The sequence below is a fragment of the Acinetobacter bohemicus ANC 3994 genome (genome assembly GCF_000367925.1).
Classification (GTDB): domain Bacteria; phylum Pseudomonadota; class Gammaproteobacteria; order Pseudomonadales; family Moraxellaceae; genus Acinetobacter; species Acinetobacter bohemicus.
On record NZ_KB849164.1, the window covers coordinates 465,692 to 581,034 of the forward strand.

The 115,343-nt window shown below is 38.6% G+C and carries 115 protein-coding genes, 1 tRNA gene and 1 pseudogene (1 of these 117 cut by a window edge); 53 read left to right on the plus strand and 64 right to left on the minus strand.

Annotated elements, in window-relative coordinates; genetic code table 11:
* Positions 1-217 carry the beginning of an L-aspartate oxidase gene (gene nadB / locus F994_RS02125; protein ID WP_167555788.1) on the minus strand. Its footprint begins 1,427 nt before the window's first position, so only the first 217 of its 1,644 coding nucleotides appear in the window; its start codon is at positions 215-217; the stop codon falls past the left edge of the window.
* A 228-nt stretch (positions 218-445) separates the two neighbouring features.
* Here nadB and F994_RS02130 point away from each other — a divergent pair, with 228 nt between their 5' ends.
* The 11 genes from F994_RS02130 to miaE all read left to right on the plus strand — a co-directional run bounded on the left by F994_RS02130 (position 446) and on the right by miaE (position 10,001).
* The gene (locus F994_RS02130) at positions 446-1,828 is read left to right on the plus strand and encodes a Do family serine endopeptidase (RefSeq protein ID WP_004648382.1); all 1,383 of its coding nucleotides are present in this window, start codon (positions 446-448) and stop codon (positions 1,826-1,828) included.
* Between the two features lie 334 nt (positions 1,829-2,162).
* Positions 2,163-2,621 carry an acyl-CoA thioesterase gene (locus F994_RS02135; protein WP_004648384.1) on the plus strand — a complete coding sequence of 153 codons (459 nt, stop codon included), beginning with the start codon at positions 2,163-2,165 and terminating at the stop codon, positions 2,619-2,621.
* Positions 2,622-2,864: 243 nt separating this feature from the next.
* Positions 2,865-4,682: a translation elongation factor 4 gene (gene lepA, locus F994_RS02140; protein WP_004648385.1), complete on the plus strand. Its 1,818-nt coding sequence runs from the start codon at positions 2,865-2,867 to the stop codon at positions 4,680-4,682.
* 21 nt (positions 4,683-4,703) lie between these two features.
* Positions 4,704-5,531, plus strand: coding sequence for a signal peptidase I (gene lepB, locus F994_RS02145; protein ID WP_004648386.1), 828 nt, complete (start codon positions 4,704-4,706; stop codon positions 5,529-5,531).
* Positions 5,532-5,552: 21 nt separating this feature from the next.
* Positions 5,553-5,927: a DUF4845 domain-containing protein gene (locus F994_RS02150; protein ID WP_004648387.1), complete on the plus strand. Its 375-nt coding sequence runs from the start codon at positions 5,553-5,555 to the stop codon at positions 5,925-5,927.
* The gene (gene rnc / locus F994_RS02155; RefSeq protein WP_004648388.1) at positions 5,899-6,591 is read left to right on the plus strand and encodes a ribonuclease III; all 693 of its coding nucleotides are present in this window, start codon (positions 5,899-5,901) and stop codon (positions 6,589-6,591) included. Before F994_RS02150 ends, rnc begins: the two co-directional genes overlap by 29 nt.
* Positions 6,592-6,596: 5 nt before the next feature.
* Positions 6,597-7,625 (plus strand): GTPase Era, encoded by a 1,029-nt coding sequence (era, locus tag F994_RS02160; protein ID WP_004648389.1) that lies wholly within the window; start codon positions 6,597-6,599, stop codon positions 7,623-7,625.
* Positions 7,626-7,657: 32 nt separating this feature from the next.
* Complete coding sequence (locus F994_RS02165) at positions 7,658-7,855, plus strand: NF038104 family lipoprotein (RefSeq protein ID WP_004648390.1); 198 nt, start codon at positions 7,658-7,660, stop codon at positions 7,853-7,855.
* Positions 7,856-7,867: 12 nt separating this feature from the next.
* The gene (recO, locus tag F994_RS02170; RefSeq protein WP_004648392.1) at positions 7,868-8,578 is read left to right on the plus strand and encodes a DNA repair protein RecO; all 711 of its coding nucleotides are present in this window, start codon (positions 7,868-7,870) and stop codon (positions 8,576-8,578) included.
* 31 nt (positions 8,579-8,609) lie between these two features.
* Complete coding sequence (gene pdxJ, locus F994_RS02175) at positions 8,610-9,335, plus strand: pyridoxine 5'-phosphate synthase (RefSeq protein ID WP_004648393.1); 726 nt, start codon at positions 8,610-8,612, stop codon at positions 9,333-9,335.
* A 12-nt stretch (positions 9,336-9,347) separates the two neighbouring features.
* Positions 9,348-10,001: a MiaE family protein gene (miaE, locus tag F994_RS02180; RefSeq protein ID WP_004648394.1), complete on the plus strand. Its 654-nt coding sequence runs from the start codon at positions 9,348-9,350 to the stop codon at positions 9,999-10,001.
* Between the two features lie 140 nt (positions 10,002-10,141).
* Here miaE and lipA read toward each other — a convergent pair whose 3' ends face one another.
* A complete protein-coding gene (gene lipA / locus F994_RS02185; protein WP_004648395.1) occupies positions 10,142-11,155 on the minus strand; it encodes a lipoyl synthase in 1,014 nt (337 codons plus the stop codon).
* A gap of 207 nt (positions 11,156-11,362) precedes the next feature.
* Between lipA and sthA the strand changes: the two genes are divergently transcribed.
* Complete coding sequence (sthA, locus tag F994_RS02190; RefSeq protein WP_004648396.1) at positions 11,363-12,778, plus strand: Si-specific NAD(P)(+) transhydrogenase; 1,416 nt, start codon at positions 11,363-11,365, stop codon at positions 12,776-12,778.
* Between the two features lie 74 nt (positions 12,779-12,852).
* Here the strand turns inward: sthA and F994_RS02195 are convergent, their stop codons facing one another.
* Entirely contained in the window at positions 12,853-13,722 is an 870-nt protein-coding gene (locus F994_RS02195; RefSeq protein ID WP_004648397.1) for a LysR substrate-binding domain-containing protein, read from the minus strand.
* A 161-nt stretch (positions 13,723-13,883) separates the two neighbouring features.
* Between F994_RS02195 and F994_RS02200 the strand changes: the two genes are divergently transcribed.
* The gene (locus F994_RS02200) at positions 13,884-15,404 is read left to right on the plus strand and encodes a UxaA family hydrolase (RefSeq protein WP_004648398.1); all 1,521 of its coding nucleotides are present in this window, start codon (positions 13,884-13,886) and stop codon (positions 15,402-15,404) included.
* Between the two features lie 171 nt (positions 15,405-15,575).
* Positions 15,576-16,589 (plus strand): 2-keto-3-deoxygluconate permease, encoded by a 1,014-nt coding sequence (locus F994_RS02205; RefSeq protein ID WP_004648400.1) that lies wholly within the window; start codon positions 15,576-15,578, stop codon positions 16,587-16,589.
* Positions 16,590-16,855: 266 nt separating this feature from the next.
* Here the strand turns inward: F994_RS02205 and F994_RS02210 are convergent.
* Positions 16,856-17,472: pseudogene (locus tag F994_RS02210) on the minus strand (TauD/TfdA dioxygenase family protein).
* Positions 17,473-17,677: 205 nt separating this feature from the next.
* Here F994_RS02210 and F994_RS17060 point away from each other — a divergent pair.
* Positions 17,678-18,429, plus strand: a protein-coding gene (locus F994_RS17060) for an IS5 family transposase (protein WP_407636529.1) whose coding sequence is annotated in 2 segments (ribosomal slippage) — positions 17,678-17,912 and positions 17,912-18,429 — 753 coding nt in all. Because the reading frame shifts where the segments join, the coding sequence is not laid out codon by codon here.
* Positions 18,430-18,498: 69 nt separating this feature from the next.
* On the opposite strand, the gene F994_RS17930 is transcribed toward F994_RS17060, so the two are convergent.
* Entirely contained in the window at positions 18,499-18,633 is a 135-nt protein-coding gene (locus F994_RS17930) for a hypothetical protein (protein ID WP_004648404.1), read from the minus strand.
* Entirely contained in the window at positions 18,626-19,840 is a 1,215-nt protein-coding gene (locus F994_RS02225; RefSeq protein WP_004648405.1) for an MFS transporter, read from the minus strand. The genes F994_RS17930 and F994_RS02225 overlap by 8 nt, the downstream gene beginning before the upstream one ends.
* A gap of 459 nt (positions 19,841-20,299) precedes the next feature.
* Here F994_RS02225 and F994_RS02230 point away from each other — a divergent pair, with 459 nt between their 5' ends.
* Positions 20,300-20,479, plus strand: coding sequence for a hypothetical protein (locus F994_RS02230; RefSeq protein ID WP_004648407.1), 180 nt, complete (start codon positions 20,300-20,302; stop codon positions 20,477-20,479).
* A gap of 67 nt (positions 20,480-20,546) precedes the next feature.
* Here F994_RS02230 and F994_RS02235 read toward each other — a convergent pair whose 3' ends face one another.
* Both F994_RS02235 and F994_RS02240 read right to left on the minus strand, forming a co-directional pair.
* Positions 20,547-21,995, minus strand: coding sequence for a sensor domain-containing diguanylate cyclase (locus F994_RS02235; RefSeq protein WP_004648408.1), 1,449 nt, complete (start codon positions 21,993-21,995; stop codon positions 20,547-20,549).
* A 192-nt stretch (positions 21,996-22,187) separates the two neighbouring features.
* Positions 22,188-22,976 carry an A1S_2505 family phage non-structural protein gene (locus F994_RS02240; RefSeq protein WP_004648409.1) on the minus strand — a complete coding sequence of 263 codons (789 nt, stop codon included), beginning with the start codon at positions 22,974-22,976 and terminating at the stop codon, positions 22,188-22,190.
* 320 nt (positions 22,977-23,296) lie between these two features.
* Here F994_RS02240 and uvrB point away from each other — a divergent pair, with 320 nt between their 5' ends.
* The 4 genes from uvrB (at position 23,297) to F994_RS02260 (ending at position 28,937) form a co-directional block, all read left to right on the plus strand.
* Entirely contained in the window at positions 23,297-25,321 is a 2,025-nt protein-coding gene (gene uvrB, locus F994_RS02245) for an excinuclease ABC subunit UvrB (RefSeq protein WP_034696474.1), read from the plus strand.
* A 124-nt stretch (positions 25,322-25,445) separates the two neighbouring features.
* Positions 25,446-26,051, plus strand: coding sequence for a lipocalin family protein (locus F994_RS02250; RefSeq protein WP_004648411.1), 606 nt, complete (start codon positions 25,446-25,448; stop codon positions 26,049-26,051).
* Positions 26,052-26,290: 239 nt separating this feature from the next.
* Positions 26,291-27,220 carry an EamA family transporter RarD gene (gene rarD / locus F994_RS02255; protein WP_004648412.1) on the plus strand — a complete coding sequence of 310 codons (930 nt, stop codon included), beginning with the start codon at positions 26,291-26,293 and terminating at the stop codon, positions 27,218-27,220.
* 259 nt (positions 27,221-27,479) lie between these two features.
* Positions 27,480-28,937, plus strand: coding sequence for a glyceraldehyde-3-phosphate dehydrogenase (locus F994_RS02260; protein WP_004648413.1), 1,458 nt, complete (start codon positions 27,480-27,482; stop codon positions 28,935-28,937).
* A gap of 145 nt (positions 28,938-29,082) precedes the next feature.
* Here the strand turns inward: F994_RS02260 and F994_RS02265 are convergent, their stop codons facing one another.
* Positions 29,083-29,940, minus strand: a complete 858-nt coding sequence (locus F994_RS02265) for an SDR family oxidoreductase (RefSeq protein ID WP_004648414.1) — start codon at positions 29,938-29,940, stop codon at positions 29,083-29,085.
* A gap of 116 nt (positions 29,941-30,056) precedes the next feature.
* Here F994_RS02265 and F994_RS02270 point away from each other — a divergent pair, with 116 nt between their 5' ends.
* From F994_RS02270 to proB, 3 genes are all read left to right on the plus strand, one after another.
* Entirely contained in the window at positions 30,057-30,437 is a 381-nt protein-coding gene (locus tag F994_RS02270) for a winged helix-turn-helix transcriptional regulator (protein ID WP_004648415.1), read from the plus strand.
* A gap of 536 nt (positions 30,438-30,973) precedes the next feature.
* Positions 30,974-32,191 carry an Obg family GTPase CgtA gene (gene cgtA / locus F994_RS02275; RefSeq protein ID WP_004648416.1) on the plus strand — a complete coding sequence of 406 codons (1,218 nt, stop codon included), beginning with the start codon at positions 30,974-30,976 and terminating at the stop codon, positions 32,189-32,191.
* A 29-nt stretch (positions 32,192-32,220) separates the two neighbouring features.
* A complete protein-coding gene (gene proB, locus F994_RS02280) occupies positions 32,221-33,354 on the plus strand; it encodes a glutamate 5-kinase (RefSeq protein ID WP_004648417.1) in 1,134 nt (377 codons plus the stop codon).
* A 57-nt stretch (positions 33,355-33,411) separates the two neighbouring features.
* Here proB and F994_RS02285 read toward each other — a convergent pair whose 3' ends face one another.
* Together F994_RS02285 and F994_RS02290 are read right to left on the minus strand one after the other, a co-directional pair.
* Positions 33,412-34,008: a phosphatase PAP2 family protein gene (locus F994_RS02285; protein ID WP_004648418.1), complete on the minus strand. Its 597-nt coding sequence runs from the start codon at positions 34,006-34,008 to the stop codon at positions 33,412-33,414.
* Positions 34,009-34,123: 115 nt separating this feature from the next.
* Positions 34,124-34,828: an SIMPL domain-containing protein gene (locus F994_RS02290; RefSeq protein WP_004648419.1), complete on the minus strand. Its 705-nt coding sequence runs from the start codon at positions 34,826-34,828 to the stop codon at positions 34,124-34,126.
* Positions 34,829-35,298: 470 nt separating this feature from the next.
* On the opposite strand from F994_RS02290, the gene F994_RS02295 reads away from it, so the two are divergent.
* The 8 genes from F994_RS02295 to F994_RS02330 all read left to right on the plus strand — a co-directional run bounded on the left by F994_RS02295 (position 35,299) and on the right by F994_RS02330 (position 45,753).
* Positions 35,299-36,672 carry a diaminobutyrate--2-oxoglutarate transaminase gene (locus F994_RS02295; RefSeq protein WP_004648420.1) on the plus strand — a complete coding sequence of 458 codons (1,374 nt, stop codon included), beginning with the start codon at positions 35,299-35,301 and terminating at the stop codon, positions 36,670-36,672.
* Complete coding sequence (locus F994_RS02300) at positions 36,672-38,204, plus strand: pyridoxal phosphate-dependent decarboxylase family protein (RefSeq protein ID WP_004648421.1); 1,533 nt, start codon at positions 36,672-36,674, stop codon at positions 38,202-38,204. Before F994_RS02295 ends, F994_RS02300 begins: the two co-directional genes overlap by 1 nt.
* 927 nt (positions 38,205-39,131) lie before the next feature.
* Positions 39,132-40,157: a substrate-binding domain-containing protein gene (locus F994_RS02305; RefSeq protein WP_004648424.1), complete on the plus strand. Its 1,026-nt coding sequence runs from the start codon at positions 39,132-39,134 to the stop codon at positions 40,155-40,157.
* A gap of 101 nt (positions 40,158-40,258) precedes the next feature.
* A complete protein-coding gene (gene pstC, locus F994_RS02310; protein ID WP_004648425.1) occupies positions 40,259-41,638 on the plus strand; it encodes a phosphate ABC transporter permease subunit PstC in 1,380 nt (459 codons plus the stop codon).
* Positions 41,638-43,029, plus strand: coding sequence for a phosphate ABC transporter permease PstA (pstA, locus tag F994_RS02315; RefSeq protein ID WP_004648426.1), 1,392 nt, complete (start codon positions 41,638-41,640; stop codon positions 43,027-43,029). The genes pstC and pstA overlap by 1 nt, the downstream gene beginning before the upstream one ends.
* A 12-nt stretch (positions 43,030-43,041) precedes the next feature.
* Entirely contained in the window at positions 43,042-43,965 is a 924-nt protein-coding gene (pstB, locus tag F994_RS02320) for a phosphate ABC transporter ATP-binding protein PstB (RefSeq protein ID WP_004648427.1), read from the plus strand.
* A gap of 268 nt (positions 43,966-44,233) precedes the next feature.
* Entirely contained in the window at positions 44,234-45,196 is a 963-nt protein-coding gene (gene sohB, locus F994_RS02325) for a protease SohB (RefSeq protein ID WP_004648428.1), read from the plus strand.
* A gap of 95 nt (positions 45,197-45,291) precedes the next feature.
* Positions 45,292-45,753: a hypothetical protein gene (locus F994_RS02330; RefSeq protein WP_154649938.1), complete on the plus strand. Its 462-nt coding sequence runs from the start codon at positions 45,292-45,294 to the stop codon at positions 45,751-45,753.
* Between the two features lie 33 nt (positions 45,754-45,786).
* Here the strand turns inward: F994_RS02330 and F994_RS02335 are convergent, their stop codons facing one another.
* The 9 genes from F994_RS02335 to F994_RS02380 all read right to left on the minus strand — a co-directional run bounded on the left by F994_RS02335 (position 45,787) and on the right by F994_RS02380 (position 54,153).
* Positions 45,787-46,419 (minus strand): DUF2238 domain-containing protein, encoded by a 633-nt coding sequence (locus F994_RS02335; protein ID WP_004648430.1) that lies wholly within the window; start codon positions 46,417-46,419, stop codon positions 45,787-45,789.
* 81 nt (positions 46,420-46,500) lie between these two features.
* Positions 46,501-47,889 carry an adenylosuccinate lyase gene (purB, locus tag F994_RS02340; RefSeq protein WP_004648431.1) on the minus strand — a complete coding sequence of 463 codons (1,389 nt, stop codon included), beginning with the start codon at positions 47,887-47,889 and terminating at the stop codon, positions 46,501-46,503.
* A gap of 54 nt (positions 47,890-47,943) precedes the next feature.
* Positions 47,944-48,675 carry a high frequency lysogenization protein HflD gene (gene hflD / locus F994_RS02345; RefSeq protein ID WP_004648432.1) on the minus strand — a complete coding sequence of 244 codons (732 nt, stop codon included), beginning with the start codon at positions 48,673-48,675 and terminating at the stop codon, positions 47,944-47,946.
* A 15-nt stretch (positions 48,676-48,690) separates the two neighbouring features.
* Positions 48,691-49,824, minus strand: coding sequence for a tRNA 2-thiouridine(34) synthase MnmA (gene mnmA / locus F994_RS02350; protein ID WP_004648434.1), 1,134 nt, complete (start codon positions 49,822-49,824; stop codon positions 48,691-48,693).
* Positions 49,825-49,828: 4 nt separating this feature from the next.
* A complete protein-coding gene (locus F994_RS02355) occupies positions 49,829-50,314 on the minus strand; it encodes an NUDIX hydrolase (RefSeq protein WP_004648435.1) in 486 nt (161 codons plus the stop codon).
* A 920-nt stretch (positions 50,315-51,234) separates the two neighbouring features.
* Positions 51,235-51,777 (minus strand): gamma carbonic anhydrase family protein, encoded by a 543-nt coding sequence (locus tag F994_RS02365; protein WP_004648437.1) that lies wholly within the window; start codon positions 51,775-51,777, stop codon positions 51,235-51,237.
* A 114-nt stretch (positions 51,778-51,891) separates the two neighbouring features.
* Complete coding sequence (gene dacC, locus F994_RS02370) at positions 51,892-53,040, minus strand: D-alanyl-D-alanine carboxypeptidase PBP5/6 (RefSeq protein ID WP_004648438.1); 1,149 nt, start codon at positions 53,038-53,040, stop codon at positions 51,892-51,894.
* A gap of 116 nt (positions 53,041-53,156) precedes the next feature.
* Positions 53,157-53,534 carry an MCR_0457 family protein gene (locus tag F994_RS02375; RefSeq protein WP_004648439.1) on the minus strand — a complete coding sequence of 126 codons (378 nt, stop codon included), beginning with the start codon at positions 53,532-53,534 and terminating at the stop codon, positions 53,157-53,159.
* A 244-nt stretch (positions 53,535-53,778) separates the two neighbouring features.
* Positions 53,779-54,153: an MCR_0457 family protein gene (locus tag F994_RS02380; protein WP_004648440.1), complete on the minus strand. Its 375-nt coding sequence runs from the start codon at positions 54,151-54,153 to the stop codon at positions 53,779-53,781.
* Positions 54,154-54,264: 111 nt separating this feature from the next.
* On the opposite strand from F994_RS02380, the gene surE reads away from it, so the two are divergent.
* The 3 genes from surE to F994_RS02395 all read left to right on the plus strand — a co-directional run bounded on the left by surE (position 54,265) and on the right by F994_RS02395 (position 56,988).
* Positions 54,265-55,035: a 5'/3'-nucleotidase SurE gene (gene surE, locus F994_RS02385; protein WP_004648441.1), complete on the plus strand. Its 771-nt coding sequence runs from the start codon at positions 54,265-54,267 to the stop codon at positions 55,033-55,035.
* A 115-nt stretch (positions 55,036-55,150) separates the two neighbouring features.
* Positions 55,151-55,966: a peptidoglycan DD-metalloendopeptidase family protein gene (locus tag F994_RS02390; protein ID WP_004648443.1), complete on the plus strand. Its 816-nt coding sequence runs from the start codon at positions 55,151-55,153 to the stop codon at positions 55,964-55,966.
* 92 nt (positions 55,967-56,058) lie between these two features.
* Positions 56,059-56,988: a LysR family transcriptional regulator gene (locus F994_RS02395; protein ID WP_004648444.1), complete on the plus strand. Its 930-nt coding sequence runs from the start codon at positions 56,059-56,061 to the stop codon at positions 56,986-56,988.
* 75 nt (positions 56,989-57,063) lie between these two features.
* On the opposite strand, the gene F994_RS02400 is transcribed toward F994_RS02395, so the two are convergent.
* Positions 57,064-58,275: an aspartate aminotransferase family protein gene (locus F994_RS02400; RefSeq protein WP_004648445.1), complete on the minus strand. Its 1,212-nt coding sequence runs from the start codon at positions 58,273-58,275 to the stop codon at positions 57,064-57,066.
* Positions 58,276-58,437: 162 nt separating this feature from the next.
* On the opposite strand from F994_RS02400, the gene grxD reads away from it, so the two are divergent.
* The gene (gene grxD, locus F994_RS02405) at positions 58,438-58,779 is read left to right on the plus strand and encodes a Grx4 family monothiol glutaredoxin (protein WP_004648446.1); all 342 of its coding nucleotides are present in this window, start codon (positions 58,438-58,440) and stop codon (positions 58,777-58,779) included.
* A gap of 57 nt (positions 58,780-58,836) precedes the next feature.
* On the opposite strand, the gene F994_RS02410 is transcribed toward grxD, so the two are convergent.
* On the minus strand, positions 58,837-61,461 hold the full coding sequence (locus F994_RS02410) for a Lon protease family protein (RefSeq protein ID WP_167555790.1): 2,625 nt from the start codon (positions 61,459-61,461) through the stop codon (positions 58,837-58,839).
* 202 nt (positions 61,462-61,663) lie between these two features.
* On the opposite strand from F994_RS02410, the gene F994_RS02415 reads away from it, so the two are divergent.
* The 4 genes from F994_RS02415 (at position 61,664) to rpmE (ending at position 65,784) form a co-directional block, all read left to right on the plus strand.
* Positions 61,664-63,814, plus strand: coding sequence for an AmpG family muropeptide MFS transporter (locus F994_RS02415; RefSeq protein ID WP_004648448.1), 2,151 nt, complete (start codon positions 61,664-61,666; stop codon positions 63,812-63,814).
* 11 nt (positions 63,815-63,825) lie between these two features.
* Positions 63,826-64,227, plus strand: coding sequence for a lactoylglutathione lyase (gloA, locus tag F994_RS02420; protein ID WP_004648449.1), 402 nt, complete (start codon positions 63,826-63,828; stop codon positions 64,225-64,227).
* 146 nt (positions 64,228-64,373) lie between these two features.
* Positions 64,374-65,354, plus strand: a complete 981-nt coding sequence (locus F994_RS02425; RefSeq protein WP_004648450.1) for a bile acid:sodium symporter family protein — start codon at positions 64,374-64,376, stop codon at positions 65,352-65,354.
* Positions 65,355-65,553: 199 nt separating this feature from the next.
* The gene (gene rpmE, locus F994_RS02430; RefSeq protein ID WP_004648451.1) at positions 65,554-65,784 is read left to right on the plus strand and encodes a 50S ribosomal protein L31; all 231 of its coding nucleotides are present in this window, start codon (positions 65,554-65,556) and stop codon (positions 65,782-65,784) included.
* A gap of 80 nt (positions 65,785-65,864) precedes the next feature.
* On the opposite strand, the gene F994_RS02435 is transcribed toward rpmE, so the two are convergent.
* The 3 genes from F994_RS02435 to epmB are packed head-to-tail and all read right to left on the minus strand — an operon-like array spanning position 65,865 to position 70,740.
* Positions 65,865-67,982, minus strand: coding sequence for an EAL domain-containing protein (locus tag F994_RS02435; protein WP_004648452.1), 2,118 nt, complete (start codon positions 67,980-67,982; stop codon positions 65,865-65,867).
* On the minus strand, positions 67,964-69,709 hold the full coding sequence (locus F994_RS02440) for a hypothetical protein (RefSeq protein WP_034696480.1): 1,746 nt from the start codon (positions 69,707-69,709) through the stop codon (positions 67,964-67,966). Before F994_RS02440 ends, F994_RS02435 begins: the two co-directional genes overlap by 19 nt.
* A gap of 14 nt (positions 69,710-69,723) precedes the next feature.
* Positions 69,724-70,740, minus strand: coding sequence for an EF-P beta-lysylation protein EpmB (gene epmB, locus F994_RS02445; RefSeq protein WP_004648454.1), 1,017 nt, complete (start codon positions 70,738-70,740; stop codon positions 69,724-69,726).
* Between the two features lie 70 nt (positions 70,741-70,810).
* Here epmB and efp point away from each other — a divergent pair, with 70 nt between their 5' ends.
* The 8 genes from efp to F994_RS02485 all read left to right on the plus strand — a co-directional run bounded on the left by efp (position 70,811) and on the right by F994_RS02485 (position 79,214).
* Complete coding sequence (gene efp / locus F994_RS02450) at positions 70,811-71,380, plus strand: elongation factor P (RefSeq protein WP_004648456.1); 570 nt, start codon at positions 70,811-70,813, stop codon at positions 71,378-71,380.
* Between the two features lie 172 nt (positions 71,381-71,552).
* Complete coding sequence (locus F994_RS02455) at positions 71,553-73,646, plus strand: carbon starvation CstA family protein (RefSeq protein ID WP_004648457.1); 2,094 nt, start codon at positions 71,553-71,555, stop codon at positions 73,644-73,646.
* Entirely contained in the window at positions 73,643-73,945 is a 303-nt protein-coding gene (locus F994_RS02460; RefSeq protein ID WP_004648458.1) for a YbdD/YjiX family protein, read from the plus strand. The genes F994_RS02455 and F994_RS02460 overlap by 4 nt, the downstream gene beginning before the upstream one ends.
* Before the next feature lie 69 nt (positions 73,946-74,014).
* On the plus strand, positions 74,015-75,007 hold the full coding sequence (locus tag F994_RS02465) for an AAA family ATPase (RefSeq protein ID WP_051061092.1): 993 nt from the start codon (positions 74,015-74,017) through the stop codon (positions 75,005-75,007).
* A gap of 12 nt (positions 75,008-75,019) precedes the next feature.
* Complete coding sequence (locus tag F994_RS02470; RefSeq protein WP_004648460.1) at positions 75,020-75,925, plus strand: DUF58 domain-containing protein; 906 nt, start codon at positions 75,020-75,022, stop codon at positions 75,923-75,925.
* A gap of 3 nt (positions 75,926-75,928) precedes the next feature.
* Entirely contained in the window at positions 75,929-77,941 is a 2,013-nt protein-coding gene (locus tag F994_RS02475; protein WP_004648461.1) for a transglutaminase TgpA family protein, read from the plus strand.
* A 31-nt stretch (positions 77,942-77,972) separates the two neighbouring features.
* Positions 77,973-78,049: transfer RNA gene (locus F994_RS02480), tRNA-Val, on the plus strand.
* Positions 78,050-78,194: 145 nt separating this feature from the next.
* Positions 78,195-79,214: a tyrosine-type recombinase/integrase gene (locus tag F994_RS02485; RefSeq protein WP_004648463.1), complete on the plus strand. Its 1,020-nt coding sequence runs from the start codon at positions 78,195-78,197 to the stop codon at positions 79,212-79,214.
* A 30-nt stretch (positions 79,215-79,244) separates the two neighbouring features.
* On the opposite strand, the gene F994_RS02490 is transcribed toward F994_RS02485, so the two are convergent.
* The 4 genes from F994_RS02490 to F994_RS17535 form a co-directional block, all read right to left on the minus strand.
* Positions 79,245-79,526: a hypothetical protein gene (locus F994_RS02490; RefSeq protein ID WP_004648464.1), complete on the minus strand. Its 282-nt coding sequence runs from the start codon at positions 79,524-79,526 to the stop codon at positions 79,245-79,247.
* Positions 79,527-79,639: 113 nt separating this feature from the next.
* Positions 79,640-82,366: a toprim domain-containing protein gene (locus F994_RS02495; RefSeq protein ID WP_004648465.1), complete on the minus strand. Its 2,727-nt coding sequence runs from the start codon at positions 82,364-82,366 to the stop codon at positions 79,640-79,642.
* A gap of 9 nt (positions 82,367-82,375) precedes the next feature.
* Positions 82,376-82,771, minus strand: coding sequence for an ogr/Delta-like zinc finger family protein (locus tag F994_RS02500; RefSeq protein WP_004648466.1), 396 nt, complete (start codon positions 82,769-82,771; stop codon positions 82,376-82,378).
* A 143-nt stretch (positions 82,772-82,914) separates the two neighbouring features.
* On the minus strand, positions 82,915-83,085 hold the full coding sequence (locus F994_RS17535; RefSeq protein ID WP_004648467.1) for a hypothetical protein: 171 nt from the start codon (positions 83,083-83,085) through the stop codon (positions 82,915-82,917).
* A 106-nt stretch (positions 83,086-83,191) separates the two neighbouring features.
* On the opposite strand from F994_RS17535, the gene F994_RS02505 reads away from it, so the two are divergent.
* Complete coding sequence (locus tag F994_RS02505; RefSeq protein WP_004648468.1) at positions 83,192-83,548, plus strand: helix-turn-helix domain-containing protein; 357 nt, start codon at positions 83,192-83,194, stop codon at positions 83,546-83,548.
* Positions 83,549-83,613: 65 nt separating this feature from the next.
* Entirely contained in the window at positions 83,614-84,954 is a 1,341-nt protein-coding gene (locus F994_RS02510; RefSeq protein WP_004648469.1) for a hypothetical protein, read from the plus strand.
* A gap of 32 nt (positions 84,955-84,986) precedes the next feature.
* On the opposite strand, the gene F994_RS17540 is transcribed toward F994_RS02510, so the two are convergent.
* Genes F994_RS17540 through F994_RS17550 form a run of 5 tightly spaced genes read right to left on the minus strand, consistent with a single transcriptional unit; the run spans position 84,987 to position 86,473 of the window.
* Positions 84,987-85,148, minus strand: coding sequence for a hypothetical protein (locus tag F994_RS17540; protein ID WP_004648470.1), 162 nt, complete (start codon positions 85,146-85,148; stop codon positions 84,987-84,989).
* 9 nt (positions 85,149-85,157) lie between these two features.
* Entirely contained in the window at positions 85,158-85,466 is a 309-nt protein-coding gene (locus F994_RS02515; protein WP_004648471.1) for a hypothetical protein, read from the minus strand.
* A 2-nt stretch (positions 85,467-85,468) separates the two neighbouring features.
* The gene (locus F994_RS02520; RefSeq protein ID WP_004648472.1) at positions 85,469-86,143 is read right to left on the minus strand and encodes a hypothetical protein; all 675 of its coding nucleotides are present in this window, start codon (positions 86,141-86,143) and stop codon (positions 85,469-85,471) included.
* Complete coding sequence (locus tag F994_RS17545; RefSeq protein WP_004648474.1) at positions 86,143-86,319, minus strand: hypothetical protein; 177 nt, start codon at positions 86,317-86,319, stop codon at positions 86,143-86,145. The genes F994_RS02520 and F994_RS17545 overlap by 1 nt, the downstream gene beginning before the upstream one ends.
* Before the next feature lie 10 nt (positions 86,320-86,329).
* A complete protein-coding gene (locus F994_RS17550; protein WP_004648475.1) occupies positions 86,330-86,473 on the minus strand; it encodes a hypothetical protein in 144 nt (47 codons plus the stop codon).
* 435 nt (positions 86,474-86,908) lie between these two features.
* On the opposite strand from F994_RS17550, the gene F994_RS02525 reads away from it, so the two are divergent.
* Positions 86,909-87,286: a hypothetical protein gene (locus tag F994_RS02525; RefSeq protein ID WP_004648476.1), complete on the plus strand. Its 378-nt coding sequence runs from the start codon at positions 86,909-86,911 to the stop codon at positions 87,284-87,286.
* A gap of 320 nt (positions 87,287-87,606) precedes the next feature.
* Entirely contained in the window at positions 87,607-90,357 is a 2,751-nt protein-coding gene (locus F994_RS16945; protein WP_004648477.1) for an SIR2 family protein, read from the plus strand.
* 4 nt (positions 90,358-90,361) lie between these two features.
* Here F994_RS16945 and F994_RS02535 read toward each other — a convergent pair whose 3' ends face one another.
* From F994_RS02535 to F994_RS02645, 25 genes are all read right to left on the minus strand, one after another.
* Entirely contained in the window at positions 90,362-91,348 is a 987-nt protein-coding gene (locus tag F994_RS02535) for a contractile injection system protein, VgrG/Pvc8 family (RefSeq protein ID WP_004648478.1), read from the minus strand.
* A complete protein-coding gene (locus F994_RS02540; protein WP_004648480.1) occupies positions 91,345-91,773 on the minus strand; it encodes a phage tail protein in 429 nt (142 codons plus the stop codon). The genes F994_RS02535 and F994_RS02540 overlap by 4 nt, the downstream gene beginning before the upstream one ends.
* 14 nt (positions 91,774-91,787) lie before the next feature.
* On the minus strand, positions 91,788-94,331 hold the full coding sequence (locus tag F994_RS02545) for a phage tail tape measure protein (RefSeq protein WP_004648481.1): 2,544 nt from the start codon (positions 94,329-94,331) through the stop codon (positions 91,788-91,790).
* A gap of 16 nt (positions 94,332-94,347) precedes the next feature.
* Positions 94,348-94,533, minus strand: a complete 186-nt coding sequence (locus F994_RS17975) for a GpE family phage tail protein (protein WP_322740050.1) — start codon at positions 94,531-94,533, stop codon at positions 94,348-94,350.
* A complete protein-coding gene (locus tag F994_RS02550; RefSeq protein WP_004648482.1) occupies positions 94,464-94,808 on the minus strand; it encodes a phage tail assembly protein in 345 nt (114 codons plus the stop codon). Before F994_RS02550 ends, F994_RS17975 begins: the two co-directional genes overlap by 70 nt.
* Before the next feature lie 44 nt (positions 94,809-94,852).
* Positions 94,853-95,359, minus strand: a complete 507-nt coding sequence (locus tag F994_RS02555) for a phage major tail tube protein (RefSeq protein ID WP_004648483.1) — start codon at positions 95,357-95,359, stop codon at positions 94,853-94,855.
* 3 nt (positions 95,360-95,362) lie between these two features.
* Positions 95,363-95,986, minus strand: a complete 624-nt coding sequence (locus tag F994_RS02560) for a phage tail sheath subtilisin-like domain-containing protein (RefSeq protein WP_004648485.1) — start codon at positions 95,984-95,986, stop codon at positions 95,363-95,365.
* 5 nt (positions 95,987-95,991) lie between these two features.
* The gene (locus F994_RS02565; protein WP_004648486.1) at positions 95,992-97,020 is read right to left on the minus strand and encodes a phage tail sheath protein; all 1,029 of its coding nucleotides are present in this window, start codon (positions 97,018-97,020) and stop codon (positions 95,992-95,994) included.
* Positions 97,021-97,132: 112 nt separating this feature from the next.
* Entirely contained in the window at positions 97,133-98,110 is a 978-nt protein-coding gene (locus F994_RS16950) for a phage tail-collar fiber domain-containing protein (protein WP_004648487.1), read from the minus strand.
* A 10-nt stretch (positions 98,111-98,120) separates the two neighbouring features.
* Entirely contained in the window at positions 98,121-98,645 is a 525-nt protein-coding gene (locus F994_RS02575) for a phage tail protein I (protein WP_004648488.1), read from the minus strand.
* The gene (locus F994_RS02580) at positions 98,638-99,537 is read right to left on the minus strand and encodes a baseplate assembly protein (protein ID WP_004648490.1); all 900 of its coding nucleotides are present in this window, start codon (positions 99,535-99,537) and stop codon (positions 98,638-98,640) included. The genes F994_RS02575 and F994_RS02580 overlap by 8 nt, the downstream gene beginning before the upstream one ends.
* Positions 99,534-99,899 (minus strand): GPW/gp25 family protein, encoded by a 366-nt coding sequence (locus F994_RS02585; RefSeq protein WP_004648491.1) that lies wholly within the window; start codon positions 99,897-99,899, stop codon positions 99,534-99,536. Before F994_RS02585 ends, F994_RS02580 begins: the two co-directional genes overlap by 4 nt.
* Positions 99,896-100,414, minus strand: a complete 519-nt coding sequence (locus tag F994_RS02590; RefSeq protein ID WP_228128023.1) for a phage baseplate assembly protein V — start codon at positions 100,412-100,414, stop codon at positions 99,896-99,898. The genes F994_RS02585 and F994_RS02590 overlap by 4 nt, the downstream gene beginning before the upstream one ends.
* Positions 100,415-100,497: 83 nt before the next feature.
* Positions 100,498-101,334: a DNA adenine methylase gene (locus tag F994_RS02595; RefSeq protein WP_004648493.1), complete on the minus strand. Its 837-nt coding sequence runs from the start codon at positions 101,332-101,334 to the stop codon at positions 100,498-100,500.
* 43 nt (positions 101,335-101,377) lie between these two features.
* The gene (locus F994_RS18010; protein WP_081399729.1) at positions 101,378-101,491 is read right to left on the minus strand and encodes a Com family DNA-binding transcriptional regulator; all 114 of its coding nucleotides are present in this window, start codon (positions 101,489-101,491) and stop codon (positions 101,378-101,380) included.
* A gap of 313 nt (positions 101,492-101,804) precedes the next feature.
* Positions 101,805-103,340, minus strand: coding sequence for a putative phage abortive infection protein (locus F994_RS02600; RefSeq protein ID WP_004648494.1), 1,536 nt, complete (start codon positions 103,338-103,340; stop codon positions 101,805-101,807).
* A 74-nt stretch (positions 103,341-103,414) separates the two neighbouring features.
* Positions 103,415-103,855 carry a phage virion morphogenesis protein gene (locus F994_RS02605; protein ID WP_004648495.1) on the minus strand — a complete coding sequence of 147 codons (441 nt, stop codon included), beginning with the start codon at positions 103,853-103,855 and terminating at the stop codon, positions 103,415-103,417.
* A complete protein-coding gene (locus F994_RS02610; RefSeq protein ID WP_004648496.1) occupies positions 103,855-104,250 on the minus strand; it encodes a phage tail protein in 396 nt (131 codons plus the stop codon). Before F994_RS02610 ends, F994_RS02605 begins: the two co-directional genes overlap by 1 nt.
* 3 nt (positions 104,251-104,253) lie before the next feature.
* Positions 104,254-104,844 (minus strand): N-acetylmuramidase family protein, encoded by a 591-nt coding sequence (locus F994_RS02615; protein ID WP_004648497.1) that lies wholly within the window; start codon positions 104,842-104,844, stop codon positions 104,254-104,256.
* Positions 104,845-104,854: 10 nt separating this feature from the next.
* Positions 104,855-105,226, minus strand: coding sequence for a hypothetical protein (locus F994_RS02620; protein WP_004648498.1), 372 nt, complete (start codon positions 105,224-105,226; stop codon positions 104,855-104,857).
* A gap of 11 nt (positions 105,227-105,237) precedes the next feature.
* Complete coding sequence (locus F994_RS02625; protein ID WP_004648499.1) at positions 105,238-105,441, minus strand: tail protein X; 204 nt, start codon at positions 105,439-105,441, stop codon at positions 105,238-105,240.
* The gene (locus F994_RS02630) at positions 105,438-105,836 is read right to left on the minus strand and encodes a head completion/stabilization protein (protein WP_004648501.1); all 399 of its coding nucleotides are present in this window, start codon (positions 105,834-105,836) and stop codon (positions 105,438-105,440) included. Before F994_RS02630 ends, F994_RS02625 begins: the two co-directional genes overlap by 4 nt.
* Positions 105,837-105,841: 5 nt before the next feature.
* A complete protein-coding gene (gpM, locus tag F994_RS02635; protein ID WP_004648502.1) occupies positions 105,842-106,687 on the minus strand; it encodes a phage terminase small subunit in 846 nt (281 codons plus the stop codon).
* Complete coding sequence (locus tag F994_RS02640) at positions 106,687-107,715, minus strand: phage major capsid protein, P2 family (protein ID WP_004648503.1); 1,029 nt, start codon at positions 107,713-107,715, stop codon at positions 106,687-106,689. The genes gpM and F994_RS02640 overlap by 1 nt, the downstream gene beginning before the upstream one ends.
* Before the next feature lie 18 nt (positions 107,716-107,733).
* Positions 107,734-108,630 carry a GPO family capsid scaffolding protein gene (locus F994_RS02645; RefSeq protein WP_004648504.1) on the minus strand — a complete coding sequence of 299 codons (897 nt, stop codon included), beginning with the start codon at positions 108,628-108,630 and terminating at the stop codon, positions 107,734-107,736.
* A 138-nt stretch (positions 108,631-108,768) separates the two neighbouring features.
* On the opposite strand from F994_RS02645, the gene F994_RS02650 reads away from it, so the two are divergent.
* Entirely contained in the window at positions 108,769-110,550 is a 1,782-nt protein-coding gene (locus F994_RS02650; protein ID WP_004648505.1) for a terminase large subunit domain-containing protein, read from the plus strand.
* Positions 110,547-111,608 carry a phage portal protein gene (locus F994_RS02655; RefSeq protein ID WP_004648506.1) on the plus strand — a complete coding sequence of 354 codons (1,062 nt, stop codon included), beginning with the start codon at positions 110,547-110,549 and terminating at the stop codon, positions 111,606-111,608. Before F994_RS02650 ends, F994_RS02655 begins: the two co-directional genes overlap by 4 nt.
* 518 nt (positions 111,609-112,126) lie before the next feature.
* On the opposite strand, the gene F994_RS02660 is transcribed toward F994_RS02655, so the two are convergent.
* From F994_RS02660 to F994_RS02680, 5 genes are all read right to left on the minus strand, one after another.
* Complete coding sequence (locus F994_RS02660) at positions 112,127-112,564, minus strand: hypothetical protein (protein ID WP_004648507.1); 438 nt, start codon at positions 112,562-112,564, stop codon at positions 112,127-112,129.
* The gene (locus tag F994_RS02665; protein WP_004648508.1) at positions 112,565-113,476 is read right to left on the minus strand and encodes an endonuclease/exonuclease/phosphatase family protein; all 912 of its coding nucleotides are present in this window, start codon (positions 113,474-113,476) and stop codon (positions 112,565-112,567) included. It abuts the gene before it with no gap.
* A 142-nt stretch (positions 113,477-113,618) separates the two neighbouring features.
* Positions 113,619-113,912 carry a type II toxin-antitoxin system RelE family toxin gene (locus F994_RS02670; protein WP_004648510.1) on the minus strand — a complete coding sequence of 98 codons (294 nt, stop codon included), beginning with the start codon at positions 113,910-113,912 and terminating at the stop codon, positions 113,619-113,621.
* A complete protein-coding gene (locus tag F994_RS02675; protein WP_004648511.1) occupies positions 113,902-114,147 on the minus strand; it encodes a type II toxin-antitoxin system RelB/DinJ family antitoxin in 246 nt (81 codons plus the stop codon). The genes F994_RS02670 and F994_RS02675 overlap by 11 nt, the downstream gene beginning before the upstream one ends.
* A 76-nt stretch (positions 114,148-114,223) precedes the next feature.
* The gene (locus F994_RS02680) at positions 114,224-114,697 is read right to left on the minus strand and encodes a hypothetical protein (protein WP_004648512.1); all 474 of its coding nucleotides are present in this window, start codon (positions 114,695-114,697) and stop codon (positions 114,224-114,226) included.
* Between the last annotated feature and the right edge of the window lie 646 nt (positions 114,698-115,343).

Genomic DNA, 115,343 nt, shown 5'->3' on the forward strand with positions numbered 1-115,343 from the left:
TGTCATCAATGTGCTGTTCAATGGAATCGGTTTCATCTAGAACCGCCGCCACACCGCCTTGCGCGTAAAATGTACTTGCATCTGTTAAAGCCGATTTTGCCAAAACTGCAATATTGAAATGATCCGGAAGTGACAAAGCCAGACTTAAACCTGCGCCGCCACTTCCCACAATGATCACATCAAAATGATGCGTTAAGTTTAAATTAGACATGTCCATCAGCTAATTTGAAAAAAAGTTTGCTAATGACAACGCTTTTTTGATCAAAAAACAAGAGCTAATATGCTAATGTATGATGAGAAAAAGCAATAAGCCAACACAATTTTAAGCAATCTTTAAGCTGTTGTTTATACAAATATAATCAAACATATTATTACTTAAGATAGACAATTTTTATGCTAAAAACGGTTTACAGATATTTATAACGCAATGGAGCGAATGCTTTACATGAAAAATCGCTATGTACAAAAAGGAATATATGCTGCTGTTTTTACGATGGTAGCGGTGCAAACACAAGCAGCATCTTCAGTCGACTTTTCTAATTTGGTTGAACAAGTTAGTCCTGCTGTGGTCAGCGTAAATGTTGTTAAAAAAATGACACAGGAGGAATTATTACAGCAACAAGTTCCTGAAATTCTGCGTCGTTTCTTTGGTAATCAAGTGATTATTCCTCAGCAACAAGCACCACAAGAAAAAACAGCGTATGGCAGTGCATTCTTTATCAGTAAAGATGGTTACCTATTGACCAATCATCATGTGGTGGAAGATGCCTCGAAAGTCACCATTCGGTTGAATGATCGCCGTGAAATTGATGCGATAGTGGTGGGCAGTGATGAACGTACAGATGTTGCGCTGCTTAAAGTAAAGGGTTCAAATTTTCCTGAATTACGTACCGGCAATGTGGATCGACTTCGAGTCGGAGAGCCTGTACTTGCCATTGGTTCGCCATTTGGTTTTGATTATTCAGCTTCTGCCGGCATTGTCAGTGCCAAAATGCGTAACATGATGGGGGAAACCTCCGTACCGTTTATTCAAACCGATGTGGCTTTGAATCCGGGAAATTCAGGTGGTCCATTGTTTAACCAAAATGGTGAAGTGGTTGGGGTCAACTCACGAATTTTTAGTGGGACCGGTGGCTATATGGGCTTGTCTTTTTCCATTCCGATTGATGTGGCAATGGATGTCGCAGATCAATTGAAAAAGAACGGTAAGGTAACGCGTTCATATTTAGGCGTGATGCTGCAAGATATCGATCGTAACCTCGCTGAATCTTATAATTTACCAAAACCAGAAGGTTCACTGGTTACACAAGTGACGCCAAACTCACCCGCAGCCAAAGCTGGCTTTAAGTCAGGTGATGTGATCTTAAAATTTAATGGTTCAGCCATTTCAAGAACCTCTGATTTATTGAATTATTTAAACCGAACTTTGCCGAATCAAGTCATTCAGTTACAAGTTTTACGTGATGATAAGGTACGTAATATTTCAGCGACCTTAACGACGGCTCCAGATGACACCCCTGCAAAAGTAGAGCAAACAGCGCAACAAAAAGGGCCTGTTTTAGGGGTCACGATTCGTAATTTAACAGCCAATGAGCAATCACAGCTGGATGTTAAGGGCGGGATTCTGGTGCAAGAAGTGAAGTTAGGGGGAATTGCTGCGCAATCACGCATGATCGCAGGGGATATCATTACTCAAATTAATAATAAAGCCATTCTCAATAGTGATGATTTTATTCAGTCTGTTTCTGAATTGAAGAAAGGTTCAATTGCACGTGTTTCGATTATTCGTCAAAATCAACACGCAATGTTGGGTATGCGTATTGAATAACAGCAATTTTAATAAATATCTCAATATTCTAAAAATCTCCCCTCTTGCGAAGCAATGCTTCTCATCTTTATTAAAGAGGGGGAATATCACGGATCAGATAAGTATTTGAATTTTTGTCACTCCTCCCTTTTTCAAAGGGAGGTTGGGAGGGATTTTAGCTGATAAAAGGTGATAATTTAATTTTAAAAATTGGTATAGCATCAATTGATCCAGCTTAAAACCACTCTGAAAATGAGTGGTTTTTTTATATTTTGCAATTTTACTCAATCTAAAAATTACGTAGACTGTTTAGCTTGAACGAAATTTTCCAAAGCGTAAGGGTTGTAAAAAATAAATGAGTACAGTTTTTGATTTAGAAATGACCGTTCAAGCAGAGCATATTGACCGTTTGGGGCATGTCAATAATGTGGTCTATATGCAATGGATGCAGCAAGTTGCCACAGCACATATTGATTCCTTAGGTTTGGGGCTGAAGGAATATCTTGAATTGAAGCATGCAATGGTGGCTGTGGAGCATCATGTGCAATATCGTAAAGCTGCGTTCGAAGGCGAAAAAATTATTTTAAGAACATGGTTGAATGAGATCAATGCACTGTATTTATTCCGCCAATATGTGTTCTATCGTCCGCAAGATCAGGCTGTTTTATTTTCAGGCAATACCAAATGGGCTTGTGTCGAAATTGCAACAGGTCGACCAAAAAGAATGTCGCCGACTTTTACCCAAGCTTATCAACCGCTGGCTGTGGATATTAATCCCTTAGATTTTACCTCTATTAATTTGAATAATCAGTAGCGAACTGGATTTGAGTGAAACTCAAAAGTTCTGATTCCATTGATGTTCAGCAATCCATACTTTTATCGGAGTAATTTGTGGGGCACTTTTGTAGAAGAATGGGACTATTTTTAAAAGCTCTATGTATTTTTGACTATCTACTGCTTATACTGTGCACCATCTTCGGAATATCCTTTTTTGCACGTCATAAATACTGTGTTCATTTATAAGTATGTGATTGTGTGTTTTGATTTAGAGTAGTTTATGTCAGTTGCTAAAAAGTCAGTTAATATCAATAATATACGAAATTTTTCGATTATTGCGCATATCGATCATGGTAAGTCGACGCTTGCCGATCGATTTATTCAAACCTGTGGTGGTCTGCAAGCTCGTGAAATGCAAGCTCAAGTTCTTGATTCTATGGATATTGAACGTGAGCGTGGTATTACCATTAAAGCCGCTTCAGTGACGCTTTATTATACCCATCCAAATGGTGAAGAGTATCAACTTAACTTTATTGATACTCCAGGACACGTTGACTTCTCTTATGAAGTGTCACGTTCATTGGCTGCGTGTGAAGGTGCATTACTTGTTGTAGATGCTGCACAGGGTGTAGAAGCGCAATCGGTTGCTAACTGCTATACCGCAATTGAACAAGGGCTGGAAGTTCTTCCTGTCTTGAACAAAATTGACTTACCTCAAGCTGAACCTGAGCGTGTTATTCACGAAATTGAAGAAATTATCGGCATTGAAGCAACAGATGCACCAACCTGTTCGGCAAAAACAGGTTTAGGGGTTGAAGGCGTTTTAGAAACATTGGTTAATGTGATTCCACCACCTGTGGGTGATCGTGAAGCAGCATTACAAGCCTTAATTGTAGACTCTTGGTTCGACAACTACTTAGGGGTTGTGTCTTTGGTTCGCGTCAAAGAAGGTCGTATCCGTAAGGGCGACAAGATGCTGGTGAAATCGACAGGTCAAACCCATATTGTGACTTCTGTGGGGATCTTTAACCCGAAACATACTGAAACAGGGATGTTGGAAGCGGGTGAAGTTGGCTTTGTGATTGCTGGGATTAAAGACATTTTTGGTGCACCTGTAGGTGATACTTTAACGTTGGCAACCACGCCAGACGTTGCGATTTTACCTGGGTTTAAAAAAGTTAAACCGCAGGTTTATGCAGGTCTTTTCCCGATTGATGCCAGTGATTTTGAACCATTCCGTGAAGCATTACATAAACTACAAATTAATGACTCTGCTTTATTCTTTGAACCAGAAAGCTCTGATGCTTTAGGTTTTGGTTTCCGTTGTGGCTTCTTAGGCATGCTGCATATGGAAATCGTACAAGAGCGTTTAGAACGAGAATATGATTTAGATCTCATTACCTCTGCGCCGACTGTAATTTACGAATCATTAATGAAAAATGGTGAAACTGTTTATATCGACAGCCCATCAAAAATGCCAGATGGCTCGATGGTTGAAGATTTACGTGAACCGATTGCAGAATGTCATATTTTAGTACCACAAGAGTACTTAGGAAATGTCATGACGTTATGTATTGAGCGTCGTGGTATCCAAAAAGAGATGAAATTCTTGGGCAATCAAGTGTCTTTGACCTTTGAAGTTCCTATGGCTGAAGTTGTGATGGACTTTTTTGACCGTCTGAAATCATGTTCGCGTGGTTTTGCATCTTTAGATTATAGCTTTGTACGTTTTGAAAGTTCGTCATTGGTCAAAGTTGATATTCTGATCAATGGTGAAAAAGTAGATGCTTTGGCCATGATTTGTCATCGTAATGATGCGCGTCACCGTGGTATTGCACTGGTGGAAAAAATGAAAGAGTTGATTCCACGTCAAATGTTTGATGTCGCTATTCAGGCTGCGATTGGCGCACAAATTATTGCGCGTTCTACAGTGAAAGCAATGCGTAAAAACGTATTGGCGAAGTGTTATGGTGGTGACGTTTCACGTAAGAAGAAACTGTTGTCTAAGCAAAAAGAAGGTAAGAAACGCATGAAGCAAGTGGGTAGTGTTGAAATCCCACAAGAAGCGTTCTTGGCTGTATTGAAAGTCGAAAGATAATAAGGTTGAGGATATAAACCCATGGATTTTGATTTTAATTTAATCCTTGTACCAGCGACATTAATTTTCTTTTTGGTGTGGTTGTTGGATAAGTTTGTTTTTAAGCAAAGACAAACTCTAGGCAAGGGTAATGAAAACTTCATTATCACATGGGCGTATGACTTTTGGCCGGTGTTGGCTGTCGTCCTGATCTTACGTTCATTTTTATATGAACCGTTTAACATCCCATCCGATTCTATGGTACCGACCTTAGAAACAGGGGATTTTATTTTGGTAAATAAATACCAATATGGTGTACGTTTACCGATCGTGAATAAAAAAGTGATGGATGTCAGTGAGCCAGAGCGTGGAGATGTCATCGTCTTTCGTTATCCACCGCAACCGACCATTAGTTATATTAAGCGTGTAGTGGGTTTACCAGGTGATCATATTGTTTATGATCACGGTCAATTGACCATTAATGGTCAGAAAGTTGCTAAAGTTCCTGTTGAGTTTAGCCGCGAAAAAGATATTTTAGATACACCAACATCGATTTATCATAAAGAAACATTGGGTAAGCATACCTTTACAATGCGTGAGCTTGAAGGGGTGAATGTTGCACGCCAAGCACCATTTATCAATTATGTTGAAAATGGTAAATACTCGGCTGAAAATGGTTTATATTGGGAAGTCAAAGTTCCAAAAGGTCATTACTTTGCGATGGGGGATAATCGCGATCAAAGTGCTGACAGTCGTTTTTGGGGCTTTGTACCAGAGGAAAACTTAACAGGTCGTGCATTCTATATTTGGATGCATAAAGAGCCTGGGTTTAAATTACCGTCATTTGGTCGTAACGGTAAAATTGATTGAGCATGATTGGAAAAATAACAAATGCGTAAAAATCAACAAGGTGCATCATATATTGGGATTTTAGTTGCAATTATTGGTTTTGCTTTTTTAGCAAAAATTGTGATTGCCGTTTGGGCACCCTATTGGGATGATCGAGTGATAGATGGTCAGATTGCAGAGTTGCTGCAAAATAGTCCAAAAAATATTTCACCTTCTGAATTTGAATCCAAGATAGAACAGCGTTTCGATATGAATGGGATACGCGATATCAAGTTTAAAGATATTGCGCAAGTCATGAATACCGATGGGCTGCAAGTGAAAAAAGATTATGAGATAAGAAAGCCTTTCTTACTCAATATAGATTTAGTGTTAAAGTTCGAGAAAAGTTTTGATCAAAGGTCAGTCCAAACTAAGTGATATGCACTTAGTCAGCCGTATCGGTTATCAGTTCAAACAACCTGAATTATTGCAGCTTGCACTGACACATCGATCGGTTAGTCATAAATCTAACTATGAACGTCTAGAATTTTTGGGCGATTCCTTGTTAGGCATGATCATTGCCCATTATTTGTATCAAGCCTACCCTCATGAAAATGAAGGACGTTTAACGCGTATGCGTGCCACATTGGTTCGCCAAGAAGCATTAGGTAAAATTGCAAACGATTTGAAACTTGGCCCATGTTTGATTTTAAGCACAGGTGAGTTGAAATCGGGTGGACATCATCGAGAATCTATTCTTGCTGATACTGTAGAAGCGATTATTGGTGCAATTTATGTCGATTGTAATGATTTAAAAGTCCTACAAGCGATTGTACTAAAATGGTATGTGCCATATTTAGACCATATTGAGCCTACAGACCAACTCAAAGATCCTAAATCACGCTTACAAGAATATTTACAAGCACGTAAAAAGCCACTTCCAGTTTACGATGTGGTGGATATTCAAGGTGATGCTCCCAATCAGCATTTCAAAGTGGAATGTATTATTGATGGCTTACCTGTATTGTATGGTGAAGGATCCAGTCGTCGCTTTGCTGAACAAGCAGTAGCGGCAGATATTTTAAAACAATTGGAGCAGTAGCTTAAATGACTACACATTCTGATCACAACGATGCTGATCACGAGCCGCAAAGCAACGGCAATGACCTAATTAATGATTTCTTTAGTTCACAAGGCACAACAATTCCTACAGATTTTAAAAGTGGGTTTGTTGCGATTGTTGGACGACCAAACGTTGGTAAATCAACGTTAATGAATCATATTTTGGGTCAGAAACTTTCGATTACTTCACGTAAACCACAAACCACACGTCATAAAATTGTGGGGATTGATACACGTGAAAAATCTCAGGCTGTATTTGTTGATACACCAGGGATGCATAAAAAAGAAGTCCGTGCCATCAATAAAATGATGAACCGTGCAGCAAGTTCGGCATTGCGTGATGTCAACTTGGTATTGTTTGTTCTTGATGCTGATAAATGGACTCAAAATGATGAGCTCGTTTTGGAAAAACTGAAGAATGCTGAAATGCCAGTGATTCTGGTCATCAATAAAATTGATACACTTGAAAATAAAAACCATGCATTACCATTGATTCAAGAGCGCGCAAAATTAATGAATTTTGCCGAAATTGTTCCTGTTTCTGCACTTCGTGGCGCGAATTTAGATCATTTGCGTGACACGATTGAACGTTACTTGCCATTCCAGCCACCTTTATATGCGCTAGATCAAATTACTGACCGTTCAGAGCGTTTCCTTGCTTCTGAAGTGATTCGTGAAAAAATCATGCGTCAATTGGGTGAGGAATTGCCATATGATTTAACCGTGCAAATTGAGTCATTCAAGACTGAAGAAGCCACGATTAATGAAAAAACAGGTCGTCCAAAAGCAGCATGTACTTATATCGATGCGACTATTTTTGTCGATCGCCAAGGTCAAAAGGCCATTGTGATTGGTGAGAAAGGCGCGAAGCTGAAAAAAATTGGTATGGATGCACGTGCTGATATGGAAAAAATGTTTGAACAAAAGATCATGCTAACACTTTGGGTGAAAGTGAAAGGCGGTTGGTCTGATGACGAACGTGCATTGAAAAGTTTAGGTTATAGCGACATCTAAATTTTATTCGGTAATTTTTTATAGGAAGAGTAATGATGAAAGTATTGGCAGTGATAGCATGTGTTTTATTCCTGCAAGGCTGTATTCATAAACTTGTTACTGTTCCTGTAAAAATTGCTTATAAAACCACGAAGGGCGTAGTGAAAGGCACTGCTGCTGTCGTCGGTGCAGTCATTCCAGATGGTGATGACGAAGATACCGATACAGATTCTAAAAACAAAAAAGATTAGATTTTATTATTCATGCGCAATGAAATATTGCATGGCTACTTAATCCATCACCGTAAATATCGGGAACGAAGCCATATTGTGCATTTGTTTACGCAAGAGCACGGGCGTATCGATGGTATTTTAAGGCAAACTCCACCGCCACAATATCAACCAATTTGTTTGCAGGCATCGGGTAAATCAGAACTTAAAAATTTTAGCAAACTTGAAATTGTCAATCAGCCGGTTTTTTTCTTTGGTGATGCGTTCTTTTCTGGATTTTATTTGAATGAAGTGATTCTTCGTTTATGTCCAGCCGAAGTGGAAATGCCACAGACCTTTGTGCTTTATCATCAAACTTTACAACAATTACAATTGTTGGCACAGCAGGAAAATCCCAATCTTTTTCTTAGACAAATTTTACGTCAATTTGAACATGCGCTTTTAGAAGAGCTGGGTTATGCACTCGACTTTACGATTGATGCTCAGCAACATGATATTCAAGCAGCACAACATTATTTATTTCAGCTCAATGATGGTTTTATTCCGACAGCGCAGCAATCACGTGCAACCTTAACAGGAGAACAAATTCTCTCAATGCGTGATTATGAAAAGGGTAGGGATTTTAACCGAGAGCAGTTACAATTGTTGGCTCAACTGTATCGGCAGATGATCAGCTCTCTTTTGGGCGATCGACCGCTTAAAAGCCGGCAATTGTGGATTCAAAATACTCAATCCCAATCTTAATCTCAATTTTAATCATCGTTAGGTAACTGTTATGGCTGCATTGCTTGGTGTAAATATTGACCATGTGGCGACATTGCGACAAGCGCGTGGAACCACTTATCCAGACCCAGTGAATGCTGCGTTGATGTGTGAACAAGCAGGCGCAGAAGGGATTACCTTACATTTACGTGAAGATCGTCGTCATATTCAAGATGATGATGTCCGTCGTATGCGTCCATTATTGAAAACACATATGAATTTGGAAATGGCAGTGACCGCTGAAATGGTGGAATTTGCTAAAGAAATTAAGCCGCAGCATGTTTGCTTGGTTCCCGAAAAACGCCAAGAAGTCACCACCGAAGGTGGTTTAGATGTCTTGGGGCACTTTGAAGAAGTCAAAGCAGCGACACAAGCCTTAACGGCAATTGGTTGTGATGTCTCTTTGTTTATTGATGCTGATATTGCACAAATTGATGCAGCGATTGCCTGCGGCGCACCAACCATTGAATTGCATACTGGTGCTTATGCCGATGCCACAACAGCCGAAGCACAGCAACATGAACTTGAGCGTATCGTTCAAGGGGCAGAATATGCAGCAGCCAAAGGTTTGGTGGTGAATGCAGGCCATGGTTTAAACCTTGAAAATGTCACGCCAATTGCACAAATTGCGCAAATTCATGAACTCAATATTGGGCATTCTATTATTGCCGATGCTGTATTTGTGGGTTTGGCTCAAGCCGTTCAACAAATGAAAGCTGTTATTAAAGCAGCAAGATAAGTTTTTAGAATTATGTCGTTAATAAATTATGATGATCTCATGAAGCCCGTTTTGGGCTTTTTAGGATGTGAAACACCTCAAGCATGGCTCGATGAAGCACTGAATAACTTAGAGTTACTCATGCAAGATCATGCCAATTGTGAAAAGAAAGCAGCAGGTACTGCCATGAACCTGATGTTTCGCTATACATTTTTCACAGATTTACAGGTTAAACTGGCACAGCTCGTACGTGAAGAAATGTTGCACTATGAACAAGTGCTTGAATTGATGACTAAGCGTGGGCAGGAATGGCAATCGATTAGTGCAGGTCGTTATGCGGGTGGGTTGCGTAAAGAAGTCCGTACTTATGAGCCAGAAGCTTTAATTGACATTATGATTATTGGTGCTTTTGTAGAAGCACGTTCATGTGAGCGTTTCTATGCGCTCGCACCGCTGGTAGATCAAGACTTAGGTAAATACTACCGCTATCTTCTTAAGTCTGAATCTCGTCACTTTGAGGATTATTTGGCATTGGCGTTGGATGTTGCTCAAACGTCAAAGTTAAAAAATCCTAAAGAAGATATTCAGCAGCGTATTGCGCACTTTCGTGAAGTTGAAAAAAATCTGATTTTAAGTCCAGATGATTTATTCCGCTTTCATAGTGGTGTGCCGAGTCAAGCGGCTTAATCTATGGTTATTCAAAGAATCCTCTATTTGCATAGGGGATTTTTTATGACCTGTATTTTGAATATTTAAGAATAAAAATGCCAACCTAAATGGATTAGATTGGCATTGCTAGATCAGTTTAGTTTTGAATTTGCTGTAAATTAAGCTTCGATGGTTTGTACGGTAATTTTTTTCGCAGGATCGGCTTTACGACGTACCGCTGGAACAGGCTCGCCATAATATTGACGATCAGCAAAGTAACTTGAACGCACCATAGGTGCAGCCCAGATATTTTTGAAGCCGAGTTTTTGACCGTGTGCGGTATAGCGTTCAAATTCTTCAGGGGTTACAAAACGGTCAAGCGGTGCATGCTGTTTAGATGGTTGTAAATACTGACCGATGGTGATGTAGTCCACATCATGTGCGCGAAGGTCATCAAGCAGTGCCAGTACTTCTTCTTCAGTTTCACCTAGGCCAACCATCAAGCCACATTTTGTCGGAACATCAGGGCAGTATTCTTTAAACATTTTCAGTAAGTTAAGCGAATGCTGGTAATCTGAACCTGGACGCATTGCTTTATACAAACGTGGTACAGTTTCAATATTGTGGTTGAATACGTCTGGCGGACATTCAGTCATAATACGCAGCGCAATATCCATACGACCACGGAAATCTGGTACTAAAATTTCTAATAAAGTTGTTGGACTGAGGGCACGTGCTTCTTGAATACAATCGACAAAATGTTGCGCACCGCCATCGAGTAAATCATCGCGGTCAACCGAGGTAATAACTGCATATTTCAATTTAAGATTGGCGATGGTTTCGGCCATATGGCGCGGTTCATCAGGGTCTAGCTTGTTTGGGCGACCATGTGCAACGTCACAGAATGGGCAACGACGGGTACAGATATCACCCATGATCATAAAGGTTGCTGTACCACCACCGAAACATTCAGGTAAGTTCGGACAAGCCGCTTCTTCACAAACGGTATGTAATTTTTGTGCACGTAAAGTGGTTTTAATGCGTTGAACTTCATCTGGAGCCGCCATTTTGACGCGAATCCAATCCGGTTTACGTGGCGTTTCAACCGTAGGTATAACTTTTACAGGTATACGAGCGACCTTTTCTGCGCCACGAAGCTTAACACCCTGTTCAGGTTTACGGTTTTCAGACATAGTCAACTTTTCCACTGTTTTAGACGGGGGAGATGCTAAAAAAAGCTCTTTTATTATAGCGAAGTTGAGTCTAAATAGGGTGAAAACGGTATTCATTTAATAAATGTGGTTATCATGCAATATATGCTAGGTAAATACACCAAATGAGTTGTGTTTAAGTCATAATATACAGAAGATTGGCGACAGAATTGATTAAAGGAGCGTTGAATGCCACGTAAAAAAGAGGTCGTTAGCGGAACTTTCGTTAAATACGATGCGGTAGTTCTCGGTTCAGGCCCTGCTGGTGAAGGCGCGGCAATGAAACTTGCTAAATCAGGCAAGCGTGTTGCAATTATTGATATGCGTGAGCAGTTAGGTGGTAACTGTACGCACGTGGGTACCATTCCAAGTAAAGCATTGCGTCAAACAGTATCAAGCATTATCCGTTACCAACGTGATCCGATGTTCCAAAAAGTGGGCGACTGGAAACAGTTCACCATGAAGCAAGTATTACGTAATGCACATAAAGTGATTCAACAACAGGTTGATACACACTCACGTTTTTATGACCGAAATAAAATTAATATTTATCATGGCCGTGCATACATCCAAGATAAAAATACCGTACTGATTTTTAGTGATGATGGGATTAAAGAAACCATTATTTTTAAACAGTTGGTGATTGCGACGGGTTCACGCCCATATCGTCCTTCTGTACTTGATTTTAATCATCCACGTGTATTTGATTCGGACAAAATTTTGGACTTGGATTTTCCAATTCAAAAAATCATCATTTATGGTGCAGGTGTTATTGGTTGTGAATATGCATCAATCTTTATTGGACTCGACCATAAAGTCGATTTAATCAATACTCAGCCTAAGCTGTTAAGTTATCTTGATGATGAAATTTCAGATGCCTTGTCTTACCGTTTACGTGAACAAGGGGTGTTGATTCGTCACAATGAACAAATTGATCACCTTGAAACATTTGATGATCACGTGGTCATGCATTTACAAAGTGGTAAAAAAATTAAAGCCGATGCCATTTTATGGTGTAACGGCCGTTCGGGTAATACCGATGGTTTGGGGCTGGAAAATGTTGGCATTACGCCAAACAGCCGTGGTCAAATCATGGTGAATGATCAGTACCAAACGGAAGTGGAAAATATTTACGCTGCGGGTGACGTGATTGGTTGGCCATCCCTTGCTTCTGCTGCATATGACCAAGGTCGTTGCGCAGGTGCAAATATGAGTGGTGAAGAAGGGGTTAAACCTGTAACGGATATTCCGACGGGTATTTATACCATTCCAGAAATTTCTTCTATTGGTAAAACTGAACAGCAATTGACTGAAGAAAAGATTCCTTATGAAGTCGGTCAAGCATCTTTCCGTCATTTGGCACGTGCACAAATTACCGGTGATACTGTCGGTGAATTGAAAATTTTATTCCACCGTGACACTTTAGAAATTTTAGGTGTGCATTGTTTTGGGAATAATGCTTCAGAGATTATTCACATTGGTCAGGCGGTGATGAATAGTGGTAACAACACGATTAAGTATTTTGTTGAAACCACGTTCAACTATCCAACCATGGCGGAAGCGTACCGTGTTGCAACTTTAAATGGTATGAACCGTTTGTTCTAAGTCTGATTTAGGTCTTAAATTGAAACCCGTAAGTGAATGCTTGCGGGTTTTTTAGTGTCAGCTTGTATAAAAGATCAAGTTTGACATAGCCATTCAATAAACATCACTGCTTCGTCAGACAAATTCTTTCTAGGATCGATAATTGCATAATATTGAAAATGGGGTTTGGCGGTAATGTCAAACAGTTGAACCAGCGTCCCTTGATTAATTTGCTTTTTTACCAAAGATTCTCTTGCTAATGCGACACCCCAGCTGTTTTGAGCGGCATGGTAGAGTAGTGATAAATCTTCAAAACGATGGCCTTGAGTTGGCTCTTTCCAGTCCAGATGGGCTTGAGTAAACCAAGATGACCAAGGTTCCAAATAACTCCTCAGAAAATCACAGTTTTCCAAATCTCGAGGCTGGCGAATATTTTTGCTTTTGACATAGTAGGGCGAAGCCACTGGAAAGATGGTATCCCTGCTAATCTGGCGGCTTTGCATGCCCAGATATACACCGCTGCCATATCGAATATCGAAATCAACCTTGCTGATTTCATAGTCGAGCTGTGATTTTGCAATTTCAATCGCAATCTCAATATCCGGATGTTGATCCAGAAAATCTTTTAATCGTGGCAGCAAATAGATGTTTGCAAAGGTGGGTGGTGAAGAAATAGTAATGGTTTTTTTGTATCGATTATGAGAATTAATTTTGTTCAGATTGTCTAAAGAAAGCAGGGCTTCTTTAACTGCCAAATAATAGGAAGCACCTGTAGCACTTAAATTCAGCTTGCGTGTGGTACGTTCAAATAAAATGGTATTGAGGAGTTTTTCTAGCGTTTGAATTCTGTGCGAAATGGTGCTTCTGGTGACATTGAGTTCATCGGCAGCTTTGGAAAAAGAGGAATGCCTGACTACAGCTTCAAAAGCATAAATAAGATGCAGAGGAGGTATTCTTGCAGACATAGATTGTCCAATCTGATTCAACAATGTGTGTAGTAAATATCACAGATTGTCAAAAATAAAAAGACTATGATGAAAATCAATCAGGCATTTGATGTTTGATCACGCCAGCGAAAGGCATGGAATTTATGTCAAACAGTCAGCATTCAGAAAGGAAGCACACAATGACGAATCTATTTCATATTCTTCAATTACATCCCAATGATAATATTGCAATTGCAAAAATCCATTTAGCCCCACAGTCTATCGTTTCCGAACAGACGGTCACATTGGAAGAAATTCCGGCCGCGCATAAAGTTGCCTTAGAAAATATTTTTCAGGGCGATGCCATTTTGCGTTATGGCCAAATAATTGGCTTTGCGACTCAAGACATTAGAGCGGGAGAGCATGTGCATGTACATAATCTGGCGATGGCCGATTTTGACCGTGATTATGCTTTTGGCGAAAATGTAATTCCAGTGATCGCAGCATCTCAGTCGCGTACTTTTTTAGGCATAAAACGTGCAGATGGCCGTGTGGCGACACGAAATTATGTCGGCGTCATCAGTACGGTGAACTGTTCAGCCACGGTGGTTAAAAAAGTTGCTCAATATTTTGACCGTCCTGAAATGATGGAAAAATATCCAAATGTAGATGGGGTCGTAGCACTTTCTCATAGCTTTGGCTGCTGTATTGACCATCATGGCGAAGGGCTTAAGCAGTTACGTCGCACCATTGCAGGCTACATGGAGCATCCTAATTTTGCTGCAGTTATTATTGTCGGGTTAGGGTGTGAAGCCAACCAATTGAAACCATTGCTACAATCTAAAAATGCTGAATATGCCAGCAAGATTCAATCACTGGTGATGCAGGAAGAAGGCGGTACGCAAAAAACAATTGATAAAGCCATTGCACTGGTAGAAGAAATTTTGCCTGAGGCAAACCAGATTGCTCGTGAGCCACTGCCGTTGTCGCATTTGTGTGTAGCTTTACAGTGTGGCGGTTCTGATGGTTATTCAGGTATCACTGCCAACCCTGCGTTGGGTGTGGCAGTAGATCATTTGGTCGCTCATGGGGGAACTGCAATTTTGTCTGAAACACCCGAGATTTACGGAGCGGAACATTTGCTGACCCGTCGGGCAGTCAATACTGAGGTTGGACATAAACTGGTCGATTTGATTCATTCTTGGGAAGCCTATGCCGACCGTGAAAAAGGCAGTATCGATAACAACCCTACACCGGGTAATAAGGCAGGTGGATTAACCACGATTTTGGAAAAATCTTTGGGTGCGGTAGCCAAAAGTGGTTCAACGCCATTAAAAGGCGTATACCGTTATGCCGAAACAATTGATACCCACGGTCTAGTGTTTATGGATGCACCGGGTTATGACCCGATGGGTGCGACGGGTCAAATTGCAGGGGGAGCAAATCTGGTGGCTTTTACCACAGGGCGTGGTTCATGTTTTGGGGCTAAACCATCACCTTCGATCAAGATTGCGACCAATACGGCCATGTATGACCGCATGCTAGATGATATGGATATTAATTGTGGAAATATCATGGAAGGCACGTCCAGCGTAGCGGAAAAAGGGCAGGAAATATTTGAAATGTTTATCCGCGTTGCATCGGGTGAGCAAAGTAAGAGTGAAGCACTGGGGATTGGCGGTGAAGAATTTGTACCATGGATGATTGGTGCGCAGATGTAAAACTAGAAATGATCAATAAGAATTATGGTTTTGATCTGCACGACAGTCATATTGATCGATCTGCTGAAAAGCAAATAGAGATAGATCAGATTGTTTGAAATATATTCGGATCATTATTTCTAGATGAAAGCCATAACTCTTCAGAATGGAAATTTGAGGGAGTTTTAAGCAATGGAAATAAAAAAATTTATAGATAAAGTTCCGGGTGGAATGATGTTGATCCCACTTTTATTAGGCGCAACAATTCATACCTTTGCTCCAGATACCGCAGAGTATTTCGGCTCATTCACTAAAGGGATTATTACCGGAGCAGTACCCATTTTAGGTGTTTGGACGTTTTGTTTAGGCGCTTCTATCAATGTCCGTGCAACGGGTACTGTAGTCAGAAAAGCAGGTGCAGTGATTGGTGCAAAATTACTGGTCGCATGGATGTTGGCACTGATATTGGGTTCCTTAATGCAACCCAATCAAATGTTGAGTATGCCTCTGTTTGCGGGCTTTTCAATTCTTGCCATTGTTGTTGCATTTGATATGACCAATGCTGGTCTTTATTCTTCACTGACTTCTCAGTATGGAACAAAAGAAGAAGCGGCTGCGGGTGCACTAATCGGAATTGAATCTGGGCCTTTGTTTACCATGCTAATTCTAGGTTCCGCTGGAGTAGCTTCTTTTCATCCTGCTGCACTGGTCGGCGTAGTATTACCATTTCTATTCGGCTTTCTCCTAGGAAATCTGGATGAAAAAATGAGGGATTTCTTTGCTCCAGCCGCGAAAGTCATGATTCCATTTTTTGGTTTTGCCTTAGGGAACAGTATTAATTTCAGTTTAATTTTAGAAACAGGATTACCGGGCATTATTCTTGGCGTGGCTGTAGTACTGGTTTCAGCTCTTTTCCTTATTCCGGCAGATATTTTTCTGGCCAAAGGGAATGGAACTGCGGGAATAGCCGCCTCAAGTACCGCAGGTTCTGCAGCGGCAACCCCGATGTTGATTGCTCAGGTGGCTCCACAATTTGAAGCGGTAGCACCGGCAGCAACGATATTAATTGCCACTTGCGTCGTCATTTCAGCCATTATGGTGCCTATCTTAACGTCCATATGGGCGAAAAAGTTTGCTCATAAAGTTGATCATTTTAGGGCTAAAAAAGTCCTTCAGGTGGACTGCCCTGAAGTTAGCGAAACATAGGTTTCTTATGGATTGATAAGGTGATCTAGAAGATATCTTTGAAGCGTTAATTGCAGTTGATAGCATAGATAAAATTTTATCGAGTTAGGGTATTAAATGCGATGAAGTGTTTGTTATAAGTCTGATTTAAGTCTTAAGTTGAAAACCCGTAAGTGAATGCTTGCGGGTTTTTTTATGATTCTTAGATTGGCTTTGCTTATAATTAGATCAGGGCATCTTGAGGTTAGGTTGTTTTTTCCACGATGCCCATTCTGTAATGAAAAGGCTTAGAAAGGTCGTCCACCAGCCAAACTAATGCGTTTGAGTAACCGACGCTGATCTGATGGGAACGGTTGTCGTGAATGAAGTGTGACTTGGTTATCCCAAAATACGATATCACCTTCCTCCCATTGATGTTCATAACGGAACTCCAGTTTGAGTAAGTGTTCACGTAGTTTTTGAATTAAAGCATTGCCTGCCTGATCTTCATAATTGACTAATTCTACTTCTGAGCGTGTATTGAGCCAAAGTGCTTTACGCCCAGATTCAGGGTGAGTGCGCACTAAGGGATGTGGATAAGCATGTCCAATAATCGGTTGATCTTTAAAACGGTAATATGGTGTGTCGCCATAACCCCCCGTACCTTTATTGTTTTGTGAGCGGGCAAAAGGGTTGTAGGTAATCAGTTGTAATTGATCAATATGTTTTTGAGTGTCCTTGTCTAAAGCGTCATAAGCTTTTCACCTGCTTGAGCTTTACGCGCATCTAAGCCGAAAACTACTGCACCTAATGCTTGATTGTGGAGAGGAATAATGCTGATTTCTTCTGGATTTTGAAGTTGTTCTGCTTGATGCCAGCGAGGAGCATCATGAATGGCTTGTGATAGTTGGGTCAGGCTGGTCATTTTTTTCTCAAGTTATTTTACTGTGAAAAAAATTTAATCAAAAATGACGCAAACATAAAATCAAAAGAATTGCTAAGCTTATGAAATAATAAATAAAATATCTAAATAAATGATTTTAAGACTTTTAGGGCGTGTCCTCATTTGAAGAATGGATGTTAAAGACTTAAAATAATATTCCAAATTAGTTGTATTTCAATATTATTCAATGGCACGTACTCTTTTAACAGATAATATTTGGCAGCAAATCCAAGATACAATGCGATTACACGGTTGCTACTGTTCAAAGAATAGTAGAAATATCATGGAAGCTATCTTATGGAAACTACGTACAGGTGCGACATGGCGTGATATTCCTCAAGAATTTTGTCCTTGGCAAACTGCTTATAATCGTTTTAATCGTTGGGCAAGTAAGGGGTTGTGGAATAAATTTTTTTTAGATTACGTGGCGTCTTGGATCAAGAATGGGTATTCATTGACGGAAGCTACATACGCGTGCATCAGCATGCAAGTGGAGCTCGGAATGGTTTCGAAAGAGCAATTGGACAATCACGTGGTGGGCGAACAACAAAAATACATCTTGCAACCGACGCGAATGGATTACCGATTGATTTTAAAATCACTGGGGGTCAAGTCCACGATAGCCAAGTTGCAGAGCAATTGATAGAGACTGTAGAAAAAGCAGATTATTTAATTGCAGATAAGGGATATGATGCTGAGACCATCAGAATATTGATTAAAAATAAAAATATGATTCCAATTATTCCAATGAGATCAAATAGTAAAAGATTAAATAAAGAATTTGATAAATATCTATATCGATTAAGGCATTTAGTTGAGAATGCGTTTGCGAGGTTAAAACATTTTCGAGCGATTGCAACCCGATTTGATAAGCTTGCACGAAATTATCAGTCTATGATTTACATTGCTTGCATGTTTATTTGGTGTAAAGCCAAATGAGGACACGCCCTAATATAAATAGCAAAATAAAGTCATTTTTTTGCTGTTTTAGCTGCTGATTTTGACGCATTAATGTGGGCAAAAAGCTTGATTGAAATAGACAAAGAGTTGCGGCGTTTTGAACCACAACAGAATGGCAAGGCTAAGTAATCCAATAATTGCTAGCGCAATGATGCTTTTTAAACCAAATAGAGAATCAGTCATGAATCACGGCCTCTTCATTAACAAAGAAATGTACCAGTACACCCAGTAAACTCAACGCGATTGAAAACATCCAAATAGCATTATAGTTGCCAGTCATATCGTGATTGACACCACCTAGCCAGCCACCAAAAAATGAACCGATTTGATGAGTGAAAAAGACCAGACCACTGAGCATAGAGAGGTATTTCACGCCAAACATATTGGCAACAATGCCATTGGTCAGCGGTACGGTAGACAACCACAATAAACCCATGATGACACCAAAAGCGTAAACTGTCCAAGCGCTCAAAGGCAACAGTAGAAAAGCAATAATGGCAATGCCACGTAGACCATATAACCACATGAGTAGATGTGGCTTGGAATATTTTCCACCGAGCCAACCCGCACTATATGTCCCGACAATATTAAACAAACCGACCAAGGCCAGAAAAATAGTACCTGTAGTTGCATTAAAACCATGATCGATCAAATAACCGGGTAAATGTATGCCAATGAAGACCACTTGGAAACCACAAACAAAAAAGCCCAAGGCTAAGAACCAAAACGGCTGATGATTTTTGACAATAACCAAGATCTGTTTAAAGCTTAAACTGGCTTTATTGATTTGAGCCGAGCTATGCGGAGCGACATACATCGGTGCTTTTAACATCCATGCCAATGGGATAATTAAAGCAATTAAAATTGAACTGACCACTAATGCTGCTGACCAACCAATGTTTTGTAAGAGCAGTAAGGTAGACGGCAACATAATAAATTGCCCAAAAGAGCCTGCTGCACTGGCAATCCCCATGGCAAGGCTACGTTTATCAGGGTGGGCTGCACGTCCAACGGCTGAGAGTAAAACAGGAAATGAGGTTGCCGATAGTGCTAACCCTAGAATTAAACCGACACTTAGATTTAACATTAAGCCTGTTGAGCTGAAAGCCATCAGCAATAAGCCTAAACTATATAGAGCACCGCCCACAGCAACGACAATTTTACTGCCATATTTGTCAGCAAATGCCCCAGTGATGGGTTGCACAGCACCCCAAACCAAGTTCTGCATGGCAATCGCTAGACTGAAGACATTATGCCCCCAACCAAATTCATGACTCATTGGTACTAGATATAAACCAAAGGCATGACGTACACCCAGTGATAACGCCAGAATGAGCGCGCTTCCAATTAACATGTAAATGAGAGGTTTGGAAAAACGGGTATCTGACATAACTCATCCATGATGCAAATCTAATGTCGCTATGTTATTAGATTATGAATAGGGAAGCGATTAAATAAAATTTAAACAAACGATAAAATTAAGTTATAGAAAATTTGAGTCAGATAAAAAGCGCATAATTGCTGAAAAATATGAATATAGTTGTGTTTATATAAGAAAATAGATTATTTGTTTCAATGCTATAGAGAATAATAATATATGTGATGGGGTGTTTATTTTGAGTCAGATTATGCTTGAGCTTCAAGAAGTAATGCATTTTTTAATAGCTATTTAACGTATTACAAGGACTGATATCGTGGCGTGATCGCAAGGGCAGCAGATCAGCTTAAACCCAGCGTCCAGCAAGGTTGTATTTGAGAGTATGGCTAGGTTTAACAATTTGATAATCCGATCTCGCACTTGAAGGCATTTTTCCGTACAATATGGCTCATAAATTATTGAGTGAATCACATGAGCACCCAAAATACTCCCAAGAAAAAACCATTGGTCAATTTGCCTTTTCCTATTAAACAAGAAAATGAGCAAAATCTTGATGGCGTGTTAGATGAAGTGCGTCCACGTCCGAAACGTTATGCTGATCGTACATGGATGCCACCTCGCGGTACACGTCGTTCGATGGGAAAGCGTTAAGCTTTCAAAGAAAAAGCCATGGTGTGACCATGGCTTTTTCTTTGAGTGTTTCTTGCGTTTAAAAAGTTTATGGCGTGTTTGTTCTGCGGTTGTTATTAAGATAATAATCTCTTTTTTCTTGATACATGATCATGTCAGCACGTTTGAGCATGTCTTCCATGCGTTCCCCATCTTTGTTGGTCGCATAGCCCGTGGATAGGCTAAGCGGTTGATGGGAATAAAATTGATTATCGACAAATAACAGTTCTTGCAAACTTTGCAAACAATTTTGTAGCGCAGCTTCATCGGCACCGGGTAACAGAACCACAAACTCATCTCCACCAATACGACATGCAGAGTAAAGTGTTTGCTGAACCAATTGGTTTAAGATATTGCCCATACGTTGTAATAAATTATCACCCACATCATGTCCTAAAGTGTCATTGAGTTCCTTCAGTCCATTCATATCCATAAAAATGCAGGACACAGGGCGTAGCATATTGCGTTCTAAACGATTTATTTCCGTGGTATAAAAAGCACGGTTATAGAGTTTGGTCAGCACATCATGCTTACCTAAATATTCAAGATAGTTTTCAGCCTTTTTCCGAGCGGTAATATCAGTGAGTGCAACCTGAACCATTCCCCAGTCGTCTTGATAATCTGGAAATACGGAAAATTGCAGCAACACATGACGGATACTGCCATCGAGTGCGTAATTGATGGCTTCACGATGATGATGAATATTGCCATTCCAAAGTTCAATCAATTGTTCTCGAAAGGTTTTAACCATTTCTTGAGCAAAAACTTTGTGCATATTTTTATATAAAGTATCTTTATTCGGAGCGCCAAATAGATCGAGTGTTGCCTGATTGACATCAATCACTACAATATCTTTAATACACTCATTGATAAAATCACTATGCACATCCAAAAAGGTTTTAAAGTCTTCAATCCCTAAAGCACGGACGTTATCTAATTTTGTTTTGATGCGACTAAAATCTTCTACCCAGAGTGAAGTCGGTGAATACATAAAGCGTGCTTCTGCCAGATGGCGGCTTTTTTCTTCAAGACGGCAGGCTTCAGTGTAAGGCGTGATGTCTTCGGTGGTAATCAATAATAGCGATAAATCATGTTCATGCTGTGGCAGCACGATTCCTTTGAGCTGAATATCAAGACGGTCGCCGGTTAGGGTGTAGTTCACCGCAGAATTGGAAAAATGCGTTTCACCATTCCACAAAGCCACCAGTTCTTTGATATGGCTTTTGGTCATGTCGCCTTTAAACACCAAATGAAGATTTTGGCATAAATGTTCAAAGTCTTTGGCTTGATAGAGTTCGAGTGTTTTGGAATTTACTTTTAATAATTTAATTTTTCTTGCACAGTCAAGAATACGAGATTCATCTTCTTGTAAAAAACTGAAAAGATCTTGGACACCCTGTTCACGCCAAATATCAAATTGTTTTTTTATGTCGCTATAGTCTTCAAGCCACATTGCAATTGGCGATAGTTCAAAAAAAGGCGAATCCAATATTTCCATTTAAGGAGCTCATCATTTTTATGTGAATTTAGGCGTTGAGTATAAAACGAAAAAAATATTTTTTTAAAAGAATGTGATAATTAAAATGTAATTTTGACCCATGAGATGTTTATCATTGAATCTTAAATATCAATAAAAAAAGCCAATGTATTATACATTGGCTCATATCGCTTGATGTGATGCAGCGGCTATTTAGCGACTTTGCTTTCGCGCTTTATTTTCAGCTTTGGGTGCAGGGATTTCTCGTTCACCTTGCCAAACATCAATAAAATCTTTTTCGTTGATATTGTAAAGTTCCAATAACGCTAAAATGACCCCACCAAACAGCATTGCACCTTCAGATTTATTTTGCCACTCGAAAATTTGACCATTTAAGGTGTGCAAAATATCTGAAATTTCAAAATTGCGATCACGTCCATTACTGTCGGTTGGGTACATTTGCGTATGTAAAATAATTCTTGCCGCACTTTTTTCGCTTTCTGATAAATCCAGTTGATTGATGATGTCTTCATCAGCCGTTGAAAAAATCACAGCATCTGTAAATACCGTTCTTAAAAAATGGCGTGTTAGTTTTGGTAGGGCTCTTTCTACAAACGGACGGAAGGAGCTTGGGAAAATAACATTATGTGAAATGCCTTTAAACATTGGCGCAATTTCTTCAGTTTTATAACCCGCAATGCCACAACCAATTGAGGTAATGAAATAGGTCATTTTAGGGTGGTTTTTGGTGTAAATCTTAAAGTCATCAACATAGTGCTGAATTTGTGACAGTGGCATTTGTTGTAAATGTTCATTCATGGTCGGAATAGCATAGCTTTGACCTGACCAACCTCGACCCACACCGTGCATTGCACCAAAATGCGCTAGAGCCGTATGTGCTGCGCCGTCTGCATGGTTTCCTGCCATGTTGCTGCCAAACACAAATACAGTGTCTTCAGGTAAGCTTTTTATAATATTTTCATCGTGATAGAGATATGACATAGGCGAGTGCAATCGTGATGGTCTTTCTTCATGTTGCAATTGAAATGACCGATGGTCAAGTGAAAGATCAGCATTTTTAAAATTAGCATCAAAGATAGCGTATTTAGGACTATACAGGTCTGATTTTGTAATAAAAGTAGAGTTAATATTTCAATTGGGTTCATGCCTGATTGCATGCAAATGGTTAACTGCAATATCAATTTGAATCCACTCTCATGGCTTGGTTGAATGGGCGAAGTCGAGAAATATAAGGCGACTGATGTTGCATGTAGATTTTTAGCCCTCATACTATGAAGGTTATGTCGTTGAAGATGGATACTATGCAGGATAGTCAGCAACCTTTTGAATTAGTGACCAGCTATCAACCCGCTGGGGATCAGCCACAAGCTATTGAAAAATTAGTCAGTGGGATTGAAAAAGGCTATCACGATCAGTTGTTATTAGGGGTCACGGGGTCGGGGAAGACCTATACCATGGCCAATGTGATTTCCCAATTACAACGTCCAACGATTGTGATGGCGCATAATAAAACCTTGGCTGCACAGCTGTATGGCGAATTTAAGTCCTTTTTTCCCAATAATGCGGTTGAATATTTCGTCAGTTACTATGACTACTATCAACCTGAAGCTTATGTTCCATCGTCCGATACGTTTATCGAAAAAGATTCTGCCATTAATGATCACATCGATCAAATGCGTCTTTCAGCAACGCGTACTTTATTAGAACGTCGTGATGCCATTATTGTGGCATCCGTTTCTGCTATTTATGGTTTGGGTGATCCCAATGCCTATATGAGCATGCTGTTGCATATTGTACAGGGCGATCGTATTAGCCGTGACGACATTATTCGTCGTTTAGTCGAGATGCAATATACCCGCAATGAACTGGAATTCTTACGCGGTACGTATCGTATTCGTGGCGAAATTATTGACATTTTTCCTGCGGAATCGGATCAAAATGCCATTCGTATTGAACTGTTTGATGACGAAGTGGAGTCTATTCGTTGGTTTGATCCGTTGACTGGCAAACTGGTGCGTAAAGCACCACGGGTGACAATTTATCCAAAAAGTCACTATGTCACACCAAAAGATAATTTACAGCGTGCGATTGGAACTATTCGTGAAGAGCTGAAAGAGCGATTGGCATTCTTTAAACAACACGACAAATTGCTTGAAGCACAGCGTATCGAACAACGTACTCGTTACGATTTAGAAATGATGCAGCAGTTGGGATATACCAATGGTATTGAAAACTACTCCCGTCATTTATCGGGTCGTCCATCGGGTGAAGCACCACCGACCTTATTTGATTATCTTCCTGACGATGCTTTACTGATTATTGATGAATCGCATGTGACTGTTCCGCAAATTGGTGCCATGTATAAAGGTGACCGTTCGCGTAAAGAAAATTTGGTCAATTATGGTTTCCGTTTGCCCAGTGCTTTGGATAACCGTCCAATGCAATTTGAAGAATGGGAGCGAATTATTCCAACGACTATTTATGTTAGTGCAACGCCTGCAAAATATGAGCTGGAAAAATCAGAGCAAATTGCAGAGCAGGTGGTTCGTCCTACAGGTTTGATTGATCCTGAAATTGAAGTTCGTCCAGTACTGACACAAGTCGATGATGTGCTTTCAGAAATCAATCTGCGTAAAGATTTAGATGAACGTGTTTTAGTCACGACTTTAACCAAACGTATGGCAGAAGATTTAACCTCTTATTTAAAAGAATATGGGGTGAAAGTCGCTTATTTGCACTCAGATATTGATACGGTTGAGCGTGTGAAAATTATTCATGAATTACGCTCTGGTGTGCATGATGTTTTGGTGGGGATTAACCTGCTGCGAGAAGGTCTAGATATGCCAGAAGTATCGTTAGTGGCAATTCTAGATGCAGATAAAGAGGGCTTTCTACGTTCAGAGCGTTCACTGATTCAAACGATTGGTCGTGCAGCGCGTAATGTGAAAGGGAAGGCGATTCTGTATGCTGATCGAATAACCGATTCTATGCAAAAGGCGATGGATGAAACAGATCGCCGTCGTACCAAACAAATCGAATTTAATCGAATTCATGGTATTACCCCACGCAGTACCAAACGTCAAAATAAAAAAGACATTGATACCGGCGAGGTACTAACAGATGAGCAAATTGATGGCAAAGTTTCTGATCAAACCCGTAGTTTAAGTGCAGATGAGCGTCATATTCTTGCTGATCCTAAGTTGCTTGCAAAACACATGTCTAAACTGGAAAAAGAGATGTTAAAAGCATCGAAAGAATTACAGTTTGAGCAGGCAGCGCGACTGCGTGATGAAATTGTGCGTTTGAAAGCTCAAATGCTGACCTAGATTGATAGTCATGATTTTATCTTCAAAAATCATTACATAACGCTACAGTACGGCTGAAAAATACTCGTTATTTTAATGCATATTCATCATTAAATAATATGATTTTCTTAATCAGGTATTTTTTATGGTTGCTAAGAATCTTCCAAAGGCAGGTTTTACACTTGCCAAAATTGCAGTGGGTGGGGTTGTGTTGATTGGTCTGGGTGCTGCAACACTGGCATATGCACAGACTAAGCCATTGCAGACTGTAGACAAAGTTCAGTTAGATCGATATCTGGGGGTTTGGTATGAAATTGCGCGTAAGCCGATGTACTTTGAAAACAAGTGCAGCCGTGATATTACTGCGACCTATACCTTAAATGAAAATGGTAATGTCAGCGTAACCAACCGTTGTTTTAGTAAAGATGGGCAGTTGCAGCAGTCTATTGGCGAAGCCTTCGTGCAAAATGCACCTTTTAATACCAAGTTAAAAGTTAGCTTTTTACCTGAAGCGATTCGCTGGTTATCTGTAGCGCGCGGTGATTATTGGATTTTGAAAATAGATGATGATTATCAAACGGTACTGGTTGGTGAACCACGGCGTAAATATATGTGGGTATTGTCACGTTCAGCACAGCCAGATCAAGCCGTGGTCAATGAATATCTAGAGTATGCAAAATCAGTTGGCTATAACTTAACGGATCTCATTCATACCAAGCAAACGCACAACAATCTTAAAATATTAAATTAAGAGGCTTTGTTGCATGAATTATTTGTGGGTCAATAAATGTAATTTGTAAAGCCTAAATAAAACCATGCTTATTTCAAAAATAAACGATGTACAGGTTTTTTTGAATGCTACAAGTGACCTGATAAAAAACCATGTTTCGGCATGGTTTTTTATTGAATAGTCAAATTAAAAGGTGAATGATCAAGTTTTATCAGAGTGAAATGTTTATAATACAAATGACATAAATTTAGAGGTGAAAGATGTATAAAGGCGTAGCATTGTCTGTATTGGCATCTATCACTTTTGGTGTTCTGTATTTTTATACCCAGTTTTTAAAACCACTGGATAGTGAACAAACTTTTGCTTGGCGTATGTTAGCAACGCTACCATTCCTGACGTTATTTATGTGGTGGATCGGTGATTTAAAACATATCACCGAAATTTTTAAACGTATTTTTAAGCAACCTGCTTTGTTGATCTGGTTGATCATCAGTTCAGTATTGTGTACCTCGCAGCTTTGGCTGTTTTTGTGGGGACCCATGAATGGGCGTGGTTTAGAAGTCTCATTAGGATACTTTTTATTGCCCTTGGTGATGGTACTGATTGGCTGTGTGATTTACAAAGAAAAATTGTCCAAATGGCAACTTGCCGCAGTCCTATTTGCCTGCATGGGCGTTGGACATGAATTATGGCGTATCGGCAGTATTGCATGGGAAACTGCTTATGTTGCTGTGGCTTATCCTATTTATTTCTTCTTAAGACGCGCTTTTAAAACGGATCATTTGGGTGGTTTCTGGTGGGATTTGTTTTTAATTCTACCTGTTGCGATTTACCTAGCAACGCTTTATAGCGACTCATTTAACCTCATTGCACAGTTTCCATATTTAATTTTGGCGATCTTGGGTTTGGGCTTTTTAAGTGCATTTGGGCTTGGAAGTTACATGCTGGCGAGTCGTTATTTACCTTTTGTCATCTTTGGATTGTTAAGCTATTTAGAACCTATATTACTTGCCTTCGCCTCGATTATTTTGGGTGAAAGAATTGAAGCGGCTGAATGGTTTACTTATATTCCAATCTGGTTTGCGGTGTTACTGCTTATTGTTGAAGGTTCGATTCATCTGGTGAAACAGCAACAAAAGCAAAAAGCCTTGTCGAAAAATCTTGAAAATTACCAAGAACGCTTAAAGTGATGGGTTTTATCTTTTGAGCATTGTTTGATAAAACAACATCTGAGTTTAATTGTCCCTTTTTGTCAGAAATAAATTTTTTTAGTGCTTTTGATATGAAAATCATGAAAATAATTACAACTATTTTTTCAATTTATAATGAATATGTAGGAAAATAGCCAAGTATGGATCAGCTTTTGATTCAAACTTCTCGATAATTCCTTTACAATTGTCGGGTTTTGAAATTTATGCCTAGATATACAATTAATTAGAGGACGTATCTGTGAGCAAAGACACTATCATCGCCCTACATGCAGAGCACCAAGGTCGCTGGAAAAACCGTGAAGAAATCGCGGAACATATGATTGCCTTAATTGGTCAGTTGTATCGTGAAAAAAATATCGTGACTTCTGTATTCGGTCGTTCTTTAGTTAACCGTTCAGTAATTCAAATTTTAAAAGCGCATCGCCGTACACGTGTTATGGACGTTGAGCTTTCAGTTGTTCACACTTTTCCAATCTTAGAAGCATTGGCTAAAGTTGAAAATATCGGTTCTGCTGAAATCGATCTAGGTAAACTAGCGGTTGAATTTAAAGAAAAAGGCGGCGATATCGACGCTTTTGTTGCGCAAGCAGTAGAATCGTTAAAAGGTAATGCTGAAACTGTTGAACCTAAAGATGTTGTTCTTTATGGTTTCGGTCGTATCGGTCGTATCCTTGCACGTTTAATCATTGGTCAATCAGGTCTTGGCCGTGGTTTAAACCTTAAAGCCATTGTGGTTCGTAAATCATCAGATGGTGATTTAGAAAAACGTGCGTCTTTACTTCGTCGTGACTCAATTCATGGTCCATTTTCAGGAACGATTTCTGTAGATGAAGAAAATGAAGCGATCATTGCCAATGGTAACTTTATCAAAGTTATTTATGCATCTAGCCCAGCTGAAGTAGATTATACGGCTTATGGTATTAACAATGCGTTAGTCATTGACAATACGGGTAAATGGCGTGATGCGGAAGGTCTTGCTCAACACTTGAAATGCCCAGGCGTTGCTCGTGTAGTATTGACTGCGCCAAGTAAAGGCGAAATGAAAAATGTCGTTTATGGCGTAAACCATACTGACATTTTAGATGAAGACAAAATCATCTCTGCTGCAAGCTGCACTACCAATGCAATTACACCAGTATTAAAAGTGTTAGATGACAAATACAAAGTGATCAATGGTCACGTTGAAACTGTTCACTCTTTCACTAATGACCAGAACTTAATCGACAACTACCATAGTGCAGATCGCCGTGGTCGTGCTGCGACTTTGAACATGGTGATTACTGAAACTGGTGCTGCTAAAGCGGTTGCAAAAGCACTTCCTGCACTTAAAGGTAAGTTAACAGGTAACTCTGTACGTGTTCCTACACCAAACGTATCATTGGCTATTCTTAACTTAACACTTGAGAAAGAAGTTGATCGTGAAGAAGTGAATGAATACATTCGTCAAATTTCAATCAATTCAAGCCTTCAAGGTCAAATTGGTTATACAAATTCGACTGAAGTGGTATCTTCTGACTTTATCGGTTCACGTACTGCGGGTGTATTTGATGCGCAAGCAACAATCACTTCAGGTACACGCTTAACGGCTTACGTTTGGTATGACAACGAAGTGGGTTATAGCTGCCAAGTATTACGTATTGCTGAACAAATGTGTGGCGTAAGCTACCGCAAAATTCCTGCTGAAAAAAATGCATAATTTGTAAAGCAGTAAAAAAGAGCCTCATATGAGGCTCTTTTTTATGTCTAATGTTTAAGGAGGGCTTTCTCTTTTTTGTAGCAAGTCAGCTTTCAAAAAGTTTCTCTCTTGAAAAAGAAGAGGGGAATTATGAATGGAATAGTTACTACGCTTTTAAAATTGCGGCAACTTGTTCTTTAATTGCTGTGGTTGGATGTCCAATTAGTTGTTCTAAGTCTTTACTGTCACTAAACATGGCACCTTTTTCAGTCTGTATATCTGCATCGACAATGATATCGACTAAACCAGCAGGTAAGCCAGCCTGTGTTAAAGCTTGAGTATAATCTTCAGCACTGAGGTTTTGATAGGTGATTTCTTTTCCTGAAACATCGGCAATATCAGCTGCTAAATCTGCCAACGTGAAGCTGGTTGAGCCTGCAAGTTCATAGATTTTATTTTCATGTCCAGATGTGGTGAGCACTTTTGCTGCGGCTTCGGCATAGTCGGCACGTGCCGCGGAACTAATTTTTCCTTCGCCTGCTGCGCCATACAGCGTACCGATTTCAACGGTGTGAGTGATACCGGCTAAATAGTTTTCACTATACCAATTGTTACGTAAGAACGTGTACTGTAAGCCGCTGGCTTTAATGAGGCTTTCGGTTTCACGGTGTTCTTGTGCTAAACCGAGCGGAGAATGATCTGCATTCAGCAAACTGGTATAGGCAATATAGGGAACACCTGCCTGTTGAGCAGCAGCAATGACTGCTTTATGCTGCGGTGTACGACGACCCACTTCATTGGCTGAAATAAGCAACAGTTTATCAATTCCAGATAATGCAGAAGCTAAAGTTGCAGGTGTGTCATAATCAAAGAGACGCAGTTCAATCCCTTTTGCTTTTAAATCGGCAGCCTTGGATTCATTTCGAACCAATGCCACAATATTGGTAGCAGCGGTATTTTTTAACAATGATTGAATAACCCATTGACCGAGCTGACCGGTTGCACCTGTGATTGCAATTTTCATTTGACTCACCTTTGATTTGTTTGTTTTGTATACTTGATGTTTTTATCTTAGTATACTAACTTACCTAATGTAAGTACGTACCTAAAAGTAAGTTTATTTCGATTTGGAGAGAAATGATGAGTAACTATGCAACCAGTAATTTACTTGGACAAGTTTTATCCAATGAGTGTCCTTCACGTGAAATATTGGAACATCTAACCACCAAATGGTCGGTATTGGTTTTGCGCTGTTTAAGCGATGGCATTCATCGTTTTAGTGAGTTAAGACAGCGCATAGACGGGGTGAGTGAAAAAATGTTGGCTCAAACTTTGAAGGTGTTAGAGAAAGATGGCTTTCTCATTCGTACGGTTTATCCCGTTGTCCCTCCAAAAGTGGAATATCAATTGACTATTTTAGGCTCGCAAGCCGCAGAGAAATTGAATCATTTGATTGGCTGGATTGAACGCAATTTGCCTGAAATTATGGAAAATAAACAGCGTGCTGCGCCATTATTGTAAATATTGTTTTGAAACGATCATGCCTGAGTTGAGCTCAGATTTTTGAGCGCCAAAGATCTTTCTGAATCCGATAAAAGTTAAAATATTCATAACAAAAAAAGAATAAAACAATGAGTTTATTTTTACGAACGGATTTGGAAAAGGCCAAGCAAGATTCATTATATCGCTAAAATCTACCGCTATAGTTTAGCTGCTACAGCATAAAGATGGCCGTACTTATTGTTTATCCAAACAGTTTATCTTTAACCTGATTTTTAATTTTTACCACGTATGAAAGTGATGGTGCAATTAAAGTGCAGCTCAATAGAAAAACCAAATCCATGAGATTGATTTTCGGTAACCATGTACAGAAATAAGCAGGCGATTTACTTTAAATTGGTCGTGATTTATTGGAGTGAAGTCCGAAATATGGGCCAAGCCGTAGGGGGATGGTCTGGCGATGACTAAAAATCATGTAATGCTGAATAATACTATTCGAGAAATTCTTTAAAATATGGCAGAATATGCGGTTTTAAAGTATTTAGAGGATTGGCAGTATGCGCTTTGTTGATGAAGCAGTCATTACCGTAGAGGCTGGCGACGGTGGCAATGGCGTAGCCAGTTTTCGCCGTGAAAAATTCGTACCATTTGGTGGTCCAGATGGTGGTGATGGTGGACGTGGTGGCTGCATTTATGTTGAAGCAGACAACGACACCAGTACACTCGTAGATTATCGTTATACACGTAGATTCCGTGCGGAACGTGCTAAAAATGGTCGTGGTGCGAACTGCGCAGGCCGTGGCGGTGAAGACACCGTATTAAAAGTTCCAGTAGGAACAACAATTGTCGATGTAGAATCTGGCGATATCATTGGCGATTTAGTCGCTGATGGTCAACGCGTTATGGTTGCTGCGGGTGGTCAAGGTGGTTTGGGGAATACTCACTTTAAATCATCGACCAACCGTTCACCGCGTAAATGTACCCATGGTATTAAAGGTGAGTTCCGTGAAATTCGTTTAGAGCTTAAAGTTCTTGCGGATGTTGGCTTACTGGGTATGCCAAATGCCGGTAAATCGACCTTTATTCGTGCTGTATCGGCTGCGAAACCAAAAGTTGCAGATTATCCGTTTACCACAATGGTGCCAAACTTAGGTGTGGTGGATGCCGATAGTCACCGTTCATTCGTAATGGCCGATATTCCAGGTCTGATTGAAGGTGCTTCTGAAGGTGCGGGTCTTGGTATTCGCTTCCTTAAACATTTGGCACGTACGCGTATCTTGTTGCACATTATTGATGTTCAACCAATTGATGGTTCAGACCCAGCATATAACGCCAAAGTCATTGTGGAAGAATTGAAAAAATTCTCTCCAACTTTGGCGAAATTGCCAGTGGTCTTGGTGTTGAATAAAGTCGATCAACTTGATGAAGCAACCCGTGAAGAATGGTGTCAGCATATTCTTGATGAAATTCAGTGGGAAGGTCCAGTATTCCAAACTTCTGGCTTGATGTCGGAAGGCACCAAAGATGTTGTGTATTACCTAATGGATGAAATTGAGCAACAACGCGAACGCGAAGTTGAAGATCCTGAATACGCTGCAGAAATGAAAGCATTCCGTGATCAGCTTGAAGCTGAAACACGTGAACAAACCATTGCAGCGAAAGAAGCTTATCGTGAAATGCGTCGTCAACAACGTCTTGAAGGTCTCTTGGGAGAAGACGACGAAGATGATGAAGATGGCGATGATGGCGATATGGAAGTGTTTTACGTACGTTAAGCTCTGAAATATGAGTAACTGAGGACAAGATGATAGAAGTGGTGGATGGGCAACGTCAGCTCAAGGATTGCAAACGAATCGTTGTTAAAATCGGATCATCTTTACTCACAGCAAATGGGCAAGGTTTAGATATTGCAGCAATTTCGCATTGGGCGAAACAAATTGCAGATCTACACAATGCAGGACATGAGATTATTCTGGTGTCTTCAGGTGCTGTGGCTGAAGGTATGGTTCGAATGAAATTGACCCACCGACCCACTGATTTACCGAGTCTTCAGGCATGTGCTGCTATTGGTCAAATGGGCTTAATTCAAACGTGGTCGAGCGTATTAGAAAACCATGCTATTCAAACGGCACAAGTTTTGTTGACTCATGATGACTTGGCAGACCGTCGTCGTTATTTAAATTCTTGCGATGCTTTACAGAACTTAATTGACTGGAAAGTTGTGCCTGTCATTAATGAAAATGATACGGTGTCGACTGACGAAATTCGCTTTGGTGATAACGATACTTTGGCTGCCATGGTTGCAGGTCAAGTCCATGCCGATTTGCTGATTATCTTAACCGATCAGCAAGGCATGTTTGACTCCGACCCGCGTTCTAATCCGAATGCGAAACTGTTCCATACGGTTCGCGCATTGGATGAAAGCCTATTTGATATGGCTGGCGGTGGTGGTAAATTTGGTCGTGGTGGTATGTTGACCAAAGTCCGCGCTGCACGTTTAGCCGCTAAATCAGGTTGTCCAACGCTGATTGCCAGTGGTGAAAGTGCTCAAGTGCTTGCTCGCTTAATGTCTGGTGAGTTACTCGGAACATTGTTTATTACAGATAATGATCGTATGACTGCACATCAACAGTGGTTGGCAGCGCATTTACAAACAGCGGGTCGTTTGGTTTTAGATGATGGTGCCGTAAAAGCGATTAAAGACAATCATCGTAGTTTGCTGCCAGTTGGGGTAAAAGCGGTGGAAGGACATTTTGATCGCGGTGATGTGGTCGAGTGCGTTGATAGTCAAGGTGGCCGCGTCGCAGTGGGTCGTGTCAACTTTAGTTCACGTTCAGCTGAAATTGTGAAGGGTTTATCTTCAGATAAGGTTTATCAAGTTTTAGGTGAAGCACGTTCTTTAGAAATGATTCATCGTAATCACATGGCCATTTACTAAAAATTTCGCCATAAAAAATCCCGCTTTAGAGCGGGATTTTTTGTTTTAAAGCGAGGGTTATTTAATATAGCCCTTTTGAATCAGTGGCTTAAATAAGTAAAAGTGAATGGTGAGCACCCATTGCATCATTTTCTCTTTATAGTGATTCCAAACACTCAAACCAAAGAAGTTTAAGGCAAAAGCCAATAGAAAAGCGCCCAGCATATCTAAAGGGAAATGCACACCAAGATAGACCCGTGACCATGCAACCAGCCAAGCCATGATTAGTAGAAAAATTCCCAGCTTACGCTGTGCAGAGAACAGATAAGAAAAGGCGATACTGCTAAAAATCAGCATATGGTCACTCGGAAAAGAGCCATTTGGTGCATGATAAATAAGAGTGCGCCCGACATCCATAACGAAAGGCCGTGGGTGATAATACACATGAGAAATACATTGGCTGATTAAAATCGCAATACTGGTAAAGATAAACGCCTTCAAGATTTGCTTTTTAACGTCATAGTTGCCACGTAGCCAAAACCAAGCAAACAGTAAAATCATGCAATAGAGCAGGTCATTGGCGATGAAAATGGCAAAATGAATCATCCAATCGCTAGCATGACTTGATGCATTAATCCATTCAAAAAGGCTAAGATTTAATTCGGTGAGAGACATAATCAAAACTGATGCAAAGATAAAAAATAACGGGTTAATCTAGCAGAAGCATTGAATTAGGACATAAAAAAAGACCACAGATTTGTAGTCTTTTTGGGAGGAGTTGTCTAAATGCTTATTTAAACTGAATTGTACCGTTTGCATTCACGGTTATTTTAGATTCGCCCGCAGCAACATCTTGTGCATCTGCTGCTTCAGCGCCCGAAAATTTTGCCATACTTGCACGCATCATAATGGGTTGTGGGTAAGAATTATTGGTATTTAAATTTAGATTAACGAGGTTATATCCTGATTTATTCCACGCTTGACTTAAGGTTAGGGCACGTTGCTGGAAGTTTTTAGAAGCCTCTACCATTAACTCATTTTCAACTTTTTTGCGTTGGGCATCAGAAACACTGAAATTAATGGATTGTGTTTGAAAATTTTGTTGCAGTTCGCTGACCAATTGGCTTGCCGCTTTAAAGTCGGTACTTTCAATTTGAATTTCGGCACGACCACGCCATTCTTTGAGTTTACGGCTATCGTTGTCATAAATTGGATAGGTGGTTTGAGAACCAGTTTCAACCTTCACTTGCGGGTATTTCTTGGCTGAAGCCATGGCTTGATTCATTAATTGTGTAATTTGCACAGCAAGTTCAGCGGGCTGTTTATTGCTTTTTTCAATGTATAAAACAGCGTGCATTTCATCATTCGAAACTTTGCGTGCGGCTTCTGCTTGTATATTGACTAGATTATAATTGAGTTGCTCGTTTTGTTGAGCAAAAGCAGGTGTCGTTAAAGTAGATGCTAAAATTAAAGATGAGAGAGTTAAGTAACGCATTTTTTGACCTATTTTTTGTAAGTAGAATTGGAATCTAGATTGATGATCTTAAAGTGTGTTTATGTTGGATTTGAGCAGATTTTGTGGTGGCTTTGTAAAAACAGATAAAATTAACTAAATCGTATTGCTCAATATAACTAAAACAAAATTATATACTTACGAGTTAATTTACATGAAATTTCACTGCATTATAATTTTTTTTCAATAAAAGCATAAAAAAATGAGGTTTTCTTTCTCCTGTCACAATGTAAGATGAGAATTCAACTTATAGATTAGCTTGATTTTTTTTAATGAAATAGGACGGATAAAGTGCCGAAAGTTGTTTATTTTTCAGAAAAATTCGGTATCATCCGCCCTCTAGTTATGACAAACAAATTTAAGTCTAACTAGATTCTATAAAGCACCGAGTCAAAGGACCACAAGTCACCCGACTTATTTCTTTCAACCCATATCAGAGATGGTAATTCGATATGAGCGTTTCTTCTGTAAATCCTGCCCCTAATTCTACTAACGAATACTATTTGACTCGCCAAAGCCAAATGGAATCCAATGTTCGTAGCTATCCACGTAAATTACCGTTAGCGATAGCAAAAGCTTTAGGCTGCTGGGTTACTGATGTTGAAGGTACAGAGTACCTCGATTGTTTGGCTGGGGCAGGGACTTTGGCTTTAGGCCATAACCATCCTGCGGTTATTCAAAGTATTCAAGATACTTTAACGAGTGGTCTCCCATTACATACTTTAGATTTAACAACGCCTTTAAAAGATGCATTTACTGAAGCATTACTTGAACAATTACCTGGTGGTAAAAAAGAGTATTGTTTACAGTTCTGTGGTCCATCTGGTGCAGATGGTACAGAAGCAGCAATTAAATTAGCGAAGACGTATACTGGTCGTAGTTCAGTGATTAGCTTCTCAGGCGGCTATCATGGAATGACGCATGGCGCTTTAGCCATGACAGGTAACTTATCTGCAAAAAATTCGGTGAATGGCTTAATGCCAGGCGTACAGTTTATGCCATATCCGCATGAATACCGTTGCCCACTGGGTCTTGGCGGTGAAGCAGGTGTAGATGCCTTAACTTACTTCTTTGAAAACTTTATTGAAGACGTAGAAAGTGGTGTAACTAAACCTGCTGCCGTGATTCTTGAAGCAATTCAAGGTGAAGGCGGTGTTGTTACAGCACCAACCAAATGGTTGAAAAAAATCCGTGAAGTCACTGAAAAACACAACATTGTGTTGATTCTTGACGAAGTTCAAGCTGGTTTTGCCCGTTCAGGTAAAATGTTTGCCTTTGAACATGCAGGCATTGAACCTGATGTTGTGGTGATGTCAAAAGCAGTAGGTGGTAGCTTACCGCTTGCAGTTCTTGGTATTAAGCGCAAATTTGACGCTTGGCAACCTGCGGGTCACACAGGGACTTTCCGTGGTAACCAATTGGCGATGGGTACTGGTCTTGCAACAATTAACACCATTAAAGAGCAAAATCTTGCGCAAAATGCACAAGAACGTGGTGATTTCTTACAAGCTGAATTTAAAAAATTAGCAGTAGAATTCCCATGTATCGGTAACGTACGTGGCCGTGGCTTGATGTTGGGTGTTGAGATTGTAGACGAACGTCAAACAGCAGATCACATGGGTTCATTACCAGGTGATTCTCAATTGGCAGCGGCTATCCAAACGGCTTGTTTCGATAACAAATTGTTGTTAGAGAAAGGCGGTCGTAACGGTACTGTAATTCGTTTACTTTGCCCACTCATCATCACTCAAGCTGAATGTGAAGAAGTACTTGTTCGCTTTAAGAAAGCAATTGCTGAAGCACTAGTTGCAGTACGAGGCGCATAATGGTTGATTTTGCAGAACATCGTAAAGCATTACTCTGCAATGATGCTCAGTCTATTGCTGACTACGAGTCAGCAATGGGTGAGGCGACTAAAGCAGTCGCAGCATGGTTGCACAATGACAAAATGTACACAGGCGGTAGCATTAAAGAGCTACGCAGCGCAATTGCGTTTAACCCTTCAAAAGAAGGTTTAGGTGTACACAAGTCGCTTGAACGTATGGTTGAGCTTTTCCTCAATAAAAGCTTGAAAGTACATCATCCGCATTCACTTGCACATTTGCATTGCCCAACGATGGTGACTAGCCAAATTGCGGAAGTGCTGATTAATGCAACGAATCAATCGATGGACTCATGGGATCAAAGCCCAGCGGGTTCGTTGATGGAAGTTCAATTGATTGATTGGCTTCGTCAAAAAGTCGGTTATGGTGCAGGTCAGGCGGGTGTATTCACTTCTGGCGGTACACAGTCGAACTTGATGGGTGTATTGCTGGCGCGTGATGCGTGTATTGCGAAAAACTGGAAAGACGAAAACGGCAAGCCGTGGTCTGTTCAGCGTGATGGTATCCCTGCGGATGCGATGCGTAACGTCAAAGTGATTTGTTCTGAAAATGCACATTTCTCTGTGCAAAAGAACATGGCAATGATGGGCATGGGCTTCCAATCGGTTGTGACTGTTCCTGTCAATGCAAATGCACAGATGGATATGGATGCCTTGGAAAAAACCATGGCTGATCTGCAAGCGGCGGGTAAAATCGTGGCATGTGTGGTTGCAACTGCGGGTACGACCGATGCAGGCGCAATTGATCCATTGAAGAAAGTACGTGAAATCACCAACAAGTATGGCGCGTGGATGCATATCGACGCAGCATGGGGTGGTGCACTCATTCTTTCGAATGACTATCGTGACATGTTAGATGGGATTGAATTGTCTGATTCTGTGACGCTCGATTTCCACAAGCATTATTTCCAAACCATTTCTTGTGGTGCGTTCTTGTTGAAAGACGAAGCGAACTACCGTTTCATGCATTATGAAGCTGAGTACTTAAACTCGGCTTATGATGAAGAACATGGTGTGCCAAATCTTGTGTCGAAGTCACTACAAACCACACGTCGTTTCGATGCGTTGAAATTGTGGATGACGGTAGAATCATTAGGCGAAGAGCTTTATGGTTCAATGATCGACCATGGTGTGGTTCTAACGCGTCAAGTTGCTGATTATATCAATGCAACGGATGGTTTAGAGATGTTGATTGATCCACAATTTGCTTCTGTGTTGTTCCGTGTGATTCCTGAAGGTTATCCAACAGAATTGCTTGATACATTGAATCAAAACGTCGCAGATGAATTGTTTGCGCGTGGAGAAGCGAATATTGGTGTTACTAAGGTTGGTCAAGTTCAATCCTTGAAAATGACCACTTTAAGTCCAGTCGCGACTTTAGATAACGTGAAGAATTTGCTTAACCTTGTGTTAGCAGAAGCAGATCGTATCAAAGGGCCAATTCAAGCTGGTACTTATGTGACAGCAATTGACTAAGCGAATGTAAGTATTTAAGTTAAAAGAAAAGCCAGTTTTATAACTGGCTTTTTTTATACATGTTAGGAGGTCTTGATCAAAGCATAAAAGCATCTCTTTCTACGCTTTGATCATTTCAATAGCATTCTCTAAAGTAAGTTGTTGATCATAAAATCTGTGTATAAAGACCCTCATTCACATAATTATTCATTAATTTAAAAAGTATTGAATCAATCAATTTCACATGATCAGTGAATCGTAATATTGCTTTTTTTAATTGCTTTAATTGATGGGTTTTGTACTCAAGTCATTACTTTTATTCTGTATTGCCTTGATTAAAAAAGCTTGGTCACACTGCTGAAAATTTATAATCAGTAAAAATGAGGTCATAAATATTGCAGCAATATATTTTTCAATGTTGCGTGCATTTATAGATATGTATTTAAAAGGAGCAGGTTGGTGGCTTCTTTTCATTGTAAAATTAAGCTGCCAAGATTGGATTAAATCTAATTTTTTGAAGTCATTTTCGATACATATTCGGGTGGTGATCTGTCAGAAAACATGCTTTTATAGCTTATTTATAGTCAAATATTTGGTGTGGTTTATGGCAAATAGCTATAAATCATCATGTTTTCTAAGTCATCATGGCTGATATTGCATTGATCATGCGTTGTATAAAACATTATAGGATGATCTTTTGTCATAAATATGCTCATTGAATATTTCTCTAAATTTTTAAGTCAAAACAAAGTGTTATTTATTTTTATAAAGTGCGTGAATAGGGTGAATACATAGATAAATTTACTTAAAATATACAGATCATTAAAGTGTCATAAAGCTGTAACTTCATTGTCATATTTTAAACTCAAAATGCAGATATCGAAAAAGTACAAAACTTTATAAAAAAGTAGCGTGCTTCAAAATTGCATCTAATGAAGAGAGAAAAGAATGCGCTTAAATCACCTCGCACTTGCTTTAGCAGTTTCAGGAGCAGTTGTAGCAACAACAGCAAATGCAGCTCGTGACACCATCCAAATCGCTGGTTCTTCAACTGTTTTGCCATACTCAAGTATTGTTGCAGAAGAGTTTGGTAATACTTTCCCACAATTTAAGACACCTGTTGTTGGTTCTGGTGGTACATCTGGTGGTTTAAAGCAATTCTGTCAAGGCGTAGGTGATAACACAATCGACATCGCCAATGCATCTCGTAAAATTAAAGATACTGAACTGGCTGCATGTAAAAAAGCTGGTGTGAATCAAATTATTGAAGTAAAAGTCGGTTATGACGGTATTGTCTTTGCCTCTAACTCAAAAAAAGCTGCTTATAAACTTCGTCCACAGCATGTATTTGCAGCTTTGGCCGCACAATTACCATCAAATGGTAAGTTAGTTGCAAACCCATACACGCATTGGAATCAAATTGACAAAGCACTTCCGAATGAACCAATTACATTGGTCATTCCAGCTTCTAACCACGGTACACGTGAAGTGTTCCAAGAAAAAATGGTTGAAGCTGGTTGTGAATCTTATGCATATTTTAAGAATTTAGACAAAGATGCACAGAAGAAAGCATGTTCGACTTTCCGTAAAGATGGCAAAGTGATTGAAATTTCTGGTGACTATACTGAAACATTGGCACGTTTAAAGACGTCTCCAAGTGCAGTGGGTGTGTTTGGTCTAGGTTTCTATGACCAAAACCGTGACAAATTACGTGTAGCGACTGTAAACAATGTGGTGCCATCAGAAAAAACAATTCTAAATGGTTCTTACCCAGTATCACGCCCATTGTTCTTCTATGTGAAAGGCGAACACCTTAAATCAATCAAAGGTTTACAGCAGTATTCTGAATACTTCTTAAACAAAAAAGTTTCAGGTAAAGGTTCTAAATTAGAAAAAGCAGGTCTGATTTCAATGTCTGATAAAGAACGTGCAAAAGTTCTTGCAGATTTTAAAGCAGGCAAAGCGGTTAAGTAATTAGGATGAATAAGCTGATGTTAGGAGAATTCTTAGCATCAGCTTTTTTGCAAAATAAGGTTTTTTCAAAGCATGAAAATTGAAAAAATGCCGGAGAATACATGAATCTGCTACTCATAGGTGTGTTATTGGCATTGATTGCCGTAGCCTATCAAATCGGGTTATCTAAAAGCCGTAACCTAGCAGGTAAGGGAAATAACTCTGCGAAGTTGCACTCTCGTCCCGGATATTACGGTGCATTGGTTGCTTTATGGTGTGGTATCCCTGCTTTTTTAATTTTACTTGTTTGGAATTTGGTTGAAGCCAACGTTTTGCAATATTTAATTTTACAAAATGTTCCAACGAATATTACCGCAAATTTAGATGTCGCTGGTATAGATGTACTGATTGATCGAGTTAAAGCCATTGCTTCAGGTTTTGGTGTGAGTGACACACCGGCAGCTTATGAAGTTGCAGCAGCAGAACACTTGGCGAAGTTCGAAAAAGTCAGTGAATTGGCAAAGTTTGCTGTCGTCATTTGTGCTGCAATATTAGGTTTAGTTTGGGCGAAGAAACGGGTCAGTCAAACTTATCGTGCACGTAATCAAGTCGAACGTACCATCAATGTTATTTTGATTTTATGTTCTGGGGTTGCAATTCTGACAACGATTGGCATTGTGATGTCGATGTTTAAAGAAGCGGTCCATTTTTTCAATTTTGTTTCTCCAATTGATTTTTTCTTCGGAACTGAATGGAATCCTGGTTTTAGTACATCGGGAAATGCTGAAGGAAGTTATGGTTTACTGCCTCTTCTTTGGGGCACACTCATGGTCAGTGGTGTTGCATTATTGGTTGCCGTACCATTGGGTCTGATGATTGCGATTTACTTGGCGGAATATGCATCGCCAAAATTTAGATCTTGGGCAAAACCTGCCATTGAAGTATTAGCCGGTATTCCGACCATCGTTTATGGTGTATTTGCCCTGATGGTGATTGGACCCGCTTTGAAATTAATAGGTGCAACGATTGGCCTTGAAATTAATGTGACCAGTGCTTTAACAGCCGGTTTTGCAATGGGGATTATGATTATCCCGTTTGTATCTTCACTTTCAGATGACATTATTACTCAAGTCCCACGTTCATTACGTGATGGTTCTTTAGGTTTAGGCGCGACAAAATCTGAAACGATTCGTCAAGTGGTACTGCCTGCTGCATTACCCGGGATTACCGGTGCATTTTTATTGGCTGTATCCCGCGCTGTCGGTGAGACCATGATTGTGGTGCTTGCGGCAGGAAATAGCCCATTACTTCATGTTAATCCTTTTGAGGCCGTATCGACAGTCACCGTAACGATTGTGAAGCAATTAACAGGTGATACAGATTTCGCAAGCCCTCAAGCTTTGGTGGCATTTGCACTCGGTTTGACCCTGTTTGTAATTACGCTGTGCCTTAATATTGTAGCACTCTATATTGTGCGTAAATATCGTGAGCAATACGACTAATGAGTACTTCGAATACATCATCTATAGATCAGGCATTAGACCCTCGTGCAGCTGCGGAATTACGCGAAAAACGTAAAGCTAAAATTGCGAGTTCATTGTCCAAGCGCCATCGTAAAGAAAAAACATTTCGCTTTGTCGGTTTCTCTTCCGTCATTATCGGACTGGCCTTTGTTGCTTTATTGTTTGGCAGTATTTTGTATAAAGGTCTTCCCGCGTTTTGGCAAGCCAGTATGACGGTTCCTGTGTATTTTGATCCTACCTTGATTGATGCTGGTCCTAGACCAACTCAGAAAGTAGGTGAGTCTCCAGCACAGTATGAAGAGCGTTATGTTGACTGGCAAACTAAAATGGGCATGGTCGATTGGGATGCTTTAATCGTGAATGGTTTAATTGCAAAAGACCCTTCACTTGCGAGCCGTCGTGATGAGTTAAGTAGTTTATATACCAGTTCAGAAGCTTACCGAATTCGTGATATGGTTTTTAAAGATCCGTCTTTAATTGGCAAAAAAGTTGAGATGAACTTCTTAGCCGATGCCAATATTGACGTCTGGTTAGCAGATAATATCGATCGTTCTTTACCTGATGATCAGCAGCAATTGAGTCCAGAAGTGCGTCAACTTTCTGATGATTTAGCAGCGAAAGGCGTGATTGAGCGTACATTCAATACGCAACTTTTTACCAATCCAGATTCTCGTAGTTCTCCTGCAACAGCGGGTTTAGCGGGTGCATTCATGGGCTCATTGTTCATGATGCTGATCGTGATTTTTATCTCGATTCCATTAGGGGTGGCAAGTGCGATTTATCTAGAAGAATTTGCACCTAAAAATTTCATCACAGATATTATTGAAGTGAATATCAATAACCTTGCAGCAGTTCCATCGATTGTCTTTGGTTTGTTAGGTGCTGCGATCTTTATTGGTTGGATGCATTTACCTATTTCTGCACCTTTGGTGGGTGGTTTGGTGTTAAGTTTAATGACGCTGCCAACGGTGATTATTACAACACGTGCATCACTGAAAGCCGTGCCACCATCAATTCGCCAAGCTGCTTTAGGGATTGGTGCATCACGTTTACAAACTGTTTTTCATCATGTTTTACCTTTGGCTTTGCCTGGAATCATGACAGGTTCTATTATTGGTGTCGCACATGCTTTAGGTGAAACCGCACCATTGTTATTGATTGGGATGAGTGCATTTGTTGCCAATATTCCTGTCTCACCTTTAGATCAATCAACGGCTTTACCGGTCCAAGTTTATTTATGGCAGGGCAATGAATTACGTAACTTCTTTGAAGGACGTACTGCTGCTGCAATTATTGTCTTACTGGCGCTCATGGTGGGTTTAAATAGCCTTGCGATTTGGTTACGTAAGAAATTTGAAGTGCGCTGGTAGAGAGGGCAATATATGAATACTGTAACTGCATCAAAAACAAATTCCTTAGAACAGGACGAATCCGTGAATCAAGAACAGAAGCAATTTATCTCTCCCGAAGTGGATAAAAAACGTCAAGGGACTTCATTTGTTTCTCAATTTGATACCCAAACTTCGGCAAAAAAAGATGCAAAAACCGCTAATGTGAAAATTAGTACTTCAGATGTACACGTATATTATGGCGAAGCAGAAGCAATCAAAGGGATTGATCTGAATATTTATGAAAATGAAGTGATTGCTTTTATTGGCCCATCAGGTTGTGGTAAATCGACATTCTTGCGTACTTTAAATCGTATGAATGACACGATTGATTCGTGTCGTATCACTGGTCAAGTGATGTTAGATAATCAAAATATTTATGATCCGAACCTTGATGTGGTTTTACTGCGCGCGCAAGTGGGGATGGTGTTCCAAAAACCAAATCCATTTCCGAAGTCGATTTTTGACAACGTGGCTTATGGTCCAAAGTTACACGGTTTAGCGCGTGACAAATATGACCTTGAAGAAATTGTTGAAAACAGTTTGCATAAAGCGGGTCTTTGGAATGAAGTGAAAGATCGTTTAAATCAACCGGGCACAGGTTTGTCTGGTGGTCAACAGCAACGTTTATGTATTGCACGTACCATTGCGGTGAGTCCTGAAGTGATTTTGATGGATGAGCCGTGTTCTGCGCTTGATCCAATTGCAACGGCAAAAATTGAAGAACTGATTTCAGAGCTTTCAACTCAGTACACCATTGCCATTGTGACGCATTCAATGCAGCAAGCAGCACGTGTTTCTGACCGTACTGCTTACTTCCATTTGGGTGATTTAATTGAAGTAAATGCGACCGAAAAAGTCTTTACCCAGCCAGATCATCAATTAACAGAAGCCTATATTACAGGTCGTTTTGGTTAATCCAATGCCTGCATCAAAAAGAGCCAAAAGGCTCTTTTTTATTTTTTAATCAAAGATATATCGAGTTAAACTTATAGCTTCTAGAATCGCTTATTCTTTCTGTTGGGTTGAAATTCGCGTCATAAAAGAGGTTTTACCACGGCTGAAATGCTTATAAGAGTAATAGGATAAAAAATCAGACGATTTGGATCAAAAATCATATTGAATTTTCAATGTTTTGGCCTCATGTTAAAGCTAACCGTAAATACAATTAGAGAAACTATTTTATATGTTATTCCATACCCCGAAATTACCTGCTGAAATTCGAATCAGTCATTTAAATGCGCGTGTAAATGAACAACGTAAAAAAATTGCGCAAACAACAGCATCTAAATTTGAGTTCTTGCAACTCACTCAACAACTTTCAAAAGAAGCACGGTTACGTAAAAAGAATAATAAAAAAGTTTATGTCCTTGATTTTAAGGGTGATACAGCGGCATCTGCTGTAGAAAGTTTACGTGAAGAAATTACTTTAATTTTAGCAACTGCAAAAGTTGGACGTGATCGAGTGGTACTTCGCTTGGAAAGTCCGGGCGGTATGGTGCATGGTTATGGTCTAGCTGCTGCACAACTGGTACGTTTACGTGATGCTGGATTTAACTTAACCATTTGTGTAGATAAAGTCGCGGCCAGCGGTGGTTATATGATGGCATGTATTGCCAACGAAATTGTTTCTGCGCCATTTGCGGTGGTCGGTTCAATTGGTGTGGTTGCACAAGTGCCAAACTTTAATCGTTTGTTGAAAGAACATCATGTCGATTTCGAGCTATATACCGCAGGTCAATTTAAACGGACAGTCACCATGTTCGGTGAAAATACGGCTGAAGGTAAAGCAAAGTTCGAAGAAGAATTACAGCAAACACATGAGCTATTTAAGCACTTTGTTGAAAAATACCGCCCACAATTGAATGTTGAGAAAGTGGCTACAGGTGAGCATTGGTATGGTAAAGATGCACTTGAGTTAAATTTGGTGGATAAATTACAAACTTCAGATGAATATTTGCTGAGTTTATTGGCACAGCACGATGTCTATGTGATTGATACACGTCGTAAGCCGACTTTAGGTGAAAAGTTAGGTTTTCAGGCAGCACAAATTGCAGATGGTTTAGTACCAGCAGTTATGAATAAAATCATGGAAACTTTAGCGAGTAGCAACTCAAGTTTAGTGCAAATGCGTGATCCGAAACTTTAATCATAAAGTTTGATTATGTTTTTTAAAGCACACTTCGGTGTGCTTTTTTTAGCGATATTCAATACTTATGCTCATATTATTTCATAATGACTTGATTGTTTATCTATAAAATGGCGACGTTTCTTATTGTTTTGGGGCTAATGTGCATTGTCGGATTGCCAGTCTATGCCATTCTTTACATCATTCCTAAGGTCAAGCCAGATGATTGGAAAGCGGGTGCGCCATTTTTATTGATGCTTCCTGGATTTTTAATTTTTGGCTATGCACTGCATTTAAAGAGTGATCAGCCGATAACAGTGTCAACTGCTTGCGGTACTGTGCAGTATTATAAAAAATATTCTACAGGCGGACGTCATAGCAGGCATGAAAGTTTTGAGCGCATTACGCTACAACTCGATGATTCTCAATATTTTCGCCATTTTCGGTTTGTTGAAAGCTTGGCGCGTAAGCATAAAGACGATCATGTTTGTTTTGAATTTCATGATCGTCAGAAAAATTCACAGTTATCTGAATCAATAGTTTTAAAATGGATGAAGCCGATCTCGATACAGCAATAAAAAAATTGATCTAGACGCTTGGTTATTTCGGGATTAGCTAGGTTTGGAAACTTTAATTAAGCAGATCACGCCAGAAATAATCGCGCCAATGGTTGCCAGCAGCATATCTTGATGCGCATCCCAAATATCGCCTTGTTGTCCATTATAGTTTTCCGCATCTTCAGGCGATAAACCCATCGCAATCCACCATTCAATCCATTCATATATAAGGCTGCTGGCCATGACAAATTGAATAATAAGTAGAAATAAAACCCATGGTTTTAGGGTGGGAAGCCAGACTTGGAATAAGCGGTAGAAAAATGGATACAGCAATACGCCATAAGCAATATGCACTAAACGATCATACATATTACGTGACCAGCCAAAAGCTTGATTCATATCAAAGTCAAAATATTGAATCAACCATTCGTTGTAGGGTACATAAGAATATAAATAGTGTGCACCCATAATGTGAATCAGTAAAAAGCCAAGGTATAAAGTAAAGCTGTAAAAACTGAGACCAATCTTTTTAAAACAAATGAACAGGGCAATCAGCATCACTACTGTACCAATCTGATGCAGTATATAAGAGGATAATTCGAGCGGTTGAATACTTGCAATAATAATCGCAATGGCTAAAAAACCGAAAAGAAGCCAGTGTTTTAAGCTGAATTGGTATTCAATCATCTTGTTATTTTCGACTATAAAGTAGTGGAATTATAATGAAAAAGCGAAGCCGAAGCTTCGCTTTTTGCTACTAAAACTGAATTAGATTTTAGCGATTAAATCTTTAATTTGTTTGGCTTGTTCAGCTGCATTACCTGTATAAGTTGCAGGCGTCATTTCCGCTAAGCGTGCACGATCCGCAGCAGGAACAACTTCAAGCTCATGACCATTCACGAAATCTACCATCATTTCACGTGTCATCGCTTGACCGCGAGTAAGGGCTTTTAATTTTTCGTATGGTTTTTCTACGTTGTAACGACGCATAACGGTTTGAATTGGTTCAGCCAAAACTTCTTGAGCGTGGTCTAAATCTTCAGCAATACGTACAGCATTCAGCTCTAATTTACCAATACCTTTTAAGCAGGCATCAAATGCAATTAAGCTTTGTGCAAAACCAACACCCATGTTACGAAGCACAGTCGAGTCAGTTAAGTCGCGCTGCCAGCGAGAAATAGGCAGTTTTTCACCCAAATGAGCCAATACTGCATTGGCTAAACCTAAGTTACCTTCAGAGTTTTCAAAATCAATTGGGTTGACTTTGTGCGGCATCGTTGAAGAACCAACTTCACCTTCTTTCAAACGTTGTTTGAAGAAACCTAAAGAGATATAACCCCAAACGTCACGGTTAAAGTCGATCAAAATGGTGTTGAAGCGACGTAACGCATCAAAAAGTTCCGCCATGTAATCATGTGGTTCAATTTGCGTGGTGTACGGGTTAAATGCTAAACCTAAAGATTCAACAAATGCTTGTGAATGTGCAGGCCAGTTAATGTCTGGATAAGCTGAATAATGCGCATTGTAGTTACCTACAGCACCATTGATTTTACCCAAAAGTTCAACATTGTTAAATTGCTTGATCTGACGAGCAAGGCGGTAAGCCACGTTTGCCATTTCTTTACCCAAAGTGGTTGGACTAGCTGTTTGACCATGTGTACGAGACAACATCGCTTGTTCAGCATGCGTTTCAGCCAAAGTCGCAATTGCATCGATAATGCTTTGCATAGAAGCAACAAGAACGTCACGACCATTTTTTAACATAAGGGCGTGAGACAAGTTATTGATGTCTTCAGAAGTACATGCAAAGTGAATAAATTCACCTGCATCTTTCAATTCATCAATATGCGCAATTTTCTCTTTCAGGAAATATTCAACCGCTTTTACGTCGTGGTTGGTGGTACGTTCAATCTCTTTAATGCGGTTTGCATCGTCTTCCGAGAAATCAACTACGATGGCATCTAAAGCAGCATTGGTTGCTGCTGAAAAAGCTGGAACTTCAGTGATTTCAGGACGGTTTGCAAGCGCTTGTAACCAACGCACTTCAACAGTCACACGAGCATGGATTAAACCAAACTCAGAGAGGAAAGGACGGAGAGCATCACATTTGCTCGCGTAGCGTCCATCTAATGGAGAAAGTGCGGTTAAAGCGTTCATAGCGATTCCTTAAACTTTGGAATTAAACGTAAAACAAAACTCGCACGGCATCAGTTAAACCACCTGATACTGTAAACGAGCAAGATCTTGAATGTCTTGGAGCAGCTTACGCTTACTGAAAATCATGCCCCATGAACTGCCACCCAACTGACGCCATAAATGTGCCATTTGTAAGCCAGTAAACAGGGAAGCGCGAATACGATTGGTGTGAGAAGCGTCTTTGAAGGCTTCTGCATTGCCTTTCACCATAATGCGTGGATTAATTTGTCCCGCAGTTTCAATATAGGTTTGGGCAAGGTTGGCAATAATACTGGGATGCAGATAATTATTGTCAAAGAAAGACAGCTGTTTCAGAATTTTCTGTTGAGATTGTTCAATAATCTCAACGAATTTAGGATTGCCATAGACTTTTTTTTCTAACTGCAACAGTGCCATGGCATAGCCCATCGGCAATTTGGTGTTAGACAGTTTAGGTAAACGAGACTTAGGAGACGTATTAAAGGGTTGGGTAATACTGTTTTCTAGCGTTTTTAAGCCGAGGGAGATATCGGCAAGTTGATTGAAAAAATACAGGGTTTGACAGGACTCATTCGCCGTTGGGCGGATATTGAGGCTGGCTTTGATGAGTTTTTCTAAGTAGAAACCACCGCTTTCACCCATACTTTGCTGCCCCGACATGGCAGTCATATGCGTCAGCTGTGTCGCTTGAAACACAGCTGCTAATGCCAAAGCTCTATTTTGGCGAACATTCAAAGTTTGAGGCTGTTGAAAGGGTAACTCAGCCATGCCTATCGCTTCCTTTTAAATAAAATCAGGTTTTGGCGCATTGGTATGATGAATCACACCACCACCTAAACAAACTTCATTTGCGTAGAACACTACACTCTGTCCAGGAGTCACCGCACGTTGCGGCTCATCAAATTCAACCCGTACACCGTTGGGTGAATTCGGGTCTTTAAATAATACACAGGCTTGGTCAGGTTGGCGATAACGCGTTTTAGCCGTACAACGGAAACCTGTTTCAGGAATCTCTTGTTCGCCAGCTACCCAGTCAATCGCCTCACTCCAAAGTACTGTACTTTGCATCAGTGGATGTTCATGACCTTGACCAATCACGAGGCGGTTGTTTTCAATATCTTTATAAAGCACAAACCATGCACCTTCAGACTCGCCTTTTAAGCCGCCTAAACCAATGCCACCACGTTGACCGAGCGTATAGTACATTAAGCCGTGATGTTCACCAACCTCTTTACCCGTATCTAGTAGAATTTTTCCAGCTTGTGCTGGTAAGTATTGTTTTAAAAAGTCATTAAAACGACGTTCACCAATAAAGCAAATGCCTGTTGAGTCTTTTTTCTTCGCTGTGGCTAAACCCAATTCTTCAGCAATACGACGAACTTCAGGTTTTTCAATTTCACCGACAGGGAACAAGGTCTTATTAATTTCACGACCGTGTACTGCATGAAGGAAATAGGTTTGATCTTTATTTTGGTCAAAGCCGCGTAATAAAGGCGCGTATTCTTCACCACGTGAGTTGGTCATGGTTTCACCGCGACGGCAATAATGACCTGTGGCAATAAAGTCTGCACCCAAATTCACGGCATGGTCTAAAAATGCACGAAATTTAATTTCTTTATTGCATAAAATGTCTGGGTTTGGGGTGCGACCCGCAGCATATTCAGCCAAGAAGTGCTCGAATACACGATCCCAATATTCCATAGCAAAGTTAGCGGTATGCAGTTTGATGCCAATTTTGTCACAAACGGCTTGTGCATCGGCAAGGTCATCCATTGCCGTGCAATATTCCGTGCCATCATCTTCTTCCCAGTTTTTCATGAAAAGTCCTTCAACTTGATATCCCTGTTGAAGAAGAAGTGCTGCAGAAACAGAAGAATCTACACCACCAGACATACCGACGATGACACGTTGTTGCATAGGATTAGGCATCCAAATTTGAAATTAAAGGAGAGTTTTGGTGCTCATAAACGAGCGATAACGGATATTTTTGACCAGATAAAGCATCTTTTACGGCTTTAGTCACTAAGGGGCTACGTGCTCGTGCAGACTCAATCAGTTCATCTACAGTCATCCACACCGCACCAATAATATCGGTATCGAGTTTAGCATCAGGATGATATTGAATATCATGTGCTAAAAAGCAAAAACGATAATAGGTGCGATCGGGGAACATTGGCGGTGTATAGGTATATATACCGAGCAATGATTCAATTTCGACATCATAGCCCGTTTCTTCCATGGTCTCGCGAATTGCGGCTTGAATAAGCGTTTCACCACATTCAACATGACCCGCAGGCTGATTGAATACAGTATGCGTAACACCTTCAGTATGTTCTTCAACAAACAGGAATTTTCCGTCTTTTTCAACAACTGTGGCTACGGTAACGTGAGCTGTCCAAGTGGTCATAAAAAAGAACCATGGGAGTAAAGGGGTATTCTACAAAATTTAGGGCGTGGTGGCTATGTTGATTGCTTTTTTCTTTGAGCGTTTGAAATAGACGATAACTCACTATAAATGTTAGCTTATCAATTTTTTGAAATAATGGTTAAATAATAGTCGTGGAACACGACTAGTCACGTAAAACGCCCAATCGGGTAGGGTTGGGTATTTTACAATGCGCTATCATATTGATTTTATATGACAATGTAATTGCATTTCGTATAAGTGTATGATGTTAATTTTAGAAAGTTCTTAAAAAATGAAGAAATTAGAAATCATCTTTTCAGTAATTTTAGTCCTAGCTATTTTATGGGGCATACAATGGATGTTTCATGGTTTTCCAACAGGAAATTGAAACCATATTCCTGTTTATTTAAGATAATCTGTATTATGTTAATTATATAAAAATAATGGATATACAATACAATGAATGGGTTTTGGCGAATTTTTTGGATATTACATATATTGGGTTTTATAGTTTCATTTCTAGTTTTCTTTCCAGTAATATTTGCTCTCATTATATTTTTTATAAATTTAACATTAAGTCTTCTTATGTATACGGTTTTTATATTCATTAACAAATATAAAGTTAAATACTTGTTAAATATATTATTTTCTATAGTTTTAGTGGCTGCTTTAATCTTTTTTATAAGCTTCTTTTTTACTAGTTTAGAAAATGCATTCCATATCATGATATATGCTTTAATCTATATAGGAATTCAAATTTTTTTAAAAGGACTTGCTGAAGATTAATATTAAACGTTACATAAGAAGTCCATTTAACATAAGCCGTTATACGAAATTGAGCTGTTAGAACCCATTTAAGTATTATGTTTCATCATTCAATAGAAGTTCAACTTATGTACTTAAGTGAATATTCATCATGATTAGTCAGTAGGATTGATATAATTATTTGCCACTTTTACATAGTTCTGTGCCGAATAAGGTAAAAATTCCAGTTCTTTTTCTGTTAGTGGACGAACCTGTTGTACTGGGCTTCCAACATACAAATAACCACTTTTTAAGACTTTACGGGGTGGTACTAAACTGCCTGCGCCAATCATGACATCATCTTCAATAATCACGTCATCTAAAACAATGGTATTGATGCCAATTAAAACTCGATTACCCACAGTACAGCCATGCAAAGTCACATGATGACCAATGGTGACATCTTCGCCAATAATGAGCGGTGAACCATTGGGTTTAGCTGTATTTTTATGGCTGACATGCAACATAGCATGGTCTTGTACATTAGAGTTTTTGCCGATTTTGATATAATTGACATCACCGCGAATGACTGCAAAAGGCCAGACTGAAACATTTCCAGCCAAAGAAACTTCACCAATGACGACAGAAAGATCATCAATATAACAAGTAGCGTCAATTTTAGGATGGTGATCTAAATAAGGGCGAATATTCTTTTTCATGATGAGCAGTCAATATTGAAGGGCTACAGGAATTATAAAATAAAAAAGCACTCATACCAAAGTAGAAGTGCTTTATCTTTAGTTTAAGGCTGAATAAAAATTATTAGGACTTAATTAAAATAAATTACTAAAGAATTGTTTGATATGGTCAAGCATTTTTGCAAAGAAACCTGCTTCTTCAACATCTTGAAGCGCAACAAGAGGTTTTTCTGAAATAACTTTACCATCTAGGCTAGCAACATATTTACCGACTACTTGACCTTTTTTCAGCGGAGCCGTGAGTTTAGGTTGCACAACCAATTGAGTTTTAATGGCATTGGCTTGACCTTTCGGCAAAGTGACATTGAAGTTTTCAGCTAAGCCAATTTTCACGTCATTTTCTTTACCGTACCAAACTTTAGCTTTAGCTAAAACTTGATTGGCAGGCTGTACTTTTACCGTTTCAAAGTTTGCATAACCCCACGCTAAAATTTCACGGGTTTGTGATGCACGCTCGTTCATGCTTGGCGCACCAAAAATCACTGAAATTAAACGCAGTGGACCACGTTTAGCAGAAGTGGTTAAACAGAAACCTGCTTCATCCGTGTGACCGGTTTTTAAACCATCGACACTTGGGTCAGTATAAAGCAAGGCATTACGATTACCTTGTTTAATCCCATTAAAAGAAAATTCTTTTTCAGAGTAAATTGGGTAATATTTTGAGCTGTCGTGAATGATATGTTGCGCAAGGGTTGCCATATCTTTTGCAGTCGAGTAATGACCTTCAGCAGGCATACCTGTTGAATTGATGAAGCTGGTATTTGTCATACCAATACGTTTTGCTTCTTCATTCATCATGTGGGCAAAAGTACCTTCATTACCCGCAATATGTTCTGCCATAGCTTTAGAAGCATCATTACCTGATTGGATGATAATCCCACGCAGCATTTCTAATGCTGTTGCAGTACCGTTAAGGGGTACGTACATACATGATTCCGTGCTACTACCACGACACCATGCAGATTCGTTCATACGAACTTTTTCATCTTCTGTGAGGTCACCACTCAACAACTTTTGTTCGATGATATAACTGGTCATCATCTTCGTCATTGAAGCAGGTGCTAATTTTTCATTTTCATTTTTCGATGCGAGGATTTGCCCCGTCTCATAGTCCATCAAAACATAAGATTTATTATTGAGTTCTGGAGGTGCAGATAAGACAGTTGCTGCGTAAGTAAAACTTGGTAATAGTAATAATGCAGCAAGGGCGCTTTTGTGGGTCATTCGAGGTGATTCCAGTATCTTGATATAAGCACAAAGAGCTTAGCATTTTAGGATAAAGCCACACCGACTTCTACGGGGAAATCGGCTTATTTCAAAAGTATTGTAACCAATTTGTATCAATTACTGTATGTGGTCAATTCTTGGCAAATTTCTTTATTTTTAACATCACCTGCTTTTTTCGCATCCGACTGTGCTTCCGCTAAAATGCTTTTAAAGCTTTTCTGCTTGCTCAGTTTTTGCAGTGCATTTACGGGGTCTTGTTCTTGTGGTAAATATTCTTGTGCCAGTTTTGCATAACCTTTTTTGAATTGATCATTTTCTTTGACCAAACTTGGGCAAACTTCGGATAAAACATAAATAGCCGCAAGTTCTTGTTGGGTGATTTTTTGATTTGGAGTAACTTCAATATTTTCATCTTGTTGCGTAGCTGCATGGGTAACAGAAAGGGTCATGAGCGCAGTGGTCAAAAGACCTAAAGAAAGAGATTTGAACATAGATAATTTCACTTAAGCAGACCTAAATTATTTAAAAACAGAACAATAACAATATAGGTAAGCTTAACTGTATTTTGACTTATTGTAAGTACACAAATGTATCGAAGCTGTTGAAAATTGCAGTCACAATGAAAGGGATTTGGCATCTGGTTTATGGATAAAAAATAGGGCATGAAAATGAATTTTCCGTGCCCTGAGAACAGACTTAATATGGCAGATCGCCTATTTAGAAATGCCTTATATATTATGCTTCGTAATTTACTACATCATCACAAACTGATTTTTGTTCATCTTTACTGGTTTCTTTTGCAGCTTCACGTGCTTCATTCAGAATTGATTTATATTCAGTATCAGATTGAATTTTATCAAAACTCATGGCTTTATCTGAATAATTTTGCAGATAAGATTGAATCAGTTGATGCGTGTTGTGATCAAATTTTGCATTTTTACCAATGATTGCAGGGCATACTTCAGTCATGACTTGAGCTGAAGCAATATCTTCTTTAACCATAGTGTTGGCTTCAGCTGGTGTTAAACCCTCATCAGCTAAAACGGCTTGTGATAATAGCGCTGCAACGCCTAAGCTGAGTAAGCTACGAAATGAGATCAATTTAATCATTTTTTAGTCACATATTTTGAATGGATGTCGGGCATTAAATATATATAATTCTTTATATAATTCAATAAAATGTTCTTACCAGTCATTTTTAACCATTACGAGATTTTTTAAGTGAATATATTAATTGCCAACGATGATGGTGTTTTTGCTCCCGGTCTTCAAGCGCTTGCGCATGCTTTAGCCCCACTGGGTCGTGTGGTTGTTGTTGCGCCTGAAAGTGAGCGTAGTGGTTTTTCCAGTGCTTTAACTTTAGATCGACCCTTGCGTCCCATTCAAATTTCACCTGATGTTTGGGCTGTGAATGGAACGCCAGCAGATTGTGTGTATTTATCTATGAATGGTTTATTCGATTTTGAATTCGATCTGGTGGTCAGTGGAATTAACAGTGGGGCTAATTTAGGTGATGATGTGCTTTACTCTGGAACAGTGGGGGCCGCTTTTGAAGGTCGTTTAATGAAACAACCTGCGATTGCCGTCTCGATGGCAGGGCAAAATGTTCGGTCCTATGAGCATGCCAAAGATTATGCGACTGCCGCTCAATGGGTGCATGATTTTATTGCCGCAGGTTTACCGGTGTTACCGCCACGTCACATTTTTAATGTCAATATTCCAGATGTGGCTGTATTACAAGGTGCAAAAATTACTTATCAAGGTCGACGCAGCCAATCAAAACCGATTACCAGCCATGTAGACCCACGTGGTCGTCAAGTCTATTGGATTGGTTTGTCTGGTGAGGCAGTGGCTGATCCGCAAAAAGGCTTAACTGAAATAGAGTCGGATTTTTTTGCAGTGGCGAATGGTTTTGTAAGTATCACGCCGATTCAAATGGATGCTACAAATTATGAGATTCTAAATACATTACAAGCGCAGTTTTCCAAATAGGGTCAAGTAGTGTTATAACTTTGTGAAAATACAGGACTGAAATTATTTTTCACATACTTTTTTGCTAATCTTAGCGTAAATCAATAAATACATTTGTATGTAGAGAGGAAGATTAATGCACTTGGTGTCACAATATCGCTTATTTGCTGTGCCTTCAGCCTTGTTGAAAACCATAGTGTTGTCTACGGCTGTTATTTCCACTGTCATTTTGAGTGGTTGCGCTTCAAAACCACAAATTAATAATGTAACGCGCTATGCAACAGCACCAGACTATTATACCGTTCGATCTGGAGATACCTTAAGTGGGATTGCCGCACGTTATGGTTTAGGTTATGTCAGTGTTGCGGAAATGAATGATATCGCGTCGCCGTATCGTATTTATGTGGGGCAATCTTTACGTTTAAAAGATTCCGGTTCGCGTCGTAGCACAACGACACAGGCGGTGACACAAGCTGCACCGATTCAACGTCAAACAGTGCAACTGCCAACCAATCCAGCTAAATCGACGGCACCTGTGGCGGCGAATATCCCTACAGCGCCAGTATCATCCTCTAAAGTATCGGCTTTACGTTGGGTGAAACCAAGCAATGGCTCAGTCCTCCAAAACTTTAATTTAGCCAATAATATTAAAGGTATTCGCTATGCGGGAAATGTCGGTGATGCTATTTATGCGGCAGCCGATGGGCAAGTGGTTTATGCAGCCGATGGTTTGAAAGAATATGGTAATTTGATTCTGATTAAACACGTTAATGGTTATATTTCAGCCTATGCACATAACAGTAAAATGAACGTGAAAAGTGGCGAAAATGTGACCGCAGGTCAGAAAATTGCAGAAATGGGTTCATCAGGTACAACGCGCACTATGCTAGAATTTCAAGTGCGTTTAGATGGCAAGCCAATTGATCCAACTCAAGTTTTACCTATTAATTAAATAAATTAATACAATGCATTAATTTCACCGTATAATACAATGAGTTGCTTTTATCGTAAGGTAAAGCATCTCATAAGTTCAGAGGGAAATTTATGTTAGATCAACTTCGAGCAATGGGTGTATTTGCTTGTGTTGTAGAAAAAAATTCGTTCAGTGGTGCAGCCCGTGATTTAGGCATCACCACAAGCGCGGTCAGTCAGCAAATTCGTTCTTTAGAACAAGAGATGGAAGTTACACTTCTGCATCGTTCGACCAGAAAGTTGAGTTTGACTGAAGCGGGACAAGCTTTTTTCCACAGCTGCCAAGAAATGCTTGCTGCTGCAGAGCGCGGAAAAATACGAATCAATGAGCTGCGTGATGACCTGATTGGCGATTTGCGTATTGCAACGACACCAGAGTTGGCTGCAAATCATGTTATTCCAGCATTATCACATTGGATGTCGGCTCACCGTGGTTTAGCAGTTCATATAGAAGCAGATAATCAATATATTGACCTCATTGATGGTCGTATCGATATTGCATTGCGAATGAGTTCAAAAATTGAAGATAGTAATTTGCATATTGTGCCGCTTGCTCGTGTTGAGCAGGTTTTGGTTGCATCACCAAGTTATTTGAATCAATCAGCGCCAATTTCACGTCCTGAAGATTTAAAAAATCATGACTTAATTCCAATTAATGTGATGAAAAATTATCAAAGTTTCTCATTTAAACATGGCATAACAAATGAAATTGTTAGTTTAGATATGAGATCTCGATTGACCTCAAATAATGTTTTGGTCGCCAAAGCATTGTGTCAACAAGGGCATGGTATTGCTCGAATTTTATATTTAGATGTACAAAAAGATTTAATCAGTGGCGCTTTGGTTGAAGTGTTACCAGAGTGGAACTTACCCACTTTTACTTTGTATGCCATTATTTCAAAATGTGAACAACAGCCAATGAAAATCCATCGTTGTCTAGAAGCATTAAAACAATATTTCTGCCAATTACCTGGTGGTAGAATCTATCAAGACGCTTCATAAAAGCAAATAAGTATTAAAAAAAGCCGCTATTAGCGGCTTTTCATATTTTTAGATGGAATATAACGATGTAAAAACTTAAGCTAAAAATGCTTTAATCATTTTCACCAGTCGTGCAATGAGTTGATCTGCTTGTTCTTGAGTGATGTTTAAAGTCGGCAGTAGGCGAACCACTGAACCTGCTGTAACGTTAATAATCAAATGATATTCATCACGTGCGATATTCACCAACTCAGCACACGCTTTTGGTAGTTCAATGCCAATCATTAAACCAAAACCACGTACCGTCACATTTTGATCGACTAACTGTTGCTTCAGTTGATCAACAATATAAGCACCCATTTTCGCAGCATTATCCACAAGGTTTTCTTTTTGAATCAGATCAATCACTGTATAAACCACACGTGAACCCAATGCAGTTCCGCTGTAGGTTGAACCATGATTACCCGCAGTCAGTACACCAACACCACGCCCTTGCGTCATCACTGCACCAATCGGAAAACCGTTGCCTAAACCCTTGGCTGTGGTTAAAACATCTGGAACAACGTTAGTGTGTTGGTAAGCAAAATATTTACCAGTACGACCATTCCCTGTTTGAACTTCATCCAGCATCATTAACCAGTTATGCTGGTTACAAATTTGACGAATTTCATCTAGGTAGCTAAAACCTTGAGGTGCTGTATTTACACCGCCTTCACCTTGAATCGGTTCAACAAAAATAGCCACAATGTCAGGATGGTTAATAGCGGCTTCCTGAATAGCTTCTATATCACCAAAAGGTACGCGAATAAAACCTTCAACCAACGGGCCAAAACCTTCTTGAACTTTTTTATTGCCCGTTGCAGAAAGGGTTGCCATAGTACGGCCATGGAAAGAATGATCCGCAACAATAATTTTAGGATGAGCAATACCTTGCATAAAACCAAATTTACGTGCAATTTTAATTGCACCTTCATTGGATTCGGCACCACTGTTGGAGAAGAAAATTTCTTCCATTCCTGAAACTTCAGCAAGTTTTTGTGCCGCCGCCGTTTGCCATGGCACTTCAAATAAATTACTGGTGTGAATAAGTGTTGCCGCTTGATCAGCAATGGCTTCAGCAATCACAGGATGGGCATGACCGAGACCACAAACAGCAATACCTGTGAGCGCATCAAAATATTCAGTGCCATCTTCTGTATAAAGATAAGAACCTCGACCGCGAACAAAGCTGATCGGCTGACGACCAAATACTGGCATCAAATGTGAAGGTTGATCAGGTTGTACGGGCGCAAGGGTAATGTTATTCATGACTAACTCTTATCTGTTAGGTGGAAAAATAAAAGTTTATATAAGCAAAATCTACCCAAGAATAAAAGCCTTAATAGAAATAAAAATGGAAATATTGCTTTAGTCATACTGTTTTGCTAAGTTTTGGGTATAATGCGAGGCAGATGAGTTGAGGATTTATCAATGACTGAACAAGCACGCGATACTGAAGCGTTAATTCGTGACCAAATTGCTAAACATGCAGTACTTCTTTATATGAAAGGTACTCCGCAATTCCCACAATGTGGTTTTTCTGCACGTGCGGTAGAAGCACTCAGTCAAATTGGTCGTCCATTTGCTTATGTAAACATTTTGGAAAACCAAGACATTCGCGCAATGTTACCGCAAATCGCAAATTGGCCGACTTTTCCACAATTGTGGATCAATGGCGAATTAATCGGTGGTAGTGATATCATGCTTGATATGTTCCAAAAAGGTGAATTAAAATCTTTAGTAGAACAATATAGCCCAGCAGCTGAAGCTTAATTCAGTTGTTGTAAAGCATAAAAAAAGCGCCTAGTGGCGCTTTTTTTATGGCTATTTTTAAGAAGCAGATGACTCTACTTCTAGTGCAGCATCAACCGTGTTTTCAGATTCGACAGTTTCAGCAGGAGTCGGCTGTTTTTTAGCTTTTTCTTTGTTCTTTTTTTTGTTCTTTTTCTTTTTTTTGGTTTTTTTTGACTCTTCTTCAAATTCTGCACCATCTTCAATGGCTTGCCAATATTCAAGTTGTTCCATTACCGCAGCATAAATTGAATTTTTGCTATAGCGACCTTTCTTATTTAAGGTGCCGACAGGACGAGCCATGAGAATTTCTAAGGCTTGATCAATCGTTTGAATGGCATGAATATGGAACTGGCCCTTTTCCACCGCTTCAATCACATCATGGCGTAACATGAGATGTTGCATATTTTGGCGTGGAATAATGACACCTTGTTTACCTGTTAAACCTTGAAGTTTACATGCATCAAAAAAGCCTTCAATTTTCGCATTTACCCCACCAATCGGTTGAACTTGACCAAGTTGATTCATTGAACCTGTAATGGCCCAAGATTGGTCGATCGGTAGTTGGCTAATCGCAGACAATAATGCAGAAAGTTCAGCTACTGTTGCACTGTCGCCATCCACTTGACCATAGCTTTGTTCGAAGGCGAGGGCAGCAGAAAAATGTAAGGTTTGTTCACGACCAAAGTGTGCTTTTAAGAAGCTGGACATCAGTAACACACCTTTGGCATGTAATGAGCCACCCAGCTCTACACTACGTTCAATATCCAGAATATCACCGCCACCTTGATAAACTGACGCCGTTAAACGTGAAGGTAGACCAAACTCAACATCCGCATAGTGAATGACTGAAAGCGCATTAATTTGACCTAGACGATGTCCTCTAGTTTCAATCAACTGCGTACCACGAGACAAATCTTCCCAATATAATTCACGTAAATATCCTAAGCGGTATTTACGGTGATCTAGAGCAGTATTGATATGCTTATCTGAAACGGTTTTATCATCCGCTTTGAGCGCATGATGGTGTGCTTCACGAATCAAATCGCCTAAAGTTAAAGCATGTAATGACAATGAACTTTGATCTTCAGCTTGACGACTGGAATCGGTTAACAATGCAGCTAAAGCAGAACGGTCGAAAGGCAAGAGTTTGTCTGATTGCACATAGTCGGCAATCAATTGCATATAAGCCTGCTCATTGGTGTCATTACGTTGTAATGTATCTGTAAAGTCAGCACGGATTTTAAATACGCTGCCGAGTTCGGGTTCAACTTCTAAAATTTCATAATAAACTTCAGGTTCTGCAAGTAAAACCACTTTTAAATTCAATGGAATAGATTGAGGTTCAATTGAAATGCTACCGGTTAAAGTCAGCATATGTTCCAGTGAAGAAAGTTTTAATTGCCCAGATTTTAAAGCCCGTTTTAAACCTTGCCATGCATACGGTTGTTCAAGCAGTTGCTCCGCTTCCAGCATTAAAAAGCCGCCATTGGCTTTATGTAATGTCCCTGGGCGAATGAGGGTGAAATCTGTGGTGATGGTACCATTTTGAGTTAATTGTTCCACATGACCCAATAAATTATAGTGGGTGGGGAAGTCTTCAAAAATAACCGGTGCACCAGAATTTGGTTTATGTGAAACAATAATATTGGCTTGATAACGTGCAGGAACACGACTAAATACCCCCGGGGTAAAGTCATCTTCTTCTTGTTCAAGCACAATTTCGACATTATTAATAATGTCTTCAGCATAATATTTTAAATAGTCTTTTAAGCCTTCGACGTCAGCAAACTTATTTAAAATTTGCTCAATACGCGGCATCACCACTTGTTTTGCAATATCACGATTTAAAATTTGTACTTTATCGCGTGCATCATCTTCTAAATCGCCTAAATGTAAACCTAAGCGTTCTAGCTTTTTGTCCATGTAACGCATGTTGGCTGAAATTTCAGCCCGTTCTTTGCTATTTAAGGCGTTAATTTCCTCAGTGGTCATTTCTTCAGGTGAATCATTAATGAAATGTACTGGAACAAAGCAATGTTCTTCATTACGCGTAATCAATTTTAAATCAAGCGCTTCACCTTCTTTGGTCAGTTCAATCAGCGCGATTTGTTGTTCATCGCCAGTGTGTTGGCGAATGAGTTCGATGCGATTGTGATAAATTTCAGCGGTAAAACGACGTTCTAATTGTTTTAAGATGGTTTTCCATGCTTGGTGCAGCATGGTTTGAAATTTGGCTGCTTGCCCTGAAGGAAGTTCTAATGCAATCGGCTGCCGCGGAAGTTTAAAGTTATAAACATAGACCCAGTCATTTGGCGTAGGCATGGTTTTAGCATGTTGTTGTAATAAACGCTTAACCATGGTGCGTTTACCTAAACCGGCAGTACCCACAGCAAAAATGTTATAGCCTGAATAAGGTAAAGCAATCCCTGCTTCTACCGAGGCGCGTGCACGATCTTGCCCCAAAAAGTTGTTGAGTGGCTTCAGTCGGCGCGTTGACGCAGGAATTTTTTCAAAATTAGGAATATGCGTCAGTTGTTCAGATTTTAGTTGGGTTTTTTCTAAGGTGCTTTGTATTTCTGCTTGTTCAAATGCTGAAGTTAAAATGTTTTGGCTTGGTTGTTCATTGTTGCTAGTAATATTGGCAGATAAAGAAGCGTTCATTTGCTCGAGTCTTTGGGTCACTGTTAAGTCCAAAACGAAATATTGCGATAGAGGTTTAAGGTATACAGGTTTGTTTGAAAAATTCAAGCAGCCATGATGCTTTAATCGATAAAATAAAATAATGATTTCGTAAATGTTATTGAAACCTAGCGCATTACGCGTTTGAATAGCGGCATTGAGTTTTTCAGAACATAATAAATCAATGACAACACAATCTACTGGATGGAAATCAGCCTTTACTGCATTTCTAGATCGCCGTGCGCTTATTATGCTGTTTTTGGGTTTTTCGGCAGGTATTCCAATCTTACTGATTTTTTCAAGTTTATCTTTATGGCTTGGAGAAGCAGGAATTGATAAAAGTGCAGTCACATTTTTTAGCTGGGCTGCACTGGGTTATTCCTTCAAATTTGTGTGGGCACCGTTAATCGATGAATTACCTGTGCCTATACTGACCAAAATATTAGGGCGACGTCGCGCATGGTTGCTCATTGCTCAGGTGCTAATTATCTGTGCCATTTGTATCATGGCATTTTCCAATCCTGCATTAGGTCAAAGTTATCTGTACCAAATGGCAGTGGGTGCGGTGTTGCTCGGTTTTTCTGCGGCAACACAAGATATTGTCATTGATGCTTACCGTATTGAGCTGGCTGAAACTCAAATGCAAACGGTGCTTGCCTCGACCTATAATGCAGGATATCGCATTGGGATGATTGTGGCGGGTGCAGGAGCGTTATTTTTAGCAGCGTCTTTAGGGACTGCGAAAGGTAACTATATCTATAGTGCATGGAAAATCACCTATTTAGCCATGGCTGCGGTCATGTTGGTGGGTATTATCACCACATTGGTGATTCGTGAGCCACAAGTTAATCGCATCTATAAAGACTATAAACGTACCGATTACTATCGTTTGGTTGCAGTCTTTTTTGTGGCCGTGATTAGTTTTGTACTGAGCTATATTTTCTCTGGTACTTTAACTGAAGCATTGAAATCACAATTTGAAATTTCAGATTCTTTGTTACTTTTTTGCTTTGAAGCCTTACGTTTTATTGGCTCTGCTGTTGTTGCCTTATTGATCGGTTCATTGCTGGTGAAAATGGGTGCTGTAAATAAGCAAATGGCATTTGAAACTTGGGTTAACCCGATTGCGGATTTCTTTAAGCGTTATGGCGTTAAACTGGCATTGGTGTTGTTGTTATTGATCGGTTTTTATCGCATTTCTGACATTATTGCGGGGGTCATTTCAAATGTGTTTTATCAAGACCTGAACTTTACCAAAGAGCAAATTGCCGAAGCCGTTAAAATCTATGGAGTGATTTTCAGTTTGGTGGGTGGTTTTTTAGGTGGCTTACTGGCACAGCGCATGAATATTATGAAGTTGATGTTTGTCGGTGCGGTATTGGCCAGCTCAACCAATCTTATTTTTATCGGGTTGGTCAAATCAGGGCAGCAACTCAATGAGGTGAATGTCACAATCGGTCAACATCGTTATCAGGTGCAGTCTGATGAAGTCGGATATTGGAAACTCAAAGTACCAAGTCAGGTGTTGGCACAAGCAAATGAAGTGCAGGTCTCAGTACAATATCAAGATGCTTCGCAAAATCCAGTCACCGCCACTTTGCCTTATTTAAAGCTTGCTGATCAACAATCCAGTATGCAAATTTTGCCAGTGACCAGTGACAATACCATTACCTTGCATGAGCGAAATAATAGTTTGGTGGTTCGTGGTCAATATGTTGGACCGACCTTATCTGAATCACAAAAAATTATCTTAAAATTAGATGATCAAAGTTTTGATGCCAATCTAGATAAAATGGGTGTATTTAGTGCGGCAATTCCAGCCGATACTTTGGTGAATTCTGCTTCAAAGCAACTCGTTGCGGAAGTTGTTGAGAACAATAAAATCCTTGTCAGTACTCAGCACAGCTATGCTGCCAATATGCACTTAACCACTGCTAAAGATTTAGATCTTAATATCGATCCTTTGGCTGCGGTGAATCCTCAATCTGCCGATGAAGTGGAAATTACAGGCAAGGTGATTAAACCGTATAGTTCTTTATGGTTATATTTCGCCATCATTGTGGATAATTTGGCTTCAGGACTTGCTGGTGCGGCGTTTATTGCATTCTTATCCAGTTTAACCAGTGTGTCATTTACCGCTGTGCAATATGCCATTTTTAGCTCACTCATGACCTTAACCCCTAAGATTTTAGGCGGGTATTCGGGTACTATAGTGAGCAATATTGGTTATCCGAATTTCTTCCTCATGACTGCGTTAATTGGTATTCCAATTTTAGTTTTAGTGGTGTGGGTGGCGAAGTTATTAGGTGAACATCAAAATGCAAATAGTAAATAAGGATGAATAAGATGCGCATGCTGCATATCATGTTACGTGTAGGCAATTTAGAACAATCTTTAGCGTTCTATACGGAAGTACTCGGTATGACTTTGCTTCGTAAGCGTGATTATGAAGAAGGTCGTTTCACTTTAGCCTTTGTTGGTTATGGTGATGAAGAAAATCATACGGTATTAGAGCTTACGCATAATTGGGATACGACAAGTTATGAGTTAGGCAATGCCTATGGTCATATTGCCATTGCGGTGGATGATGCTTATCAAGCTTGTGAAGAAATTAAAGCACGCGGTGGTAACGTGGTACGTGAAGCAGGGCCAATGAAAGGTGGCATCACAGTTATTGCTTTTGTTGAAGATCCAGATGGCTATAAGATCGAGTTAATTCAGCAAGATGTAAATGCTCGAAATAACTAATGAAAAAAGTGGTATAGATAAACTAAATATTCAACATTGAATTGAAAAACTAGCTTTATTTACCCAGCCCAGTAAGATGAAACTTTACCACTAGGTAAACTCACTTATTGGGCTTTTTTATCTTTAAATAATTACAGGAAGTAGCAATGTTAAAACTATTGGCATTGGATCGCTTTACCATTTTACTGATTGTGATGGTGATCTTGGCAACGATTGTTCCAGTATCTGGTTTGGCTGCAAATATTTTTAGCGTCATCACTTCGGGTGCAATTGCGATTTTATTTTTTTTACATGGTGCAAAAATTTCCAGAGAGGCGCTTGTCGATGGTGTGATGCATTGGAAGTTTCATCTGGTTGTTTTTGCTTTTACCTTTGCATTATTTCCAGCTTTAGGTTTGATGGCTAAGCCCGTTTTGTTGCCGATTTTGGGGCAGGAATTGTATTGGGGCTTTTTATTTATGTGCTTTTTGCCATCGACGGTACAATCTTCTATCGCTTTTACTTCTGTTGCGAAAGGCAATGTTGCCAGTGCAGTATGCAGTGCTTCATTTTCTAATCTGATCGGAATGTTTATCACGCCAATATTGGTGAGTTTCTTTATTTTAGGTCAGTCTCAACAAGGCTTTGACCCAACCTCATCGATTATTAAAATTACTTTATTGTTATTGGTGCCTTTTGTCTTGGGGCAGCTACTACGTCCTTATGTTTATCCACATATGTTGAAAACACCCCATTTGGTCAAATTTTTCGATCAGAGCACCATTTTGATGGTGGTCTATGGTGCTTTTAGTGGGGCAGTGGTTGCTGGACTGTGGACAATCGTCAGTTGGCAAACCTTATTGATCCTGACTTTGGTTTGTTCAATATTCTTAACTCTGATTATGCTGTTGGCATTTTATATTCCCAAATGGTTGGGGTTTAATAAAGCAGATCAAATTGCGATGTTCTTTTGTAGTTCTAAAAAAACCTTGGCTAGTGGAGTACCAATGGCACAGATTTTATTTATTGGGCAGCCTTTAGGCTTGATTGTTTTGCCGATTATGATCTTCCATCAAATTCAGTTGATGGTCTGTGGTGTGATCGCGAATTATTGGTCGAAACATCCAGTATCTGAGCTGCAAGAATAATTCGCTATCTTATATTTTTTGCCGTATAATCACGCCCACTTGTTGTGCTTAGCTCTGACGGTATCCGTCTCGGTGGGCCAAAAGAATGGTCTGTTGTGGTGTTGATCTCGCTTTTCTTTGGAAAGCTTTTTCCTCTAATAATGAGAGTGATCAATTGCGATGACAGCATAAGCCTTTCTTAACTTAGGAGTAGTCGACCATGCGCGCCGATATCCACCCAAAATATGAAAAATTAGTTGCTACTTGTTCATGTGGTAACGTAATCGAAACTCGTTCAGCGATTGGTAAAGAAACTGTTTACCTAGACGTATGTTCTGCATGTCACCCATTCTATACTGGTAAACAGAAGAATGTTGATCAAGGCGGTCGTATTGACAAGTTCAAACAACGCTTCTCTGGTATGTCACGTTCTATCAAACGTCCTGACTAATACCGTTAGATGTAAAAAAACGGGCATTTTGCCCGTTTTTTTATAGCTGAAATTTATATTGCAGAAAAAATATACAAGACCTATTGGTCTTGTACATCAATAAGATGATCGAGCTTTTTCTGGAAATAGTCGCCTTGAATAAAGCGAGCATCCACATTCCACGCATTTGCAAAAAGTGTCATGTCATTTAAATCACGCAGCATAATTTCAACGGGTTTAATTTCATGGAACATTTGGATTTTTTCTTGTAACTCTTGTGTAGATTGTTCTGACTGTAGCATTTTAGTCAGACTGAGGTGTAATGTTAAACAGTTAACATCGAGTTGACGTGCAGCAGATTCACTATAAATGCTGTTACCAAAGTCTCTTAATGATACTTCAGCACCAAATTGGCGTAATTGTGCGATATGCTTTTGTGCATCAGAGATGTTCTGAGTTAGGTCTTCTTCTGAAAATTGTAAAATAAGTGGGTGAGTTAATTTACTTCGTACAATCGTAATCAATTTGGAGATAAATTCAGGGAAAGTACGGTCGTGCAATAATACTGCTTTATTTAAATTTACAATCAATTTTGCTTCAGGATATTGAGTAATGAAATTATGCAGTTGTTTACATGATTCGACTAAAATCCAGCGATCCAATTTAATTGATAATTCATCATCTTCTGCCAATTCTCTTAAACTGGATAAATCTTTCCAGGTATTTTCAAAAATAAAGCCACTCGTTACTTCATAAGTATATAAATTGGTGTCTTGTTTATCATAGAGTTGTTGATATTTTAGATGAATTTCGCCTCGGTCTAAGCTGTGTTGTAAAGCGCGAATGAGTGCAGATTCAGGTACGGCATCTACGGACTTGATTTCCTGCTGCTGTAATTCAATTGTTGGGCTGTCTATACGGGTTTCTAATTCGAGCTGTGGTGTAGGCTCATTTTTAGGTAAAACAGTACTGTAAGCCAAATTAATGAATTGTTCGAAGTGGTTTTCATCACGTATTTCAGCATCTAAAATTGAATAACCAATTCTAAGATTCAGCGGATAAGTGGATTGATTGATGGTTAATAATTGTGGTTTGCTTAATGAGTTTAAGCCAATCAGTTTAGATTCTAATTTTGCTTTGGATTCTGCTTGGAACAAACCAATAAAAACACCAGTCGCAATTTGAAATAGTGGGGCATGCGTTTGATCTTTTAAAAACTCATTGATCTGACTGAAATAATTTTTTGAAGTGATCCAGTCACCCTGAAAAATAATTTCAGGGCATGATGCTAAAGAGAACAGCACCAACGCATTAATATTAGAGGGTTGTTTGGTGATTGTTCGATTGATCAACTGATATGTATTGGGCTTTTGTGTGTTTTTCTCAGTTGTACTGGCAGTTATATTGCTTGATTCTGAATTTTCAATATCAATGGTAATTTGTAATGCATCTTCATCTGTAGAAGGCAAAAATTCAATTTTAAGCGGATTTGGAATAGCAACGTGATTATTTAATGTGGTGATATCGAAACGACCGAAATCAAATTGACCTTGGGTAATTTTTTTAAACCGCAACTTAAAGTCATTTAATTCTTTGGGTTGTAAAAGATCAAGCAAAGGAAGACCAACAATATCCTCCTCATTTTTTATTCCAAATAGAGCTAAATATTCAGCATTGGCCTGAATATGAATGCCTTCTTGAATCAGCGCAATGGCTTTATTGCTCTCTTGTGCTAAAGATTGAGCTTGGGTTTGTGCTGACTCTAACTCATTCATTAAATGCTGTTGAGTAAGAAGTAGGCGGCTCAATGAAAGTGCGCGGAGTAAGCCAATATAGAAACGATCTAGATAATCTAGATTTAAAATGTCATAAACGCCTTTACGAATATAACTCGCATATTGATCTGCCTGATAATTATCGGGTTTTAGCAGAATAATCGGTAGGTTAGGCTGTTTTGATAATTGGATTAAGCTTAAAGCCTGTTCATACTTTAAGTCATAGGCACGACCAAAAATGACCAGATCCCAATTTTGATGTAATTGTTTCTCAAAATTTTGTAAATCATCAAGCAATGTTGCCTGTACGATATGTTCGTTCGATATTAAAAGATCACGAATCTGATTAAAACGTATTTGATTATCATCGATAATGAGTAAACGTGTCTCGGTACGTTTTAACTTTTTAGACAATAATGGATTTCTCACTTCAATGCTTCCCATAAATCATGATTCTTGATTTCATTTATTTGTTTATTGATAAAGTTTTTAACTAGAATTTCTTGTTGATCATTCAGGAGCTCAAACTCAAATCGGATAAAACTTTGTGTAATCAGTTGCGCTTTGGTGAGATAAATTTTGAGTTCTTCTTTTCCTAAGCGCAAATGAATGGTTTGTTTTTCTCTAAACAGGTGTGAGCCTGAGACAATTAAACTGGTCGAAATATTATCCAGTTGAGCAGTTTGCACAATCAATGCTGGTTGATAATTATTGTTATGACGCTCAGTTTTGACCATGACTGAACAGGGGAATAAATCTTGCGCCAATACTTCCAGGCCAAGCTCTAAACTTTTTTCTGTCGACTGTTTAATCCAACGAATTACACCACCACGCCAAGGGCTATTGGTGTTTTCTTGAATGAGAATAAATTCACCTGTTTTTAAATTCGTAGGTGTAATCCCTGTCCATTTAATTCTGTAACCATTCACACTAATATCAAGAACGTCAGCAGAATAAATTTGTTTAGCTTCTCGATCGAGGGTTTTAGCTGTTGTGATTTCAGCAGGAATATTGGAATTCATTGAATTAATAAAGGTACTTTCATTTTGGAATTGATAATTATTTTCTAAATCCAAAGTTTCATGAAAGTTTTTACCTTTCGAGAGGTAAAAGTGTGCCACGGCAAGACTAAAACATATTTGTAATTGCGCCGAATATTCGTAACGCTCATAGCGACGTTCGGTATTGGTTGTCAGTAAGTTATGAATATGAAAATGTAATGCAGGGGTTAAGAAAAGCTTTTCATTACGCGATAAATAGCCAGTTTTTTTCGACTGAGTTTCAGACAAATGATCCAGTAAACTTTGAGTTGAAATATAGATGGTCGGTTTATATAAACTAGATTGATCCGTATTGAAAACAGGCGGATGATCTTTGTTGATGTCGATAATATAACGTGAAAGCGTCGTTTCTTTAGATAAGATGTGGACCAGTTTTGCCCAATCAAAGCTACACAAGTATAGGCCTTGCATTTCAGAAGGGCGAATTTGATGCGTGTTGAAAATATCGAGCAAAATAAGCTGTGAGTAAGCCTGAGTAATGGTTTGTAATTGGTGTTGAGTATCTAAAATCTGATTGATATTCGTTTGATAAAAATTGTTTTTAATCGCACATTCAAGCAGTTGGTGCGCGACTAACCATTGCCCAAATAAAGGCGTGCTATAGAGCAAATGTTGCTGATAAAGTAACAGTGAGAGTTGTTGTAATGCGTAATAGGTCGAAACCATTCTGGCAGTTTGTAAACTTTTCTTTTGATTAAATGCAAACAATGAAAATTTTTGCAAACTTAATTGTGTATTACATCTTTTGGAAATATCGATATAAATTTTTGCAAAATGGCTGCGTAATAACATCGCCAATTCAATAATTTGATCATTACGATCAGAGGTGATAAGGCTTTGATTAAAAAAATGTTTTTCTAAACTGATCAATACATTATCAATCGTTGGATGCAGGATTTGAATTAAATCAAAACGAAGCATTTCTGGGCATTTAAGTTCTGAAATTTCGAGTAACGCATTGAAAAGTTCTTTTGAAGAATTCCCGAGTTGTAGAATGGATAAATTAGCTACCCATTCTTGCAGACCTTTTGCGTTAGATGGACAAAAGCTCAGTTTTTCCAACTTTAACTCTGTTGGAGTTTGGAAGATATCTGAAGTACTCATAAGCATCGTTATTATTTAACTCAAAAAGTTGAAACCCCAAAAAGCGGTGTTTTGTTTTTTTCGCCCGCTATTTCCCTAACGAGTTTAGGAACCAAATATCCAGGAAGGTTCTCTAAAACATCTTTATATATAAGATTAATCTCTTTAGGACTTAAGTCAAAATGATGCGCGCCTTTTACTTTATCTAATACATGTAAATAATATGGCATTACACCTGCATCAAACAAACGATAACTTAAATCGACTAAAACCTGTGCAGAATTATTGATTCCCTTTAATAAAACTGCTTGGTTGAGCACGGTAATTTGCTGTTGAACTAATAGCGAAAGCCTAGCGCAAGTCAAATCATCAAGCTCAGCTGCATGATTTGAGTGTACCACTAGAATAATCCGTAGCCTACTGTTTTTTAATAGAGAAACAAGCTCTTCATCGACACGGTTGGGGATTACGATAGGAACTCGTGAATGAATTCTCAAAAATTTAATTTGCGGTAAAGATTCTAAACGCTCAATCCATAGTTTTAGTTTTCGATTTGAGAGCGTAAGTGGATCTCCACCACTAAAAATGACTTCATTGATATCGGGTTGGCTTTCAATATAATTTTTAATGTTTAGCCAATCTTCATTTTTAGGTAGATTTTCTTGATAAGGAAAATGACGACGAAAACAATAGCGACAGTGAACTGCACAAGCACCCGTTAAGGTGAGTAAGAAGCGAGATTTATATTTGTGTAATACACCCGGTTGTTGATTGGCTTGTTCTTCACCTAATGGGTCTGTCACAAAGTCAGGGTAGTCTTCGAGTTCTAAGTGATGAGGTAATACTTGCAGTAAAAGGGGGTCAAGTGGATCGCCAACGGTCATTTTTCCGACAAATGCACGGGGAACACGTAATTTAAACTGTTCAGAAGCAAGGATTGCCCCTGATAATAATTGCTCAGGACAGAGCTTAAGCACCTCAAGTAACTCTAAAGGGTCTGTAATAAGGTCACTGAGTTGAGATTGCCAGTTTTGCTCTTGATACAAATAGTTTATCATGCCGCATGTAAAAAATGATGCTAGTCTAGCATTAATAGATTTAAGTTAGTAAGTTTGGAGTGAGCCTTTCATGGCCAATTATTCGACAAATGATTTTAAAGCTGGCCTAAAGGTCATGCTTGATGGTAACCCATGTTCAATCATGGAAAATGAATATGTGAAACCTGGTAAAGGTCAAGCATTTAACCGTGTGAAATTACGTAATCTTAAAACGGGTAAAGTTTTAGAAAAAACATTCAAATCCAATGAAACACTGGAAGGTGCAGACATTGTAGAAGTTGAAATGGATTACCTTTATAACGATGGCGAACTCTGGAACTTTATGGATCCAGTAAGCTTCGAACAAATCACAGCGGATAAAACTGCGATGGGCGATGCTGCTAAATGGTTGAAAGACGATTCAAACGAAAAATGTACTATTATGTTGTTCAATGGTATTCCATTGACAGTTAGTGCACCGAATTTTGTGGTCTTGAAAATCGTTGAAACTGATCCAGGTGTACGTGGTGATACTTCTGGCGGTGGCGGTAAGCCTGCTAAACTCGAAACTGGTGCAGTTGTTCGTGTACCATTATTCGTACAGCAAGAAGAAAGCGTTCGTGTAGATACTCGTACAGGCGATTATTTAGAGCGTGCATAATGGTTTAAAAATAGACTATTATCGAAAGGGATGATGAAAATCGTCCCTTTTTTTATGCCAGAAGATTAAATGAAAAATAAAACATAAGGAGTGCCATCACAAAGGAGCAAACAGCAGTAAGCCGAACAATAAAAATGAACGCTGATTTATGCAGAATAGATGAGGGATTGACATGGAAACGACTCAACCGAAGTTATCAATAACTTCAAAAATAGTATGGCTTTTAGTCGCAGTTTTAGGTGCAGTATCATTTGGGACGCTTGCACTGAGCAGAGGTGAGCATGTAAATGCAGTTTGGCTGGTTTTAGCCGCCATTTGTATATATAGCATTGCTTATCGTTTCTATAGTTTATTTATTGCGAATAAAGTTTTTGAACTTAATGCCAGACGCTTAACACCCGCACATCGTTTAGCCGATGGCTTAGATTATGTTCCGACCAATAAATATGTTTTGTTTGGACATCATTTTGCAGCAATTGCTGGTGCAGGACCGTTAGTGGGTCCTATTCTAGCCGCACAAATGGGATATTTGCCCGGAACCATTTGGTTGTTGGTCGGTGTGGTCCTTGCTGGCGCTGTACAAGACTTTCTAGTGTTGTTTATTTCAACCCGTCGTGATGGGCGTTCATTAGGTGAAATGGCGAAGCAGGAATTAGGTTCCTTTGCCGGAATTGTTGTCATGCTGGGTGCATTAGGTGTGATGATAATTATTCTTGCCGTATTAGCACTGGTGGTTGTAAAAGCACTCGCACATAGTCCTTGGGGCGTATTTAGTATTGCGGCAACCATTCCGATTGCATTGTTCATGGGCGTATATATGCGTTATATCCGTCCAGGCAAAATTGCAGAAGTCTCGCTTATTGGTTTTGTACTGATGATGGCGGGGATTGTTTATGGTGGAAATATTGCAGCCGATCCGTATTGGGGACCTGTGTTTACGCTCACTGGAACGCAATTGACATGGTGTTTGATTGGTTACGGCTTTATTGCTTCAGTATTACCTGTGTGGTTATTGCTTGCGCCACGTGATTACTTATCGACATTCTTGAAGATTGGTGTGATTGCAGGTTTAGCGGTGGGTATTATGGTGGCATTACCAGAAATGAAAATGCCTGCTGTCACGCATTTTATTGATGGTACGGGCCCTGTTTTTGCCGGATCGATGTTCCCGTTCTTATTTATTACGATTGCGTGTGGTGCAATTTCAGGCTTCCATGCTTTGGTTTCTTCAGGAACTACACCCAAACTGGTCAATAACGAAGTGGATATTCGTATGATTGGTTATGGTGGTATGTTGGTGGAGTCTTTCGTTGCTGTCATGGCGATGATTTGTGCCACTATTTTAGAGCCAGGGGTTTATTTCGCAATTAATGCCCCTGCGGCAGTTTTGGGTACAACGGTTGAAAGTGCAGCTGAAGCTGTTCGTACTTTAGGCTTTGTGGTAACACCTGAAGCCCTGACTCTACTTGCTCAAGAAGTGGGTGAAAGCACAATTTTATCACGTACGGGTGGTGCTCCAACATTTGCGATTGGGATGGCACATATTATTACGGAAATTTTTAATAACCGTTCAATGATGGCGTTCTGGTATCACTTTGCGATTTTATTCGAAGCATTATTTATTTTAACCGCAGTCGATGCGGGTACGCGTGCGTGCCGTTTCATGGTGCAAGACACCGTGGGTATCGTGATTCCTGCGTTGAAACAATCGCACAATTTCTTTGGTAATATGATTGGTACTGCTGTCGCTGTATCGGGATGGGGCTTCTTTGTTTATCAAGGTGTGATTGACCCACTGGGTGGTATCAATAGCTTATGGCCTCTATTTGGTATTGGTAACCAAATGCTTGCTGCAATGGCGCTAATTTTGGGTACGGTCATCCTATTCAAGATGAAGAAAGAAAAATATGTTTGGATCACTATTTTCCCAACTATTTTCTTATTTATTACCTGTATGACGGCAGGTTGGCAAAAAATCTTCCATGAAAACCCAAAAATTGGTTTCTTGGCACAAGCCAACCGATTCTCTGATGCGATTGCGCGTAATGAAATTTTAAAACCAGCCAAAGACATTGCCGAAATGCAAACCATTGTGTTCTCTAATCAAATCAATGCCGTACTTTGTGGTTTCTTTATGATTGTGGCAATTGTGATGTTGTTTGCTGCAATTGGTGTGATTCGCCGTGCCTTGGCAGATCCTAATCCAAGCGTGCATGAATCAGAAGCTATTTACAGTGATGAAATTTCAACAGGAGAGGTGAAATGAGTCTAAAAGATCAAATTCGCCAAAAACTGGCTTTGGGGAAAATTATTAAATTTACTGTGCTTGCACAGCCCAAAAAATTATTAATGTTAAATGGCATCAAAACAATTCAAATGATTTGGCAGCGTCTACAGCAAAGTTTTCGCTTGATGGTGGGCGTGCCTGATTATCAGACCTATTTAGAGCATATGAAAAAGAATCATGCTGATTTAGTGCCCATGGATGCCAAAACATTTTACCGTTACTGTGTCGATGCACGTTATCCAAGTGCGAATGGTGGCCTGAAGAAGTGTCCTTGTTAGTTTTGAACCCGTGTTTGTCAGAAATCTTTTGATTTCTTTGGAAAAATAAAAAAACGGTGTATGTTACTCATGCACCGTTTTTTTATTGGGGACAAGAGTGTGATTTGGGGGACGAATAAAGTTCAAAAACAAGAACTCACGCATGAACAGCTAGAACTGAATCATCAAGTTGCATCTTATGCTTTAAAGATTGAAACATTTTTAACTCAAATTAATCGCATTATTTTAGATAAAGAAAATCAAACTAAATTGGCTTTGAGTTGTTTGTTGGCAGGTGGGCATGTGTTGTTTGAAGATTTGCCAGGGTTAGGAAAAACGACATTGTCGAGTGCCTTATCACATCTTACTGGGCTTAAATTTCAGCGGATTCAGTTTACCAATGACATGCTGGCAAGTGATGTAATTGGTGTAAATATGTTTAATCAAAAAGAACATCAGTTCACGTTTAAACAAGGTCCAATCTTCACCCAAATATTATTGGCCGATGAAATTAACCGTTGTAGTCCAAAAACGCAAAGTGCTTTACTTGAAGCGATGGAAGAGGGCTTAGTGACTGTGGATGGTGTGCGTTATCCATTACCACAACCTTTTTGGGTCATTGCCACACAAAATCCACTGTTTCAAAGTGGTACTTATACGTTGCCAGAATCGCAGCTCGATCGCTTTTTAATGCGTTTGTCGTTGGGCTATCCATCACGTTCAGCAGAAAAACTACTGTTACAACAAAATTCACGTTATGCCTTAATTTCAACACTCAAGCATGTGTTTAATGAGCAAGAAATTTTAGCGATGCAACAATTGGTTAATCAGGTGCATATGGCCGATACTGTGTTGGAATATCTGCTCAATCTTGCCGATGAAACCCGTAAGAAACAGCACGGATTATCGACCCGAGGTTTATTGGCCTTGAAAAAAGCCGCACAAGCCTTTGCCTTTATTCAGCAACGTAGCTTTGTGACGCCAGATGATGTACAGGCGGTATTTGTTGCTGTGGTTGCCCATCGTATTGGCTTGAGTGAAGCTGAAGCCATGCAGTTGATGCAGCAAGTGCATATTAGCTAAAGGAAGATCACTTTGAGCAAGCCTTGGCAAAAATGGTTGGCGGCACGTTTTCAATTTGAAAAAGTCAAACAACTCTCGCAAAAAGACGTTCTGATTTTTATCTATCAACAGGGTTATCTGTATTTGGTATTGATCTTGATTACGTTTATTGCAGGAGTGAATTATGCCAATAACTTGATTTTGGGTTTTTGCTTTCTCATTAGTGCCATTTTATGTATTAGTTTTTATTTAACTTTTAAACAATTACATGATTTAAGTATTGAAGTCTCTGTTGCTGAAATAGGGCAGGTTGGCAAGAGTGTTGAATTGCAATTACATTTTCAACAAGCGCAAAAGCACGCACGCTATTTATGGATTAAAACTGATCAGCATTTAGAAAAAGTCCTGATTTCAGAACTCAAAGATAAAATCACGCTTGCTTTTTTGCCTGAAAAAAGAGGGAAGTTTCACTATCCAACCTTACAAATTTATTCAGTTTATCCCTTTGGGTTGGTTCGGGCATGGACTTATTGTTATTTAAAAGAGCATGCTTGGATTGCACCCAAAGCTGCATTTTATAGTGCTGAAAATAAACAGCATAAGCATAATTTTGAACCTGATATGGATGAATTTCGTGAATTGCGTAATTTCCAGTTGGGGGATGCCTTACAAGCGGTGTCATGGAAGCAAGCCGCACGTGGGCAAGGCTTATATATCAAGGTATTTGAACAGCATAATGATCAAAGCAATATTGAAATTCATTATGCCAATATGCCCAGTACAGAACATGAAGAAAAGCTGAATTTAATGATGGGATTGATTGAACAATGTGAGCAGATGCAATGTGATTATGCGGTGTTTTTACCACAAGCTGAATTATCTGTAGGCATGGGCGAAAATCAGTTAAGACAAGCAAAAAAACTTTTGGCACAGGCTTAAATCATGATCCATGCTGATATTAGAACATCGATTTTAATCACAATGGGATTGGTCTTCATTGCACAGGTATTTTTTAATCCTGTTTTATTAAGTGCTATTTTTGCGCTGATTCTGCTTTGTTTATTTTTTAGTTTAAAAGATCAGAGCAAAGCCATTGCTAAGATGTGGACATTTGCACTGACCATTTTAGCTTTAGGCACGATTTATTTTAGTTATCAAAGTTTTTTGGGGATTGAAGCAGGTGTTGCTGTTTTATCGACTTTCTTGTTTGCAAAGGCTTTAGAAACAAAAAATAATCGCGATGTTATTGTTTTGTTTAATTTTGCTTTATTTGTGAGTGCAAGTTCCTTTTTATATAGCCAATCCATCTGGATGGCGCTGATAATTGTACTGTGTTTATTAAGTTGTTTAATTGGACTTTATCGCCTACAAACCAGTGAGTTTAAATCATTAGAAAATCAATCGACAGCATTAAAAACTGATGCAAAACATGTGGCTAGATTTTTAATTTTGGCTTTGCCTTTTTTTATTTTACTGTTTGTATTTTTTCCACGCTTACCACCACTTTGGCATATTCCAATTCCAGAACAAAAAAGTGTCACGGGGATGAGCGATAGCATGTCACCCGGTGATATTGCTCAGCTTTCACAATCCACAAGTTTGGCTTTTCGAATCATTGGTAATATGGACCAACTTCCGTCACGCAATGAATTGTATTGGCGCGCGATGGTTCTAGATCAATATGATGGAAAAACATGGACCAGCAGTTTTATCAATCAACAGTCCATTTTAGCAAATACGTTCTCTGAAAAATCAAAACGTGGTTTTGATTATCAATACTTGGCTGCTGATGCACGAGTGATGTGGGTGATGGGCTTGGAAAAGTCAATTCCACTCGAAACAGAGTACCAATTAAAACAAGACTGGGGTATTACGCCAGTTCGTCAAATTTTGCGTAATCAACCGGTTAAATTGCATTGGTTGGGTAATACTGAGTTACCAGAGTCCGCCTTATTTAAATCGAATCTATTGAAAAAAATGAATACCCAAATGCCAGAAGCATTGGATGAAAAATCACGTCAATTTGCATTAGAAATGTTTACACAAAGTGGTCAGCAACCCGATCGATATGTGCGCAATATTTTGCAGTGGTATAAGGAAAATGGCTTTGTATATACATTGTCACCCGGTTTATTAGGGGGGAATCGCATCGACGAATTTTTATTTCAATCTCGACAGGGCTTTTGTGAGCATTATGCTTCGAGTTTTACCATGCTAATGCGTTATGTTGGGATTCCTGCACGCGTTGTCATTGGTTATCAGGGCGGGCAGCTTGCACCCGATCAAGCGAGTTGGGAAGTTCGTCAGCTTGATGCACATGCATGGACAGAAGTGCAATTGCATGGAAAATGGCAACGCATTGATCCCACAGCGATGATTGCTCCGCAACGGATTGATGGGGGTATGCAAAATTATATTGAAAATGATCGTAGTATTTTAGGCAATAAAGAGCAAAAATGGAAATATCAACGATTTACTATGTTGAAAAATTTACATATTTTGAGTGACTATGCAAGTTATCAATGGCAAAGTAAAGTCCTAGGATATACTGCTGAAAAGCAGCAAAGTTGGTTGTCAAAATTAGGTTTGCATTCTGCTTATGCGAGTGCACTGGTCTTGTTATCAAGTATTGTGGCAGTAATTATTCTTTATTTTGTTTGGATTTATTATCGTAACAGACACCATGTTTCTGCATATGAGCAAGCGATTCAACAATTTTCTAAGCAATTGCAACAAAATTTACGTAAGCAACCCGCTGAAACTTTTTATATGTGGATGCATCGTTTGGCGGAATGGGTTGAAAAAGATCAACAACCGATCTTTATACAAACAGCGGAATATTATCAACAGCAACGGTTTTCATGCGAATTTAATGATCAACAAGCAATGAAATTTAAAGCGATGCTTAAAACTTGTGCATCTGCTTTAAAAAACAATAGAAAGCCCTTGTCTTAGAAAATAAAAGTGAATATGATTCACAACACTTAGGTGTATAGCTCAGTTGGTTAGAGCGCTACGTTGACATCGTAGAGGTCAGCAGTTCGAGTCTGCTTATACCTACCAGATATAAATCAAAGACTTATAAGCTAATCAAATGCTTATAGGTCTTTTTTTTGCTTATTTGTCGCATTTTATATTGTGTCAGACTTGGCTAACTTGGTGAAAAATGGCAGTATTTCTTAGCCATCTGCGACTAGTTTGCGACAAAATGAAATTACCAGTACCTAGAAAAAGAGGTGAGACATATACAATTACTGTCTCATATCAAAGTAAAAGATATTACTGTACCCGTGATACGGCCAAAGAATGTGAGCAATGGGCTGCACTTAAATTATTAGAATTAAAAACACAAACTAGAATTGAAAATGGAGAGGTTAAACCTAAATTTTCTTTTAGAGATTTAAACAATAAATATTATGAGAGCGTTGGCCAATGGAAGGAATCTAAATCATCACGTGCTTGGATCAAAGGTCAGCACAACAATTTTGAGAGTAAATTTGGTGCATTGGCACAAAAATCTATTTATGACATCACTCCGAAAGATTTAACAAATTGGCGCAACAAAAGACTTCAACAAGTGGGTGAGAATACAGTTCTAAAAGAAATTTCTCATTACAGTGCAATGTTTACTTATGCACAAAAAGAGCTTTTCATTTTGAATGAAAATGCTTGGATGCAAATGACGAAGCCCAAAAAACCTAAAGCACGTTCACGTCGTATTCATATATCTGAAATTGAACTAATACTTAAAGCATTAAGTTATGAGATGGGGCAAGTACCAGTTTTGCCGCAGCATTATGTTGCTTGGGGCTTTCTGTTTGCTATTGAAACGGCAATGCGTCGTGGTGAAATCCTTTCAATGGAAAGGAAAGATATTTTTGATGGGTATGTTCATTTACCTAAAACTAAGAATGGAGATCCGCGTATTGTTCCATTGTCTGAAGAAGCAAAAGAATTATTGAAACTGATTAAGCATGAAGGGCGTAGAATTATACCGCAGTCAGAAAATGCCTTTCGGTTAATGTGGGAAAAAAGGAAAACTGCCGTGGGTCTGAATAATTTACATTTTCACGATACAAGGCATGAAGCCATTACACGTATGGTTCGAGTTAGAAAATTACCCGTTGAGGTTCTGGCTAAAATTACTGGTCACAAAAAAATTGATGTACTTGTGAATACTTATTACAACCCGAATGCAGATGATTTAGTTGCAGCTTTTAATGGATAGAAATAAGCCCACTTTATAGTGGGCATTTTGTTAGTTTTTACGTCTTGATCCACGTCTGAATTTAGGATTTCTGAGAAGGGCATCGGCAGCATCGGGATCGTACATATGTTTGCCGTTGCTCCCTTGGTTGATAGATATACATTTGGTTCTTATTGTTTCGTCAGAATACCCGTATTTGGCAACAAGTTCGGAAACCGATACTAATTTACGTTTTTCAAGTTTAAGAGCCGTCACAGTACCACCAAGAAGAATTTGACCAAGAACAATTTGAGGTGCAGAGTCAGCTTCAATTGTTACGATGAATTCAGCCATTAAGTTTAGCTCCTCTAAATTTAGTCGTCGGATGTTGTAGTTCTACGTTAGGATCGTGTTGCATAGTTTTCGTCTCCTGATTTAGTGATAGCTTCTATTTGTTCACTTAAAAATTATTTAGGTTTTTTAGGCTGTTGGTTGAAGTATGGGTTTGTGAAAAGCCAACATTTAACGACACGTTCTCTAATGTCCGTTGTGGCATTTTTAACATCATCTGCTGGGAAGTTTTTAGACTTCACAGGCTTATTCATATCAATGAATTTATAGCGACGACTTGAGCGAAGTAGGCTTCGCATTTCATTGATATCTGGTAAAGATTGATAGTTTCGAGCAGCAACTTTGTAGACTTCATTTAGATTGATTGCGATGCTTTGTGCATCCTGGTCATGATGATTCAAACTGAAGGAAGCACTGCGACTGACATTCATATATTCAAACGCATCCCAGAATTGCTGTACTTGAGGATGGTCACTGCCAAGCTGCTCTATACGCTCACGTGCCATCGTTTCTAAAATACGTTTAGCATCACAAATTTCATCCAGATCTATCACACCTTTTAAAACGTGTTCTGAAAGAGCATCAATCATTGCTGATACTTGTGCATGACAAAGAGCGATACGAGTATGAGTAATGCCTTTTTGATGAAATTCTTCTTCAAGACCTTGGATATTGTCTGAATAAGTTTGCAGAATCTTTGCTTCATTTTTTAGGCAATGCGTCATATAGGTACATGCTTCTGCAAGTTCTATACGTGATAAACGGTCGGCAATTCTTTTCTTATCGAGGTTATGGCCTTTAGTGGTCACAGTAAGGTGCAAAGTCCGTGATAGAATCGCTTCAGAGGCTTGAATAGGCGTATTCTGGCTAATCATGATGGCACCACGGAATGGTGGCTCATAGGTTTCATTGCCTGCGGTTTTTAAGCCTTTAGAACGAATTGCACGACCGTTAAAAGCATCTTTAAGTTCATCCCAACTGAACTTTGCTTTTTGAGTACCACCATTTTGATCGTTACGATCACCCTCGATGAGGACGATGGGCATATTTGATGCTTGGGCAAAGTTACGATAAATCGCCACACTGGTTGATTTGTTTGGGTCAAAGCCTTCATAAGCTTCACGACCACTGAACTTCCATAATAATTCTAGTAAAGTCGATTTACCTGCACCGGCTTGCCCTACAAATTCGAAGAAAGGATAGGAAGAATTTAATGCGCGGATTTGTTCAGCAAAATAAGTCCCTGTCCACCATGCCAATATGATTAAGCCATTTGCACCATTTAAAGTGTAGAAGTCTTTCCACCATGTAGGTGAAAATTCCTTTTTAGGGTTAAGTGTTATCACTGGAGAATTGGCTAAACTTTTTAATTCTTTTTTTCCTGTTTTAAAAAAATCATGTTCATTTTTGTGGATAACTTGACCGTTATGCACAGCATATTGATCAAAGATATAGGCTTGATAATCTTTGCTATAACCAATGAAATCAATCGTTTTTACTTCACGTAATTTTTCAGTTTTACGTTTAATAAAGGTTTCAAGTTGTTGGTCACTGCCTGTCCACATGGCACCTGAAAGCACTGACATGACACGGGGTTTAAATTTACTGCGTGATGCCATGTGTTCTGCTGTAAATGTGGTTTTGGTTTCACCCCAAGGACTTTGCAAATGAAAGTAATACCAAGATTCATCGGTGATTTCGTTGCGTTGGAAATACAGTGGTTCAAGTTGTGCATTGCAGATTTCTTTAGCTGAAGAACAGGTTTTTAATGCCTGAATACGAACTTCTTCTTCTGACAGCATTTGCTCTTGTTGAGTTTCTTCAACATATTGGACAGCTTTGTTATATTTTTCATAATCAAGTTCCCACCAGTAGGTGCGGAAATGGTGATTAAAAAAGAATTTACTAAGATTGCTGCCATAAAAGTTATAAATCAGTAGGCCTGCTTCTTCAGCCGTTTCTACAATTTGTAATTTGCCGAAATGGATATATTTCTCTAGATCCTTTTCGTTCAGTTGTTCACGCTGGAAAAGGTCGTTCCAATCCAGTGATTTACCATTTATAGGTGCAGGAGGTAGAGCAGCAGTAGAAAGCCATCCATCATCTATTGCATGTTTATGATGCTTTGATAAAAATTTTTTACCTGCTTTATCATTGTCTAATGCCCAAACTAAACGAGGCTTATCTTTATTCAGTTCATGGCAGCGTTTTTTAATTGCATCTAATAATTGAGTTGGATAATTACCACTGTTCATATTACTCAAGCTAATAATTTGAGACTGTGAAAGGGCGATGCTGTTAAAGATGCCTTCTGTAATCCAAATACTGCCTGCATGACAGAGTTCATCTAAATTATGGATTGACCAAGCTAAGCCTGTCCATTTACCAATGAAATTGGCTTTCTGACGACCAAAACGATCTGGTCGGTCGATGATACGTTCCCAATAAATACCTTCAGCCAATTTAAAGCGAACTGTGGCACTGACGAGGCTTTTATTTTTAGGAGATTGATACAGTTCTTGGCTATAGCGACCTTTTAAATTTTTAAGATCAAAACCACGACCTTCTTTTAAATATGCATCTGCTGCTGCATTTGGATTTTCTGGTGTTCTAGGGTGATACTCAGTCCAGTCCTTAAAAAATTCTTCGCAAATATCTTTAACGTATTCTTCGTAGCCACATTTATTGATACGCCCACACTTCACCATGCGTGGTGTTTCAGCATGTGTATAGAGTTCTTTTTCATTACAGCTAGGACAGCGGCCTTCGCGATACCATTCACCGACTCTTTTAAAACTGAAAAGTTGGTTGAGTCTGTCATCAATACGACGTTGGAGATCCATTTAAAAAACCTATAAAAGTTTAATTTGTTGAAGGCGATTGCGGTATGTCGATGCTCTAGTCAGATCAATGGTTGACGAGTGGAATAGGGCAGAAATAAAGCCTTCAACATAATTCTTTTGATGTTCATCAAGTTCAGTTTGAATTTCCAAACTTGTTAAATGATGCTCGAGTTCTGTTTCCCACTGACGTTTATGCTGAGGCAGTCCTGTCTGAACTTCTGGGTTTGGATTAATACTGTTTTGTACCGGTCTCACCATTTCTAGACTTGCTGCGAAACTGGCAAGGCATTGGTCATTACGACAAGACACGATTAATTCATGTAAAAGAGGAGACGGCTTTTTACGACTAGATACATGCATACGTGTGCCACAGTGGGGGCAATAAAAACCAATTGATTTACTCATGGAGTACCTCTAGATATTCAATCAAGTAATTGTTGCTCCCGACGACACTTACTTAATTTCTTTTTCTCATTTACAAAATTTTTCAAATATTTGAAAAATCTGTATTGGTTTTCTGTGATTGGTCTAAAGACCGTGCCTTATGATTATTTTAAGTTTTGAGAAGAAGCTTCAACCAGTTTTGATTCAACAAGATGTTTAATCCATTCATTCAGGGTCATATTACTTTTAGCCGCTTCAATACGTGCTAAGCGTCGATTTTCTGGTGTTGTACGAAAGCTGATTTGGACTTCTTTTTGAGATTCTTGAGTAGCCATTATTTGTTTCCTTTGGAAGTCACAGTTTTAAACTGTGGTGAATAAAGAACTTTGTTAAAATGGTAAATAAGTAAAGTAATATTATCCCAATTGGGATAATTAATATATGGATTTATCCCAAATGGTAAATGAGAATAACGATCAAAGAGGCGAACGCCTTCGTCAGGAACGATCACGTTTAGGCCTATCGCAAAAAGATTTTGCTGCTTTATTTGGTAAGAAAAATATGGCTGTAATGCGCTATGAAAAAGGCGAGCGTGTTATGGGGCAGGATGATTTAGAAGCTTTGCATGTAGCAGGGGTAGATGTTTATTACCTAATTACTGGTGAGCGTACTCAGCCAGATTTGCTTTCTGATGAGGCAAAGGAACTGCTTACACTGTGGGATTCCGTAGAACCGAGTCAGAAAGATACTTTGATGACTTTGGTACGGAATTTTGCTGAGAGTTTCACTAAAAAGTAGTTGATTGTGATATAAAAATTACTTGTTAAATTGCTAATAATTTAAAATATTAAATAGAGGGGTTTATGAGTAATTTAGTTGAATCAAATCATTCTACAAATGAAATTGCAGAATTAAATTTCAGTCTTACTTATCCAGCGGATTTGGATAAGAGAAAAAAGGTAGATTCTAAGAATTTACCTTTATTCAATCAACTTCTTCAATTTGCTCCTGATGTTGCTGTAGCAAAAGAAGTTACTACCAATAAATATATGCGAGTCGTTGCAAATGGTGCACTAACTAAAGCAAAAGATGGGAATGGTAAATTAGGTATCGTGTTGGGAGAGAAAGGTATAGATTCCCATGCGCGATTGTTTGATCCTGACCAATTGAAAAAACTTTTAACTACAAGTGTCGCTATGAGAGCTGTCACAATGGCAGTTGGCCAAGCACATTTAGCAGAAATATCTTCGCAACTGAAAGAAATGAATATTAAAATTGCGGAGATTAAGCAATTTTTAGATGATGAGCGTGCAAGTAAAATTGAGGCTATAGATCATTACTTTGATGAGTACTTTCTTTCAGCAAATAATTCGTTTGAATTATCTTCAGTTCGCAGAAGCCAAGTAGAGCAAGATAGCAGAGAAGTTGATGCTGTCTTGTTGCATTTAACAAAAGAAATTAAACATGCAATCACAACTGTAAATAATTTTGTTGATGATTCAATGTTTGGCAGTGATAAAAGTTATGATGCTTTATGGAGCATGCTTGATAAGCATTTGACTATTTTAGGTCAATGGTTTTTGGTTGCGAGAGTAAAAGCAAAAGCTATACAGTCTTTATTACTAAGTAATGAGTCTGATTTATTCAGCCAGAGAAAAAATAGCTTTATCAATCAAATTAATGAACTTAATAAAAATGAAATAGCAGAACTGAGAGAAGCTTGGATTAATAGGATTAATACTTTAAATGCAAAGCTCAGCTCTGACAAAGAGTTAGCATTTAAGCGTAATAATCTCCGATCTAAGTTAACTAAATTTTTAGAAAAAATTAATGATTTAACTTCTTATATGAATTTAACAATTCATGATGTTGAAAATGCTCATGGGTATACAGAAATTTTATTAGAAGTATCAAATCATGAAGTGGTTAATGCATATTTACCAGAACCTGATACTGAGTTAATGGCAGATTTTAAAAATAAATTTTTAAAAAACCTTGGTAAAAATGATGATGAATTTGAATTAGTTCCTATTTCATTTAGTGATGATATTTTAGTTGAGCAAAAGCTAGCTGAAGATTCAAAGCGAGAACTTCAAGCTGAAGCAATTAAGGCATCTGCATCTGAATCATTGGAGTCAACAAAAGAAATAATGAATGATGTTGGTAATAAAATTGGCGGTGTATTCAAAAAATTCAAATGGTAAAATAAAAAAGCCCTCCTAAGAGGGCTTTTTTATTACTCTTGATTTACTGCCTTCTGAATCTGACGAACCTGTTCCTGAATAATAAATAAAGTTGCTGATACTGATTCACCAGTAAGTGAACCACAGTTTTCAGTCGATTCAATTAATAAAGCCAAATGTTGATCTAATAACGATAATCTTGTTTGCATATCCATAAGAATCCCCTAGGAACGGTTAAAACCGTTATTTATCAGGTCAGTCAGTTCATTGAAAAATTGCCAACTCTTCTCTGTATTCTCTAAAATCAAAATTGCCTGTACAGCGCAGATTGAAAGATTGTATGTGTCGTGCTGTTCATTGAAATGGTAGTCAATGTTTTCACGTAGTCGTGACCAGACAATATTTGTTTCTACAAAAGTTTTGTAGGAAATATCTGTTTGCAGCAATCGGTATAAATGCTTCGAGCTAATAAAGAACTTACGCTTTTTAGAATGTGGTTCTTGAACTCGAATAATGTGTTTTTCAATTCCCATTTTTAAGTCCTTAAAAGTTCTTCAGGTAATATTTGTTCTGGTGTATGCCATTGCCATTTATTGATATTGAATCGGTTTGGTGCTGAAGCAGCATAGGCAATCACGGATCGGGCTTTTTTCTCCCAAAAATGGAGTCGCGGATCATCATAAGCAATGTCCAGTTTGTACTGGCGAAGCTGGCGGTACAAAGCACGATGTTCACTTGGTATGGTTGCTAGATTCTCTACTGTTGCTTCTGGTTGAGTTGGGGCATCAGTCCCCATAATATTTTCAGGGCTTGGCTTCGGTGCAGGTGAGGGCTTGGTTTGAGATGTAGATATACCAAACAATTCTTTAAGCTTTTGATAGTTGATGGCGTAGTAATTCACACGGATAGATTTAATTTTTGAAAGCTTATTGATTTCAATTAGACCGAGTTCTTTCAGCTTAGCCACAGCGCGTTTAATGGTTGAAACACTGAACATGCCGAGTGTGGTTTGCCACTCTTCAAAGGTATGAAACCACCATTTACGGTTTAGATAAGTTGTTAGATTTTTCTTCTGTTTAAATTTTCTATTTTCACTTAATAAAAAATGTAATTTTTGCAGGAATGTTGCTGCTGCCGTTCCCAATTCTTTAGCGAGTTGGGGCGATGCAATGAGGGGATATTCTTGGTTTGTGAGGAGGATGTTTTTCATTATTTATCCCCCCGATAGGTTTCAGTAAAGCAAGCTTTACAATGTGATGTCCATTGTGTTTTGCCACGCCAAACACCATTTTTATAAAAAAAATCTGTGTCGAGAGGGTAGTAGTCGCCACAACGAGTACAGCGTTTTTCTGTACCGAGTTCAGTGTTGATATAAATTTTAGACATAAGATTCCCCTTAACGTGTGAAACGTAGGCGAATGAAATTTAAAATTTGTTTATGAATTTGGGGTTGAGCAAAGTTAGATGCTTGTAAGCGTTGTAGACAGAGGGTGTCGAGGCGTACAGGTGCTTGATGCACACTTTTGTTTTGAGTGTTCATAGTCGTTATCCGTTTGAGGTTTTTAAACCTGCCAACACTCTTCCTACGGAATGGTGGCAGACTAAGCAGGGTGTAGGAATATCGCTCAAACGGTATGCGACCAGCACGAAGCTGCCCTGCCTAGCCTACCGTAACGGCTGACTAAACAGTGGGCAAAAAAAATGCCGCATAGTGCGACTTATTTTTGCACCGTTTGAGTATATGACAGGTTCCTACGCCTGATCACAGATTTTGCTGTGATAAGTACAATATAATTTAAATATTTTTTTAGTCAACTGTTTTTGTTTTTTATCATTCTTTTATAACTCTATTCTTTATTCTATTTATATATAGAAGAAAAGGTCTTTTTGATACAATGCTTTGGCTCATTGTGAGCTAATGGATCGGGTCATGTTGAGACGGTGCATAGTTTCAAATTTTTAGGAGTTGTACATAATGTCTAATAGAGAGGAACTTAAAGAACTTTTTATTGAAATAAGATGTCAAATCAATCTTTATTTAAATAGTGCTTCAAGGCTGGATTTTTATAAAACTGGTTTAGATAGTACATATAATTATTTAATGGATATATTAAAAATCTCAATTCCTAGTTTGGAGAAAATATTGAGTCTTTCTAATGATTTAGAAAATTTCGAATCCTGTAATATTGCTATTGATTCTTTAGTCGTAATTCGTAAAAAAATTACAAATGAAGTATTGAGTGAGCCTAAGAATCATCTGTTTTTTTCTTTGAAAAAAATGCATCTCGTAGCAGAAAATTTAGAGAAAATTATACAAAACTTAGAGAGCTTATTTTATGAAGAAAAAGCCTAGCAAGTATTGCTATTGCACAGAAATTCGCAAGAGCAATGTTTGGTATTGACGGTGGAAAAGCTAGTGGATGAAATTACCACAAATGGCGAAATTGAACCGCAGGTCGTCGATAGTTATCAGATTACTATGGATACTTGTTTATCTGGATTATGCTCATTAAAAATTCAACGATAATTTCATAAATTAATTTAGAAAGCTCTTAGTGAGAGGGTTTTGATATATAAATAATTATCTCTTTGGTCTAATATTAACTTTGTTAAGTTGATTTCTCTTTGAGTTGTTATAATATATTTAAGTTTATAATTCTTAATGAGAAAAAAATGTTAACTATAAAATTTAAAGACCTCATAGAGGGTGAGTTGCAAAATAAAGTAAGAACGGTGAAGGATCTAGTTGACTATGTTGGAAAAACGCCTCCCTCTCATCCTAATTATAGTATTTTTCTAGGAGCAGGAGCATCTGTTGCATCAGGTATTAAAACGGGTGGAAATTTAGTAAATGAATGGCGGAAAGATACCTATGAAAAAGATGGCCTGGATTATTATACTGATTTAGATAAATATGATTTGGAGGAGCGTGAAGAAAAAGCTAGAGAGAGAGCTATAGACTATTTAATTAAAAAGCATGGTGTTTGGTATAATCCACAGAATGAATACTCATCCCTTTTTGAACGAAAATTTGATTTGCCAGTTCAGCGTCGAAGATTTGTTGAAGATTTGGTTGATGGTCATTTACCATCGATAGGTTATTTATTTTTAATTACATTAATAAATAATAATTTTTTTAACACAATCTTTACTACAAATTTTGATGATTTGATCAATGAGGCATTTTACCAGTTTTCAAATACTCGCCCTCTACTCTGTGCACATGACTCAGCAGTAAGTAGTATTTCAGTTGTAGCTAAAAGACCAAAAATCATTAAGTTACATGGTGATTATCTTTTTGATGATATCAAAAATACTATTAAAGAGACAGAGTCTCTTGAACAAAATATTAAACAAAAATTTATTGAGTTCACTAAAGATAATGGATTAATTGTTGTTGGTTATTCTGGTCAAGATAGATCAATTTTGGATGTAATTAATTATCTACTTCAGCAAGAAGACTATCTAAAAAACGGATTATATTGGTGCTTCAGAGCTGAAGATGAGATTAGTCATGAAGTAAGAAAAATCTTATGGAAGGATAAAGTTTATTGTGTGCAAATTGATGGATTTGATGAACTATTTACTGAATTTTGTAATGTTGCAAATATTAAACCAAGTTTAATTGATAACCCTTTTGAAAGTAAAAGAGAAAGTTGTATTACTAAGTTTGTTCAAGATTATAATAATTCTGAACATAAAAATAAGTGGATATCTGATTTTATAGAAGAAATATCCACTACTAAAAGTAATCAAGATTTATCAGAATTAATTAGACAATTAAATGAGAGTAAAAGTAGTAATTTGTCTTCAGAACAATTGAAAAGCTTATTAACAATTGAAAATTTAATAAAAAAAGGTGATTCAAATCATGCTTTAGAACAAGTTGATGAAAAACTTTTAGAAGAAAATGATGAAGAGTTAATAGAAAATTATTATATGTTAAAAATAAGGATTCTAAAAATTCTCGATAAAAAAGATTTAGCCTTAAAGTTAATTGATAATTTAATTGAAAAAGATGATTTTAATATTAAATATCATCTTTGGAGATTAGTGTTTATTAATGATATTAAAGATAAAGTATCTTATTTAAATAATGTCAATGAAAAAATAAGCTATAGTGTAAGTATTAAAAATTCAATTATTAGTATGTTTTTAAATTATCATGAGGAGTACGAAGGAGAACTTAATATTTCTTTTGAAAAATGTGAGGCTTTAATTAATCAAAGTTTAGATATTGATTCAAGTTTAGATAATGATGCTTATAGATATAAGTTTAATTATCTAAAATTGAAAAAAAGTAAAGAGTTAAAGGGAGAAAGATTACATAAATCAAGACAAGAAAAAGAAGAAAAGATTGATACTGAAATCGAAAAATTATTGGATAAGGTCTACAATATTAATAAGTATAATTTAGAGTCTATAAAGTTGAGAATTAACTTTATTCTATACAAGAAAGATATGTCACTCTTAAAGAATTTTTTAAGTGAAATTGATGGTATAAAAAATAATGTTTCCAAAAATAATGCAAAGAAAATTACAAGTATGATTGCGCAATTATTTAATGAGGTTGTTAAATACACAAAAGATGATTTAGAAAATGTTAAAAATTATAATACTTTAGACTTTAATGAAATTAATATTTTTTTTAATAATTTAAAAGATGATAATTTGAAAGAAGGTAATACAGAGTTTTTGTTGGAATGTGCAAAATATAATATTTCTAAAAACTATGAGTTAGGGCCTTTAAAGAATAATTTAAATAGTATATTAAATATAGCTAGCAGTATTGGTTTTGTGAGAGAAATTTGCAAACAATTCTCAATAGTTAGGGATAGAGATGTTAATTCAAAATTAAGTTTATATATAAAAAGCAATAAAGGGAGATTAAGTCCTTCAGATTATTCTTATTGTTTATCCGAAATAGAAAATTCTAATGGAAATTATTCAGTCTCTTTGGATTATTTACAAAAATATTTTTCGGAAGAGCAAATGGAGGGAAGTGACTATATTGTTTATGTATATGAAATGCTGCTAAATAAAGATTATGATGGTGTATTAGTATTTATTAATGATAAAAAAAATGAGATTGATAATTTACCAATTAAACAGAAAATAGTCATAGAGATAAATGCCTTAATCGCAAAAAAATATATTAATGGAGCATTAGACCAAAAAGAGAAAACTTTTTTGGAAGGAGTAATTTCAAAATATAGTGATAATAAACGTATTTTGGTTTGTGCTAACTCTTTGTTAGGTAAAAATAATGAAGCTCTTCACCATATGAAAGATATGATTAAGGCAGATTACTCAGTTTATTATGAGTTAAGTGAGTGGCCTGCAATTAATGATATTTTAAAAGAGGATATTATAAAGTTTTTTGACAATATAGGTAAAAATGAATCAAAAGTTTATATCGCATAAATTATTAAATGTTTGCCTCTAAGTCTAATTGAGTCGTCAATCCGCCACTTTTAGTAAAACTATGAGTGGCTTTTTCAACAATCCATTTCAGCTTGTCCACTTCCGCTTTAAAGCCCTGTAGCTTCACTGGTGACTCAGTACTTATTTCAGGTATGCCATAAGCCGTGGTAATACTGAATTTTGCCATCTGCCTTTTAATTTCTGCCATTTTCGCTTTACTTGCACGTTCAGCTTCTTCTTTATTGGCAAAAGTTCCCTTCAGATGCTTAACTTTGCCTTTTTCACCTGCAATAGACTTTTCACGTTTAGCTTTGCCTGTGTCCTGATAACTGGCTGATACGCCAGTATGGTCAGATTCACGATCCTGTTCGCTATAACGAAATTGATCACCATCTTTTCTGGTTAATGTGATGGCAGGTAAATTCTTGCCTGAAGCCGTTTTTGCAGAACCTGCTTTGAATATAAGTAAGCGGTCTTTTTTCACAGCCATTTCAGCACCATTTTGTTTGGCTAGGCGTTGTAATAGATTGAGATCTGATTCATTGGTTTGGTCAACATGGGCTAAATTTATGGCTTTTAAGTCAGCAGTCATGACCAAAGTTAGCTCATGATTTTTAGCAACTTCAGAGGCTATTTCACCAAATTTTTTACGGTGATAAGACTTCGATTTTGCTTCCTTAATTTTACTTTTGAAATTGGCGCTGGAGGCTTTCACAGTAATAAGATCGGGTGTACCTGACCATTCCGTTTCATCCACAACAAAGTCGCCTTTATCATGAATATCTTCACCTAAAAAACCCATCTTGCAATTTAGCTTTACGCCACGTTTGGGTAACTCTAAAGCACCGTCGGAGTCATCTAAAACAATACTCAGTTCATCTGCTTCATTGGCGCGATTATCAGTCACAGTGACACTAATAATGCGACTAGAAATAAGCGTATTTAAAGGTTTATTGTTGGCGGTGATAATGCAAACTGGCGTTTTAATCATACTGAATCATCCATCATTTCAGGTGCAGCTTGATTCTCAATACGTTCATCATCGGTACGGGATAATTTAAGGGTGTAATCAATTTTTCTTGGTACACCGTTATCCATCAAAATGGATTTGGTTTCGTCAATGCTATCGATGACAAAGACACCGTATAAATACCCAGAGCCATCCATCAACACATAGCCTTGACCTGTATCTGCCATACTTGCCAATTCATCCAAAGCAAAACGTGTACCGAATCCATACTCTTCATAAATGAGACCGGGTAAAGTGATGGTGTCTGCACCTGCACCTGTAAATTGTTTTTTGGGACGACCAAAAGCGACAGCATTATCTGCATAATTCCACGCACGTTGCCGTTGAATTTCCTGAAATGCCAACGTACTGGTCTTAAAAATAAATTGTCCAAGACTCATTAACATAACAATTCTCCTGTTCAGTCCTTGTCACTGTAGCTGCGGTTTGAAGATGGTGCCGCAAAACTGCTTTGCCATTGCTTCATTTTCTGGTCAATCACGACACCGACAGCCTTCGGATCTGTTACGCCTGTGATACTAATTTGCGGTGCGCCAAAGTGATTAACAGTTTGCCCAGATTGAGGTGCTCGCAGCGGAATAATCGCTTTGGTTTGTACCACTTTGGTTGGAACAGATGTTCCTGTTGCACTGACTTGAGGGATTTGCGGAATTTTAGGAATATTGACGTTCGGAATTTTATTCATTCCTGTAATTAGCAAATTAACTGCACCGATCACCTGTCTTAATGGGGTAAGGAGGTAATTGATAAATGCTGCCCCTGCTTCCATGACACTGGCTTTAACAGAGCTGAATGCAGAACTTACACGTTCTGGAATTAAAGATATCCAACCAAAAAACACCCCAATTGCTGTACCAACAACAGTAAAAATGGTGGCACCGAATTTGACCAGAGTAACAATGACTTCACCCAATACGCCCAGAATGATTCCCAGCGCCTGACCGAAGGTTTGACCATAAGAAGTGGCATTGGCTAATTGTTGATTGGTGGCTTGAAATGGTGTCAGCGCTTCAGCCAAAACGCCTTTGAAAATGCCCCAAACAGTGACTAGGCCATCCCATATTGGTTTTAATGGTGCAAGTGTAGTTTTTAAGCTGTTAAATGAGGTACGCAGGGTATCAATCAAAGGGGATAGGCCCATTTGAAGCCCTGACCAGAACCCTTGAAAGAATACTTTGATTGGACCCCAATATCGATAAATCGCAAGCGCGACTGCACCAATCAGTACGATGATCCAAGTCAGTGGATTGGTTAGTAGGGCAGCACTCATGGTTAAAATGCCTCGGATGAGCAATGGAATAGCCTGTCGTGCGAGGAACATAAATGCCCGACTTAATAATCCCACTGCTTTGCTAATCAGGTTAATACGGCTCGGTAAACCGATTCCCAAACGATTGGCAATTTTTTTGACAATCCAAAGTAAAATGGTGAGTTTGGTAATACTGGCAATAACGCTGACGATTGCCCCAAAGAAAAGGTTAGTGGTATATCGAACCCCAAGTAAGGCAACTTTAAACAGAAGGAGCTGCATCGCAATTTTGGCTAATGTACGAACCAGTTCAGGATTGGCATCGACCCAGTTTTTAACACGTTCAATGATGGCAGTGATTTGCTGAATAAAATTCCGCATATCATTACCCAACACTTTTTGGATCGAAATACTGAAGTCTTGCCAAGCACCACCCATATTTTCAATGTCGCCTGCGAGGTTGTCTTTTAAAATTGCCGCAGCACGTGCAGCTGCACCTTCAGAATTTTCTAATTCACTGGTCAGTTGTTTAATTTTATTGACCACTTTGCCTGAATTTTCATCCAGTACGGCTGTTTGATCGACCAACACCGCCATTGCTGAAGCGGCTTCTACGCCTGAAATATCAGAGATAAGTTCAAGTCGTTTTTGTGATCCCATTCCTTTGGTGGATTTACGAACATCATCTAAAATATCTGCCATTGATCGCAGATTACCTTTTGTGTCGACCGTAGTGACATTAAGTTCTTCTAATGCTGCCCTTGCTGCTTTGGGTGGTGAAGCCAAACGAAGCATAATGCCGCGAAGGGATGTACCTGCCTGTGTGTCGAGAATATTATTATTGCCGAGTAAGCCTGCCATCGCTGTGGTTTCTTCAATACTTGCACCATATTGTTTCGCAACAGGTGCTACATATTTCATGGTTTCGCCAAGCCCTTGGACACTGGTTGCAGTGGCGTTGGTGGATTGAAGAAAAACATCATTGACCCGGTTAATTTCTTTGGCTGCCAGACCAAAACCATTCAAGGTACCAATGGCAATTTGTGCAGCTTCAGCCAGTTCAACTTTACCTGCTTCAGCCAGTTGTAATGTTCCCCCCAAAGCATCACGAATTTGACTCGGATTAAAGCCACCTGAGCCTAAATTAAATTGTGCTTCTGCTGCCTCTTTAGGGCTAAATGATGAAGCTGCACCCCATTTTCGAGCATCTGCTTCAAGCATTTTCATGGCAGCACTGTGTTTTTCTAAATCAAGTACAGCCTGTACACCACTCATTTGTTTTTCAAAATCAATGGCTGGCTGAAAGAATTTATATAAACCTGCACCTGCGACCACACTACCAACAGCTAGGCTTTTAAATTCCTGACGCATCGCTTGGCGGTTTTGAGAAAGTTTTGTATTCCATTGGTCGGTTTTGTGCAGCAACGCAGTCAAAGCATGATCTACATGACCATATTCAGTTGCCATCATGCGTGTCGCTAAACGTACTGCACGAGAGGATTTCTCAGTTTGGTTTAATGACTGGTTATAGCGTTGGGTATTTGAACCGCCTAAAGTTCGATTTAAGCGGTCGATACTGCGCGTAAGGTCTTCAATTGAATCTGAACTAGCATCAGTTTGTTGGCGAATCAGCTTGAGAGGCTTAGATGCTTCATCCACAATTTTTAAAATCGCACTTAAACTTAGATTACTCATTTTCAATTCTGACCTTTTATTTACTTACTTCTGAACGCACTCTCGCACGTTCATTCCATTGCATGAGTTCTTCAATTTCCCAAGATTCGCAATCTTTCGGTGCCCAGTGAAAAACCACAGCAAGGTTGGCAATTACGTCATCAACGCTGCTTGGGATTTGGCTTTCGCACTGACTAAAAAATTGGTCAGTTCCACTGCCAATGAGGTGTAATCAGATACATCCATATTGTTGAGTTCGGCAGGGTTTAATGTTGGAGAGGTCACTCGTGAAAGTACGGTATTGGTCGCATTGATATCCCACTTCAAAACATCTTGAAGGCTGAGATTACGCAGCGTTCCTACGTTGGGTTTTCGGATTTCGATGTGAGAAATTGACTGATCACCACGCAGAATAGGATTTTCTAAAATCACCACGCGTAGATTTGGATCTGTAATTGTTTCAAGGTTTTTACTTTGTTCATCAGTAACTTTAGACATTTTTAATACTCATTTAAAAAATAGGGTAAGGGATTACCTGATCTTTACAGACCAAGTAATTTTTTAATTTCTTCAGCGATATCGGTTGAGCCAAAACGCTCGGTACCATTGATAAAGTCCAGTTCAACTTCAACTACACCATCCACCTCCATGCGGAAATAGGTGTAGTTGTAAGACATTTTGATTTCGGTTTTTTCACCGTTTTTGGAATCACCCGGATCAAGTTCGAGGGCTTGGCCACGGGTATAAATTTCTACTGTTTGAGTGGTGCAATTGTCCTGACGTTCGTAGACACCGACATAACGAACAGGTAAATCTGAAGTACCGCAGACACCAAGCTGACGGTACTGTTTGACATCAAAACCTGCATAAGTGACTTCACCTTCAAGCTTTTCATAGCCCATCGCCAGTGCGATATCACCAATCATCCCTGCGCCACGATAGTCTTCAGTCTTCTTGGTGATTTTGGGAATGGTGACGCTTTCAGCGACACCTGCCCATGAATATGTATTCACAAATACATTAAAGTTTTTGAGTGTACGTGGAAGCATGACTTAGATTCCTTCAGTGGTATTTGCGCCATTGATCAGTTGAGCGAAGTCAACTAAATAACGGTCGGTAATACGTTGGTTTAGCCCCAAATTTTCAAGCGTAGGGACAGGGGTGTAGTCATAATCAATCCACATCAAACCTTGTGATAATTGCTCAACTGAATTTTCGGCTTGGTCATACCAGACGGATGCGCCAATTAAATGCTTGGCATCGACATGCTCACGTAATTTGGCATTGATTGAGTCAATAATGTCTTTGGCCAAGAAAGGGGTAAGTGGTTGGTCGACGAAGGGGAAACAGCCATTAATGATGGTGTCTAATAAAAACTGAGCTGTACGTGTTGCCACTTCAAAAGAAAAGCGAATGTCATCAGAACAGTTACGATTACCCCAAAAACGAAATCCTACATGCTGAATCATGGTGGTGATGTCATGGCTATTTAAATAACCTGCATCGGTGTCAGGATCTTCTAAATCCCATGTGATCGGTTGGCTGATTCCTGTTGGACCCGTCACAGGAATATTAGACAGTGATTTATGCCATCCGACTTTCTGATCCGTTTCAGTACGTAATGCAGCAGCTGCGACGGCAGCGGTAAAAATGCCTGTTCCATATTTTAAGGTCATGATGTTTAGACTCCTTCATACATGGTTTTGCCCAAGGTAATTAATTCCAACGGACTGGTAAAAGGCAGTCCGCTATAACGATCTCGGAGCATAGGAAAGAGGTCATTTTCTTCTGATGAATTTTGTTTAAACACAAAACGGACAGTATCTTTTTCTAAATCACCCGCATTGCCTCGAATCGTATATTGGGTGGGTCTAAAGAAATGTGCGATACCGCCACCACCGTGATTCACAGTAATATCAGGATATGCGTCCAAAATATCGCTAATACTGTCTATGAAAGTATCAGTGGTATTGTTTGGTTCTTGAATGACGATCGTTTGATTAGACTCTAATTTTTCACCATTACGATAAAGATCATAAGTCAGTGAAACTGAATGATTGAGTGGAAGTGATTGAATTGAAATTTCATTAAAATCTAGGTCTGAATCAGTACTGCCTAAGAAGACATTGCCGCTTGTCCATTCAGGCCAGATCAGTTCAACTTCACGAAATGCCAGCATATTACGGAAATTCACGACTGCATAAGCTGTCTCTAAAATGACACCGTCACGATTGCGTGGTGTGATGTATGAATAAGCGCGTAGCTTTTTGCAAATCGTACCGATGGCATTGGCGATATCAATCGTTTCAACATCAGGAACACAAATGATTTTCGGTGTCAGGCCGAGCACTGATTTAACGGTCAGTAATGCTTGTAACCCAGTTCGCTGACCTGTTTCCTCTGTAGTGCCAATCACCAGAGATTGATTTAAAACTGCTCCTAGAGGATGCTCAATCCGAATCACCACCAAGGTCGGTGAAGTGATTTGAGAAATGATTTCAAGGTTTTTACGCAGATTTCCAGTTGTACCGGCTTTAGGTAAAACACGATTAATTGAGGTGACTAGGACAGGGGTGTTAAGTGGAAATGTTTCTTCATCCGCATCATCTGCAAAAGCAAGCATGGCAATTACAGCTGTGGCTGCATCGCGAATTGGGATTTTTCCTGAAGCTGTTTCTCGGCCTGTAATACCGTGATGAAATTCAGCCATTGTTATGACTCCAAAAGTGGTTGTGCTTTTGAAGTCATCATGAATGGAGGAGATTTAATATTCTATGAGCAGAATCCTGTTTAACGCTTAATCAGGATTTTACAAAAAATGATTATGCGGTTCGTTTCCATACGTCAACGATGATAGAGGGTTGAATGTTGTTATGGGCTTGACTACTGCCATTTTTTTTAATCTTCATCTTGGTAAATTGTGCAGCAGTAATATCCGAAGTTTGAATGTAGCTATTGTTGTAATGGGGTGAGGCTGCTCCTGCAGGATTTGTACCGCTCATGCCATCGCCATCACTTGGTGTAATGTCCCCTAATGAAGCCACAAGTTTATTGTAAGGTGAACCCTCATCAATATGATCATGTTCTGGCATTTCAGCTTTTGTTATTTGATGTTCATATTCACCATCAGAGTCGCCAATGGTTTTCATGAACTCTGGCGCGAGTTCATTAGTAGCAGAGGCACGTGCAACAAGGGCATGGCCATCACCAAATTTTTCCCATACGCCATATTTTTTATGCGCTGTAACAGCTGTAGAATCAGCAAAATTAGAGGTCGTGATGAACAAATCACCGACTTTAACGTCTTCTTTATTGTTGATGGCTTCCATTAGTTCATTAAATTTTTCCAATACCCATGTTTTACTTGCAGAAATAATCAGTGGATTGATTTCAATCAGTGCTTGAGCACCTGCTGTACCTTTAATATCGATTACTAACTCAAGTTCACCACCGCCACCTTCAGCAATAATCGGTTTATATGCACCATGATAATTGCCGATGTAGACCAGTTTGCCTGAAGCATCTTTTAAGCCGAGTTCATGGATATTAAAGCCCCCGACATGGGCAGGAATAATTGCTGAAACAGTGGCACTATTATTTTCAACTTTAACTTCACGGACTTCGACAGCCGCAGTTTGATGAACGAGCTGGGTTAAGTCTGTATGGTCAATTGGTTGGTAGGGCACACCGTTTGCCTCACCAATCACCATTTCAGTCAATGTGATGGATTGCAGATCGTGTGCTGCAGCAACAAGTTCAGCACCATAATTGGTGAGTGTGACGTAATATTTTGCGGACATATTTTTCTCTTTAAAGACTTTCTAAATGAATTTTTGTGCCAGATGTGACTGAACCTGTGAGGTAAAAATCACAGGTTGTTTTTACTTTGGCTGAAATTGAATAGTTATCTCGGGCTGATTTGGTCGCATCAATGGCGGTATGAACTTGCAGCAGTTGTTCAATTGAGAGGAGGTATTGTGGGCTAACGATGACCACAAAAGTGAATGGCTTTTGTGGTGGATTAAACTCATACCATGCTTTTAATTGATAATGATCGACTACGGTACCAATAAGACTGGAGATGGATGATTGTGTGCCGCGCCCAGCATTGAAAGACTCACTTTCACGGATGGCATTTCGCTTGTCTTGTTCATTCCAATCGGGTTGCCAATATTCGACCCGGTGTTCCCATGCAAGCCAAGGCAAATGAAGCACAGGACAACGATCAATACTGTGTAGATCAACAAACGGCACTCGAATAAGGGAAATTTTTTCACCAAGTTGCTCAATATTTTTTTCTAGTTTAGTGGCATTTCGTGGAAGAAGATTAGACATCTGTAAACTCCACAATATTGATATTAATAGCTATACACTTGGAGTAACGGCTTTTTGGTAGGACAATATCCGTGGTAGGACTATTTAAAATCACATTTTGAACACCGCCCTGATGCAATGATCGAAAAAGTCCGCTACGTGTCACGTCATAGCCCAATGATGATATTTTTTCGATGTATAAATTTACGTCCGCTTCAGCAGTAGCTTTGACCACAGCAGAGTCGGGACCGGGGAAAAGGACCAGTGTGGCATTGAGTTGCCATTCTTCAACGGTCGCAGCTTTGACATGAACCTGATCGGTAAATGGTCGTCTGGTATCTGGATCTAAAGTGACATCGACAATATCCAGTAAAGTTTGTGGGGCAATCGCATCAACATGGCTTTGCACCCAAATATTGACATGACCTTCTTCAGGCGTTTCGACTGAAATATCTTTGACATGGCCATGCGCACTTAAACCCCAAAACTGATATGCACCGATTGAACCTGCGGACATGCTTTCTGGTTGTAAATGTACGCGTCGACGTAAATCTTCATCTGATTCCATCACTGCTTCAATTGGAGGATTGGCATTGGGCTGTGCAGCAATAATGGTTTTTCGGTACACATCGCGATTGGCAGCTAAGTGATCTAAATCGGATTTTGTTGCATAGGCCAGCATCAATGCTTTGGCAGTTGCATTTATTTGTCCGGTCTTTAAAAGAAAACGATAGGCAAAGGTTTCTAGTAATTTAACCAAAGGTTCACTTTCAAAATTTAAAGCATCTAACAGCTCAGGATCTCTTGAAATTAACTCTTGCTTACACGCTAAAAGTTCTGCTTCAAAATCGAGTTGTTGCAGTACATTTGGAAAAGGTAATGAAGATAAATCAACTCGGTTTATGGTGCTCATGCAGCTGCTCCAAATGTATAGCTCTGTTTGAAAGTTTGATCTTGGTTATATTGCGAATAAGTGCCGATGAGGGTGACATCCCAAGCATTCTGACGGTCTGCGCTGCGGACCTGAACCTGTTTGATTTTAAGACGAGGTTCAAAGCGAATAATGGCTGTGGCAGAACCATTCATAATTTTCAATTTGGTGATGTCATTGCAGGGCTGATCAATTAAATGCGGTAAAAGTGAGCCGTAATGTCGTCGGCATATTCGGGTACCAATGAGGGTGCTTAAAATGTCATGCAGTGATTGCTGAAGGTGGGCAGGCAATTGCCCATCATCACGAATGGTTTTTCCTGTGAGCCGTGACATTCCTTTCATGGTTTTGGTGCTCCTGAAACGCCATTTCCATTTTGAACATTTAAATGCCCATGTTCGACAAGGCTAATGGTTTTGGCTTTGATATCTTCAGCCGATGAAATGGCTTTTTCAGCATGCACAGTGCCAGTAAAAACTGTTTCAGGCACATCGAAGGTGCATTTGTTTAATTTGAACAGGGCTTCACCAGATTCAATATTGACGCTAAAAAAATGCTCACCGATTTGGACAAAAACTTCATTCGGATCGGTACTTGGGGGAGGGAATGCATCAGAAAAAAGGCTGATTTGAGGTACTGCACTGGTGAGCTCACCACCTTGTGCTGAAACAGAAAATTGTTCTCCTAACGATGGGCATCGCCAAATTTTGACGACACCTGCAGCCATCGTTGGAATGGGTATCCAATCCGTTTCATTTTCATCAATTTTTAGGCGAATTTTCCACGCTGAAGCATCGATAGCGATCACGGTACCGATGCTAGAAAGGTTTTGAAATTGTCGTAAAAGTTGATTAGTCATGCTCATATAAACGTAAATTGCCCATGACCGAAATCATGGGCAATTTGATTTTAAAGTGCGAGGACTTGAATCCTGTTTAACGCTTAATCAGGAATTTGGTAATTGGTGATGATCAGTTCTTTACCATTATTTTCATCATGAGCTTTGCTGTTTAATGACCAACGGATTTGTTTGGTGTGAAAATAAAAACCATCAAATAACTCGCGCACCTCAGGTATATCATTCAGGCTTAAAATAAATTTACCTTTAATATTTTTCAGTAATTCACGCAATTTAATAAAATCATCACGGCTAAAAATATCTTTGCCATAGTATTTTTCACAGTTGTAATAGGGTGGATCTAGATAGAATAAGGTGTCCTCACGATCCATTTTTTGAATCAAAACGTCATAGTTGCGATTTTCAATATTTACTCTCTGTAGACGTTGATGGATTGCGGAAAGTACTGTCTTTAAGTCATCACCCAATTTTAAATGCGGTTGACGTTCAACATGAGAAAAGAAGTTCGGTTCGGAAACTTTTGCCCCAAAGCAGGTACGAAGTAAATAATAAAAACGCGCTGCGCGTTGAATGTCGGTCAGTGAAGTATTCTTCTCAGCTTTTAAGCGTTCAAATTCTTCACGGCTGATCAGTTGTGTTTCAAACTCTTTTTCTAAGGCTTCAGGATGGTATTTAAAAACACGATACAGATTAATTAAATCCCCATTTACATCATTGATGGTTTCAAGTGTAGACGTTGATTTTTTAAATAAGACCCAACCTGCACCGCCAAATACTTCGCAGTAGTGCTTATGTTCGGGCATCATATCGATGATGGTACGTGCCAGTTGAGATTTACCACCCAACCAACCTGAAAAAGAACGGCCAGAAGCATTATAAGTGGGTTTTGTTAAGGTGTTAGGGTTAGTTTTCGGGGACATATGTCGACTCCGTTGGTAGCTCTGGGCTATCTAACCTGACGCTCTAGGCGTTCCAATGATTGAGCACTCGACATCGAGGGCATTTTATTTCAAGTTTTACTGTGAGTTTTTCTATGCGGCACAGTAATTTTCCGCATTTACATCTAAGTTCAATCATTCTTATTTAGAATTAAAAGTTAGAGCGAGAAATCATGAACAAATTTCTTTAAAGATGCGAGGTATGCAATCCTGTTTAAGGCTTAATTAGGAATTTTGTATATATGAAATAATCAAAGCTTAAGGTGCCAAATTGAATAGGGATATTCTTAATATAAATATCTATATGGAGAAGCTGATGTTCTTTCTAATTTGTGATAACAGTGGTAATTCAAAGCTTGAAATGTAAAAAAACCGCCAAATCAGCGGTTTGTCTACAGATTTTTCATAAATAAGACAATAATTTCAACCACCAAGTGGATGATTTGATAAAATTAATTTTGTTGAACTAGAGTGTTAAGAGATTGTTTTGATTTAATATACTCAGAATATTCTGTATACGAAATTCCATATTTTATTAATATAAATGCTGTAAGAGTTGCATCTGATTCTTGGATTGAAATAAGCTTTTGATCTAAAATTATAATTATATTCTTATAGTTATTAATTTCAGTTCTACGAGTTTCTTTAATTTGATTTAGTTTTTTAATTGACTGTCTATCACTTGGGTAACCAATTTCAGCAATTTTTTCATCATAATTTTTTATACCATTCTTATTAAACCATGTAATACATTCTTGAATTAATAGATCAATACTTTTTATATTTTCCTGTTTGTTGCTTATTTCTGATTTTGGATTGATGAATGTAGGACTATTTTTAATTTTATTTAAATTTTCTTCTGAAAATATATTGTAAATATCTTTACTATTTATATGTCCATTGAACTGATAACAAAATCCAGAAGTTTCTTCAAAGTGCCCTATATTTAATCCGTGAATGATTGATTGGTTAATGATGCTTGTAGATATTAATTTTTCAAAAGTAGATTCTAAGTCTTCTAAACTAATTGTAATATCTATTTTACTAATTTCACTAAAATAATTTTTCCAATAGGAATTTTCTTCAAAAACTATTGATTCATACTGATATGCATACCTTGTAAGGCGATGATTTCTCTCACTTTTACGATCATTGTCAATAGGTAGAGGTTCAAATAAGCCATATTTTTCAATCAATTTTTTGAATTTTTTATTTCCGTATTGATTTAGGCAATTAAAAAAGAAAGCTTCAATTTCATGTTTCGTTAATGTGGCTCTAAAAATATCAAAATATTTTTTTTGTTCAGCAGAATAAATGATAGATTTATCCTTTTCTTTTGGAATAGAAGCTACTAATGTTTCATTGTTATCAATTAGTTTTACGATTTGATAACAAATTCGGAAGTAACTCCCAGTATAATCGAGCATTTTTTCTTCGTAATACTTAAGCCAATCTCCTCTAGGGTCATTTTTAAAATCTATAATATGTTGTTTAATAGCATCAACAGATTTTAACTCAATTATATTGATTGGTTGGCCCTGTTCATTGTTATCTTGTCTTTTATATTCAATGTCATCTAAAGAGTCATTTTTTGTTTTTAATAATTGGAAGAATAAACTTTCAAAATTTTGAATTGATGTTTGATTTTGTTGTTTTTCTGCTGTTTCAACAGTTTTTGCTAAAGCTTCATTCGTCTTTCTGAGCTCTTTAATTTGGAGATTGACAGAAGTAATTAACCAAAATAAAGCAAAAGCTGCAATCGTAGGATTTAATATTCCCCCAATAAAATCTCCGAATGCTCCCCATTCACTTTTATTTTGTGAAAAATCAAAACTACCTAAACCAAAATTTATAAAGTATAAAGAGAAAATTAATAGGAAAAAAAAAGCTGCAATATTTGTAGATATTGTCATTAGCATTTCAAGTCTATTAATTTCGTCTTTTTCTTCTTTATCTGGATTAGGTGTGTTATTGATCTGAGATGTCATTTAAATATTTGAAAGTTATAAATTTGTGAGAATTATATGCCTGCTTTTAGAAAAAATCTATTAATTAAAAAGCTCTATATTTTTAATAAAAAATTAAAAATCTCATTCTGTATCCATTTTTCATCATCTTGACTAAAACCGACCAATGCGCGAATTGGATAATTGGTGGCTTTTGCATAGCGACTAGGCTTAATGGTTTTACCTTGTTGGTGTACTTCAGCGACAACAGCCGTCCGTCCACCAAAACCGACTGCAGCATGATTGGCAGAATATTCGGTTTTTATTTGTTTACCGATGTTTTGAAATAAAGCACCTTGACGCTTTTTATTTCCAATTTGATTACGTTTACGTGGAATAAAACGATGCCCATCTGGATCTCGTTGCTGCTTGATTCGATCCCGATTGCGTACTCTTAAACCTTGAGCCAAGCGACGCATCAGTTCTCGTCGCTGGGTTGGTTCAAGGCGCAGCGCAATCTGATCAAGCCAATGGTCTAAACCTGCATAAGCATCCATTATTCAGTTCCTGCAGGTACAAATTTATCAAATATATCGCTCCAGACCAATTCTGGACAAACATGGTACCCATTTTGATCCATCACGATTTTATCGCGCTGTGGAAAATCAATTTCTAGATCAAAGGTATTGGCATCAACAATTTCAGAGCTAAATGAAATTTGAACGTCATTACCAGTTACATCTAAATGCAGGTTTTTGGACTTGAGCCATTCACGAATCTGCATAATGACTTCAATCGGGTCACCACGATAATCCAGAAATAACAACCGAGCTGTATATTCCATATAGCCCTTTGCTTGAGTCCCATTCACGATAAACAGATGACATTTATCTGCTGTCATAAAGGGCAGTTTTGCTTGTAAATAGGGCTTTAACGGAATTAAGGCTTGCATGGTTTATGATCCTTCAGCAAATTTTTTATATGCATTTGCTAATTTGATGTCATATTTATTTTTTGCATAAGCTTTGCCGTTGTAGCCCAATGCAAAGGCTTTCCAGTCACTATTTTTAAGCGCATTCACAAGGTTATTTACCTTGATATATCGGCACATTGCCTCAAGCTGTGAGGCTTCATCTTTATACATTGCATTGATGAATGCTTGTAGGGATGGATAGCCAAGAGATTTCCAGTGATAACCCATCACTTGACCAATACCCCATGAACAAGATTCAAGCGCAATTTCACGATGATATTCAGCAGCAACTGCTAATCGACCATGTTGAGCTGAATATAAGCCATAAGCACCAGATGATTTATTACAAAGGTCAGGGCGCTTAATTTCCATTTTTTCGGCAATGCTAAAAAATTTATTGGCAATTAAACGCTCTCGCATGACATGACGTTCAAACAAAATCACAGGTGTATTATCTGGATTAAATCCTGAACCCCGACATTCCACTTCATGAATGGCTTGAAGGGCAGCAGGAGCAATACCCAGTTCTTCCGCTTGTTGCTGTATTTGTTCAATAGTGAGCTGTTTTGACATTTCTCTATTCCTATTTAAACATGGCAATGAAAGCTGCTTTTACTTCAGCAATAATTTCACTCACTGTTTTACCTTTCCATAACTGCATCGATTGATACCAAATACCAATTAACAGCATGCCAAACACAGCAAAAATAAGCATCACAAAACCTTGTGACTGCATTGAATAATGGGTGAGTTGGTAATATTCAATAAAAGCAGATCCGCCATATAAGCTGATGGCCACACTAATTGCGAATTTTAAAATCACACCGACGGTAATTTTGATTCGACCTTGTGGATCGATATCACCGCTTAAAATCAGCGCTAAAATTGCGCCCATAATTGCGGCAATAATTTTTAAAAGCCACGGTAATCCTTTAATTGAAATAGGATCATTCATTGGGTTCCCCTTTAATCCCACAGTTTTAATGAGGGAGTACTTTGCATTTGAGTCACTTCAGGCAAAATAACGGTTTGATGCTCATCTAAAAATGTTCCATGCAACTCTGGATTTAATTCAATCAATGCAGCCAAAATTTGCACTGAATTGTCTTTGAAATAACGGTATGCAATGGCATCTAAAGTATCGCCCTGTATGGCATTGACAGTACTCATACCAGTTTGATCCGATTACGTCTGCGATTCGTCAAATCAGCAATCATATGATTGACAACGCGACGTAACGACTGCATTTTTGCTTGTTGATTTTCGCCACGTGATTGACCGTTTGTTGTGGTATCAAAATCTAAATTATCTTCACAAATCAGTGCAGCAGCTTCATAGCAAACTGCACGTTTATATTTGCGAATCTGTGTATCAGTTTCGATTTTGAGCAACATAACTTGAGTATTGATGTCATCGATTGCGGTGAGGATCTTTTCTGCTAAAAGATCCTCACCTTTGGATTGATCTAAACGCACCGTTCCCAATAAATCCTTAATGCTGACATTTGGACGTTCTGGTTCAGGATTTTGAACCACACGATCAGGTAGCGGTGCATTTAGAAGCATGACCGTTACTCCGTAGCCGTACTTGTGTCTGTAGGCGCATTAGAGTCGGTGGACGCAGGAACTGACACAGCTGCTGCCGAAGCATCAGGTGAATCAGCCTGCGAGCCGACAGTGGCGTCGGGAGACGACTCGGTTGTTTGCTTCGTCAATAGTTTTTCAAGGGTTGTAAGGTCTTTTTTACAGCCCACTTTACTATCGAGTCGCAAGGCATTTTTATAAGCATTCTGTGCTTCAATCGGTTGAGCATCTTTTAATGCATCACCTAGCGCACGATAAATTTTGGCACGAGCCTGATCGACCATTTGTTCACCGACACCCAGCTCAATGATTTTTTTAATCAATTCAGCATGGGCAATGGCAAGGTCTAAATCATCACAAAAATCTATAGCGCATTGCTCGGTAACAAATTCCGCAATACCACGGATGTGTCCTTCAGGCATGACCATGTCATTGAGAATGGCAAATTCAGCAATTCGCACAGCGAGTTCATATTCACCTGCATCCACTGCCCACACCATTAACGTCACAAGCGTCATATTTTGTGCAGCAGGGGAAACGGCTAAACAGCCATCGATATACCCAAAATATTCAGGTAGCCATTCTTTTTTCTTGGCAATTTTTTCCTGAGTCGATTTGGTGTCTTTTAATTGGCTCATGTGATTGAACAGGCGAAGTTCAATATTGGCAGTAGGTGTAGCCGAATCAGTATTGGCTTTTAAAACAGTACTTTCAGGATCAACACCCATAATCACTGCTTTTTTTCGTAAACGTGGATCTGGGTTTTGCGCCATTTTTTGTGCTTTGATTGCGAGCATTTTTTCACGATGCTCACGCATTGAATTTATCGACATTAGGCTTGTACCTCAATATTTTCGATGAGCACACACTTGGTATAGTCTTCAACTACAAAGTCTTCATTCACTGACTGAAAGTCGACTGCACGATCCCACTCAGGCTGTTCTGCAATAGAACGCACCAAAGTGCCTGACTGAAGGTAAATCGACAGGTTTTTTGGATGAGTAATCAGAATTGTTTTTGCAGGGAAGTTGGGAACATGCAGCGCAGGTAAAGTTCCAAGCTGCTTATTGGCGTAAATGGTACGTGCTGCCAATTGTTCTGTCGGATCTTGAATGGTATTCAGCAATGGTAAGTATTTATCACTCAACACGCCACGGCCACAAATGGCGACTAAGCCACTTTCACGGTGTTGTACGGCAATATATTCTTCAACTGCATATTCAACTAGACCATCAAGCGTTTTAAACTCATTGCCTGCGCCAATTTTGGTGACCAGTTTGCCTGTACCGTCATCGATCCCTTCGTAATGTTGCTCAGGTGCAATTTCACGAATTTTTTGCAACCAACCTTTTTTGACATCTTGTAAAAGAGGGTTGGCCACGCGATCTGAAGTCGCTGCGCGATAGACACCATTCCATCCAATACACAGCTTATCCAGTGCAACGGCATTGATGACCATTGCTTGAAGCTTGGCTTTGAAGTCTGGATGATGCTTCCAAGCGTTTAACAATGACCAATAATAAGCAACGTCATAATTGGTTTGGGTACAGTTATATTCATCCAGTAAATCTAATGCACCAACTGCGGTTGGTGCACGTGCTTTGACACGCGTATCTGTGGTACCTGCGATTGTGGTGCCGATGAGTAAGCCAATTTTTTGACCTGTGGCATTATCGACAGGATAAACATTAATTTGCTTTAAAAAGTCCGCAGACTCTTGATAAGCAGCAATGATTTTTTGTTCAGGTACAGGCTGAACGGCAAAGCTATGTTTGACATCTTCAACCTGATTGGCACGAGCAATGTCGGCCATATAAGCAGATAATTTTGTACGTGCGATGGTACTAAGAACGACTGACATGATGGTTAAATTCCTTAATTAATAATCAACACGGTCAGCATCACCGCCTGCAGCTGCTGGTGGATTATTGACTGGAGTCGTTGAGAGTTGGCTGAACTGGGTTTGTAAGCTTTGAATGGATTGCAAAATGGGTGCGAGTGCTTGACTCAAAGTATCTTGCGGTGCTGTTGTTGGCTGTTCAGTATTTTGCGTAACTGGTGCAGATGCAGGTGGGTTCACTGGTGGTGTTGTCGCTGCAGGTGCTGAACTTAATGTGTTAAATTTTTCATTCAAAGCTGCAATACCATTCAAGGCCGTCACTAAACCTTGAGTCACCACAGCCTGAAAATCATCGGGCTGTGCTGCAGGCTTGGGTTGGCTCGGTGAAAGCATAGTTTTTAATTGCTCAAAAAATCCTTTTTGATCATTTGGAACTGAATTGTTTTGTTCAGTTGGAGCTGTCAGTGACATATAAATCTCCGAGTTGGGTTGAGTTCGTAATGCAAATTGGTTGACTGAAAATTTAATAGGTTCAGTGCCGAGTGAAGCAGGGGTATCGGTTAAACCAAGTCCAACTTGATAGGCAATGCCAGTCCCTGCAAAGTTGCGGTAAAACTCAATTGATGGATAAATTTTTTGTCCATTTTTATTCATGGCCACAAAATTAGGCAGAGCAGAAAGGGTGTTATAAAGTGACCATTTACCATCTTCTTCTACAGCTTCAACTTTGATGATGTCGCCATATGCATTGAATGGTGGTTCAGGTGACCATCCTGAAAAATGCTCAAGATTAATTCGTGCACCATATTTTTCTAGACTATAGCTTGAACCCATCTGCTGAATTTCTTGTCCAGTCAATTCACGTCCATCCACGGTTTGACCTTCGCGGGCAACGCGGAAGCGTTTTTCTACACGTCCTTCTCCTGCTAATCCCATTTAAATTTCCATCTATGTTTCTGATGTATGCAGTCTGCTTGTGAATGGATATGTGTCGCAACGACCAGAATCCTGTTTAACGCTTAATCAGGATTTTTCTATTCGTGGAAAATGAATGCTTAGGGCTACATTAGGCGCATGAATACATCGCATCCGCTTACTTTTGAAAATTTAAATCCCCGACAACATGGACGAATCCTGTTTGCGATGGGTATGACTGTGTCTGAAATTGCCAAGCAAATTGAAGAAAATCGAGCGACCGTCGAAAGTTGGAAACAGCGTGATGGGTGGGAAAAAGCCGATCTATTTGATGATGTAACGCTTGGACTTAAAGTCCGATATTTAGCACTGACTTTTATTGAAAATAAGAGCAATGCCAATTACAAAGAAATGGATTTTATTGGTGTTCAATTTGAACGATGGGCGAAAATTGAAAGATACCGCCAAGGGGGGACTCAAGCGGATCTCAATCCAAAACTAGAAAACCGCAACAATAAGCCGAAAAAGAGAAAGCTTAAAAACCAAATTACCGAAGAAGATTTAGTCTTACTTGAACAGGCATTTTCAGACTTTTTATTCTTATATCAACAAGAATGGATGGATGCTATTTCATGGTCACGGATTTTTATTTTATTGAAATCACGCCAAATCGGGGCGACCTATATTATTGCGCTATGGGCTTTTATTGATTTACTTAAAACGGGTAAAAATAAAATCTTTATGTCCGCTTCAAGAGCGCAAGCCTTTCAATTTATTGAATATATTAAAGCCTTTTGTTTAGAAGTGATAGGAGTTGAACTGACAGGAGATCCCATTGTTGTCAACGGACCAAATGGACAAGCGAGTTTATATTATTTAGGGACAAATGCTTTAACAGCTCAAGGCCGTCATGGTGATGTCATCATGGATGAGTTCTTTTGGATTCGTAGTTTTTTAAAGTTCAAAAAAGTCGCTTCTGCAATGGCATCGCAGAAAATGTATAAGCAAATTTATATGTCGACACCTTCCAGTATTTTGCATGAAGCCTATGCATTCTGGACGGGTACAGATAGTAAACGTAAATTACCGATTGAAATTGATGTCAGCAAAGTCGCATTAAAAATGCCTGTTAAATGTGCTGATAGAAAGACTCGTCAAATTGTGACCTTAGATGCTGCTGAAGCCAAAGGCTGTGATTTATTTGATCGGGATGACTTACTTGCAGAATATGGCGATGAGGAATATGCCAATTTATTTGATTGTGATTTTATCGATGATTCAGGTTCTTATTTTCCACTGAAAGACATCATCCCCAATATGGTGGATTCATGGGAAATCTGGAACGATTTTAACCCCAATGAAACGCCACATTATCAAGGCGAAGTATGGATTGGCTATGATCCATCTTTCACAGGTGACAATGCTGCACTTGCCGTTATTGCGCCACCACCAACATCATTGTCGCCTTATCGAGTACTTGAAGTAAAACAATTCAAAGGACAAACAGCTCAAGAGCAATCTTTATATATTAAAAAGGTTTGTGGACGCTATAACGTCACTTTCATTGGAATTGACAACACTGGTAATGGTCTTGCTGTTTCTGAATATGTATCTAAATTTTTCCCTGCTTTAACCAGACTGAACTATAACCCCGAATTAAAAATTCGTATGGGACTCAGAGCCAAAGAATTATTTCAAAAACGACGATTAAATTTTGATGCTGGTTTAACGACTGTAGCAAAAGCCTTCCTTTCCATTAAAAAAGCCATGACCAGTGGTGGGGGGAACAAAACCTTAGTCACCAGTCGCTCTGCAGAAAATGGGCATGGTGATATAGCTTGGGCAATTATGAATGGTTTAGAAAAAGCACCGATTGTCGACATTACAGATCCATCTCAACAAGGCGCAGCACGTAGCCGAATCAGAGTATTTAAATCATGAATATAAAATCAATGCTACATCAGCAATTGGATCGGTTTGGTTTGTTGCAAAAACAAGAACTGGCTGCAGCTGCTCCAATCAGTAAAATTATTTGTAGAAATTTTGGGGAAGCAGAACCGGTACTGGATGGCCATGCCTTGTTTGAATATGGCTATTGTCCGAAATGGTTAGACTGGTATGAATTGCCCTACGATATGTTGGCCACGGCAAAATTGTTCCGAGCGACCAGTCATCACACCAGTGCTTTAATTGTGAAACGCAACATTCTAACCAGTGATTACATTCCTCATCCGTTGTTAAGTCGCCATGAATTTAATGCATTAGCTCTGAATCTTTTAACTTTTGCCAATTGTTATGTGCATGTGAAACGTAACCGTTTTGGTGGTGTTGTTGGGCTTGGATCTAGACCAGCACTGAACATGCGAAGGGCATTGGACTTATCAAGTTATTATCAGTTGGGCTATGACCAGATCAATAACCATAAATTTGAACCTCAAGATATGATCCATATTTTTGAAACAGATATTGGACAGGAAATTTACGGCATACCTAATTATTTGAGTAGTGTAAATGCAATTTTACTCAATGAAGCAGCTACTTTATTTCGTCGTCGATATTATAAAAATGGAGCACATGCAGGTTTTATTCTACACATGACTGATGCATTACAAAGTCAGCAAGATGTCGATGATTTAGAAGATTCTCTTGAAAACTCAAAGGGGGCAGGCAATTTTAAAAATTTATTGGTCTATACACCCGGAGGAACGAAAGACGGAGTTAAAGTCATTCCATTGGCTGAAGTCGCTGCCAAGGATGAATTTTATAATATTAAAATAGCCAGTCGTGATGACCAACTTGCAGGGCATCGTATACCACCGCAGCTCATCGGTGTAGTACCACAAAATGCAGGTGGGTTTGGTGATATTGAAAAGGCTGCAAAAGTTTTTTATTACAATGAAATTGTTTTTTATCAAAACTTACTTAAACAGGTCAATGAACGATTGGGTGTGGAAGTGATAAAGTTTAAAAATTATGAGCTTTTATCCACTAGTGAATAGTTAAAACTATTCATACTTTATAAAACTATTTTTGCATAAAAAAACCCCGACATCCTGTCGGGGTTTTTCGTATTTGATGTTTAGGTATAACTCCTGTCGTACCTCACATTCCTTGTATCTGATCTTGTTATTCTTATCTGGAGCATCCTGCTCTCTATGTCCCCATGATAGGAAATAAGTGTGCGATCGTATAGCCGTAAAGGGCGGGAATTGTTGTGCGCTTAAGCGTACATAAGTGCTTAAATTTTACCCCAAGGTTTATCCGCAGAAATTGGGGATAATTTGAGCAGTGAATGAATTGATAACATGGACAAAAGCTTCAAATTGATTAAATATTAATCAATTCCATTGGCTATATCTTCCAGAGTTGTACATAAAAAAGCCGACTTGTTTCCAAGTCGGTTTTTTAGGTTTTTCGTCCCAGTTTTTTATAGCATAACTTTTTGAAATTTAAAACTATTTCCAAAAGAATTTCGTATAAGCACCATTATGTTAAATGGGGCTGCTCATGAAAATCTCTATTCATCATTAAGAAGCAATTTAAAGTATTTTCCTACTTCTGTTCTAGCAACCAACTTAGATAATCCTACCACTAAGCTATCCTTATCAGAATATGAAGAAGTATAATCCTCTACTTTAATTCTTAAAGGATAACCATCTTCATTTTCTATAATTTCGGCGATTGTATAATCTTTTGATCCATTAGAAAGAACAAGAGCATTAAAGGATTCATACTTAAAATTGAACCTTGATGCTGCTGCTAAAAGAGCATTATTTCCTTCATATATTTTTCTCTGTTTTGACTTTATTGTGGCATGAATTTTATTATTAGAAGCTTTCTGAAAAGCTTGTGAAAAATCATTAAAAATTTCAGTTATTTCATTTTTATTAGCTTCGGCAATATCTGCTCGTTCAATACCAATGGAGATACTTTCTTCGAAGTTAAAGTGGCTCATTTATGTTCTCCATGTAAGATTAAATTGTATGGGCAAATGATCAGACCAACGTTCTTTTTGATCAGTGATATCAAACATGCCAAGTATCTTTAAAGTATTTTCAGAATATTTCCAGCCAGAACTTCCTTCAATTAAGTTCTTAGAGAACATAACTTGGTCTAAATTAAACCAATGTTGGTGCCTCTTTTTGGGAAGAAAATACGTTCCTAAAATATTATAGTTGAATGGATTAATTACTGGTGGTGGAACATTCAAAAAACTCCACGAAGGATTATAAAGAAATTCGAACCCGTTCTTACTTCTACTCGGAGAAAGAGGTTCTCTAAAGCTGTATAAATGATCTGTTAGACTAGGGCAAAAAGGCTCAGTATTAAAGTCTCCAGCAATAATTATATTACTATTTTTGATTAACCATTGATCAATATGAAATCTCAGATTTTGAGCCACGTCATGCCTTACTTTATGGATTTCTGGTGTTAACATACTTGGCCAATGTACAAGTACTAAACTCAGAAATTGTTTTTTTAAAGAATCAAAAAAATCATATTTTTGACCGCCTTTAGCTTGTTTGCCATGAATGAAAGTATCTGTATTTTCACAGTCTTGTTGATAGGGTGTTTGAATAAGTGTGAATTTATCTTTTCTATAAATCACACAAGTATCGAATCTAGTATTGTGACGAGTTTGTGTTCCATTGGCTACTTCGTAAGGAACATTAAAACGTTCAAATATTTTTTTCAAATATAAAACAGATTCTTCATTTATTTCGATTAATCCTAATAAATCAATATTTTGCTTTATTAAACTCAGGATAAATCTTTTACATAATTTCCAATTATTAAGACTAAATTCGGATCTAGATGCACTGATTTTTGCATTCCATATAATTATATTTAAATCAGTATTTTCCATTCAAAAATCCAAAATTTTAGAAGATGATTTTTATAACCTGAGCATTATAGAAAAAATAGTAAGGTAAAGTTAAATAAATCTAAAATTAACATAATACACCTTATACGAAATCATAAAAATGAGAGCCTCAAGCTCTCATTTTTTAGTCTTTAATACGCTTTTTTGCTTCATCGTAAACTATGCTATCAGCCCGTTTACCAACAGTAATAAGCAAAATAACAACTTCATTATCTTTGACTTGATAGACCAATCTTACTCCAGCTTTTAGCAACTTAATTTTATAACAGCCAGCAAGATCTCCTCGAAGCATATTCTTTGGAATATGCGGTTGCTCTATGACTTTGACGAGTTTCTTCTTGAATTGATCCCGTATAGCAACTGGAAGTTTTTCCCATTCAGCAGTGAAATCTTTGTGACGTAACAGCTTATAAGTCATCTAAAGTGATTTCCTCAAACATCTCTTTAGGATCATTAACACGTTTGCGAACAAGAGCTAATAAATCAGCATCTTCCTCTGAGAGTAAAGCTTTCTGTACTGGAAGCTTTCCAGTCGTAGCAATATATTCAAGAATATTAGTAAAGAACTCAGTAGGAGCAATTCCTTGTTCTTTTAGGATGGAATAAGACTTTTCTTTAAGGGCTTCATCGACCCTGAAATTAACAGTAGCCATCACTTTCCCCATTTATTGAATGCATGAGAATATTGTAATGCAATATGCGTTACAAAGATAGTTCGTATAATCGCCATTATGTTAAATGGAGATGTTTTTGCCATTCCAGAAGATCACTTATAAGGTTTTGAAATACGTTCATAGGCTCGGATTGAGAATAACCTTCTAACGCAAGATAGATTTCATCATCATAGAAATCTATTAAAGCATTTAAGTCTTCATTATTCAGATATTTAGATAGAAAAAGAATGTCTTGAAAAAAAGGATAAATATCGTATTGAGTAGTGACATTAGAAATCTTCTTTAAAACGTAATCATTTAATAAATTATCAATTACTTTATTCTTCAGATATATATCAAAACTTTCTTTAGATATTTTTTTAAAATAATCCAACACTTGTTCAGAAGTTGACAGAAAACAAATATCTAAAGCTAATTCATCGGAAGGATCTTTTTCTAAAATATCCAAGGCCCATTTTTGAATATCTTCTGGAGATTTTAAGTCTAATTCTAATTCTGCTTTAAATTGAATTTTATTGGCTTCACTCATCTTTTTTATTTAATTACCATAAAATTAACATAATACACCTTATACGAAATTACTTTTGTAAGGCCCAAATAGAAATGTCCGGTTTCTCCAAAGTAAAATTTTCCACTTTCTTAATTACTTTTATCTAGTAAATTTCAACCCATCTATATCCTATTTTTCAATCTATTTAAAGTAGAAGAGTGGGGTGGCTTAGCCAAACGCAGTTCCCTCACGCCTCCGCAGTCTTACTAAAAGTCATTATTTTGATGCAGTAGTAAAAATAACTCAAACCTATGCTATCAAAGGATTTTAGGATATATCAAGGCGTTGAAGTTGATGCAAAGTGATGCAATCTGATGCAAATTAAAAGATAGAGAACAAATAGAACTATTTAATGAATTTTATAAGTCCAAAAATAAAAGTTCAATTTAGGTTACCAACATCAAAAACAATAGATAAGTTATTAATTTATATTAAAATAATTGGTAACTTTTATTAGGTTACTTTGGGTTACCAAGTCAATTGAAAAATCAATTAATTATTAAAAAACAAAAACTTAAAAGGTTACTGGTGGTAACCTAAAAATCGGGTTACTGGTAACTCAAAAGTAACCTAAAAGTAACTTTTATAAATTCAATTAAATCTTAATAATTTCATATACATATAT

Excerpts from the sequence above, each read along its gene's own strand:
- F994_RS02130 (WP_004648382.1), top strand. The coding sequence starts at position 446 with ATGAAAAATCGCTATGTACAAAAAGGAATATATGCTGCTGTTTTTACG.
- F994_RS02135 (WP_004648384.1), top strand. The coding sequence starts at position 2,163 with ATGAGTACAGTTTTTGATTTAGAAATGACCGTTCAAGCAGAGCATATT.
- lepA (WP_004648385.1), top strand. The coding sequence starts at position 2,865 with ATGTCAGTTGCTAAAAAGTCAGTTAATATCAATAATATACGAAATTTT.
- lepB (WP_004648386.1), top strand. The coding sequence starts at position 4,704 with ATGGATTTTGATTTTAATTTAATCCTTGTACCAGCGACATTAATTTTC.
- F994_RS02150 (WP_004648387.1), top strand. The coding sequence starts at position 5,553 with ATGCGTAAAAATCAACAAGGTGCATCATATATTGGGATTTTAGTTGCA.
- era (WP_004648389.1), top strand. The coding sequence starts at position 6,597 with ATGACTACACATTCTGATCACAACGATGCTGATCACGAGCCGCAAAGC.
- F994_RS02165 (WP_004648390.1), top strand. The coding sequence starts at position 7,658 with ATGATGAAAGTATTGGCAGTGATAGCATGTGTTTTATTCCTGCAAGGC.
- recO (WP_004648392.1), top strand. The coding sequence starts at position 7,868 with ATGCGCAATGAAATATTGCATGGCTACTTAATCCATCACCGTAAATAT.
- pdxJ (WP_004648393.1), top strand. The coding sequence starts at position 8,610 with ATGGCTGCATTGCTTGGTGTAAATATTGACCATGTGGCGACATTGCGA.
- miaE (WP_004648394.1), top strand. The coding sequence starts at position 9,348 with ATGTCGTTAATAAATTATGATGATCTCATGAAGCCCGTTTTGGGCTTT.
- lipA (WP_004648395.1), bottom strand. The coding sequence starts at position 11,155 with ATGTCTGAAAACCGTAAACCTGAACAGGGTGTTAAGCTTCGTGGCGCA.
- sthA (WP_004648396.1), top strand. The coding sequence starts at position 11,363 with ATGCCACGTAAAAAAGAGGTCGTTAGCGGAACTTTCGTTAAATACGAT.
- F994_RS02195 (WP_004648397.1), bottom strand. The coding sequence starts at position 13,722 with ATGTCTGCAAGAATACCTCCTCTGCATCTTATTTATGCTTTTGAAGCT.
- F994_RS02200 (WP_004648398.1), top strand. The coding sequence starts at position 13,884 with ATGACGAATCTATTTCATATTCTTCAATTACATCCCAATGATAATATT.
- F994_RS02205 (WP_004648400.1), top strand. The coding sequence starts at position 15,576 with ATGGAAATAAAAAAATTTATAGATAAAGTTCCGGGTGGAATGATGTTG.
- F994_RS17930 (WP_004648404.1), bottom strand. The coding sequence starts at position 18,633 with ATGACTGATTCTCTATTTGGTTTAAAAAGCATCATTGCGCTAGCAATT.
- F994_RS02225 (WP_004648405.1), bottom strand. The coding sequence starts at position 19,840 with ATGTCAGATACCCGTTTTTCCAAACCTCTCATTTACATGTTAATTGGA.
- F994_RS02230 (WP_004648407.1), top strand. The coding sequence starts at position 20,300 with ATGAGCACCCAAAATACTCCCAAGAAAAAACCATTGGTCAATTTGCCT.
- F994_RS02235 (WP_004648408.1), bottom strand. The coding sequence starts at position 21,995 with ATGGAAATATTGGATTCGCCTTTTTTTGAACTATCGCCAATTGCAATG.
- F994_RS02240 (WP_004648409.1), bottom strand. The coding sequence starts at position 22,976 with ATGTCATATCTCTATCACGATGAAAATATTATAAAAAGCTTACCTGAA.
- uvrB (WP_034696474.1), top strand. The coding sequence starts at position 23,297 with ATGCAGGATAGTCAGCAACCTTTTGAATTAGTGACCAGCTATCAACCC.
- F994_RS02250 (WP_004648411.1), top strand. The coding sequence starts at position 25,446 with ATGGTTGCTAAGAATCTTCCAAAGGCAGGTTTTACACTTGCCAAAATT.
- rarD (WP_004648412.1), top strand. The coding sequence starts at position 26,291 with ATGTATAAAGGCGTAGCATTGTCTGTATTGGCATCTATCACTTTTGGT.
- F994_RS02265 (WP_004648414.1), bottom strand. The coding sequence starts at position 29,940 with ATGAAAATTGCAATCACAGGTGCAACCGGTCAGCTCGGTCAATGGGTT.
- F994_RS02270 (WP_004648415.1), top strand. The coding sequence starts at position 30,057 with ATGAGTAACTATGCAACCAGTAATTTACTTGGACAAGTTTTATCCAAT.
- cgtA (WP_004648416.1), top strand. The coding sequence starts at position 30,974 with ATGCGCTTTGTTGATGAAGCAGTCATTACCGTAGAGGCTGGCGACGGT.
- proB (WP_004648417.1), top strand. The coding sequence starts at position 32,221 with ATGATAGAAGTGGTGGATGGGCAACGTCAGCTCAAGGATTGCAAACGA.
- F994_RS02285 (WP_004648418.1), bottom strand. The coding sequence starts at position 34,008 with ATGTCTCTCACCGAATTAAATCTTAGCCTTTTTGAATGGATTAATGCA.
- F994_RS02290 (WP_004648419.1), bottom strand. The coding sequence starts at position 34,828 with ATGCGTTACTTAACTCTCTCATCTTTAATTTTAGCATCTACTTTAACG.
- F994_RS02295 (WP_004648420.1), top strand. The coding sequence starts at position 35,299 with ATGAGCGTTTCTTCTGTAAATCCTGCCCCTAATTCTACTAACGAATAC.
- F994_RS02300 (WP_004648421.1), top strand. The coding sequence starts at position 36,672 with ATGGTTGATTTTGCAGAACATCGTAAAGCATTACTCTGCAATGATGCT.
- F994_RS02305 (WP_004648424.1), top strand. The coding sequence starts at position 39,132 with ATGCGCTTAAATCACCTCGCACTTGCTTTAGCAGTTTCAGGAGCAGTT.
- pstC (WP_004648425.1), top strand. The coding sequence starts at position 40,259 with ATGAATCTGCTACTCATAGGTGTGTTATTGGCATTGATTGCCGTAGCC.
- pstA (WP_004648426.1), top strand. The coding sequence starts at position 41,638 with ATGAGTACTTCGAATACATCATCTATAGATCAGGCATTAGACCCTCGT.
- pstB (WP_004648427.1), top strand. The coding sequence starts at position 43,042 with ATGAATACTGTAACTGCATCAAAAACAAATTCCTTAGAACAGGACGAA.
- sohB (WP_004648428.1), top strand. The coding sequence starts at position 44,234 with ATGTTATTCCATACCCCGAAATTACCTGCTGAAATTCGAATCAGTCAT.
- F994_RS02335 (WP_004648430.1), bottom strand. The coding sequence starts at position 46,419 with ATGATTGAATACCAATTCAGCTTAAAACACTGGCTTCTTTTCGGTTTT.
- purB (WP_004648431.1), bottom strand. The coding sequence starts at position 47,889 with ATGAACGCTTTAACCGCACTTTCTCCATTAGATGGACGCTACGCGAGC.
- hflD (WP_004648432.1), bottom strand. The coding sequence starts at position 48,675 with ATGGCTGAGTTACCCTTTCAACAGCCTCAAACTTTGAATGTTCGCCAA.
- mnmA (WP_004648434.1), bottom strand. The coding sequence starts at position 49,824 with ATGCAACAACGTGTCATCGTCGGTATGTCTGGTGGTGTAGATTCTTCT.
- F994_RS02355 (WP_004648435.1), bottom strand. The coding sequence starts at position 50,314 with ATGACCACTTGGACAGCTCACGTTACCGTAGCCACAGTTGTTGAAAAA.
- F994_RS02365 (WP_004648437.1), bottom strand. The coding sequence starts at position 51,777 with ATGAAAAAGAATATTCGCCCTTATTTAGATCACCATCCTAAAATTGAC.
- dacC (WP_004648438.1), bottom strand. The coding sequence starts at position 53,040 with ATGACCCACAAAAGCGCCCTTGCTGCATTATTACTATTACCAAGTTTT.
- F994_RS02375 (WP_004648439.1), bottom strand. The coding sequence starts at position 53,534 with ATGTTCAAATCTCTTTCTTTAGGTCTTTTGACCACTGCGCTCATGACC.
- F994_RS02380 (WP_004648440.1), bottom strand. The coding sequence starts at position 54,153 with ATGATTAAATTGATCTCATTTCGTAGCTTACTCAGCTTAGGCGTTGCA.
- F994_RS02390 (WP_004648443.1), top strand. The coding sequence starts at position 55,151 with ATGCACTTGGTGTCACAATATCGCTTATTTGCTGTGCCTTCAGCCTTG.
- F994_RS02395 (WP_004648444.1), top strand. The coding sequence starts at position 56,059 with ATGTTAGATCAACTTCGAGCAATGGGTGTATTTGCTTGTGTTGTAGAA.
- F994_RS02400 (WP_004648445.1), bottom strand. The coding sequence starts at position 58,275 with ATGAATAACATTACCCTTGCGCCCGTACAACCTGATCAACCTTCACAT.
- grxD (WP_004648446.1), top strand. The coding sequence starts at position 58,438 with ATGACTGAACAAGCACGCGATACTGAAGCGTTAATTCGTGACCAAATT.
- F994_RS02410 (WP_167555790.1), bottom strand. The coding sequence starts at position 61,461 with ATGAACGCTTCTTTATCTGCCAATATTACTAGCAACAATGAACAACCA.
- F994_RS02415 (WP_004648448.1), top strand. The coding sequence starts at position 61,664 with ATGACAACACAATCTACTGGATGGAAATCAGCCTTTACTGCATTTCTA.
- gloA (WP_004648449.1), top strand. The coding sequence starts at position 63,826 with ATGCGCATGCTGCATATCATGTTACGTGTAGGCAATTTAGAACAATCT.
- F994_RS02425 (WP_004648450.1), top strand. The coding sequence starts at position 64,374 with ATGTTAAAACTATTGGCATTGGATCGCTTTACCATTTTACTGATTGTG.
- rpmE (WP_004648451.1), top strand. The coding sequence starts at position 65,554 with ATGCGCGCCGATATCCACCCAAAATATGAAAAATTAGTTGCTACTTGT.
- F994_RS02435 (WP_004648452.1), bottom strand. The coding sequence starts at position 67,982 with ATGGGAAGCATTGAAGTGAGAAATCCATTATTGTCTAAAAAGTTAAAA.
- F994_RS02440 (WP_034696480.1), bottom strand. The coding sequence starts at position 69,709 with ATGCTTATGAGTACTTCAGATATCTTCCAAACTCCAACAGAGTTAAAG.
- epmB (WP_004648454.1), bottom strand. The coding sequence starts at position 70,740 with ATGATAAACTATTTGTATCAAGAGCAAAACTGGCAATCTCAACTCAGT.
- efp (WP_004648456.1), top strand. The coding sequence starts at position 70,811 with ATGGCCAATTATTCGACAAATGATTTTAAAGCTGGCCTAAAGGTCATG.
- F994_RS02455 (WP_004648457.1), top strand. The coding sequence starts at position 71,553 with ATGGAAACGACTCAACCGAAGTTATCAATAACTTCAAAAATAGTATGG.
- F994_RS02460 (WP_004648458.1), top strand. The coding sequence starts at position 73,643 with ATGAGTCTAAAAGATCAAATTCGCCAAAAACTGGCTTTGGGGAAAATT.
- F994_RS02465 (WP_051061092.1), top strand. The coding sequence starts at position 74,015 with ATGCACCGTTTTTTTATTGGGGACAAGAGTGTGATTTGGGGGACGAAT.
- F994_RS02475 (WP_004648461.1), top strand. The coding sequence starts at position 75,929 with ATGATCCATGCTGATATTAGAACATCGATTTTAATCACAATGGGATTG.
- F994_RS02485 (WP_004648463.1), top strand. The coding sequence starts at position 78,195 with ATGAAATTACCAGTACCTAGAAAAAGAGGTGAGACATATACAATTACT.
- F994_RS02490 (WP_004648464.1), bottom strand. The coding sequence starts at position 79,526 with ATGGCTGAATTCATCGTAACAATTGAAGCTGACTCTGCACCTCAAATT.
- F994_RS02495 (WP_004648465.1), bottom strand. The coding sequence starts at position 82,366 with ATGGATCTCCAACGTCGTATTGATGACAGACTCAACCAACTTTTCAGT.
- F994_RS02500 (WP_004648466.1), bottom strand. The coding sequence starts at position 82,771 with ATGAGTAAATCAATTGGTTTTTATTGCCCCCACTGTGGCACACGTATG.
- F994_RS17535 (WP_004648467.1), bottom strand. The coding sequence starts at position 83,085 with ATGGCTACTCAAGAATCTCAAAAAGAAGTCCAAATCAGCTTTCGTACA.
- F994_RS02505 (WP_004648468.1), top strand. The coding sequence starts at position 83,192 with ATGGATTTATCCCAAATGGTAAATGAGAATAACGATCAAAGAGGCGAA.
- F994_RS02510 (WP_004648469.1), top strand. The coding sequence starts at position 83,614 with ATGAGTAATTTAGTTGAATCAAATCATTCTACAAATGAAATTGCAGAA.
- F994_RS17540 (WP_004648470.1), bottom strand. The coding sequence starts at position 85,148 with ATGGATATGCAAACAAGATTATCGTTATTAGATCAACATTTGGCTTTA.
- F994_RS02515 (WP_004648471.1), bottom strand. The coding sequence starts at position 85,466 with ATGGGAATTGAAAAACACATTATTCGAGTTCAAGAACCACATTCTAAA.
- F994_RS02520 (WP_004648472.1), bottom strand. The coding sequence starts at position 86,143 with ATGAAAAACATCCTCCTCACAAACCAAGAATATCCCCTCATTGCATCG.
- F994_RS17545 (WP_004648474.1), bottom strand. The coding sequence starts at position 86,319 with ATGTCTAAAATTTATATCAACACTGAACTCGGTACAGAAAAACGCTGT.
- F994_RS17550 (WP_004648475.1), bottom strand. The coding sequence starts at position 86,473 with ATGAACACTCAAAACAAAAGTGTGCATCAAGCACCTGTACGCCTCGAC.
- F994_RS02525 (WP_004648476.1), top strand. The coding sequence starts at position 86,909 with ATGTCTAATAGAGAGGAACTTAAAGAACTTTTTATTGAAATAAGATGT.
- F994_RS16945 (WP_004648477.1), top strand. The coding sequence starts at position 87,607 with ATGTTAACTATAAAATTTAAAGACCTCATAGAGGGTGAGTTGCAAAAT.
- F994_RS02535 (WP_004648478.1), bottom strand. The coding sequence starts at position 91,348 with ATGATTAAAACGCCAGTTTGCATTATCACCGCCAACAATAAACCTTTA.
- F994_RS02540 (WP_004648480.1), bottom strand. The coding sequence starts at position 91,773 with ATGTTAATGAGTCTTGGACAATTTATTTTTAAGACCAGTACGTTGGCA.
- F994_RS02545 (WP_004648481.1), bottom strand. The coding sequence starts at position 94,331 with ATGAGTAATCTAAGTTTAAGTGCGATTTTAAAAATTGTGGATGAAGCA.
- F994_RS02550 (WP_004648482.1), bottom strand. The coding sequence starts at position 94,808 with ATGTCTAAAGTTACTGATGAACAAAGTAAAAACCTTGAAACAATTACA.
- F994_RS02555 (WP_004648483.1), bottom strand. The coding sequence starts at position 95,359 with ATGCTTCCACGTACACTCAAAAACTTTAATGTATTTGTGAATACATAT.
- F994_RS02560 (WP_004648485.1), bottom strand. The coding sequence starts at position 95,986 with ATGACCTTAAAATATGGAACAGGCATTTTTACCGCTGCCGTCGCAGCT.
- F994_RS02565 (WP_004648486.1), bottom strand. The coding sequence starts at position 97,020 with ATGGCTGAATTTCATCACGGTATTACAGGCCGAGAAACAGCTTCAGGA.
- F994_RS16950 (WP_004648487.1), bottom strand. The coding sequence starts at position 98,110 with ATGTCCGCAAAATATTACGTCACACTCACCAATTATGGTGCTGAACTT.
- F994_RS02575 (WP_004648488.1), bottom strand. The coding sequence starts at position 98,645 with ATGTCTAATCTTCTTCCACGAAATGCCACTAAACTAGAAAAAAATATT.
- F994_RS02580 (WP_004648490.1), bottom strand. The coding sequence starts at position 99,537 with ATGAGCACCATAAACCGAGTTGATTTATCTTCATTACCTTTTCCAAAT.
- F994_RS02585 (WP_004648491.1), bottom strand. The coding sequence starts at position 99,899 with ATGAAAGGAATGTCACGGCTCACAGGAAAAACCATTCGTGATGATGGG.
- F994_RS02590 (WP_228128023.1), bottom strand. The coding sequence starts at position 100,414 with ATGACTAATCAACTTTTACGACAATTTCAAAACCTTTCTAGCATCGGT.
- F994_RS02595 (WP_004648493.1), bottom strand. The coding sequence starts at position 101,334 with ATGTCCCCGAAAACTAACCCTAACACCTTAACAAAACCCACTTATAAT.
- F994_RS18010 (WP_081399729.1), bottom strand. The coding sequence starts at position 101,491 with ATGATTGAACTTAGATGTAAATGCGGAAAATTACTGTGCCGCATAGAA.
- F994_RS02600 (WP_004648494.1), bottom strand. The coding sequence starts at position 103,340 with ATGACATCTCAGATCAATAACACACCTAATCCAGATAAAGAAGAAAAA.
- F994_RS02605 (WP_004648495.1), bottom strand. The coding sequence starts at position 103,855 with ATGGATGCTTATGCAGGTTTAGACCATTGGCTTGATCAGATTGCGCTG.
- F994_RS02610 (WP_004648496.1), bottom strand. The coding sequence starts at position 104,250 with ATGCAAGCCTTAATTCCGTTAAAGCCCTATTTACAAGCAAAACTGCCC.
- F994_RS02615 (WP_004648497.1), bottom strand. The coding sequence starts at position 104,844 with ATGTCAAAACAGCTCACTATTGAACAAATACAGCAACAAGCGGAAGAA.
- F994_RS02620 (WP_004648498.1), bottom strand. The coding sequence starts at position 105,226 with ATGAATGATCCTATTTCAATTAAAGGATTACCGTGGCTTTTAAAAATT.
- F994_RS02625 (WP_004648499.1), bottom strand. The coding sequence starts at position 105,441 with ATGAGTACTGTCAATGCCATACAGGGCGATACTTTAGATGCCATTGCA.
- F994_RS02630 (WP_004648501.1), bottom strand. The coding sequence starts at position 105,836 with ATGCTTCTAAATGCACCGCTACCTGATCGTGTGGTTCAAAATCCTGAA.
- gpM (WP_004648502.1), bottom strand. The coding sequence starts at position 106,687 with ATGTCGATAAATTCAATGCGTGAGCATCGTGAAAAAATGCTCGCAATC.
- F994_RS02640 (WP_004648503.1), bottom strand. The coding sequence starts at position 107,715 with ATGTCAGTCGTTCTTAGTACCATCGCACGTACAAAATTATCTGCTTAT.
- F994_RS02645 (WP_004648504.1), bottom strand. The coding sequence starts at position 108,630 with ATGGGATTAGCAGGAGAAGGACGTGTAGAAAAACGCTTCCGCGTTGCC.
- F994_RS02650 (WP_004648505.1), top strand. The coding sequence starts at position 108,769 with ATGAATACATCGCATCCGCTTACTTTTGAAAATTTAAATCCCCGACAA.
- F994_RS02655 (WP_004648506.1), top strand. The coding sequence starts at position 110,547 with ATGAATATAAAATCAATGCTACATCAGCAATTGGATCGGTTTGGTTTG.
- F994_RS02660 (WP_004648507.1), bottom strand. The coding sequence starts at position 112,564 with ATGAGCCACTTTAACTTCGAAGAAAGTATCTCCATTGGTATTGAACGA.
- F994_RS02665 (WP_004648508.1), bottom strand. The coding sequence starts at position 113,476 with ATGGAAAATACTGATTTAAATATAATTATATGGAATGCAAAAATCAGT.
- F994_RS02670 (WP_004648510.1), bottom strand. The coding sequence starts at position 113,912 with ATGACTTATAAGCTGTTACGTCACAAAGATTTCACTGCTGAATGGGAA.
- F994_RS02675 (WP_004648511.1), bottom strand. The coding sequence starts at position 114,147 with ATGGCTACTGTTAATTTCAGGGTCGATGAAGCCCTTAAAGAAAAGTCT.
- F994_RS02680 (WP_004648512.1), bottom strand. The coding sequence starts at position 114,697 with ATGAGTGAAGCCAATAAAATTCAATTTAAAGCAGAATTAGAATTAGAC.